This window comes from Vibrio harveyi (genome assembly GCF_030060435.1).
Lineage (GTDB): Bacteria > Pseudomonadota > Gammaproteobacteria > Enterobacterales > Vibrionaceae > Vibrio > Vibrio harveyi.
This window is the reverse complement of sequence record NZ_CP125876.1, coordinates 344,104-459,446: the sequence shown is the minus strand read 5'-3', so window position 1 is coordinate 459,446 and position 115,343 is coordinate 344,104. Positions and strand designations below refer to the sequence as shown.

108 protein-coding genes, 5 tRNA genes, 3 rRNA genes, 1 pseudogene and 1 riboswitch (2 of these 118 only partly in view) are annotated in these 115,343 nt (G+C 45.6%); of the genes and pseudogenes, 62 read left to right on the top strand and 55 right to left on the bottom strand.

Annotated elements, in window-relative coordinates:
• Nucleotides 1–20: the final stretch of a M16 family metallopeptidase gene (locus tag QMY49_RS18630; protein ID WP_050908665.1), read on the top strand. Its footprint begins 2,731 nt before the window's first position; the window shows 20 of its 2,751 coding nt (coding positions 2,732–2,751); its start codon lies off the left edge, out of view; it ends in the stop codon at nt 18–20.
• Nucleotides 21–77: 57 nt separating this feature from the next.
• Here QMY49_RS18630 and QMY49_RS18625 read toward each other — a convergent pair whose 3' ends face one another.
• On the bottom strand, nt 78–404 hold the full coding sequence (locus QMY49_RS18625; RefSeq protein WP_101905684.1) for a 2Fe-2S iron-sulfur cluster-binding protein: 327 nt from the start codon (nt 402–404) through the stop codon (nt 78–80).
• 353 nt (nt 405–757) lie between these two features.
• On the opposite strand from QMY49_RS18625, the gene QMY49_RS18620 reads away from it, so the two are divergent.
• The gene (locus QMY49_RS18620) at nt 758–1,186 is read left to right on the top strand and encodes a Spy/CpxP family protein refolding chaperone (RefSeq protein ID WP_005449638.1); all 429 of its coding nucleotides are present in this window, start codon (nt 758–760) and stop codon (nt 1,184–1,186) included.
• Nucleotides 1,187–1,284: 98 nt separating this feature from the next.
• Here the strand turns inward: QMY49_RS18620 and QMY49_RS18615 are convergent, their stop codons facing one another.
• From QMY49_RS18615 to QMY49_RS18605, 3 genes are all read right to left on the bottom strand, one after another.
• Nucleotides 1,285–1,671, bottom strand: a complete 387-nt coding sequence (locus tag QMY49_RS18615) for a DUF2541 family protein (protein ID WP_005449637.1) — start codon at nt 1,669–1,671, stop codon at nt 1,285–1,287.
• Between the two features lie 247 nt (nt 1,672–1,918).
• Nucleotides 1,919–2,359, bottom strand: coding sequence for a bactofilin family protein (locus QMY49_RS18610; protein WP_283315989.1), 441 nt, complete (start codon nt 2,357–2,359; stop codon nt 1,919–1,921).
• Nucleotides 2,263–3,216: a M23 family metallopeptidase gene (locus QMY49_RS18605; RefSeq protein WP_005449635.1), complete on the bottom strand. Its 954-nt coding sequence runs from the start codon at nt 3,214–3,216 to the stop codon at nt 2,263–2,265. The genes QMY49_RS18610 and QMY49_RS18605 overlap by 97 nt, the downstream gene beginning before the upstream one ends.
• 457 nt (nt 3,217–3,673) lie before the next feature.
• Between QMY49_RS18605 and QMY49_RS18600 the strand changes: the two genes are divergently transcribed.
• The 3 genes from QMY49_RS18600 (at nt 3,674) to QMY49_RS18590 (ending at nt 8,206) form a co-directional block, all read left to right on the top strand.
• A complete protein-coding gene (locus QMY49_RS18600; protein WP_283315987.1) occupies nt 3,674–5,407 on the top strand; it encodes a hypothetical protein in 1,734 nt (577 codons plus the stop codon).
• Nucleotides 5,408–5,654: 247 nt separating this feature from the next.
• Nucleotides 5,655–6,668 carry an HlyD family secretion protein gene (locus QMY49_RS18595; protein WP_085319694.1) on the top strand — a complete coding sequence of 338 codons (1,014 nt, stop codon included), beginning with the start codon at nt 5,655–5,657 and terminating at the stop codon, nt 6,666–6,668.
• Nucleotides 6,669–6,673: 5 nt separating this feature from the next.
• Nucleotides 6,674–8,206 (top strand): MFS transporter, encoded by a 1,533-nt coding sequence (locus QMY49_RS18590; RefSeq protein WP_283315984.1) that lies wholly within the window; start codon nt 6,674–6,676, stop codon nt 8,204–8,206.
• 104 nt (nt 8,207–8,310) lie between these two features.
• Here the strand turns inward: QMY49_RS18590 and QMY49_RS18585 are convergent, their stop codons facing one another.
• The 5 genes from QMY49_RS18585 to QMY49_RS18565 all read right to left on the bottom strand — a co-directional run bounded on the left by QMY49_RS18585 (nt 8,311) and on the right by QMY49_RS18565 (nt 13,021).
• A complete protein-coding gene (locus QMY49_RS18585; protein ID WP_029788701.1) occupies nt 8,311–8,913 on the bottom strand; it encodes a TetR/AcrR family transcriptional regulator in 603 nt (200 codons plus the stop codon).
• A 143-nt stretch (nt 8,914–9,056) separates the two neighbouring features.
• Nucleotides 9,057–9,818 (bottom strand): iron ABC transporter ATP-binding protein, encoded by a 762-nt coding sequence (locus tag QMY49_RS18580; protein ID WP_005434322.1) that lies wholly within the window; start codon nt 9,816–9,818, stop codon nt 9,057–9,059.
• Nucleotides 9,819–9,829: 11 nt separating this feature from the next.
• Nucleotides 9,830–10,780 (bottom strand): iron chelate uptake ABC transporter family permease subunit, encoded by a 951-nt coding sequence (locus QMY49_RS18575; protein ID WP_283315980.1) that lies wholly within the window; start codon nt 10,778–10,780, stop codon nt 9,830–9,832.
• The gene (locus tag QMY49_RS18570; protein ID WP_283315978.1) at nt 10,773–11,729 is read right to left on the bottom strand and encodes an ABC transporter permease; all 957 of its coding nucleotides are present in this window, start codon (nt 11,727–11,729) and stop codon (nt 10,773–10,775) included. Before QMY49_RS18570 ends, QMY49_RS18575 begins: the two co-directional genes overlap by 8 nt.
• A 371-nt stretch (nt 11,730–12,100) precedes the next feature.
• On the bottom strand, nt 12,101–13,021 hold the full coding sequence (locus tag QMY49_RS18565; protein ID WP_283315977.1) for a siderophore ABC transporter substrate-binding protein: 921 nt from the start codon (nt 13,019–13,021) through the stop codon (nt 12,101–12,103).
• Between the two features lie 203 nt (nt 13,022–13,224).
• On the opposite strand from QMY49_RS18565, the gene QMY49_RS18560 reads away from it, so the two are divergent.
• From QMY49_RS18560 to QMY49_RS18540, 5 genes are all read left to right on the top strand, one after another.
• Nucleotides 13,225–14,166: a LysR family transcriptional regulator gene (locus QMY49_RS18560; RefSeq protein WP_005429183.1), complete on the top strand. Its 942-nt coding sequence runs from the start codon at nt 13,225–13,227 to the stop codon at nt 14,164–14,166.
• Between the two features lie 135 nt (nt 14,167–14,301).
• A complete protein-coding gene (locus QMY49_RS18555) occupies nt 14,302–16,332 on the top strand; it encodes a TonB-dependent receptor domain-containing protein (RefSeq protein ID WP_283315974.1) in 2,031 nt (676 codons plus the stop codon).
• An 88-nt stretch (nt 16,333–16,420) separates the two neighbouring features.
• Nucleotides 16,421–16,855, top strand: coding sequence for an EamA family transporter (locus tag QMY49_RS18550; protein ID WP_005449610.1), 435 nt, complete (start codon nt 16,421–16,423; stop codon nt 16,853–16,855).
• A 276-nt stretch (nt 16,856–17,131) separates the two neighbouring features.
• Nucleotides 17,132–18,073, top strand: a complete 942-nt coding sequence (locus QMY49_RS18545; protein WP_005449608.1) for a hypothetical protein — start codon at nt 17,132–17,134, stop codon at nt 18,071–18,073.
• Between the two features lie 22 nt (nt 18,074–18,095).
• A complete protein-coding gene (locus QMY49_RS18540; RefSeq protein WP_085319696.1) occupies nt 18,096–18,866 on the top strand; it encodes a YfdX family protein in 771 nt (256 codons plus the stop codon).
• A 72-nt stretch (nt 18,867–18,938) separates the two neighbouring features.
• Here the strand turns inward: QMY49_RS18540 and QMY49_RS18535 are convergent, their stop codons facing one another.
• From QMY49_RS18535 to QMY49_RS18510, 6 genes are all read right to left on the bottom strand, one after another.
• A complete protein-coding gene (locus QMY49_RS18535) occupies nt 18,939–20,123 on the bottom strand; it encodes a multidrug effflux MFS transporter (RefSeq protein WP_283315967.1) in 1,185 nt (394 codons plus the stop codon).
• Nucleotides 20,120–20,749 (bottom strand): recombinase family protein, encoded by a 630-nt coding sequence (locus QMY49_RS18530; RefSeq protein ID WP_009695900.1) that lies wholly within the window; start codon nt 20,747–20,749, stop codon nt 20,120–20,122. The genes QMY49_RS18535 and QMY49_RS18530 overlap by 4 nt, the downstream gene beginning before the upstream one ends.
• Before the next feature lie 192 nt (nt 20,750–20,941).
• Entirely contained in the window at nt 20,942–21,949 is a 1,008-nt protein-coding gene (locus tag QMY49_RS18525; RefSeq protein ID WP_283315964.1) for a LacI family DNA-binding transcriptional regulator, read from the bottom strand.
• Nucleotides 21,950–22,206: 257 nt separating this feature from the next.
• Nucleotides 22,207–23,292 (bottom strand): porin, encoded by a 1,086-nt coding sequence (locus QMY49_RS18520; RefSeq protein ID WP_029788710.1) that lies wholly within the window; start codon nt 23,290–23,292, stop codon nt 22,207–22,209.
• A 177-nt stretch (nt 23,293–23,469) separates the two neighbouring features.
• Nucleotides 23,470–24,486, bottom strand: a complete 1,017-nt coding sequence (locus QMY49_RS18515) for a nuclear transport factor 2 family protein (protein ID WP_009695897.1) — start codon at nt 24,484–24,486, stop codon at nt 23,470–23,472.
• Nucleotides 24,487–24,587: 101 nt separating this feature from the next.
• The gene (locus QMY49_RS18510) at nt 24,588–25,883 is read right to left on the bottom strand and encodes an MFS transporter (RefSeq protein ID WP_045390635.1); all 1,296 of its coding nucleotides are present in this window, start codon (nt 25,881–25,883) and stop codon (nt 24,588–24,590) included.
• 338 nt (nt 25,884–26,221) lie between these two features.
• Between QMY49_RS18510 and QMY49_RS18505 the strand changes: the two genes are divergently transcribed.
• Nucleotides 26,222–27,763, top strand: coding sequence for a sodium:solute symporter family protein (locus tag QMY49_RS18505; RefSeq protein WP_283315958.1), 1,542 nt, complete (start codon nt 26,222–26,224; stop codon nt 27,761–27,763).
• Between the two features lie 11 nt (nt 27,764–27,774).
• The gene (locus QMY49_RS18500) at nt 27,775–29,145 is read left to right on the top strand and encodes an L-serine ammonia-lyase (RefSeq protein WP_283315955.1); all 1,371 of its coding nucleotides are present in this window, start codon (nt 27,775–27,777) and stop codon (nt 29,143–29,145) included.
• A gap of 93 nt (nt 29,146–29,238) precedes the next feature.
• Here QMY49_RS18500 and QMY49_RS18495 read toward each other — a convergent pair whose 3' ends face one another.
• From QMY49_RS18495 to glgX, 9 genes are all read right to left on the bottom strand, one after another.
• On the bottom strand, nt 29,239–29,475 hold the full coding sequence (locus QMY49_RS18495; RefSeq protein WP_283315952.1) for a hypothetical protein: 237 nt from the start codon (nt 29,473–29,475) through the stop codon (nt 29,239–29,241).
• A gap of 314 nt (nt 29,476–29,789) precedes the next feature.
• A complete protein-coding gene (gene cfa / locus QMY49_RS18490) occupies nt 29,790–30,935 on the bottom strand; it encodes a cyclopropane fatty acyl phospholipid synthase (protein ID WP_045485803.1) in 1,146 nt (381 codons plus the stop codon).
• A 7-nt stretch (nt 30,936–30,942) separates the two neighbouring features.
• Nucleotides 30,943–31,944: a sulfite reductase subunit C gene (gene asrC / locus QMY49_RS18485; RefSeq protein WP_005449588.1), complete on the bottom strand. Its 1,002-nt coding sequence runs from the start codon at nt 31,942–31,944 to the stop codon at nt 30,943–30,945.
• Nucleotides 31,945–31,956: 12 nt separating this feature from the next.
• Complete coding sequence (asrB, locus tag QMY49_RS18480; protein ID WP_005449587.1) at nt 31,957–32,757, bottom strand: anaerobic sulfite reductase subunit AsrB; 801 nt, start codon at nt 32,755–32,757, stop codon at nt 31,957–31,959.
• Nucleotides 32,757–33,785: an anaerobic sulfite reductase subunit AsrA gene (asrA, locus tag QMY49_RS18475; RefSeq protein WP_283315945.1), complete on the bottom strand. Its 1,029-nt coding sequence runs from the start codon at nt 33,783–33,785 to the stop codon at nt 32,757–32,759. The genes asrB and asrA overlap by 1 nt, the downstream gene beginning before the upstream one ends.
• A gap of 25 nt (nt 33,786–33,810) precedes the next feature.
• Entirely contained in the window at nt 33,811–34,602 is a 792-nt protein-coding gene (gene cobA / locus QMY49_RS18470) for a uroporphyrinogen-III C-methyltransferase (RefSeq protein ID WP_038890465.1), read from the bottom strand.
• Nucleotides 34,602–34,757 carry a hypothetical protein gene (locus QMY49_RS18465; RefSeq protein WP_009695888.1) on the bottom strand — a complete coding sequence of 52 codons (156 nt, stop codon included), beginning with the start codon at nt 34,755–34,757 and terminating at the stop codon, nt 34,602–34,604. The genes cobA and QMY49_RS18465 overlap by 1 nt, the downstream gene beginning before the upstream one ends.
• A gap of 254 nt (nt 34,758–35,011) precedes the next feature.
• Nucleotides 35,012–36,733 carry a sensor domain-containing diguanylate cyclase gene (locus QMY49_RS18460; RefSeq protein WP_080994678.1) on the bottom strand — a complete coding sequence of 574 codons (1,722 nt, stop codon included), beginning with the start codon at nt 36,731–36,733 and terminating at the stop codon, nt 35,012–35,014.
• A 252-nt stretch (nt 36,734–36,985) separates the two neighbouring features.
• A complete protein-coding gene (gene glgX, locus QMY49_RS18455) occupies nt 36,986–38,953 on the bottom strand; it encodes a glycogen debranching protein GlgX (protein ID WP_283315940.1) in 1,968 nt (655 codons plus the stop codon).
• Nucleotides 38,954–39,399: 446 nt separating this feature from the next.
• Between glgX and QMY49_RS18450 the strand changes: the two genes are divergently transcribed.
• The 5 genes from QMY49_RS18450 (at nt 39,400) to QMY49_RS18430 (ending at nt 46,336) form a co-directional block, all read left to right on the top strand.
• Nucleotides 39,400–40,677, top strand: coding sequence for a maltoporin (locus QMY49_RS18450; RefSeq protein ID WP_005449575.1), 1,278 nt, complete (start codon nt 39,400–39,402; stop codon nt 40,675–40,677).
• A 100-nt stretch (nt 40,678–40,777) separates the two neighbouring features.
• Nucleotides 40,778–41,587, top strand: a complete 810-nt coding sequence (locus tag QMY49_RS18445; protein ID WP_005449574.1) for a MalM family protein — start codon at nt 40,778–40,780, stop codon at nt 41,585–41,587.
• Nucleotides 41,588–41,915: 328 nt separating this feature from the next.
• Nucleotides 41,916–42,422 carry a glycosidase gene (locus QMY49_RS18440; RefSeq protein ID WP_029788722.1) on the top strand — a complete coding sequence of 169 codons (507 nt, stop codon included), beginning with the start codon at nt 41,916–41,918 and terminating at the stop codon, nt 42,420–42,422.
• Nucleotides 42,423–42,508: 86 nt separating this feature from the next.
• Complete coding sequence (locus QMY49_RS18435; RefSeq protein ID WP_050921378.1) at nt 42,509–44,131, top strand: alpha-amylase family glycosyl hydrolase; 1,623 nt, start codon at nt 42,509–42,511, stop codon at nt 44,129–44,131.
• Between the two features lie 585 nt (nt 44,132–44,716).
• Nucleotides 44,717–46,336, top strand: coding sequence for an endonuclease (locus QMY49_RS18430; protein WP_085319703.1), 1,620 nt, complete (start codon nt 44,717–44,719; stop codon nt 46,334–46,336).
• Nucleotides 46,337–46,384: 48 nt separating this feature from the next.
• Here QMY49_RS18430 and QMY49_RS18425 read toward each other — a convergent pair whose 3' ends face one another.
• Nucleotides 46,385–47,821 carry an aminotransferase-like domain-containing protein gene (locus QMY49_RS18425; RefSeq protein ID WP_069217904.1) on the bottom strand — a complete coding sequence of 479 codons (1,437 nt, stop codon included), beginning with the start codon at nt 47,819–47,821 and terminating at the stop codon, nt 46,385–46,387.
• 110 nt (nt 47,822–47,931) lie between these two features.
• On the opposite strand from QMY49_RS18425, the gene QMY49_RS18420 reads away from it, so the two are divergent.
• From QMY49_RS18420 to QMY49_RS18405, 4 genes are all read left to right on the top strand, one after another.
• Nucleotides 47,932–48,849, top strand: coding sequence for a DMT family transporter (locus QMY49_RS18420; protein WP_005449569.1), 918 nt, complete (start codon nt 47,932–47,934; stop codon nt 48,847–48,849).
• 61 nt (nt 48,850–48,910) lie between these two features.
• Complete coding sequence (locus tag QMY49_RS18415; protein WP_005449568.1) at nt 48,911–49,198, top strand: hypothetical protein; 288 nt, start codon at nt 48,911–48,913, stop codon at nt 49,196–49,198.
• A 71-nt stretch (nt 49,199–49,269) separates the two neighbouring features.
• Nucleotides 49,270–49,641 (top strand): c-type cytochrome, encoded by a 372-nt coding sequence (locus tag QMY49_RS18410; protein WP_253650093.1) that lies wholly within the window; start codon nt 49,270–49,272, stop codon nt 49,639–49,641.
• A gap of 331 nt (nt 49,642–49,972) precedes the next feature.
• Nucleotides 49,973–50,500, top strand: coding sequence for a hypothetical protein (locus QMY49_RS18405; RefSeq protein WP_005449560.1), 528 nt, complete (start codon nt 49,973–49,975; stop codon nt 50,498–50,500).
• Nucleotides 50,501–50,594: 94 nt separating this feature from the next.
• On the opposite strand, the gene QMY49_RS18400 is transcribed toward QMY49_RS18405, so the two are convergent.
• Nucleotides 50,595–51,023 (bottom strand): MarR family winged helix-turn-helix transcriptional regulator, encoded by a 429-nt coding sequence (locus tag QMY49_RS18400; protein WP_009695880.1) that lies wholly within the window; start codon nt 51,021–51,023, stop codon nt 50,595–50,597.
• A 10-nt stretch (nt 51,024–51,033) separates the two neighbouring features.
• Nucleotides 51,034–51,675 carry a cytochrome b/b6 domain-containing protein gene (locus QMY49_RS18395; RefSeq protein WP_005449551.1) on the bottom strand — a complete coding sequence of 214 codons (642 nt, stop codon included), beginning with the start codon at nt 51,673–51,675 and terminating at the stop codon, nt 51,034–51,036.
• Nucleotides 51,676–51,808: 133 nt separating this feature from the next.
• Between QMY49_RS18395 and QMY49_RS18390 the strand changes: the two genes are divergently transcribed.
• Together QMY49_RS18390 and QMY49_RS18385 are read left to right on the top strand one after the other, a co-directional pair.
• Nucleotides 51,809–52,252 (top strand): c-type cytochrome, encoded by a 444-nt coding sequence (locus tag QMY49_RS18390; RefSeq protein ID WP_283315932.1) that lies wholly within the window; start codon nt 51,809–51,811, stop codon nt 52,250–52,252.
• A gap of 65 nt (nt 52,253–52,317) precedes the next feature.
• Nucleotides 52,318–52,977 (top strand): hypothetical protein, encoded by a 660-nt coding sequence (locus QMY49_RS18385; protein WP_009695877.1) that lies wholly within the window; start codon nt 52,318–52,320, stop codon nt 52,975–52,977.
• A gap of 16 nt (nt 52,978–52,993) precedes the next feature.
• Here the strand turns inward: QMY49_RS18385 and QMY49_RS18380 are convergent, their stop codons facing one another.
• The 6 genes from QMY49_RS18380 to QMY49_RS18355 all read right to left on the bottom strand — a co-directional run bounded on the left by QMY49_RS18380 (nt 52,994) and on the right by QMY49_RS18355 (nt 56,825).
• Nucleotides 52,994–53,443: a GNAT family N-acetyltransferase gene (locus QMY49_RS18380; protein ID WP_283315928.1), complete on the bottom strand. Its 450-nt coding sequence runs from the start codon at nt 53,441–53,443 to the stop codon at nt 52,994–52,996.
• An 83-nt stretch (nt 53,444–53,526) separates the two neighbouring features.
• Nucleotides 53,527–54,057, bottom strand: a complete 531-nt coding sequence (locus QMY49_RS18375; RefSeq protein WP_283315925.1) for a GNAT family N-acetyltransferase — start codon at nt 54,055–54,057, stop codon at nt 53,527–53,529.
• Between the two features lie 66 nt (nt 54,058–54,123).
• Entirely contained in the window at nt 54,124–54,594 is a 471-nt protein-coding gene (locus tag QMY49_RS18370) for an HAD family hydrolase (RefSeq protein WP_005449534.1), read from the bottom strand.
• A gap of 446 nt (nt 54,595–55,040) precedes the next feature.
• Nucleotides 55,041–55,505, bottom strand: a complete 465-nt coding sequence (locus QMY49_RS18365; RefSeq protein WP_009697287.1) for a GNAT family N-acetyltransferase — start codon at nt 55,503–55,505, stop codon at nt 55,041–55,043.
• Nucleotides 55,506–55,514: 9 nt separating this feature from the next.
• A complete protein-coding gene (locus QMY49_RS18360) occupies nt 55,515–56,246 on the bottom strand; it encodes a glucose 1-dehydrogenase (protein ID WP_050902455.1) in 732 nt (243 codons plus the stop codon).
• 27 nt (nt 56,247–56,273) lie between these two features.
• Complete coding sequence (locus tag QMY49_RS18355; protein ID WP_283315916.1) at nt 56,274–56,825, bottom strand: GNAT family N-acetyltransferase; 552 nt, start codon at nt 56,823–56,825, stop codon at nt 56,274–56,276.
• Between the two features lie 206 nt (nt 56,826–57,031).
• Here QMY49_RS18355 and QMY49_RS18350 point away from each other — a divergent pair.
• Nucleotides 57,032–57,439: pseudogene (locus tag QMY49_RS18350) on the top strand (molybdopterin dinucleotide binding domain-containing protein); the annotation flags it as partial.
• Nucleotides 57,440–57,517: 78 nt separating this feature from the next.
• On the opposite strand, the gene QMY49_RS18345 reads toward QMY49_RS18350, so the two are convergent.
• The 8 genes from QMY49_RS18345 to thiD form a co-directional block, all read right to left on the bottom strand.
• Nucleotides 57,518–58,243 (bottom strand): phosphatase PAP2 family protein, encoded by a 726-nt coding sequence (locus QMY49_RS18345; protein WP_009697284.1) that lies wholly within the window; start codon nt 58,241–58,243, stop codon nt 57,518–57,520.
• A gap of 188 nt (nt 58,244–58,431) precedes the next feature.
• Nucleotides 58,432–59,046, bottom strand: coding sequence for a thiamine phosphate synthase (gene thiE / locus QMY49_RS18340; protein WP_283315913.1), 615 nt, complete (start codon nt 59,044–59,046; stop codon nt 58,432–58,434).
• Nucleotides 59,047–59,110: 64 nt separating this feature from the next.
• On the bottom strand, nt 59,111–59,902 hold the full coding sequence (gene thiM / locus QMY49_RS18335; RefSeq protein ID WP_009697282.1) for a hydroxyethylthiazole kinase: 792 nt from the start codon (nt 59,900–59,902) through the stop codon (nt 59,111–59,113).
• 12 nt (nt 59,903–59,914) lie between these two features.
• Nucleotides 59,915–60,583 carry a thiaminase II gene (gene tenA, locus QMY49_RS18330; RefSeq protein WP_017818225.1) on the bottom strand — a complete coding sequence of 223 codons (669 nt, stop codon included), beginning with the start codon at nt 60,581–60,583 and terminating at the stop codon, nt 59,915–59,917.
• A gap of 54 nt (nt 60,584–60,637) precedes the next feature.
• Complete coding sequence (locus tag QMY49_RS18325) at nt 60,638–61,588, bottom strand: ABC transporter substrate-binding protein (RefSeq protein ID WP_009699278.1); 951 nt, start codon at nt 61,586–61,588, stop codon at nt 60,638–60,640.
• Nucleotides 61,589–61,635: 47 nt separating this feature from the next.
• Nucleotides 61,636–62,436, bottom strand: coding sequence for an ABC transporter permease (locus tag QMY49_RS18320; RefSeq protein WP_050906726.1), 801 nt, complete (start codon nt 62,434–62,436; stop codon nt 61,636–61,638).
• Nucleotides 62,429–63,184 (bottom strand): ABC transporter ATP-binding protein, encoded by a 756-nt coding sequence (locus tag QMY49_RS18315; RefSeq protein WP_050904362.1) that lies wholly within the window; start codon nt 63,182–63,184, stop codon nt 62,429–62,431. Before QMY49_RS18315 ends, QMY49_RS18320 begins: the two co-directional genes overlap by 8 nt.
• Nucleotides 63,174–64,046 (bottom strand): bifunctional hydroxymethylpyrimidine kinase/phosphomethylpyrimidine kinase, encoded by an 873-nt coding sequence (thiD, locus tag QMY49_RS18310; RefSeq protein ID WP_005449510.1) that lies wholly within the window; start codon nt 64,044–64,046, stop codon nt 63,174–63,176. Before thiD ends, QMY49_RS18315 begins: the two co-directional genes overlap by 11 nt.
• 109 nt (nt 64,047–64,155) lie before the next feature.
• Nucleotides 64,156–64,266: riboswitch (TPP riboswitch) on the bottom strand.
• A gap of 480 nt (nt 64,267–64,746) precedes the next feature.
• Between thiD and QMY49_RS18305 the strand changes: the two genes are divergently transcribed.
• Nucleotides 64,747–66,132, top strand: a complete 1,386-nt coding sequence (locus QMY49_RS18305; protein ID WP_005449507.1) for a TldD/PmbA family protein — start codon at nt 64,747–64,749, stop codon at nt 66,130–66,132.
• Nucleotides 66,132–67,475, top strand: coding sequence for a TldD/PmbA family protein (locus tag QMY49_RS18300; protein ID WP_017189903.1), 1,344 nt, complete (start codon nt 66,132–66,134; stop codon nt 67,473–67,475). The genes QMY49_RS18305 and QMY49_RS18300 overlap by 1 nt, the downstream gene beginning before the upstream one ends.
• Nucleotides 67,476–67,541: 66 nt before the next feature.
• On the opposite strand, the gene trmY is transcribed toward QMY49_RS18300, so the two are convergent.
• On the bottom strand, nt 67,542–68,141 hold the full coding sequence (gene trmY, locus QMY49_RS18295; protein ID WP_005374282.1) for a tRNA (pseudouridine(54)-N(1))-methyltransferase TrmY: 600 nt from the start codon (nt 68,139–68,141) through the stop codon (nt 67,542–67,544).
• A gap of 158 nt (nt 68,142–68,299) precedes the next feature.
• On the opposite strand from trmY, the gene QMY49_RS18290 reads away from it, so the two are divergent.
• From QMY49_RS18290 to QMY49_RS18250, 9 genes are all read left to right on the top strand, one after another.
• Nucleotides 68,300–68,824 carry a DUF3087 domain-containing protein gene (locus tag QMY49_RS18290; protein WP_005449505.1) on the top strand — a complete coding sequence of 175 codons (525 nt, stop codon included), beginning with the start codon at nt 68,300–68,302 and terminating at the stop codon, nt 68,822–68,824.
• A gap of 503 nt (nt 68,825–69,327) precedes the next feature.
• Nucleotides 69,328–70,879: ribosomal RNA gene (locus QMY49_RS18285) — 16S ribosomal RNA — on the top strand.
• 89 nt (nt 70,880–70,968) lie between these two features.
• Nucleotides 70,969–71,044, top strand: a tRNA-Glu gene (locus tag QMY49_RS18280).
• A 2-nt stretch (nt 71,045–71,046) separates the two neighbouring features.
• Nucleotides 71,047–71,122, top strand: a tRNA-Lys gene (locus QMY49_RS18275).
• A gap of 9 nt (nt 71,123–71,131) precedes the next feature.
• Nucleotides 71,132–71,207 (top strand) — tRNA-Ala (locus QMY49_RS18270).
• A 35-nt stretch (nt 71,208–71,242) separates the two neighbouring features.
• Nucleotides 71,243–71,318 (top strand) — tRNA-Val (locus QMY49_RS18265).
• Between the two features lie 258 nt (nt 71,319–71,576).
• A 23S ribosomal RNA gene (locus QMY49_RS18260) occupies nt 71,577–74,466 on the top strand.
• A 91-nt stretch (nt 74,467–74,557) separates the two neighbouring features.
• Nucleotides 74,558–74,674 (top strand): 5S ribosomal RNA (gene rrf / locus QMY49_RS18255).
• Together the 16S, 23S and 5S rRNA genes with 5 tRNA genes alongside form the textbook arrangement of a ribosomal RNA operon.
• A 90-nt stretch (nt 74,675–74,764) precedes the next feature.
• Nucleotides 74,765–74,855 (top strand) — tRNA-Ser (locus QMY49_RS18250).
• Nucleotides 74,856–75,188: 333 nt separating this feature from the next.
• Here the strand turns inward: QMY49_RS18250 and QMY49_RS18245 are convergent.
• Both QMY49_RS18245 and QMY49_RS18240 read right to left on the bottom strand, forming a co-directional pair.
• On the bottom strand, nt 75,189–75,545 hold the full coding sequence (locus QMY49_RS18245) for a YibL family ribosome-associated protein (RefSeq protein WP_005530256.1): 357 nt from the start codon (nt 75,543–75,545) through the stop codon (nt 75,189–75,191).
• Between the two features lie 85 nt (nt 75,546–75,630).
• Nucleotides 75,631–76,626 carry a 2-hydroxyacid dehydrogenase gene (locus tag QMY49_RS18240; protein WP_283315898.1) on the bottom strand — a complete coding sequence of 332 codons (996 nt, stop codon included), beginning with the start codon at nt 76,624–76,626 and terminating at the stop codon, nt 75,631–75,633.
• A 176-nt stretch (nt 76,627–76,802) separates the two neighbouring features.
• On the opposite strand from QMY49_RS18240, the gene QMY49_RS18235 reads away from it, so the two are divergent.
• Complete coding sequence (locus QMY49_RS18235) at nt 76,803–77,285, top strand: L,D-transpeptidase family protein (RefSeq protein ID WP_005453241.1); 483 nt, start codon at nt 76,803–76,805, stop codon at nt 77,283–77,285.
• Between the two features lie 20 nt (nt 77,286–77,305).
• Here QMY49_RS18235 and QMY49_RS18230 read toward each other — a convergent pair whose 3' ends face one another.
• The gene (locus QMY49_RS18230) at nt 77,306–78,022 is read right to left on the bottom strand and encodes a glycerophosphodiester phosphodiesterase family protein (RefSeq protein WP_283315895.1); all 717 of its coding nucleotides are present in this window, start codon (nt 78,020–78,022) and stop codon (nt 77,306–77,308) included.
• A gap of 271 nt (nt 78,023–78,293) precedes the next feature.
• Between QMY49_RS18230 and QMY49_RS18225 the strand changes: the two genes are divergently transcribed.
• The 21 genes from QMY49_RS18225 to QMY49_RS18125 all read left to right on the top strand — a co-directional run bounded on the left by QMY49_RS18225 (nt 78,294) and on the right by QMY49_RS18125 (nt 97,538).
• Nucleotides 78,294–79,247, top strand: a complete 954-nt coding sequence (locus QMY49_RS18225; RefSeq protein ID WP_283315893.1) for a lactate/malate family dehydrogenase — start codon at nt 78,294–78,296, stop codon at nt 79,245–79,247.
• 161 nt (nt 79,248–79,408) lie between these two features.
• Nucleotides 79,409–80,074: a response regulator transcription factor gene (locus QMY49_RS18220; protein ID WP_005453247.1), complete on the top strand. Its 666-nt coding sequence runs from the start codon at nt 79,409–79,411 to the stop codon at nt 80,072–80,074.
• Nucleotides 80,074–81,447 carry a sensor histidine kinase gene (locus QMY49_RS18215; protein ID WP_283315890.1) on the top strand — a complete coding sequence of 458 codons (1,374 nt, stop codon included), beginning with the start codon at nt 80,074–80,076 and terminating at the stop codon, nt 81,445–81,447. The genes QMY49_RS18220 and QMY49_RS18215 overlap by 1 nt, the downstream gene beginning before the upstream one ends.
• Nucleotides 81,448–81,643: 196 nt before the next feature.
• Entirely contained in the window at nt 81,644–83,728 is a 2,085-nt protein-coding gene (locus QMY49_RS18210) for a TonB-dependent siderophore receptor (RefSeq protein ID WP_253649439.1), read from the top strand.
• Nucleotides 83,729–83,803: 75 nt separating this feature from the next.
• Nucleotides 83,804–84,571, top strand: a complete 768-nt coding sequence (locus QMY49_RS18205; RefSeq protein WP_005453251.1) for a DUF3450 domain-containing protein — start codon at nt 83,804–83,806, stop codon at nt 84,569–84,571.
• Nucleotides 84,572–85,939, top strand: coding sequence for a MotA/TolQ/ExbB proton channel family protein (locus QMY49_RS18200; RefSeq protein WP_009696843.1), 1,368 nt, complete (start codon nt 84,572–84,574; stop codon nt 85,937–85,939).
• Nucleotides 85,939–86,493: a MotA/TolQ/ExbB proton channel family protein gene (locus QMY49_RS18195; RefSeq protein ID WP_283315886.1), complete on the top strand. Its 555-nt coding sequence runs from the start codon at nt 85,939–85,941 to the stop codon at nt 86,491–86,493. The genes QMY49_RS18200 and QMY49_RS18195 overlap by 1 nt, the downstream gene beginning before the upstream one ends.
• Nucleotides 86,490–86,894 (top strand): ExbD/TolR family protein, encoded by a 405-nt coding sequence (locus QMY49_RS18190; RefSeq protein ID WP_005453262.1) that lies wholly within the window; start codon nt 86,490–86,492, stop codon nt 86,892–86,894. Before QMY49_RS18195 ends, QMY49_RS18190 begins: the two co-directional genes overlap by 4 nt.
• A complete protein-coding gene (locus QMY49_RS18185) occupies nt 86,894–87,514 on the top strand; it encodes an energy transducer TonB (RefSeq protein WP_005453264.1) in 621 nt (206 codons plus the stop codon). Before QMY49_RS18190 ends, QMY49_RS18185 begins: the two co-directional genes overlap by 1 nt.
• Entirely contained in the window at nt 87,511–88,683 is a 1,173-nt protein-coding gene (locus QMY49_RS18180; protein WP_005453266.1) for a tetratricopeptide repeat protein, read from the top strand. The genes QMY49_RS18185 and QMY49_RS18180 overlap by 4 nt, the downstream gene beginning before the upstream one ends.
• Nucleotides 88,684–88,895: 212 nt before the next feature.
• Nucleotides 88,896–89,741: a CPBP family intramembrane glutamic endopeptidase gene (locus QMY49_RS18175; protein ID WP_009703273.1), complete on the top strand. Its 846-nt coding sequence runs from the start codon at nt 88,896–88,898 to the stop codon at nt 89,739–89,741.
• Nucleotides 89,742–89,877: 136 nt separating this feature from the next.
• Nucleotides 89,878–90,507, top strand: a complete 630-nt coding sequence (locus tag QMY49_RS18170) for a PepSY-associated TM helix domain-containing protein (protein WP_009696845.1) — start codon at nt 89,878–89,880, stop codon at nt 90,505–90,507.
• A 25-nt stretch (nt 90,508–90,532) separates the two neighbouring features.
• Nucleotides 90,533–91,072 (top strand): DUF2271 domain-containing protein, encoded by a 540-nt coding sequence (locus QMY49_RS18165; protein ID WP_009696846.1) that lies wholly within the window; start codon nt 90,533–90,535, stop codon nt 91,070–91,072.
• A 16-nt stretch (nt 91,073–91,088) separates the two neighbouring features.
• Nucleotides 91,089–91,919 carry a DUF4198 domain-containing protein gene (locus tag QMY49_RS18160; RefSeq protein WP_050908411.1) on the top strand — a complete coding sequence of 277 codons (831 nt, stop codon included), beginning with the start codon at nt 91,089–91,091 and terminating at the stop codon, nt 91,917–91,919.
• A gap of 44 nt (nt 91,920–91,963) precedes the next feature.
• Nucleotides 91,964–92,284 (top strand): hypothetical protein, encoded by a 321-nt coding sequence (locus QMY49_RS18155; protein ID WP_283315880.1) that lies wholly within the window; start codon nt 91,964–91,966, stop codon nt 92,282–92,284.
• Nucleotides 92,281–92,832: a DUF6162 family protein gene (locus tag QMY49_RS18150; protein WP_283315877.1), complete on the top strand. Its 552-nt coding sequence runs from the start codon at nt 92,281–92,283 to the stop codon at nt 92,830–92,832. Before QMY49_RS18155 ends, QMY49_RS18150 begins: the two co-directional genes overlap by 4 nt.
• A 24-nt stretch (nt 92,833–92,856) precedes the next feature.
• Complete coding sequence (locus QMY49_RS18145) at nt 92,857–93,780, top strand: metal ABC transporter solute-binding protein, Zn/Mn family (RefSeq protein ID WP_029789613.1); 924 nt, start codon at nt 92,857–92,859, stop codon at nt 93,778–93,780.
• Entirely contained in the window at nt 93,780–94,505 is a 726-nt protein-coding gene (locus QMY49_RS18140; RefSeq protein WP_283315873.1) for a metal ABC transporter ATP-binding protein, read from the top strand. The genes QMY49_RS18145 and QMY49_RS18140 overlap by 1 nt, the downstream gene beginning before the upstream one ends.
• Nucleotides 94,505–95,380, top strand: a complete 876-nt coding sequence (locus tag QMY49_RS18135; RefSeq protein ID WP_283315871.1) for a metal ABC transporter permease — start codon at nt 94,505–94,507, stop codon at nt 95,378–95,380. The genes QMY49_RS18140 and QMY49_RS18135 overlap by 1 nt, the downstream gene beginning before the upstream one ends.
• A gap of 16 nt (nt 95,381–95,396) precedes the next feature.
• Nucleotides 95,397–96,266 (top strand): metal ABC transporter solute-binding protein, Zn/Mn family, encoded by an 870-nt coding sequence (locus QMY49_RS18130; protein ID WP_045487114.1) that lies wholly within the window; start codon nt 95,397–95,399, stop codon nt 96,264–96,266.
• A 213-nt stretch (nt 96,267–96,479) separates the two neighbouring features.
• Entirely contained in the window at nt 96,480–97,538 is a 1,059-nt protein-coding gene (locus QMY49_RS18125) for a porin (RefSeq protein ID WP_283315866.1), read from the top strand.
• A 178-nt stretch (nt 97,539–97,716) separates the two neighbouring features.
• On the opposite strand, the gene QMY49_RS18120 is transcribed toward QMY49_RS18125, so the two are convergent.
• The 4 genes from QMY49_RS18120 to speA all read right to left on the bottom strand — a co-directional run bounded on the left by QMY49_RS18120 (nt 97,717) and on the right by speA (nt 104,436).
• Nucleotides 97,717–99,882, bottom strand: coding sequence for a S9 family peptidase (locus QMY49_RS18120; protein ID WP_283315863.1), 2,166 nt, complete (start codon nt 99,880–99,882; stop codon nt 97,717–97,719).
• A 253-nt stretch (nt 99,883–100,135) separates the two neighbouring features.
• The gene (emrD, locus tag QMY49_RS18115) at nt 100,136–101,341 is read right to left on the bottom strand and encodes a multidrug efflux MFS transporter EmrD (protein ID WP_050925678.1); all 1,206 of its coding nucleotides are present in this window, start codon (nt 101,339–101,341) and stop codon (nt 100,136–100,138) included.
• Nucleotides 101,342–101,603: 262 nt separating this feature from the next.
• On the bottom strand, nt 101,604–102,524 hold the full coding sequence (gene speB, locus QMY49_RS18110) for an agmatinase (RefSeq protein ID WP_005432598.1): 921 nt from the start codon (nt 102,522–102,524) through the stop codon (nt 101,604–101,606).
• 1 nt (nt 102,525) lies between these two features.
• A complete protein-coding gene (gene speA, locus QMY49_RS18105; RefSeq protein WP_283315859.1) occupies nt 102,526–104,436 on the bottom strand; it encodes an arginine decarboxylase in 1,911 nt (636 codons plus the stop codon).
• A 336-nt stretch (nt 104,437–104,772) separates the two neighbouring features.
• Here speA and QMY49_RS18100 point away from each other — a divergent pair, with 336 nt between their 5' ends.
• The gene (locus tag QMY49_RS18100) at nt 104,773–105,540 is read left to right on the top strand and encodes an MBL fold metallo-hydrolase (RefSeq protein ID WP_047516367.1); all 768 of its coding nucleotides are present in this window, start codon (nt 104,773–104,775) and stop codon (nt 105,538–105,540) included.
• A gap of 36 nt (nt 105,541–105,576) precedes the next feature.
• Here QMY49_RS18100 and QMY49_RS18095 read toward each other — a convergent pair whose 3' ends face one another.
• From QMY49_RS18095 to QMY49_RS18085, 3 genes are all read right to left on the bottom strand, one after another.
• Nucleotides 105,577–106,005: an ATP-dependent zinc protease family protein gene (locus QMY49_RS18095; protein WP_005432588.1), complete on the bottom strand. Its 429-nt coding sequence runs from the start codon at nt 106,003–106,005 to the stop codon at nt 105,577–105,579.
• A 63-nt stretch (nt 106,006–106,068) separates the two neighbouring features.
• Nucleotides 106,069–106,974, bottom strand: a complete 906-nt coding sequence (gene rimK / locus QMY49_RS18090) for a 30S ribosomal protein S6--L-glutamate ligase (RefSeq protein ID WP_005453290.1) — start codon at nt 106,972–106,974, stop codon at nt 106,069–106,071.
• Between the two features lie 323 nt (nt 106,975–107,297).
• Entirely contained in the window at nt 107,298–107,912 is a 615-nt protein-coding gene (locus QMY49_RS18085; RefSeq protein ID WP_005453294.1) for a TetR/AcrR family transcriptional regulator, read from the bottom strand.
• Between the two features lie 155 nt (nt 107,913–108,067).
• Here QMY49_RS18085 and QMY49_RS18080 point away from each other — a divergent pair, with 155 nt between their 5' ends.
• Nucleotides 108,068–109,081, top strand: coding sequence for an MBL fold metallo-hydrolase (locus tag QMY49_RS18080; protein ID WP_017188527.1), 1,014 nt, complete (start codon nt 108,068–108,070; stop codon nt 109,079–109,081).
• 96 nt (nt 109,082–109,177) lie between these two features.
• Nucleotides 109,178–109,525, top strand: a complete 348-nt coding sequence (locus tag QMY49_RS18075; RefSeq protein ID WP_283316814.1) for a DUF5329 family protein — start codon at nt 109,178–109,180, stop codon at nt 109,523–109,525.
• Here QMY49_RS18075 and QMY49_RS18070 read toward each other — a convergent pair.
• Both QMY49_RS18070 and QMY49_RS18065 read right to left on the bottom strand, forming a co-directional pair.
• Nucleotides 109,490–110,392, bottom strand: a complete 903-nt coding sequence (locus tag QMY49_RS18070) for a LysR family transcriptional regulator (protein WP_005453299.1) — start codon at nt 110,390–110,392, stop codon at nt 109,490–109,492. The genes QMY49_RS18075 and QMY49_RS18070 overlap by 36 nt on opposite strands.
• 543 nt (nt 110,393–110,935) lie before the next feature.
• Nucleotides 110,936–111,181, bottom strand: coding sequence for a hypothetical protein (locus QMY49_RS18065; RefSeq protein WP_005453301.1), 246 nt, complete (start codon nt 111,179–111,181; stop codon nt 110,936–110,938).
• A 166-nt stretch (nt 111,182–111,347) separates the two neighbouring features.
• On the opposite strand from QMY49_RS18065, the gene QMY49_RS18060 reads away from it, so the two are divergent.
• Nucleotides 111,348–112,214 carry an AraC family transcriptional regulator gene (locus QMY49_RS18060; RefSeq protein WP_017817364.1) on the top strand — a complete coding sequence of 289 codons (867 nt, stop codon included), beginning with the start codon at nt 111,348–111,350 and terminating at the stop codon, nt 112,212–112,214.
• Between the two features lie 706 nt (nt 112,215–112,920).
• Here QMY49_RS18060 and QMY49_RS18055 read toward each other — a convergent pair.
• Nucleotides 112,921–113,259: a YggL 50S ribosome-binding family protein gene (locus QMY49_RS18055; RefSeq protein ID WP_005453308.1), complete on the bottom strand. Its 339-nt coding sequence runs from the start codon at nt 113,257–113,259 to the stop codon at nt 112,921–112,923.
• A 255-nt stretch (nt 113,260–113,514) separates the two neighbouring features.
• Here QMY49_RS18055 and QMY49_RS18050 point away from each other — a divergent pair, with 255 nt between their 5' ends.
• A protein-coding gene (locus QMY49_RS18050) for a PhoX family protein (RefSeq protein WP_061066166.1) crosses the window boundary here: on the top strand, nt 113,515–115,343 show its 5' portion. It continues 208 nt past the right edge of the window; 1,829 of the gene's 2,037 nt are visible here — the first part of the coding sequence; it begins with the start codon at nt 113,515–113,517; its stop codon lies beyond the right edge, outside the window.

Here is a 115,343-nt window from a genome sequence, read left to right as displayed (position 1 = left end):
TCCTCAATCCAAAATCATAATTTGCAAAGGGCGACTCCATGGTCGCCCTTTTTATTTTTGAATGCCGCCGTATTCAGTCAGTTTTGCTCAGTGGCGACAGACTCTTGCGCTTTAATCTTCTGCTTGTAAGCTTTTGCTGCCTCTTTACGTGCCGCATCTAAATCAGCACGACGCACGGTCACCTTCATGCCCGGCATGGGTTTTACCTTACACGCGTAGCGAGGTTGGCCATCCACTTCTACTTTACAAACATGACAGCAGCCTTTGATGCGTCTGTTCTTTAAACACGGTGCGGCGATATTCACTCTGACCTTACGAGCGATATCAACAAGGTTCTGGTCATCCGGTGAAATAGCGATTTTATGGGTATCAATCTCAATGATTGCGGGTTTAAAGGTAAACATAAGCTCTTAAATTAGGGTTAAACAATGATTATATCCAAGTGACTTCAAGATACAGGATTCAGAGCGCTGTCATTGATTCCCTATTTACCGAAAGCAAGGAAAACAACGCAGCGGAATAGCCAGCTCTTTCCAAGTCATTCTCGCTGAACCTAGCATCCCGAGGTTACTTGGGTATAAGACGAATGATCACGAGAAAAGACGACGCAGTTATTGGAATTGTACAAGGTTCCTTCGGGCTTCAATCGAAAATCATTTTTGTGAAGGAATGCCTCATATTTACTAGGTACAGGAAACCATGTGGTATCGATTGAGTCTCATCTAATTCCAAATAGCAGTAAATGAAGGTTCCCCCAATGAAACGCTACCTATTGTCGACGATTCTACTACTAAGCAGCGCGAATGTATTCGCAGAATCCGCACCAGCGCAGCCTGTTGCACCAAAACCATTTGGTTTAGAGAGTATGACTGCGGAGCAGCAAGCAAAAATTGAAGACATCCAGATTAAGCTCAGCAGCGAATTAGCGGGCAAACAAGATCCTAAAGCGGCTCAAGAGAGTGCAAAACAATTCGAGAAGCTGGTTAAAGCATCATCCTTTGATGAAGCAAAAGCAAAACAGCTGATTCAGCAAGCAAATGCAAAACAGTTGGACAAACAACTTGCTCAACTTAAAGCGCAGCACGATATCTACAATGTGCTTACTGACGAACAGAAAGCAACGCTTGAGAAGCGCCAGCAAGAGCAGTTGAAAAAGTTTGAGTCAATCAAACAAAGCGCTCAATAAACACTCAGCTTAAACTCGTCACAGAACGAAAAAGACTCCCAAGCGGGAGTCTTTTTATGTATTTGTCTGCGATGAAAGGAACGATCGCACTCTGATACTTAATCGTTTTTCTCTTTGCCGTAAACGCGAACGCCCGCCTTTGAGCCTTCTGAGTTACCGTAAACTTCGATATGTTTTACGCAGCGACGGTAACCAAAGTAACGCCAATCTGTCATTTTGTCTTTATCAAGGTCACGATGGAAACGAATGGTTTTTTCGTCACCATTTTGGAATCGTACAACCACTTTTCGTAGTTCGATATCTTTCTCTGCTTTCACTTTGATCGCGTTGGTATTGCGGCAAACAATCATCGGGATTTTTGCTGCTAGGTTACCGTGCTCAAGCAAAATGGTACGACCCAAAGTGAATTTATCGTCCGCATGAGCAGGCGCGATAAGTGTTGTTGCAGCGAGTGCTGCCGTGATAATAGCGGTATAAATTCTCATTAAAATAATCACCAAAACACAGGAGCGCGAATCATAGTCGAGAGAAATGAAAATCTACTAGCGATATTTTTGCATGTGGATGAAGTTTCACAATCTGCTGACCTTGCCCGAATAAAAGTACTGGCTTCGCTTCTACCAAGTGCGAATCCGTTATCGAGGCTGTGTTCGTAACGATATGAAGGAGTGGGAGAGGTGATGAAGAGGATAAACAAAAAAGAGCACTTAAATGTGCTCTTTTGGTTTGTTATTAAGCGCTTTTAACCGCCTGTGGCTTATCGGCTTTTGCGACGCCTTTTACTGCTGTGGATTTGTCTTTTAACGTCACCACTTCTTTTTCTGGTAGCTCTGCTGCCTCACCGAAGAACTTACCGCCCGGTTCGATGCTCAAGTTGTTGCTCCAGATCTTGCCGCTAACACGACCTTTTGCGAGCACTTGAATGTGCTCTGCATGGAAGTTGCCATCAAGGACGCCATTGATGACAAGTTGCTTCGCATAAACGTCGCCTTTGATGCGACCACTTTCTGCGACCACAAGGGTGCCTTCGACGTGCAATTGACCTTCAACAATACCATCAATCTGGATGTCGCTTTCTACTTTGAGTTCTCCGCTAACAGTACAGCCTTTGGCGATGAGAGTTGAAGCTGTTGGGCTACTCGTTGTTCCACGGTTTTGATTAAAGATTCCCATCGTATTCTTCGCTCCTTGGTAAAGATGTCTTCAAAATCATTGAGGTTCCAATCGACAAATGGCCTCGGGTTTAGGGCTCGTCCGACAAAACGCACCTCATAATGAAGGTGGGGACCAGAAGAGAGCCCACTGTTGCCGGAGATTGCAATGAGTTGTCCTTTTTTGACGAACTCACCGGTTTTGACTTTGAACCCTGTTAAGTGCGAGTAAGAGCTCGAAAAGCCGAATGAATGTTGTAAACGTAAGAAGTTACCCGAGCCTTTTTTACTGCGTCGAGTAACTTCAACAACGCCATCTGCTGGCGCGTAAATCTTGGTTCCAGTGTTTACGGCAAAGTCCAATCCTCGGTGCATCTTGACTTGCTTTGTAACGGGATGGACGCGTTTACCAAAACCAGAAGAAAAACGTGCCTTTCCTACTGGCGAGCCGTTAGGGATCTGATTAAGCATTGCCATACGTACATGTGAGGTAATGGCTGCGGTATCTAGTCGCGCATCCAAACTATCGCTGGAGGACTCTTTGGCAACACCAAGCACTTTTTCTAACTCACCTAAGCGTTCAGAAACGAGTTGAACGCGTTCTTCTCGTTCAGAGAGATCGTTCTCTAACTCGGATTTAAGATTTTTTAAATCATCGAGTTCTTGCCCGATACTACGCGAACGTTCGGTCAGTTCTGCCTGTTTAAGAACCGCATCATCCACTTGTGAGTAGAGGTGGTTTATCAAAATTGCAGTCGCCGCTAACGCCAGTACAAACACCACTACGCCAGTTTTAAAGTTGCGTTGCATGGTTTTACTGAAGTACCAATGCTTGGAACCGTTAATGGTGGAGATTGAAATCGTTAGCTGGTCTTTCATTGCGCTTAATTAGGTGTAGCTCTGCCGTTTATTTGTTGAAAAGCAAGACTTTAAGGAAAAGGTGCGTCGGCTTCTACTGATTATGTTGATGAAAATGTCAGATCGTGATCTGTTTTCACACAATCAATAAAAGTTAGGGGGTAGATTTAATCTTATCGCCGCTTTGGTCAGTGAGATAAGGGGAGCTTATCCTTTCGATTGAGTAAATTACCAATAGTATGATTGAGCAATTTAACTCACTTCACGTTTTATCTTATAAATGTTGGATATTTTAGTAATTTAGCATTTGGGAAATTGATAAGTCTGGTTGGGTGTTTATGATGGCGTTGCACGCGAATAAACGCCTGAAACAAAAAATGAAATTTTTCATCTTGTTAAAGCGTTCATTGAAGGCTTAATGCTCTCTCAAACCAGCTAGTTGGTTTGGGGAAATATAACCAAGACAACGGAGTTGGTCGTGAAAAAATTATTATTAGCTACTGCAGTGGTCGCAGCAGTTGGTGGTGCCGCTTATGTGTACCAAAACAACCTTGCCCAAGGTGAATCTTCAAACTCGCTACTCACGCAAGTTCCGGCAGATACACTTGTTCTGACTTACCAAACAGAACCATTCAATCATTACGAATACATGACTGCTTTCGGTGGAACACAACAGCCGCCTCTTGCTGATCTGTTCGTAGAAGAAGAGTTGACTCCAGGTCTCGAGTTTGCGGTTAACTTCTTCGATGCTTATGTTGCGGCATCTTCTTCACCTGAAAGTCTCAAATCTTTCCTAGGTACTGGCGATATGGTAAGCCCAATTATCTATACGCTTGGTTTTGTTCCAGTTTATAAGATGCAGCTTGAGACTCCTGCATCACTATGGAAAAGCTTAGATGAGCAAGAAAAATTAGCCGGCATTCAACACGAGAGCGTGAAATTGGATACGGTTGAGTTCCGTCGCTATGAGCTAACAGACTCACAAGATCCGCAAATGGGTGTTGGTCTTGCTGTGGGCGTAGTGAACAACGTGCTGACGGTGACGTTGGATATTCCTGAGCTAGGTGCTGAGAACCCGCTTAAGATGGCATTTGGTCTAGAATCGCCAAAGAACAACATTGCGGATTCTGGTCGCTTGGAAGCGCTGAAAACGAAATACGGTGCGAACAACAACTCGTTTGGCTTGGTTGATTTTCGTGAAGTCATCAAAGGTTTCACTACGACGGATGGTAACCGCCTTGCTCGCCAACTAAACACGGCGGGTTCTGATCCAATGTTGGATGAACTTCGCACGCCAGCGTGTCATACCGAGTTTACTCAGATCGCAGAAAACTGGCCGCAAATGGTGGTATTTGGTGAATACTCAGTCCAAGACAGCAAGGCGCGCATTAATGGTAGCCTAGTGGTTGAATCGAAAAACCAAGTGATTTTGGAAGCACTGCAATCAATGCGTGGTGTACTGGCGGAATCAAACGGCGAGAAGAGTATGTTCAGTGTAGCGCTGGGCTTGGATGTTGCCACGCTTGCACCAGCAATTGGTAAGATCTGGACCGATCTAACTACGCCTCAATACCAATGTTCAATTTTAACCAAAGCACAGCAAGATATGCGTGGTCAAAATCCAGCTCCAGCAATCAGCATGGGTGCAGGTATGGCGAATGGACTGAAAGGCTTGAGCATGGAAATGTTCGGTCTTGATGTAGAGATGAGTGGTCAATACGGTCCTGAGCTTGGTCAGCTAGACGCAATCTTCTCGATCTCTGCGGACGATCCAAACATGTTGCTGCAAACCGCGCAGATGTTTGTGCCTGAACTTGCTCAAATCCAAATCCAACCGGATAACCAACCAGTGAATATTGGTGGTTTGTTAGAACCGTACGCTGGCAAGCCTATTGATGTGTTTGCTCGTCTGAATGACAGTCACTTGACGCTTTACAGCGGTGATGCTGCAGCATCTGCAAGTGACAAGGTGATGGCACAACCGCTAACAGCGAATGGTCTATTGAGCTTCACTCTGGATTCAGAGCGTGTATTGGAAGTGATGGAAACGGCATCTGAAGTTTCTGGCGAACCAGTTCCAGAAGATCTGATGATGAGCCTTCAAGGCCAACTTGTTGGTGGTATGGCGGTGGATGTAACCAAAGATGGCATCACGTTCGACTTTGATTACACCGGTTCAACGAAACCACAAGTGAAGGTAGCGCAGCAATAAGCGTGATTCACTGGCTTCAATCTCGAAGTATTTTTTCATAATCAAAAGGCGACCTCAGTGTCGCCTTTTTTGTTTTTCTCAATATATGTACTTCAATTCTCTCCCTTTCATTCAAAAGTGGGCACCAAATAAGATCAATAAAAATCAGTGGGATGGATCTTTCTCCTTCATAAATGATCAAATGTATCTTTACTAAAACTGTACGGTACAGTACAGTTTGTGAAAATCATTAAGTTGGGTTTCAAAAATGAAGAAGAAAGTCATTGCGTTGTCGCTTGTTATTGGTTCGTTGTTCGCTGCAGGTTGTGCGTTATACCAACCTAATACGGTGACTACCGATAACGCTTATGTTCACTCGGATGTGACGGCGATTTCTCCGGAAGTCGGTGGGCAGGTAAGCCAACTTTTTGTCGAAGATAACCAGTGGGTAAGCAAAGGTGCGCCACTGTTTTCGATTGATGATGAAGATTTCATTGCCAATCAAGAAATTGCGAAGTCGGCGTTAGATGTCGCAAAAGCAGCGCTGACCGCAAACCAAACCAAAACTGAAATGCAGCTGGTAAAGATCGAGCAGGCGAAGCAGGGCATTCACAGTGCAAGTGCCAACGCGGAACATCAAGCGGCGGAGTTCAAACGTCTGTCTCGTTTGGTACAAAAGCAATCGGTGAGTAAGAACCAATTTGAAGCGCAAAGAACGCGTTCTATTGAAGCGAACAGCAACCTTGAAACTGCCAAGCTAGCGCTAGCCGCTGAACAGAAGCAGCTTGACGCGCTCGTGACAGAAAAGATGCAGCTAACCGCGCAACGCAAACAAGCCGAAGCGAACCTGAGATTGGTGAATATCGCCCTTGAGCGAACTATCGTTCGAGCGCCTTTTGATGGCTATGTGGCAGACAGACAAGTGCAAGTGGGTAAGTTTGTTCAACCGGGCATGGGGTTGATTGTGATGGTACCGGATTACGTGTGGATTGAGGCAAACTTCAAAGAGACTCAATTGGAAAACGTTGAACAAGGGCAAGACGTGGAAGTGGTGTTAGACATGTTCCCTGATCATCCATTGCATGGTCGTGTAACTTCCATAACCCCAGCAACAGGCGCGCAGTTTAGTCTGTTGCCGCCGCAAAATGCGACCGGTAATTTTGTGAAAGTAGTACAGCGTGTGCCAGTGCGTATTGAGTTGGATATCCCACAAGAGCTGAAACTGCGCATCTACCCTGGCTTATCGGCTGAAGTGTCGATTGAGACCGCAACTCAAGGTTAATCGCCATGAAAACACGTTCATCATTGCTGATTTTTGCGCTGTTCGCCATTGCGGCTTTTGGGATCAATTCGGTGATGTTTACCGAGTTGTCCCACGAGATGGCAGCCACATCCGGTTTGTCCGCAGATGAAGTCGAGTTAGTGAAAATCGGCTTTATGATCACTCAAGTGTTGGGGTTTATGTTTACCCCAATCATAGTGCGTAAGCTTGGAACCTCATTGCCATTACACTCTGCATTGCTGGTGGGTTTGGGAACAAACCTTGCGCTCTATTGGACTGGTCAGCATGCGTTGTTGTTCACGCTAACTTGGTTAGTAAGCGGCTTTTTCATGAGCATGTTATTGGTGGTGGTGAACCTTTATCTACTCAATACTTTTGAGCAGCGTTGGTTGCCTGCGATTATTGCGCTGACGCTGATCTTCTCAACACTGTTACCAATGGGCGCTTATCCGTGGTTGGTAGCAGAGATTGTTGAAGAGTTTGATTGGTCGTTTTTGAACGTTGCCTCGGCTTGGTTGTACTTTTCAGCTCTAGTAATGATCGGTGTATACAAACCTCAGGCGATTGAGATTGAAGCTAAGCCAAAATCATCAACTTCAGTTTACTTCGTACTCGCGCTAACGATGAGTTTGGTGGTGTTCTTACTAATGCGCGGCAGCTACTACAACTGGTTGGATTCAGACTGGTTTGTACAGGCTTCTTCTGTCGCTGCAGCACTGGTTTTGTTGGTGGTGTATCAGTTGGTGAAAACGCGCCATTTGGATACTGCGTCGATGCAATTGCACGGCAAGTTAAAGACTAACGTGTTTATGTACAACGCCTTTCTTGCAGGCTTTGCCGTGATGGCAAGTACGGTGCTGTTTGCTAACTTCCTAAAAATGGCGATGCACTATAACAGCCTCAATGCGGGCTATGCGCAGTTGCCATCGTTTTACGCCATGTTGGTCGGCATGCTGGTAAGTGTATTGGTGTATTACTTCCGCCGTCCGCTGGCGGATGCTGTGGTGCCTTTTGGCGTGCTGATGATTCTACTGTCGGTGCATGAGTTCAGCCAATTACCAAGCTTTGTTGGTACAGAGTCACTACCTATCCCAATGCTGCTGCGCGGTTTTGGTGTTGGCTTGTTGAACGTGTCGGTGACGATTGCGGTGTTGATGTATTTCCAAGTAGGGCAGCGCTTAGAAGGCATTGCTAACTTCTATCTGTTCCGAACCATGGGCGGGGTGATTGGCGGAGCGTTTTTCTCTCGTGTGATTCAAAACCACAGCGCGCAAGCATCGGGCGAAATCGGTCGTACTCTGGATGGTTCTAATCACGTATTCGTAGCTTACGAGCAGGCGTTGAGCGGCGCGATTCTAACTCATGGTCGCTTACCTAATCCGGCGCTCGGCATGAGCCAGATTAGTGCCGTTGTGAAGGAGCAAGCAACGACATTGGCGCTGAGTAATTCGTTGGTGATGTTTATTGTGTCTATTTTTGCGCTTGCGCCAATCTTGTTGATTGGTAAGAAGCTAGCCGCAAAACAAGAAGCGCACTGAGGTTAGGTAAACAGAACAAATAGCCAGCCAAACAACTCGGTAACTAAGCCGTAAAAGAACAAAGGGAGCCAATGTGCTCCCTTTGTTTTTTAGTTTTGAGGTTCTTAACGCTGATAAAGTTTAAGGAACGCCGTCACCGCTTTTTGTGTGTGCGAATCCAATTCTTCATCGCTTAAGAAATCAAAGCCCATCAGTGCCATGTTCTGGTAATCCATTTTGATCAGCGCGAGTAGCTGCCCGCAGGCTAAATCGGCATCATCGATGTTAAGTTGCTGGCTAATGGTGTCGGTTTTTAAAAACTCAATTAAGTATTGGTGAATACGCTGTGGTCCGGTTTGCCAAAACTGATTTGGAACCGAGTCGTGTTTATTAAAATCAGCAGACACGATGCGATAAAGCGATAAGATTGGGTTAGAGCAAATGCCACGTAGATACTTTTTAGCGAAGTCTTCTAAGGTTTCTCTTAGTGGCTCATTCTGTTTATCGGCCAGTTGGAAAACGGATTCTAGGCTGATCTTGGTGTTATGCGCGAGCACTTCAACAAACAACCCTTCTTTGTTGGAAAAGTAACGATACAGGGTCTGTTTTGAACCACCACAAATTGAAACGATTTGATCGAGTGACGTGTCCTTGTAACCCTGTTCAATAAACAGTTCGGTCGCGACTTCGATGATTCGAGTTCTTTTCTTTTCAGTAGATGCGCGCATAACTAAATCAGCCTAAATAAAACTGTTCAGTACAGTATCATTATTGCCGCCGAGACACACCGCTTTTCCGCGTTTAATGCTTCTTCATTGACCAAAATTAAAAAAGGCGACACGAGGCCGCCTTTGAAATCAAATTGGTTACGTTAACGTCGGTAGTACAACGAAATACGGTTGCCGTTAATCTCTTGCACGATAAATGGAATCTCGTAAATATCGCTCAGCACGTCGGCATCAATCACTTCTTCAACTAAGCCCGCTTTAATGACTTCCCCGAGCTTCATCGCCACAATGTGGTCAGAGTAACAAGACGCAAAGTTGATGTCGTGAATTACGATTACTACAGCTTTGTTCTTCATTTCCGCAAGCTTACGTAGCGTACTCATGATGTCGACGGAGTGTTTAATGTCGAGGTTATTCAGCGGCTCATCCAAGAAGATGTAGTCGGTATCTTGTGCCACCACCATAGCAATAAATGCCATTTGACGTTGCCCGCCCGACAGTTGGTCGATAAAGCGATCTTTCAAATGGTCGATTTCCAGATGTTGCATTGATTCATCAATGATGCGGTGATCTTCTTCTGTCAGACGACCTTGCGAGTACGGGAAGCGACCAAACGCCACCAAGTCACGCACCGTAAAGCGCATGTTGATGTTGTTTGATTGGCGCAGCACTGATAGGCGCTTTGCTAAGTCTTCGGTGTTCCATTGGTCAAGCGGCTTATCACCAATCACGACACTACCAGCATCGCTTTCTGTTAGACGACTCGCCATAGATAGTAGGGTACTTTTACCCGCGCCATTAGGACCAATAATGCTGGTTACTTTACCAAGAGGGAAAAGGGCATCGGCATTTTTTACCACGTATTTTTCGTTGTATTTTTTGCTAAGACCTTGAATACGGATCATGTGATAAACCCTTAATCGAATTTGTTTTTCATAAGCAGAAGCAAGAAGTAGCCGCCGCCGATAAAGTTGATAATAACGCTGATGGTGGTGCCGAAATCGAACAGGTTTTCAACCACCCATTGACCGCCAGACAGCAGTACAACTGACAGTACTGAGCTCGCTACAATCAATAAGCGATGTTGGTAACCAGTGAAGATTTGGCGAGTCAGAGCCACGACAATCAAGCCAAAGAACAAGATTGGACCAATCAATGCGGTCGAGATAGACACCATCAAAGTGATGATGAACATGACTTGCATGGTCAGTTTGTGGGTATCCACACCTAGGCTTTTCGCGTTATCGACACCAAGCCACATTACGTCTAATTTGTGGGCAATACGCATTAGGTACGCGCCACACAGCAGCATCGGAACCACACACCAGTACACCAATTCACTGTTGATGTTGTTGAAGCTCGCGAACATCGAACTTTGGATGAAGGTGAACTCATCTGGGGCGGTGATCATGGTGAAGAAACCAGTGACACTGTTGAACAAGCTACTCAACACGATACCAATCAACAAAAGGGTGAAGATATTGCGCTGACGACCACGGAAGTAGAAGCTGAACAAAGTCATCGCACACACAATCATGATGCCAGTCGACAACACGAAGTTGAGTTTGCTGTTGATGACCAAAGCACTCAAGCCCCCAAACATCACCACAAGCAGCACTTGAATCATCACGTACATGGAATCGAAACCCAGAATCGAAGGGGTGAGGATTCGGTTGTTGGTGATGGTCTGGAAAATCAGTGACGAAGACGCAATCGCCATTGCTGCCAAGACAATCGCCAGTACTTTCGGGATGCGGCGTGACAAGAAGAACTGGTAGTTGTCTGGCGTTAAGCCCTTGCCGATGAACACCGCACAAATCAAAACCGTCGCGATTGCCAGCAGGGTTACTTTCATAGAATCACGCATTCGATTTGTCTCTCAGAACTAGGTAAATGAAGATTGAGCCACCCAAGATGCTGATGATCATCGAAATTGGAATCTCGTAAGGGAAGATAATGAGTCGACCTAGAATGTCGCAAGTAAGCACCAAAATCACACCTGCGTATGCGGTCCAAGGCAAGTTACGACGCATGTTGTCACCAATGAACAGCGACACAAGGTTTGGCACGATAAGCCCAAGAAACGGAATCATCCCGACGATCATTACCACCGATGACGACAGTACAGCCACAAGGAGCACACCAACCAGAACGATGCGTTGATAGTTCAAACCAATGTTTTTTGCAAAGCTTTCACCCACACTTGCCGCGCTAAAGCGGTTAGCGTAAGCGTAAGCCAGAACCGAGACCGGAAGAGCGAGATATAAGAATTCGTAGTTACCACGCAATACCGAGGCGAAGTTAGCCACAGTCCAAGAACCAAGAGTCTGTACTAGGTCGTACTTGTAGGCAATAAAGGTGGTCATGGATGACACCACGTTGCCATACATGATGCCGATCAGCGGGACGAGTACGGTGTTCTTAAACTTCAAACGTTGCAAGAAGCGCACGAAGATCACCGTACCAATCACAGAAAACGCGAAGATGGTGACCAGGTGAACCCAACTGCTCATGTCTGCAAACAGAATCAGCGCGACAATGTAGCCGAACATAGCCCAATCGACGGTGCCCGTGGTGGATGGGGCTGCAAAGCGGTTTTGCACGATCTGCTGCATGATCAAACCAGCGATACTCAAGCCTGCTCCGGCTAAGACGATGGCAAGCAAGCGGGGTAAGCGACTAACCAGCAAGATGTTCAAACTGTGGCTGTCACCAGCCAAAATCTGCGAGAGTGAAACGTTCGCCACCCCAACCAACAAAGAGGCGCAGGCGAGTACGACGAGCAACAAAAAAGCCAAGATATGATGTAATTTCATGGTGTATTTATAGGGTGATAAAAACAACAATGACCTTTCGCACCGTGAAGCGGGAAAGGTCATCGATTAGAATGAGCAGGAACCGAATCTATTAGGGTCTGTTGACCTTTCGTGATGATTTTTGCAGCAATTTGTAGGTGTTTTATACAAGGCAGAGGCTTTGATATGTAGCTATCCTACCTGATAAGCCGATAACGCAGTAGAAAGCACCTACAAACGCTGCCCAAAGGGTTCGGCTGGGCGCCCCCGGCTAAAAGCGTTTTACTCTTTGTTGAGTCAATTTTACTTAGAACCACTAGGCTTCAATCGACTCGCCGCGATTAAAACGCTTTTATCTCGAACAAAATTTAACCACGAAAGATAAACAGACCCTAGTCAGCAATGACTTGGTTCAGCTCTTTAATCATGGTTTGCGTCGATTGGTAGCCACCTGCGGTTAAGTACCAAGCCGCTGGGTTCATATACAGCACGCGGTTGTTTTTCGCTGCTGGTGTCGACTTCACGAGATCGTTGTCGAACAACTGTTTTGCTTTACCACTGCTCTGACCGATGGCTTGTTCACGGTCAAGGATAAGCAGTACCTCAGGTTGCGCATCAGCAATGTATTCGAATGAAATCAGGTTGCCGTGAGTGCGTGGTACAGATTTCACGTTTTCAGAAGTCGAAGTCGCGAAGCCTGCTTCTTCATACACGAATGAGAAACGGCTGTTGGTGCCAAACATTGCCAAGCTGTTACCACTGTTTGAGACCGTCAGTGCGCGTCGTGGTTGTTCTTCTACTTTTGCGTGAAGATGGTCGATTTGCTCTTGAACGTCTTCGATTAACTGCTCAGCTTGTTCTTCTTTGTCGAAGATGTCACCCAGCGTGCGCCAGTGTTCTTGGGTTGTTTTCCAGTAGTCGGTGGTGTCGATACGGAACATGTAAGTTGGTGCGATGTCGCTCAGATCTTTATAGATATCTGCCATGCGACCTTCTGCGATGATCAGGTCTGGCTTGAGCATAAACAGCGTCTCGAAGTTCACTTCTTTTACGCTACCCGTATTCACAAACGAGTCGATTTGGAATTTTTCTAGTGATTTTGGTAACAGTGTTTTTGGCATGCCGACAGGTGTTACACCCAAAGCATCAATGTAGTCTAAACTGCCGTAGCCTAGAACAACGACGCGTTGTGGAACGCCATCAATGTCTACTGTGCCCAAGCTGTGTTGGTAGGTTTTAGCCATTGCCCCGATAGGAGCCAATGCAAGCAGCAAAGCTCCCGTTGCTACGCGAAGAGAAGTTTTACCCAACATAATGATTTCCAAAAGGTGCGATGCAATCTCGCATTAGTGCCTTAAAAAACAAATAGTGCTTTAAAAAATAGAGCGCGAGATTAGTCGTAAAGCGGTATAACTAATTTGATTAAAATCAAATAAGAATGATTATTGATTGCAGACACATTAGCAGATAGTCTATATGCAGCAACAGAATTAGCGGAATAGTGAGTATTCAAAAAATGAATTTAGCTCAAGTCGACTTGAACTTATTGTTTATTCTCAAACACCTACTTGAAGAGAAGCATGTTTCCAACACAGCGGTATCGCTCAATATGAGCCAACCGTCGGTGAGCCGCTCTTTACAAAAACTCAGAAACTTGTTCAACGATGAGCTGTTAGTACGCACTGCACACGGCTACGAATTGACCCCAAAAGCCGAAGTGATCAAGCAAGATTTGAACACCGTTCTAACCGGGCTAGAAAAGCTGATGTACGGTCAGTCATTTGTACCTGAAAAGAGTAACGGGACGATCCGTTTTTACGGCTTGGTTCCACAGGTAATTTTCTTACTGCCACCGATTGTTTCGCGTATCCGTGAAGAAGCGCCGAACATGATTGTCGATATCGACTCCATCCCGAAGCGCCATTTCGATGCACTGATTGCAGGGGATGTACATTTTGTGCTCTCAACCGCCGAGCCGCCTAGCTCTGAGCAGAATTTGTACCGCATGAAAATTGCCAATCGCGACTACCGATTCCTGATGAGCGAAACCCATCCACTTGCGCATGTTGAAGAACTGACGGTGGAGATGCTGCTCGATTGCAACTTCGGTCAAATCTCACTTCAAGGTGGCAAAACACTGTCGATTTATCACCGTTTTGTTGAGCTTGGCGTGGTGGATAAAAAACGCCAATTATCGATCCCTGTTCAGCTTTCAAACTTCAATGCTGCACCAGCGATCGCAGAACAAACAGATGTGATTTTTCACTTGCCAACGCCCTTTGCGGAAGATGCTTGTCAAGGCAGAAAATTGATTACTAAAACCGTACCGAAAGCGATTCGAATGGACAGTGAATCGGTCTATTTGTACTGGCATAAGCGCTATCATAACGACCCGATGTGTAATTGGGTTAAGTCATTATTTAAAGAAATATATGGCTCAACTGAGAGTGAATGGTAAAGAAATTCATTATTCACATTTGACATAATCGTAATAACTTCGGCAAATGCTCGGTTGCTTGTCTTCGTTAAATAAAGGCTATTTAATGCGAACCATTATCATTATAAGTTCCATTAAAGTTTATAGGTTTTTACCATGTCGAAGACGACTCCGTTTGCGCCAAAACCATTAGCAGTGGTGATCGGTGCGCTATGTACTTCTTTTTCTGTCTTTGCTGATACAACGCCAATCGAAGCTGATGAGCAGCTTGTTGTAACAGCAACTCGTACCCAGATGGAGCTGAAAGACGCACCAGCTTCTATGTCGGTGATCACCGCTGAAGATATCGAAAACGATCCGGGCATCACGCTGGCAGACATCGTGTCTAATGCAACCAGCGTGGAGTCAGACTTCGACAGCACACGTGCCGGTCGTCAGCAAATTTCTATCCGTGGTATGGATTCTAAGTACACATTGATCATGGTAAATGGTCGTCGCATGAGTTCAGCAAGTGCGATTGTACGTGGTAACGACTTTGATCTTTCTGCGATCCCAATGGATTCAATTGAGCGAGTAGAGATCATCCGTGGTCCTATGTCGGCGCTTTATGGTTCAGACGGCATGGGCGGTACGATTAACATTATCACCAAGTCGCCAGACAACGATTGGAGCTCACAGCTTAGCCTAGATAACACATCGCCGAATGATGGCAATGGCGGTCAAGAATACACCGTAGGTTTGACTACATCTGGCGCTCTGATTGACGACACACTATTTGCTCGTTTTTCGGTTTCTCAAACTAGCCGCAATGCATGGCAGCCGTACACAGGAATTAAGAGCGTGAAAGGTCAAGATTACGACCGTTCAGAAATTACTGCTCTTGAAGGTCGTGACAGTTTGGCGATGTTCGGTACACTTTCTTGGCATTTGGCTGATAACCAATTCATCGATTTAGATCTTGGTTACAGCGATGATGAACGTGATACGGCGGCTGAAAGCGCAACGACTGTGCTTTACTCTGAATCTCGCGTTAAACGTAACAGCCAAGCGTTATCGCACACTGGGTTTTGGTCTTGGGGTGATACGCAAGTTCGTTACTCACGTGAAAACGTAGAGAACATTGAAGCGGCAAACGATGGTGCTGATTCAATTGAAGAGCTGACACAAATCTTTGAGGCGTCAGCAACGACTTATCTAGGTGAAAGCCACACAGTAAGCTTTGGTGTGGATTACCAAACTAGCCAACTTACGAACCCTGAGCATATTAAGGGCAACAAAGCAGAGGCATACCAAGGTGCCGTATTCGTTCAAGACCAATGGGAAATGACCGATACGTTGACGGCAACGATTGGTGGTCGTTTGGATAAGCACGAACACTACGGTGAAGAGTTCAGTCCGCGTGTGTACCTAGTACATCAAACAACGGATGATTTGGTATTGAAAGGTGGTGTGGGTAAAGCGTTTAAAGCACCAACCATGACGCAAAACCATCCAGACTTCTCGATGAACAGCTGTAAGGGCAACTGTAACATCGTAGGTAACGAAGATCTGGAAGCAGAAACCAGCGTTAACTATGAGTTCTCGGCATTGTACAGCGGTCGTAACTGGAACCTAGAAGGTGCGGTATTCCGTAACGAAATCGAAAACCTGATCGAACAAACGGATATCTTCTGTGAAGTGGGTACATGGTCGAGTGCTGTGATGAGCTGTATCGATGACAATGGTGACCCTATCGATCGTGAGTTGTCTAACCCGTACAAATCTTACCAAAACGTATCAAAAGCGGTAATTCAAGGTGTGGAGCTGACCGGTAGCATTCAGTTTACCGAGCAATGGGCGATGTCAGGTAACTACACTTATCTGGATACTGAAGATAAGTCGACAGGTGAAGAGTTGAACGAGCGTTACAAGCACTCTGCGTTTGCACGATTAAACTGGTACCCAACTCAAGATTTGAACCTGTTTGCTAGCGCGCGCTACCGTGGTGAGCGTAAGATTGATTCAGAGTTAACTCAAGATGCTTACACCACAATGGATCTAGGCACGGTTTATCATGTGAGCGATGCGCTGCGTATTCGTGCGGGTATCACTAACCTGACTGACGAACGTGTATCTAAAGAACTAGAGAACATCGGCTATGTAGAAGCGCCACGTACTTACTACGTTGGTATGACGGCAGACTTCTAAGCTCTGGTGAGACACTGATTCGAACACATGGCGTTGCAGTATACTCTGCAACGCCTTTTTTGCTTTTAGGGATGAATGGGGAAAGGCAATGCTACAAACTTCTTGGTTATTTTGGGCGCTTATGTCAGCTGTGTTCGCAGCGATGACCGCAGTATTGACCAAACTGGGTGTCGCCAATATCAACTCAGACTTGGCGACCTTTATTCGTACCTGCGTCATCCTTGTTTTAGTCGGTTTGATTGCTTACGCGACTAAGCAATTCAGTGCCATAGGTGAGATCTCGACCAAAGGTATGGTGTTTTTGGTGCTGTCGGGCTTAGCAACCGGCGCATCATGGCTGTGTTACTTTCGCGCTATGTCATTGGGGCAAGCTTCTCAAGTTGCACCTATCGACAAGTTGAGTGTGGTGTTAGTTGCGATCTTCAGTGTGGTTTTGCTGGGAGAGAAGCTCAGTATGGTTAACTGGATGGGGATTGGCTTGATCACCGCTGGCGTGATTTTGGTAAGCCTGCAAAGTTCTTAGTTGAAACCTCCAGCATGGTTTGAAAATAACAGCGCCTACTTTGTTTAAGTGGGCGTTTTATTTTGATTTTCCAAGTATAAAACTGTCCAACTCATCACCCAACAGAGACACAGCGCGGACGGCATTGTATATAATTAATTAGGATTGTTGCGCATTTGCTCAAGCTAATGTTGAAAAGCGTGTGATTTACCATCAATGAAAGTGATGGAGTAAAAGTTATCTGTTTTCTTCTCTGTAGCATCTTAGTAAAATCTGCGGGCAACTTGGGAGTATTACATGAGTTATAAACACACCTATTTAGCTTGGCAGGCACACAACGTTAGTGCTGAAGAGAAGCTGGTTCTTCTAAAACTGTCGGACATCGCAAGCGCAGATGGACAAGCATCGTTTGTCTTGCGTGATATTACACAAGAGTGTCTGTGCGAAGAGTTCAAGTTAAGTAGCATCTTGTTTGCTTTATCGCAGAAAGGTTTGCTCGCTATGGGGCGAACCACACGTGAAGGCAGTGTAGAGAGACATTCATGTCAGCTCACATTAGACTCCGATTCTCAATCTGCGCCTCAACCATCGGTACAACAAGCCGCGCCAATGACAGAGAAACCGTCGATCACGACGTTAGAAGGAGCTGGCCTGCCGCAATGGGCAAATAAAACATGTGATTTCTATAAGGTTCCGGCAAGCTATAGAGACGATGTTTGGCGTGAATTTATTCGCCAAAATGGTCGGGGCAATGTCAACATTTCAAGGTTGGAGCGCAATTTTGAAAACTGGCTTGAAGAAAGTAAACGAACTGGGCGTTTAGAAAAACTAACCAGTAACCACCAAGCCGAAGAACCAGCAGCGCCAAATAGTTATCGAAGCGTTGAAAGTAGCAGTCGTCCAAATAGTGGTTATCTCAACTCCTACGATCTCGATGAAAACACAATTCCAAACTGGGCGGAAAGAGAGCTGCACCACTCTGCTTTAGATATGGATTTACGTGTATTCTGGAAAGAGTTCGTGTTGTACCAAAAAACGCAGGCAAACTTCATTGGTCCTGTTACCCAATTCGTCAACAAGTTAAGATATTCGATTAACTTGAAGAAGCAGTGGATGGAAAAAGATCGCCAAAAACAAGCGAGATATCAACAGCACAGCAGTGCTCGAGATAAGCATGTCAGCCCTTCTGAAGAATTTAGACAATTTTTGAGAGAGCAAGGCAAGAAACCATCCTTCTAATTGACCCAAAGAGATAGAAGCTATGAGCTATTCTAAAAAACCAAAAAAAGTGGACTTTTCGTCATTCGAAAGTCGACTTCGTGAACTTGGTATTGAAGCTAACGTGGATCACTTGAACAAAGATAAAGTATCTACCAGTCAATCTCTTACTGTGAAAAATGAACCTAGCGTAAGCTGGGAGCAGCCCATTGTTTCTGAACCTCAGCCGACGCTTTCTGAGCAAGCGCTTGTCGTTACTCAAGAAGCGAGCGATCGATGCAATGAGGTGTTTGGTACGCTCTTTAGTATCTATGAATCAACATGGGTGCAAAGCTACGGTAAACGTCCAACAGGTCGCTTTTTAGATTTCGCGGATTCGCTTACAGATAAAGAGCTAGTGCGAATTATCCAGCACTGTCGCGAGCGTCTTCAATCGGGGGACCGATGGCCGCCAATTATGGGTGAATTGGTGGTATTGAAAGATTTACCAACGGAATCTGAGTTGGAGGATGCGTTAAACCGAGTCGTGGCACGTACGCCAAATGACGATATTGAATTGTGGTTAATGCAAAGCAAGTTCTACGAGCTACGTCGACTGCCTGAGCATCTGATTTTAAAGAAATTCCGTGAATACTACCGTCAGGCGATGAAATTGCTTGAGAAAGGAAAGCTCACGACAGCACCTATTGCTTTACCGACTCACTCGGTGAAAAGCATGACGGACTTAAAGCGTGAAGAATACGAACATGAGCACGGTAATAAGCTGCATCCTCGTATTCAAGCTATCTTAGACGCAAAGAAAAATAACGATTAATTTGTTCCTGCTTTAAAAAACAAAAAGACAAGCTAAGCAAAATTAACTTGTCTTTTTGTTTATCTATCCTTGCTATTGCTCTGAAGGCTGCTCAGTTGCAAAGCCTCGCAAGATATTGGTCAATGTAATTGTCGCGAATACCACAATCACTAACGACAAGTGCCACGCTTGGCTCAAACCGAGCTGCACGAGCGCCATACTGACCAAGGATGACACCACCATTTGACCACCGCCCGACATGGCAGCCGCCGCTCCTGCTTGCTTCTTGTATGGCTGCATAACCATGGCTTGAGCACAAGGTAGAGCGATCGCATTGCCTAAGATCATCAGCAGTTGACCAAGCATCAAATATAGCGGTTCGACTGGGCAAAAGAACAGCCACACTGCGGAGCTTAGGTGCAGGATAGGCGTCGCCAGTAGCATCTTCTTCGTGCCGATGATTGGGCGCACACGGTTACAAATACTGGTGCTGCAAATCATGCCAAATGCAGGAATCAGTGCCCACATCGCGTATTGATCAGATGTCATGCCAATTTGGTTTTGCATGATAAAAGGCATTACCGAAACAGTGGTGATCATCAAGCTGAAGTTAAGCCAACCGATACTGGCAAAACTCATGAAGTAACGAGAAGTCAGCAGATCACGATATTGCAGCAGCATTTTTTTCGGTGATGGCAGTGGGGAGGTTTGTGTGATGGTCTCTTTAAAGCGCACCAATATAACAATCCAAGCCAGTGAGACGTAACCGAGCAGTGAAATAAACACCATGGTCCAGCCGAAGTGGGCGTTAATGAAGCCACCAATAACGGGGGCAACTAATGGTGTGATAGACGCAGCCATTGCGATGTAGGAAAGGGCGACAGGCAGCTCTGGTCCACTAAAGCGGTCACGGGTGGATGCACGAGCTAATACGGCGCAACAACCTGTTCCCAGACCTTGCAGAAAACGCCCCATCACCATACCAGTGAAGGTATTGCTGAAGAAGATGATCATCAACAGACCGAGCATAGCAATCAACAAGCCAGTAAGTAGGACTTTTTTACGACCTAGTGCATCAGATACTGGGCCGTAGATAAACTGAGAGGGACCGAATCCAAGTAAGTAAACACTTACCAATAGCTGAGCTTGGTCGAGGGAGATATCAAAGTCTTTCGCAATCCAAGGCAATGATGGAAACACCAAGCCCATGCTGAGTTGACCAACGCTGATGATCAAACAAGCTAGCAAGATGGTTTTAAATTCGAATGCTCGACTCATGACTTTTCACCATCACCGCGGCGACGTAGGCTTCCTTCTTCATCGAACTGATTTAGCTTGGCTTTCACCCGTTTTACCGTCGATAGGCTCACATCACATTGCTCTGCGACACTTTGGAGCGTGTTTCCTTCCAACAATAGCGTCGCGATGTGTTGATGTTTTGCTTTATCTGCCGGACGGCCTCGGAATTTCTGCTTCCACATCTGTGGATTGTCTTTGAGCGCCTTGCGACCTTGTTCCGCGGCAAATAGACGGTGTTGAGTTTGGACTTGCCCATAGCCAGAAAGCAGTGAGATCAAGGTTTGTGTTTGTACCGAACCTGGTTCAAAGGTCAACGGCTCACAAACCGTTTTTAGGGTGACGCCTTTATTAAGCAGAGTTTGAATAGTGCTTAGTGCTTGGCTGAAGTCTCGGCCTAAGGCGGTTAGCCACCAAAGTACAACGGTGTCACCGGTTTGCACGGTAGTTAAGAGTTGTTGAAAGGCTTGTCGCTCGGCTGGTGGTGTGCAGCCGCGTACCTTGTCCTCAAGGTGAATTGCTTCAGGATCAAAGGCTTTCAAAGCGTTGAGCTGCTCAGGGTAAGCCCGGTTTTTAGGCGAGTGCCGCGTATAGAGAAAGGTAGCCATGGGTGCAATGCGTCTCTTGAGATTGGTTCATATACTGTAATGGTCCATAAATATACACTGGTTCATTTTTTCTCACAACACCAAATGAGCCATTGGCTCGAAATCTTAGAAGTAGAAGTAAAAGATGAGGGGCAAGAGAAAGAAGAAATGAGGAAATAAAAAAGCCAAGCGCTTGGGTTGGCTTCTCTGGGATTAGGCTTTGGTTGTGCTGCGCTCTATCAATTTGACTGGCACCATCATCTTCACCAAGCTGCTGTTTTTATTGTTGATTTGATCAACGATAATTTTCACACACTCACGCGCTAGACGACGGAAGTCTTGGCGGAAAGTAGTCAGTTGGTAGCTCAACCATTCTGTTTGTGGAATGTTGTCGAAGCCGATGACTTTCAGATCTTGAGGGATACGAATACCACACTCAATACGTGCAATGTCCATTACCGCCATTGCAAGGTTGTCGGTTGCACAGAACACGGCTTCTGGACGATTCTTATCGGCTAGCATCGCACGTACTTTATCCAGCGAACTTGCGTAGTCGTAGCTCGCTTCAATAATTCGCGGCGTCTTGCCCGTTAAGTCTTCAAACTCAGTGCTGAAGCCACTTTGACGCTCGTCGTTGGTAAAGGTTGGCACTTCACCCGTCAGGTAAACCGCGTTTTTCACCCCACTTTTGTGCAGCAGTTGTGCCGCTTGTTGACCAGCTTCGTAGTTGTCACTGATTACGTAACTGCTCTTTGTGCCTTCTACGACTCGCGCGTACTGAACGATAGGGATATTGAACTCTTCACACTCTTCATACAGTGATTTGTTGAAGGTAGCGGAAGCGGCAATGACACCATCTACACGGTATTGGAAGATGTTCGGGATCGAGTGGTTGTCTTCATCATCCACTTGCCATGGAATCAACACCGCTGAGTAGCCTTGCTTCTGCAATTCACTTGAAATCAATTGAAGTGTTTTCATGTGGATAGGGTAGTCCGCATCTGGGAATACCAAACCGATCAACTTAGATTCGTTGGTGGTCAAGCTACGTGCAAAAGCATTTGGACGGTAGTTTAGGGCTTTCGCGGCTTCGAAGACCTTTTGCTTGGTCTTTTCAGATACTGAGCTGCCCGGAACAAACACACGCGATACAGTAGATTGAGAAACGCCAGCCAGTTTGGCAACGTCCTTCGATGTTACGGTTTGTTTTGCAGGATTCATGTGAGTTGATTCATAAGTCAGTTTAACTGTGACTAGGTTAACACAAATAGGTACGTAGTCATAAAGAGAAATAAGCAAGATTTAAGTAAATAAAGGGTTAGATTGTCTTTGGTGGCGCAATTTGGGTAGTACCCAAGTCACATTTCATGTTTTGCATACGAAAAAAGCCTTACCCAAAAAAGGTAAGGCTTGCTCTTATTTCCCATTTCCACTAAATCGAATAAGTTACGTAACCGGAATAACTTATCTCGTGGTTATCAGAAGTAGTAGCGAATACCTGCCGCGAATTGATCATCACGGTTTTCGAATTTGCTGCCATCGTACTGATCTTTACCTAGGTCGAACTGGTATTCAGTCCAAACTAGGAATTTGTTCTTCTGGAAGTGGTATTCAAGACCAGGAATCAGCAAGTTACGCTCGTAACCTTGCGTCTCGTCACCACGATCTTCCATGTAGTTGTAGTTCAACGTTGGGCGTAGGCCGTTGTCGAAGTGGTAGTAAGTGTAGATTTCGCCACCTAGGGTATCGAACATTACGTCCGTACCGCCTTGGCTCACTGCTTCCCAGTTTTCGCCAACGTGGAAAGTCGCACCCGCGTAGAAGCCACCGTTGCTGTAGTTTGCGCCCAATAGCATGATGCGCATGTTGTCGCCGTTTTCTACGCCAACCACGCTTGCGTCTAGATCTGCAACTTCATTTTGATGGTAAGCTGCACCCAGTGTTACGCCATCAACCGGTTTGTAAGTGATAGACGCACCCATGCCGTTTTTCAGTGAGGCTGTCGCATTGTTTGCTAGAGCAACATCTTCACGCGTGGTTTGGTAAGTAAAGCCGTAGCTCACTTTTTCATTAATTGAATTACGGTACGTAATTGAGTTTTCTGCACGACCAGCACCGGATGCGATACCCCAGTCAGCTAGGTTGTAAACACCTGAGCCACGAGTACCAAATACACGACCTAAATCGGTGTACCATGCTACGTCGTAGAAGGTAGACCACTGCTTAGTACCCGCAGCAATTTTGCCGTATTTTTCGTGCTCAACACCTGCGTATAGCAAACGGTCGTATATGTTGTCGCCGTTCGCGCCAGAGTTGTAGCCCCATTCCGCGTGACCGAAACCAGTCCAGCCGTTATCCAGACCCATTTGGCCTTTCAAACCGAAACGTGAGCTGCCGCTGTTCCATTCGCCATTGTCATCACCGCCACGGTCTTGGTAGCGAAGATCGAAACGGCCATCGATGGTTAGGCTGTCGCCAGCGTCATTAACAAAAGTGTGTGCAGCAAAGGCTGAGCTAGAAGTAAGCGCTGCTAAAATCACTGCAGAAAGGGTCGACTTTTTCATCATCAATCTCATTATTCAGGGCGCAGAAAGCCACCGTGCGTTCATGCCCGTTTTGAATAAGGGTTCTATCTTGAGGTTGTGCCCCATCCTTGAGGCACGAGTTGGGAGCATGTCACCTGAACCGAGAGGGGATTCAGGCAACATAAAGGCGGGTTGACAATCCGCCCCTAGGACTTCTTATAGAGAAGGGTTTAGGATCTGTTGAGTACGCTCGAACACGTCTAGACCTTGCTGTTTTAGCCAGTAAGGAAGGTCGATCAGTACCCAGTTCTCAGATAGCTTGTCGCCGTCACGGTAGTAAACGTCAACCACTTGCATGTCTGCACGTACTTCACCACCTGTCATACCTAGGAAACCACCGATTGGCGTGTTAGATAGGTTTGGCCAGCCGAAGAAACAAGAGAAGTTACCTTCTGCGAAACGACATACGTGGCCGTTAAACTTCTTGTCTTTCAGGTTGTTACGGAACGGCAATTGGTGCTGCTGTTGGTAACGAGGAATTGTGTAAGACGCACCGATACCACATGGACCGTACCAGATCATGTCTTTAGACCAGCTCTTCTCAAGAACTTCTGGTGGGCAGCCCATAGCGCCGCTGTCGTTTAGTGCAGATAGGTCATCAACCATCTTGTTCACTAGTGCTAGTGTTGCTACGCCTTCTTCTGGTGCTGCGTCTTCGAACAGTAGACCGTCGTGGTTACGAGGACCAGGGTATACGAAGTGCTTACCTGTTGATGGTGGTAGTGGGTAACAACCTGCTTGGTCCATCGCGCCTAGAAGGTCTAGGAATATGCCAGTCTTAGTGATCTTGCCGTTTTCAACACAGTTAAATTCTGCGTAACGGATGTTCATGATTTTGCCAGTTGGGCGCATGCCTAGGTATTCAGCGTCGAATAGACCCATGAAGTGACCCATGCTCATTACCCAGATTTCACCTGATGTTACTTCGTTCTCACCACCGATGAAGATGTCTTGACGACGCTGCATGCGAGTCATTGATTTCATCAAAGGAGCCCAGAAAACGTCAGCTGCTGCTTGAGCGCCTTGTTGCTCACGGAATGGGTAAACACCACGCCATAGGTAATCTTCTGAAGTGTGTGCTTTTAGTACTTCTGCCACGTTCTCGTGAGTTGCGTTTTCCATTGCGCTGAAGTATTCACGTACAACGCGTTTCGCTTCTTGATATTTAGACATAATAAACTCTCTTATTTGCTGTCGAGTCGGCTTTGGGAACAGGACTCGAAATTAAGTTTTTTCATCCGGCCCGGGAGCCAGCCGGAGTTTTTGAAATTCAGTTACGCTTTTGCTGCTTCGGCTTTTTTGCTCTTATCGAACACGCCGCCTTTTAGTGTCTCTGGCAGTGATAGCCATAGAAGACCAGCAAGGATCCATACGATTGGTGAACCCCACATTGCGGTTTGTAGGTCGGTACGCTCTTGGATGAAGATAAGTACCATTGGTGCCCACATACCGAGGATACGACCACCGTGGAATAGCGCCGCGCCGTAGCTACGTAGGTGTGCTGGGAACAGTTCTGAGAAGTAACCACCCCATACCGCTGAAGAAGACAGGCCGAAGTTGTAAATCAGACCAAGTAGAGCCAGCATGTTTAGGCCGCCAATCACCATGTCGCCAGGTGCAACAAAGAAGATTGAAACCATGATGCCCGCTAGGATGAAGCCAAACGCGTTCACCTTACGACCGAATTTGTCAGCTACCCAACCCCAGAACCACGCACCAAACAGTGAACCAAATGCTGAGATAGAGAAGATGAGACCGATGGTTGCACCGTCGAACATACGTACATCACGTAGGTATGTGGTTACGAAGCCACCAAAGAATTGGAAACCGTAGAAGTTAAGGCCAGCCAGTAATAGACACGTTAGTGTGATCTTACGGTAAGGCTTGCTTAGCATTTCGCCCCAAGAGCCTTTTTTCGCTGGTGCATTTGATTCTTCTACTTTTGCTTGCTCTTCTTCACCGTAAGCGATCACTTTGCTGTCGCTAGGTAGTACAAAGATCATGACCACAGCGGCTGCCAATGGTGGGATACCACCTACAAGCATTAGGCTTTCCCATGGTGCATCAATGCTTGCAATAAACGCTGCATAGGCACCCATTACCATCAGTGCTACAGAGAACATAGAAGACGCGAATGCCGTCAACTTACCACGTACCGTTGGCGTAAATAGGCCGATCATTAGGCTTACTGCCACGGTGAAGTAACCACCCAGTGACAAACCAATGATGAAACGCATTGCTGCCCATGTTGCGTAGTCGGTGAACATCATATTGATGATCGTTGCGCCACCGTTTAGGGCTGTGATGGTAATAAGAGTGGATTTCTTACCAAATTTTGTTGCGAACCAAGCACAGCTCAATGCACCGATAAGTGCACCAACCGACTGCCATGTATAGAACTGGGCAGTGTCTGACAGGCTAATACCATCATACGCTTCAACAATGTATGGGCGTACGTAGTCAATAATTACAAAGTTATAACAATAGAAAAAGTAACCAACCAGTATCGCTAGATAGGCAGCTACCCTTTGAATCATAGGAACTTCGCTCATGTGTCTTTTGGCATTCATGACCGATAAACCTCTATTTCACTTAGGATTTGTTGCTATTCAAACTTAATGAACACGATCTTATTTGGATCATCTTCGATTTCGTGTCGGGGTGAATCATAGTTTTTTTAAGGTTATTAGATCCGTGATCAAAATCAATTTTAAAATGAATGCGTACCCATTTTGTGGGTTTTAGTGACAAGGATCTCACTAATCGGCGTTTTTGGCGATTTTGAATATATTTTCGCCTATATTGGTGATAATAATCACACTTACAGTGGGATTGTCGTTTAAAAATGCCTTTTTACAGTAATATCTGGGCATAATAATTAGCTACCCAGAATTAGGAAAACCTTAAAATGGTTACGTACTCAAGTTTTGTGGTGATTGCGTTATATGTAGCAATTACCATACTAATCAGCTATTTAGTGAATAAGCGCTACAGCAATGGTGGCGACTTTTCCACGGGTGGAAAGCAATTTGGCTGGTTTACGGCAGGTGTTTCGATACTTGCGACTTACATTAGTGCGATGACGTTTGTAGGGATGCCTGGTTGGGTTTATAGCTCTGGCATGGAAGCGATGAGTATTCACCTTAACTATCCCATCGTTATCTTTTTCACTGTCATTTTCTTTGTACCTGTCTTCTATAAGCTGGGTCTGACTTCGATTTATGAATACCTTGAGCACCGCTTTGGGGTGTATGCAAGAACCATCAACTCGATTGTGTTTATTGTGGTTCAATGTATCTCTGCGGGTGTGATTTTGTATGCCGTGGCGCTGATCTTAGTGCAAGTTCTGCCTATCAGTATTTCTGAAGCCATTATCTACATTAGTATTTTCACCGCTTGCTATACCTATGCGGGCGGGATTTCCACGGTTATCTGGACCGATATGTTGCAATCTGCAGTATTGGTTGCGGGCAGCATCGCTATCTTTGCCATTCTAATGACAGAGATTAATGCGGCAGATTACCTTTCTCGTGATCACCTGAATATCATCAACTTAGACTTTGATTTGGGCGTGGATACCACACTCTGGGCTGGCGTGGTTGCCGTGAGCTTTTTGCATTTGAGTGTGTACGGCACCAACCAATTGATCATCCAACGTACGTTAGCGACGAGATGTGAAAAGACGGCGCAGAAGTCGATGCTGTTGTGTGGTTACGGTGCGTTTTTCGTGTACTTGTTCTTCGCGGTACTCGGTGTTCTTTTGAGTGTTTTCTATCAAGATCAATTGTTTGAAAACAGTAACGAAGTGATTTTGGATTTCGTCTTCAACCACACTAACCCAATTGTGGTTGGTTTGATCATTTCCGCATTGGCAGCGGCCGCAATGTCGACCTTGGACTCGACCTACAACTCGATGGCGACCGTCGCAACGTTCGATATCTACAAGCGTTTCGTTCGCAGAAGTGCCGATGAAGAGCACTACGAAAAAGTCGCAAGAAAGATGAGTTTGCTCGCTGCGGCTATGGTGGTAGTGCCAGCTCTTCTGGCGGTATCGAATGAATCGGTACTCAAAACCATCGCTAGCCTGACTTCTATCTTTGTTGGTATTCGTTTGGGTTCATTCGTGCTTGGTTTATTCTGGGCGAAAGCCAATGAGAAAGGCGTGATCGTTGGCAGTATCATGAGTGTGATTGCGGTGTTTACTGCGATGTATCTCGACGTGGCTTGGCCGTGGTTCGCGCCAATTGGCACGTTCGTCTTCCTTTTGTTTGGTGTGTTAGTGAGCCGTCGTTGGGGCGCTGTGACTGCCGAGCAACAAATTTTTATCAATAATCAAAAACATCTTTTTGCAAAGCCAACCGCAAGCCATTACGGGCTGTTGGTGTTCGCTGTGGCGACCATTGCTGCTTGTATGGTTCTCCCTGATTGGCTTTATGCTGCATTGTCGTAATAGGTAAGTTTATGCTGTCCATCTTTGATATTTACAAGATTGGTGTGGGCCCTTCTAGCTCTCACACCAATGGTCCAATGATCGCGGGTTACCACTTCACTCGTTTGATTGAATCGAACTTGGCAAAAGTGGTTCGTGTTCAAGTCGATTTATACGGCTCACTCTCGTTAACGGGGATTGGTCACCATACTGACCGTGCAACGATTTTAGGTCTATTGGGTAACAAACCAGATACCATCAAAATCGCTTCTGCGAACAAAGCGATGCGCAAGGCGATTGAAGAGGGCATGATGTCTGTCGATGGCCGTCATGAAATCGAATTCAGCTACAAAACGGACATGTTGTTCCACGAAGAGAACCTTCCTCTGCATGAGAATGGCATGACGATTACTGCGTTAGATGCGCATGGCAATCAGGTTGGGTTTGAAACTTACTACTCTATCGGTGGTGGTTTCATAGCAACGGCGGATGAACTGCAAAATGGCAGTGCGACTGCTCCCGTAGAAGTTGAGTTTCCATTCTCCAGTGCGGACGAAATGTTGGCACAAGCAGAGAAGAATGGCATGAGCCTCGGTGGCATGATTCTGAAAAACGAACAAGCGTTTCAGGATATGGAAGCCATTAATCAACGCGCAGAACAGATCTGGCGTGTGATGACGCGTTGCATGGAGCGTGGTTTCGAGACAGAAGGTATCTTGGACGGCGGCTTGAACGTGACCCGCCGTGCGCCAAACTTGCTGAAGAAACTTGAAGCAAATGCAGCAATCGAAAACGATCCAATGGAAATCATGGATTGGATTAACCTGTTTGCTTTTGCTGTGAGTGAAGAAAACGCCGCTGGTGGACAAGTCGTAACGTCTCCAACTAATGGTGCAGCAGGTGTGATTCCGGCGGTATTGATGTACTACCATCGCTTCATCAAAGAGCTTGATACCAAACAGCTTAAAGACTTCCTTGCTGTATCCGGTGCGATTGGCATTTTGTACAAAACTAATGCGTCTATCTCGGGCGCTGAAGTAGGTTGTCAGGGCGAAGTTGGCGTGTCTTCCTCTATGGCGGCAGCTGGCCTGACCGCGTTACGTGGTGGCAGCAATGAGCAGATTTGTATTGCGGCTGAGATTGCCATGGAGCACTCACTAGGCATGACTTGTGACCCAATCGGTGGCTTAGTGCAAGTACCGTGTATTGAGCGTAATGCAATGGGCGCAATGAAAGCGATCAATGCTTCTCGCATGGCATTAAAGCGTAATAGTAAATGTTTGATCTCGTTAGATAAGGTGATTGAAACCATGTATCAGACGGGCAAAGACATGAACAAGAAATACCGCGAAACGTCACTGGGTGGATTGGCTTTGATTCACCTAGCACCGCCTTGCGAATAATGAGTTAAGCAAGTCTAACCAACAAAAAAGCCGATGCACTGAGAAGCATCGGCTTTGTTTTTTGTCGTTGTGACCGTCATGGGTTTGGCGGGTTTATCGCAATAGGAAATAAGGCGTATTAACGTAAGCGTGTCCCGCTGATATCGCATAAGGCAGTACGGCTTTGCCAACGGAGACTGCGGTGTTAACCAGTGGTTGAACGTTGATATTGGCATTCATCAAAGTAGGACGAACGTTGGGTGCCAAGCGATAGTTACCGGGCGTTGAAACGCACCCAGAAAGTGTCGATGTAAACAGTAGTGCGATGATGATTGATTTGATGGCTTTCATAGTGGTGACTCTCAAAATGGTATCTTGGCTCTGGTTTTGTTTGTTGGGATGAGCCTTGGTTGAGAGGAAGATTGCCTGAGTCGAGCGAACGGCACCATCAATGCTCAACAAGTCATAGCGCACAAGACTAAAAGTAACACTAGACGTTACTAAGTATTAGTTTTTGCGAGGAGAGTCACTATAAAAACCCCCTAAATGGGACTTTTCGGACTGTGGAAGTGAACTGTGAACGGTAAAAAAAGCCAGAATGAAACCGCCCATTCTGGCTTGGAGCCAAACGAAGGTGCTCAAAACACAATCTGGAGGCAGATTGCTTACATGGAACGTACGGTCAGTGGACGACGGCGACCAATCTTAGTTAGGGCGAGTTGCCATAGGCTCAAATCTCGTGAGCGAAAGGCGCCAGCACAGCTGAGTAAGTAGTATTTCCACATGCGGTAGAAATCTTCACTGTAATCGCCTTTGATTTGATTCCACGATTGTTGGAAGTTGGAGAACCAGCACATCAGGGTTTTGTCGTAGTCTTCACCGAAATTGTGCACATCTTCGATGTTGAATCGATCTTCCATCGCCTCTGCGAGGTTCTTCATCGATGGAATGACACCATTTGGAAAGATGTATTTCGAGATCCACGGGTCCGATGCGGTAGTGCTGTGGTGTGAACCAATGGTGTGTAGCAAGAACACGCCATCATCTTTCATGAAGCGCTCTGCGCACTCGAAGTATTCCGCGTAGTTCTTCGGTCCCACGTGTTCGATCATACCAATCGACACTAGGCGATCGTATTGCACGGTGGGTTTGAACTCGCGGTAGTCCTTCAAAATGAAGTTCGCGACTACGCCATTTTCTATCGCCAGTTTGCTGCCGAGCTTCTTTTGTTCTTTGGATAGAGTGAGACCATCGCAGATAACGCCGTACTTCTTCGCTGCGTAAATCATAAAGCTTCCCCAACCACAGCCAATATCGAGAATACGCATCCCCGGTTGCAGATCGAGCTTGCGACAAATCAAATCCATCTTGTGCTCTTGCGCCTCATCCAGTGTCGAAGCTCGATTCCAGTATCCGCAGGTGTAAGTCATGCGTGAATCGAGCATCTTTTGGTAAAGCTTATTGCCGATGTCATAATGGTGCGGTACATCGAATTTACAGCGCTCAATGCTCTGCGGGTTAACCCAGCTTTTCAATTTTAGTTTCGCAGCGGAAGAGGCAAACTTGAGTTTTTCAGCCAGCCCCAGTTTGCCTTCAATGTCGTTTAAAAGTACGCGTTCAAAGAACTGATCCAAGCGACTGCAATCCCACATCTTGGACATGTACGCTTCCCCTAAACCCAAGGAGCCTGACTGCATCACAAGCTCATACACTTTTGGGTTAAATACTTGGATATCCCACGGATTCGAGCCGTTAATGGTAATACCTGCCGGGGCTAACGCCTCTCTAAACATTTCTTCTAGTTTGTTCATATTATGCCTATTTCACGTGCATGTTCGCTACGTATTCATCTTCTGCCCAATACATACGTTCGGCGACTTTGGCTTCTGGATTTAGGCTAACGCCATCTAAGACACGCTCTCTAAAACGCAAGTAGCCGCCTTTATCGATCAGATGTCCCATGTGAAGGTAAATCGGCTTACCGCCCAACATCTCTTTTTCAAATTCGAACAGATTGTCGATGACAGGGTGTAGGACGTCTTCCGTTACCCAATTGAGGAACATCTTGCCAACGCGAGGGGTCTTCTTCGAAGTTCGACCGCCCAGTTTGACCATATAGAATTGTTTTGGATCTCGACGCCAAGCCAGTGTCGGACAAGCAAGCACACATTCGCCGCAGCCAATGCATTTGCTTTCTTCCTTCACCGCTTTACCGTCTTTGAGTGACAAGCAATCTACTGCGTGGTGCGCACAAGCTTTGACGCAAGCACCACAACCAATACAGCGATGACTTTCGAAATTAATCTTGGCGATACCGAAGATGCCGAAATCTGCCATATTGGCTTTGGCACAATCGTTCGGACAGCCTGCCATGACCATTTTTAAATGGTATTTACTTGGGTAAACGTGACGCTCCATTCGCTGTGCCAAGCCAGTGGTATCGGTATTGGCTTTCTGGCAGATTCGACTGCCCTGACACGCGACGATATTACGCCCACCAATCGACTGATAACCTGCTTGTGTGTCTTCGACATCAATGCCGCACGTATCGACGGTGATGTCTTTGATGAAGGGCTCCAGCGCTTTGTTGACCTCTGGAATATCTTCATAGCGAATGCCGGGCATCGCCAGTTTTTGTCGCGTGGTGAGGTGAATAACACCATTGCCCCACTTCTCGGCGATCTCTTGCGCAGCGCCGAGCAGGTAAGCAGGCATAATGCCACCTGGAATGCGTACGCTGATCATGCACTCGCCACGTACTTTCGATAGGCGGTAATCGCCATTGGCGCGCATTTTGATGATATCTACGTCCATCGTCATTGTGATTCCCTCCTAATCGATCATGGTTCTGGCGTGGTCATAACGGAAAACCGGACCATCCAAGCACACGTACTTGTCGCCAATTCGGCAGTGGCCGCATTTACCAACTGAGCAAGCCATTCTGCGTTCGTAGTCGACCCAAATTTGGTCCTCTTGAATGCCTCTGGATAAGAAGTCCTGCACGACGAACTTAATCATGATCGGTGGACCTACTACGATGACGCGGATGTTTTCCTTGTCAGAGAGATCAAGTTTGCTGATGTGTTCGGTAACTAAGCCGCTTTCATAGAAGTGTTCGTCGCCACCGTCATCCAAGGTGGTGATGACGTGATTGGAGTAAGACCAATTCAGCAAGTCGTTCTTGTACAACACGGCATCTTGGTTTTTGAATCCGAGGATCAAAGACATCTTCTTCACATCACTTGGGTTGTTGTGAAAGTAGTTTATCAGCCCTTTAACCGGAGCAACGCCAGTGCCGCCCGCGACCACAATGAGGTGTTTATCTTGGTACTCTTCCATCGGGTAGCCATTGCCCATTGCGCCGCGCATCATCACGCGGTCACTGGCGTTTAATTGGAACAGCTCGCTGGTTACCTTGCCGACATTACGTATCAGCAAGTCGACGTAACCTAAGCCGTAGTCGGAGACGGAAATAGGAGCTTCACCCACAAGGGATAAACCCACTTCGACAAATTGTCCGTAGTGCACCGGAAAGTCACACGCAACGCGAAAGTTCCATTCCAGTTCTGTGTGCTTTTCGATATGAATAATCGGGTAGCTTTGCGGCAGCATTTTGTTTTCACAATCGCACATTAGAGCGCCTCCTCTACAATCGATGTCATCTTGTTGATGATGTTGCTAAATGAGATGTAGTGAGGGCATCGGTCGTCGCAGCGCCCGCATCCGACACACATATGGTGTTCGCCTTGGCGAGACTTAAAGTCGTTGACCTTGTGTAAAGCGCGATAACGTAAGCGCTCTCCAGTTTTATGACGGAAGCTGTGACCGCCTGCCATATCCGAGAAACCATCAATCATGCAACTGGCGTGTTGGCGGCGACGTTCTCCCACTTTGGCTTCTTGGTTATAAACCACATCAAACACGTTGAAGCAGGCGCAAGTCGGGCATGAGGAAGTGCAGCGACCGCAACCAATGCAGCGTGAATCGTATTCTGACCACACTGGATGACCGAGTAACACTTCGCGTACTTTAGCCGGATCATCGCAAACCGAATCTGGCGTACGCACTTTGACAGGATTGGACTTGACGAAGCTGACATTGTGCTCAACGTCTTTGCCTTGTGAAAAATACGGTGTCAATTCTGGATCTTTAATAGTGACAATGGCGCCGTGGTCACTAAATTGCACTGAAGCGGCGAAGTTATCGGTTTTGTTAGTGCCCATAGAGACACAAAAGCAGTTTTCGAAACTTTCGCTGCACTCAATCAGTACGAGTTTGAGTTTCTGGCGCAGACGTTTGTAGTAGAAGTCTTCGTGACCGCCGTTTTCTAAAAATATGTAATCAAGGCTTTTGAGCGCATTGATGTCACAAGCTCTGAGAAACAGAAACACGGGGCGCGCATCGACACTGGATTCTCGCAACTCGTCGGCGTTAAACCAAAACAGGGTTTCGGTGATCGGAAAGACGATCTCTTTGGGTGAAAAATGGCTTTTCTCTTTCCACTCCAGTTGGTCGTAACGTTCCAATTCTTGGTAATCCAAATTTGGGGTATGGGCAAAACGACCCGCGTATTCTTCATAGACGGGCGCCATCACCTTATAGCTATGACGTAACGCCTCGATCGCCGAACCCATTTGCTGAGTAGTTAAAAACTTAGGCATTGTTCTATCTCGTTATTTTCAAAAACTAATGAATCGTGCGTTCTAAACAGGGCTCGGCGGTGGACTCAAACCATTCCAGTGACTGTGAAAGGGAAACCACGTCTCCAACCACTATGATTGCTGGCAGTGGTGGTTTTTGCGTTTTGCAGGTTTCATACAGTCCGGCTAAGGTAGTGACGATCTTGTTTTGATTTTCTCGTGTTCCATTGCTGACGATGGCGCAAGGTGTATCTGGCGCGAGACCGTGAGCAATGAGGTTGTCTGCAATCGCTTCTGCTTTGTGTAGCCCCATGTAGAAAATTAGGGTGTGGTCGATGGCGGCAAGTGCGCTCCAATTCGGTTCGCTAGCATCATTACAGTTTCGTCCCGTTACCAAGGTTACACCCCTCGAAACTTGTCTATGAGTGACCGGTATCCCCGCGTAAGCGCAGCATCCAAGTGCCGCAGTTACACCCGGTACAACCTCATAGTTGATGCCTTGCTGTGTTAAATAGGTCGCTTCCTCACCGCCTCGACCAAATACAAACGGGTCGCCCGCTTTTAAGCGACATACCGTCAGACCTGTGATTGCGTAGCCCTTCATCATTTCGTTGATTTCTGCCTGCGTTTGCGAACACTTACCGTAGTGTTTACCCACGCAGATTTTTAGGGTTTTTCGTGGAATTACATCCAAGACTTCTTCCGAAACCAGATGGTCATAAAGCACAACATCAACACGATTGAGCAGACGAAATGCTTTAATGGTGAGCAGTGATGCATCGCCTGTGCCCGCCCCAACCAAATAAACCTGACCATAAGATGGATTGGATGCCTTCATTAAAAAATACCCCAAATCAATACAACGAATAGGATGGCGGCAATGAGCCAATAAAACACTTGATGAACGTTGTCGCTAATCCAACCTAGCTCCTCTAACATCTCGTTAGTCAGGTCTAAATTTATTTGCTCTATGTAATCGTCCAGTTCTTTCATTTTCAATTGGCTTCATGCAATCCCCTGATGTATTTAAGGTTATTGGTGAGAGCCGTTAAGTTAAATCAAAGAAAAATAAACACCTGTTCAGAACTGATTAACGAGAGGGTGTTTGGGGGCAGAACTTGAGTCGGTTAAAAGACGGGAAAGAGGAAAGGGGAGTGTCAGTTTTTTTGATTTAACTGACTGTAATAAAAACAAAAAAGCCAGAGCGATGTTTGCTCTGGCTTTGTCGTTTTTGGAAAAGAAAAGCGTTATGCTGCTTTTAGGTGGCAGACGCGATTCTTGCCCAATCTTTTTGCTTGATAAAGCGCTTTGTCAGCTTGCTCCACCACGTGATGGTAACTGGTTTCTAATGGTGTAAATCCAACACTTGCCGTAAATCGCACATCGCCACAACCCAAAGTGAGATGGCTTCTTTGCAGCACCGTTAGGAAGTTATCCAGTTGGTGTTTGGCATCGAATTCGTCATTGGCTTGGAACACGATTGCAAACTCTTCACCACCATAGCGCGCTAAACAAATCCCTTTTGGTTTAGGGAAACAGTCGCGCATCACTTCAGCTGTTTTTTGGATGACCAAATCGCCCACTGGATGACCGAATTTATCGTTGATGTATTTGAAGTTATCAATATCGACCATCGCGATAAAACGGTTCTCTGAATGAAGCTCTCTCGACACTTTTGCAGCTAAACACGCTTTATTTTCGAGTTGCGTCATTGGATCTTGATGGCGTAAACGGTCATGCAATTTGAGGTTTGCCAACGCTACTTGGGCGTAGTTCTGAATCAAACTGAGCACGCATTTGTAGGTTGGGAATCGGCAACTGACGTAAGTCACCCCAAGCAGTTCTCGTCCATCAAACAACGGAATGCAGTAGTGGTTACTGTTGATCTTGAGCTTTTTCGTCAACTCGTCGCCGTACTTCTTGTTGCGGTAAGTCAACGCACTATGAGAAAAACGCGCCGCGAGTTCGGCATCGGTTAAGACGAGCTTTTTGTTACCGTGATAATCGAGGGTGTAAAAGCTGTAATTCAAGCTGTCGTATAAACAGAACTGTATGCCTCTGTGATAGCAGAAACGATCCAAAACATGCTTGAGTTGGGTTTTGAACTCATCAACGCTCTCAGTGCCATTTAGGCGCGCGAGTGACAAATGCAGTTGGTAAGTGAGGTAATTGATACCAATCGCTAGAGCTAATAAAGAAGCAATGACACCTGCAGTAAGAGTAAATGGATAACTGTTGTTGAGGATGTCGGCGCGGTCTGTGCCCGCCACAAACACCCAGTTTAATCCGTTGTCTGCGTCGAAGACCGAAATCTTAAAGTTATCTTGGTAATAGTATTCATGTTTACCAAACAACAATCCTGCGGCTACTTTCTCGCTAATGCCACCGTGATAACTGACAGAGTTATCGCCAATTCGGCTTGGATCAGGATGGAACACCAAGCGTTCGGTGTCTCTGTCTACGACAAACACATAGCCTTTGTTCAAAGTTTTAAGACCGCGTAGCTGCTGAGTAGTATGGAGGAGATCGAACTCTAACCAAAGTTGGTATTTGAGGTCTGGGTTGTCATGTTTGATGGCAAATACCCAGCGTTGTTGCGGGTTTTGGTATAGCGAAGAGATGGAAAATTTATCACTGACGGTATTCAGCTTATGCCATAAGATCTTGCTGATATCCGCTTGTTTTACCTGACCAGAAAGACCATAGGCAATGTTGCTATCTGTCGTAGTGTAGAGAATGTTGGAGTACTGTGGTGAGTAATCGATGATGCCTTGGCTTAGCTCACGAAAGTCAGGATCATTAAGGTCTTGCTTGCTTGTCTTTAGTGCGGTTTCTAGTAGATAGAATTTGCTGAAAGCCGCTTCGATTTGGGAGTGGATCAGCCGCTCGGCGGTGATGATATTGGTTTGAGATTGCCGATAAACCATCGACTCAGAATCAACTAACTGAGCATAAGCCAGATAGACCATAAATCCTGCGAGAAGTAGCAGGTAAGGCCGCAGAATACGGATTAAGAATTTAGGTAAAGCCATGGTGCCAAATTACGTTGTAGATATTATAAATGTGATTTGGCTAACGATATTAGATTAGTTTCATTATCGCATCAATGCGTATGGTGTGTTCTTTGACCTGATTGATGGATATCTGCTCGAAACGTCCATAAAACAAACCCAGCATGCAGCTGGGTTTGTAAGAACTTGTAGGATTGGACGGCGAATCCGTTAGGCTTCTTGCTTTGGGTTATAGTGCAAAATTGCCATCGAAGTTGGAGACAACAAGACTTCTCCTTCCGCATGTCCTGGGTTTAGGTTACGTACGTTGGTATCGCACACCGTCACCCATTCTTGACCACGCTCACTTGGCAGCTTGAAGCGCGCTGGTGCATTGGTTTGGTTGATCAAGTAAACCAATTCTTGCCCTTCTTTACCAATGCCTAAATGCAGCGCTACTGAGCTTAAACGGTTCCAATCGTCATGTTCCATCAAGCTGCCATCAATACGACGCCAGAAGATGCGGTTGTTATTACGATTTTCACCACTAAAAGCGCGAATGAATGGCACCATGTATTGATTACGGTTTGCCACCATTTGTGAAATCCATGCTTTGAAATCTTGCTTGCGCTCAGATGTTGCCCAGTTCAACCAGCTAGTTTCGTTATCCTGACAGTAGGCGTTGTTGTTGCCACCCTGCGTATGGGATAGCACATCTGCAGTCAGGATATGAGGAATACCGAACGCGAACAGCAAGCTAGCAATCAGGTTGCGTTTTTGCTTTTCGCGTGTGGCGATGATCATTAGGTTTTCGGTTTCACCTTCAACGCCATAGTTTTCCGAGCGGTTATCACCATGACCGTCACGGTTCTCTTCGCCGTTGGCTTCGTTATGTTTTTGCTTGTAAGACACGAGATCTTGCAAGGTAAAACCGTCGTGATATGTGATGTAGTTGACTGTGAGTTTGTAAGGCCAGTTCGCTGCGCTGTAGATATCACGAGATCCCATCAAGCGCGTCGCAAACTCTTTTAGGTAACCTTGATCGCCGCGCCAGAAGCTGCGGGAGATGTCTCGTAGTTTGTCGTTACACTCGTTCCAACCAAATGGGAAGTTACCCACTTGGTAGCCATTAGGACCGATGTCCCAAGGTTCTGCAATCAGCTTTGTCTCGCGAAGAACTGGGTCTTGCGCGACCGCTTTAAAGAATGCCGCTTCAGGGTTGTAATCGTCCCCTTGGCGACCGAGTGTTGCTGCCAAGTCAAAACGGAAACCATCAACTTTAAATTCGCTCACCCAGTAACGCAGCGTATCCATAACGAGGTTAAGTGCTGGCTGATAAGTCAGGTCCACCGTGTTGCCACAACCAGTGAAGTTCGCATAGTGAGGACCATGCTTGATGTAACAGCGAGGATCGAGTGCTTTTAGGTTGAAGATAGTCGGACCTTCACCGCCTTCCGCCGTGTGGTTGTACACGACATCAAGAATCACTTCGATGCCGTGCTTGTGCAGCTCTCGAATGGTAGTTTTGAGTTCTGTGACGGCATCTTTTTCGGCATAACGAGGATCTGGCACCATGAAAAGGTAAGGGTTGTAACCCCAATAGTTCACCTTATCCATCTTAAGCAAATGCGGCTCGTGCATACACGCAGCAACAGGTAGCAATTGCAACGTATTGATGTTTTGTTGTTTGTAAAACGCCAACATCTCAGGTGACGATAAACCTAGGTAACGTCCTCTGTCATCACTTGGGACCTCTGGGTGTTGTTGAGTTAACCCTTTTACGTGGGTTTCAAATAACACCATCTCTTCTCTTGGTATGCGAGGGTGATCGGTGTCTTGCCAATCGAAGTGATCCTCGATAACGACACATTTAGGCATATCAAAGCTTTTTGCAGGAGAGAAAGGAGGTTGGTAGTGGAGGGCTTTATCAATCGACTTTGCGTAAGGATCAGAAATCAGCAAAGGTTGGTCTTGATGCGTCACCACATAGCCATACTTTTGCCCAGATTTAATGTCTGGAATAAAAGTATGACGAATACCTGCATATTCATTTGGTAAGTCGTACAGTGCATAGCTGCCGTCTTCTGCAAAGAGCGCAAGTTGAATGTCTTTACTGCTTGGCGCATGAATAGCGAAGCTACAACCTTCTTTATTTAGGGTTGCACCAAGTGGGTAGGGGCGAGAGTGAAGTCGTGTCATCAGAGATACTTTTTTTAATATTTATTGCTACCTTTAAGAAACTATAAGTAAAAAACTTTGTCTTACTTAGGTCAACCACCTTAGAACGAAAATTATCACTGTAATTAAATTACTTTCTACGTCCTATTTTTGACGAAAATATGAAATGGCTATCACTTTGTAGCCACTATAAACCGAAGAAACTTACTAATTCCTCCCTAGATTGGTGATCTGACTCGAAAAAACACCATTCGGTAATTTTTCTCATCCTTTCTCATCCCCCCTAAATTAGTTTGGGGTGGAGGACGTCATCCTTGTACGCCTTGGGTAATCTTAAGACTGTTGAAACAAACGGGGACTTGTTCCCATCTTACCTCTCTTTCTTTAGGTGCATTTTTACTGCCTATATTCACCTAAAAGAGTGAGCAGGGAAGACAGAATTATAAATACCCTTAATGGAGTTAAGAATGAAAAAAGTAAGTGTAATTGCTGCTGCTGTTGCTGCAACTTTAGCTGCTGGTTCTGCTTTCGCAGTGGATTTCCACGGCTACATGCGTGCTGGTGTTGGTGTGAGCGCTGATGGTGGCCAACAAGTAACATTTGAGAAGAACAAAATCGGTCGTCTAGGTAACGAAGGCGATGTATACGGTGAAGTTCAACTAGGTAAAGAAGTTTACAACAACAACGGTAAAACGTTCTACGTTGACTCAATGTTCGCAATGACTTCTAACGGTTCAAACGACTGGGAAAGCACTTCGGCTAACTGTGGTCTAAATGCTAAGGGCGACAAAGTAGAGTGTGTTGACGATGCACAATTTGCTCTACGTCAGTTCAACGTTCAAGCTAAAGGCGTTCTAGACTTCGCTCCAGAAGCAACGCTATGGGCTGGTAAACGTTACTACCAACGTCACGATATCCATATCTCTGACTTCTACTACTGGAACATTTCTGGTGCTGGTGCTGGTATCGAAAACATCGAAGCGGGTCCAGGTAAACTATCTCTAGCATGGGTACGTAACGACCGTAGCGATATCACTGACCCAGGTAACGACGGTAAAGCTGCAAACGTAAACACACTTGATGCACGTTACGCAGGTCTTCAACTATGGAACAACGCTTCTCTAGAGCTAGGTCTTAACTACGCACTAGTTAACGAAACTGACGCTGCGCCAAACAGCACTAAAGATGCAAAAGATGGCGTAATGTTCACAGCTGAATTGACTCAAGGTCTAGATTCAGGCTTCAACAAAACTGTAGTTCAGTACGGTACTGAAGGTTACTCTAAAACAATGGCGTTTTACGGTGACGGTAGCTGGTACGGTGCAGAAGCGAAAGATGGCGCATCTGGTTACCGCCTAATCAACTGGGGTGTAATCGGCATGGGTGACAGCTGGGAAATGGGTCACCAGTTAGTATACGGTGTTGGTGAAGAAATGTGGGCTGGTCAAGACAAGTGGGAAACTATGTCTGTAGTCGTTCGTCCAATGTACAAATGGGACGACAACCATAAAACTATCTTCGAAGCGGGTTACGCGATTGATGATAACGACGGTGACGAAAACAAATACGGTAAGCTAACAGTTGCTCAAGCATGGTCTGCTGGCTCTAGCTTCTGGGCTCGTCCTGAAATCCGTCTATACGCTTCTTACCTAACAGCGGATAAAGCGGACAACTCAAACACATTCGACAACGGTCGTTCTGACGATACATTCCAGTTCGGTGTACAAGCGGAAGCTTGGTGGTAATCATCTAACCATTAAGTCCTAAATTGTCCTAGAATGATACAGCCAGAACCTATCTGGCTGTATTTATTTCAAAAACAATAACGAGTCGAGGTAGACGGTAATGAAAAAATGGCTTGCTCCCGTGCTGTTGGGAATGTTGGCTACGGGTTGTTCTTCTGTAGAACAAGTAGACATGAGCCCGAAAGGTCAGCAACAAGTGATCACGCAGTCGGGTGATATTCAATGGGTACCAATTGATGTACCTGCGGTTACTGAGTTCGCTTTGACTGATAAAAGCCAAATGCTATTAGATGGTAATAGCGCAGGCGCAATTGCAGCGTTCGCTCTACCGGGTAATCGCGGCAGTCTCGATATCAAACTAGAGACATTCGTAAACAAGAACCTAGAGTTCTATGCACCAAACGTCGTTGTAATGAATGCGGCGGGTGAACCTATTTACCAAGCAGATTTTTCAAAGTTTGAGTACGTGCCAGCAAAACTACTGGATAACGATAAGTTCGTACTTGAAATGAATGTAATTCCAGACATGACAGGTAACGATTTGCATGTGTTGGTTTACACCACTTCCGATGATCTAAAAGGAAGTTCAGAAGTTCTTCACCCTGCAAAAGCCTTCGCACTGGCAAATCACACTCAGCCGCCAGATATTGCAGATCCTCAAGCGAAACACAGCCCACTTGGTCAGTTCCGCTTCTCAGTATCCGCGAACGATATCGTGAATACTAAAATTGTCGCGAAAAACGACAATATCCCACAAGGTACGGATTTAACCAGCTACTACCACAGCTCGATTAAAGCAGCGGTCGCGGCTAATGATATTCCGAAAGCACTAACACTGCTTGATGAAGCGAAAGAATTGGGCATCGAAGGTGCACAAGAAGTATTTGTGAAAGCAGTAAATACAAAATAATTAAAAAAAGGTCAGCGATATGCTGACCTTTTTTATTACTCTATTTGAGTGTTTAAAACTCACCCCTACATATAGTTAGCTTATTCACAAATTTATTTGTTTTACTTTGTTTTTTATATTTAACAGATCAATAATTAAATTGTGTTCCTAACCTTACTCGTCATCGATTAGGAAATAATTAAACCTATCAAAGTAATCTGGCTCAGCAAGATATAGAATAATATTCTTTATCGGTAGTTCGATATTTTGTTCTTTTTAAATATTAAACTTTTACCAACTTGGTGAGTTTTTATTTACTTTGGAATATTAAAAAGGAATTAACGTGAAAATGAACATGATGAAAACATCACTTGCTGCTGCCTTACTTGTTGCTCTTGCTGGCTGTCAATCAACGGCAGAACCAGAAGCGGCGGCTGAGCCTATTGTTAATCTATCTCAAGATGAAGTCGTCGCTTTTATGGCGGCTTGTGATAACCCAGATAGCACGGCGAAAGGTCCAATTTCTAAGCCACTGTTTGTTGTTGGTACGTTTGCTGATTCAGATTGGAAGCATGTACCTCAACGCCAATACACTTATAAAGGTAATAACTTCTACCAAGTTGTGACGCAAGAAAAAGCAGGCTCTTACAAAATGCAGTACGCGACAGAGTTGTGGTTCCCACAATTTACTGCGAAAGGCAATCGAATGAACGTGGGTGAATTAACACCACTGACTTTCGGTGGCTACGGAACGGATACAGCGGTTGATATTAAAGAAGATGGTAAATATGTTTGGAGTCTTCAATTTGAAGGCGAAGGCAAACCACTTCATGTAATGGTTAATAAGTGCCAATAATATGCCATTTCGTTATTTAGATTTGCTTTTTTTATTAACCCCTACATGGAGAACGTGTCGGGGTTAATTTTATTTGGGAGAGTTTAATGCACAATATCCGATATAATAAACTGCTTGGTAAATCGCTTATTGCGTTGAGTGTTGTCGGCGTTTTATCGGCATGTAATTCCTCTGGCGGCAGTGATAGTGGCAGTACACCACTTCCAGATTCGAGTTATGCCTGCCAAGCGAATGTGATGGAGCAAAGTAATCAGCTTCGCACGTATCAGATCATGGTTGAGAGCTTTGTCGATGGTGATTCAAACATAGGTCATGGGACCGGATATGGTACCAGTCATCACAATGGCGACTTACAAGGCATCATTGATTCCCTGGATTATATCCAAGACTTAGGCATGAATGCGATTTGGTTGACGCCAGTTTTTGAGTCTCAAGCGATTGCGGGACAAGATCACTGGGCAGATCGCTTGGATGCAACGGGTTATTTTGCTACGGATTATTTTAAGATTGATCCTCGCTTTGGCGATTTAGAAACGGCAAGAACCTTAGTTAATGAGGCACACAAGCGTGGTTTGTATGTCTTTTTTGATGGCGTATTCGGTCACCACAAAGAGGGATTGATCAAACCTTCTCCGTCTGGCTTGCTGCCTACTGGTGGTAGTAATCCTGTTGATTATCCTGCCAGCTTAGACTTCTACAAAGAAGTGGCGACCTATTGGGTGAAAGAGCTGAAGATCGACGGCTGGCGTTTGGATCAGGCGTATCAAGTACCAACGGATGCATGGACACAGATCCGCAAAGCCGTCGATGATGCTTCGCAAAGTGTGACTTACACAAATGCTGATGGCAAAGACGTTAACCCTCTTGGCTATATGGTTGCAGAGATTTGGAAGGGCGAATCTGATATCGCAAGTGAAGCGTATGGGTCTGCGGATGATCCCGCGTTGTGCTCGGCGTTCGACTTCCCAATGCGTTACCGCATCGTAGAAACGTTAGCGGTAAATGAAAGTGGCGTGGGTGGGCGAGGTGTTGATTGGTTGGATAATGGCTACCAAACGCACAATCAGTATCCATCCCATGCGCAGCCAAACTTAATGATTGGCAACCACGATTTAGTTCGTTTTGGTGACTTACTTCAACGCGGTGGTATGGCTGATATTAATGACGCCGAGTATTGGCAACGTCATAAGGCTGCGTTTGCTTTCCAAGCGGCTTATACCGGACCAATAACGCTCTACTACGGCGACGAAATTGGCGATCAAGTTGATGGGTTTGCTGCGAAAGAAGACAATAACACCTGCGCCGTGCGAGGCGTGTGCGATGACCATGTCGCCCGCAGCAGCGCTAAGATTGAGGGTGTGACAGCAACCTTGGATGCAAATCAAGTTGACCTAAAAAATTACGTTAAATCTTTGATGGCGATGCGTGCAGCTCATCCAGCCCTGTATCAAGGTTCTCGCGTTAACTTAGCGGCGAGCAATGGTAGTTATGTCGATCTGAAAAAGTCTGGCAGTGATCAGGTGTTGTTTGCGCTTAATACATTAGAAAGCGCTCGAAACGTTATTTTGACCGAGGCGCAAGTGGGTAGCTCTCAAGCGCTGGTGGACTTGCTAACGAACCAAACAATCACACCAAGTAATGGGCAATACCAGATCCCAATGTCCGCACTACAAGGGCGATTCTTTAAAGTAACGTCGAGTGTGCAATAGCATCTAAGGCTACTTGCTCATTAGTATTTTATTTCTATCCAAAGCCAAGTGCAGTCTTCTACCCCCATAGAGACTCACTTGGCTTTTTTTGTACGTTTTAGAAATCATATACCCAGCTAATTCCGAGATGCTTGGCTCAGCGAGAGTGATTTAGTTTTGTAGACGTGGCGGCGATTTAAAGGTTTAGTTCTTCTAAATCAAGAGCCGACAGTAAAGTCTACGGGACAAGGTCTTACTGTTTGCAAAGAGTACCCTTCGGGGAAACAGGAAATCCATGACAACGCTCTGAATCCTGTATCTTGAAGTTAATTGGGTATGACAAGTTCTGTTGTTTCGATTCCTATCTCTATCTCTATCTCTATCTCTATCTCTATCTCTATCTCTATACGCATGTTCTATCTTACTGTTTTATATCGAACAAACGATGCTATCCAAATCGAGAAACAGTACGCAATTTGTGAGATGCTCTGCACGATAATGAGAATATTCACATTCGTGCAACGTAAAATTGTGAGTTAACGCTTATTTATATGTGATCATTATGTTTATCTTTTCTTGGATTTATATAACCAATGGAAAATTATAATGAAATCCATAGCGAAACCCCTCTTTATCCTACCTTTGCTTTGCTCTCCATTCGCCTACAGTGACGTCATCAACGGTGACTTCGAACAGTGGAATGGCAATACGCCAACACAATGGGCTGTGATTGACTCTGGTATTGCGGTATCTCCTACTAGTAACCAAGTGCAGTCCGGTGGTTTAGCGGCGCAAGTAGTTGTGAATACGGGTACCCAAAGCAACACGGACTTTCTGCAAACCATTAATGTGGAGCAAGGGAAAACCTATCCATTCGCAGTGTCTGTTTATCACACTGAAGGCAATGTTAAAGCGCGTCTGATTGTTGATGGGTACCATGGTTATTCAAACCCTAAGCAAACCAATCAATGGCAACAGCTCACACACAGTTATACCGCATCATCAAATAAAACCATTAACGTTGGTCTGAGATTCTATGATGAATCGGGCTTTGATGGCTCTGAAGTAGTGTATGTCGATAACTTCCTACCTAACCAAAGCGGTGGAGGTACTCAGCCTCCGGTTGAAAGCTGTAATGATAATGAAATCCAACTGACTTTGACGACTGATAGTTACGGCTCAGAAACCAGTTGGGAACTGAAGGACAGTCAATCAAAAGTACTCTTCTCTGGTCAAGGTTTCGACTCTTCTAAAACCTATGAAAAGACCATGTGCTTAACCGATGGTGACTATCAATTTACCATCAATGATAGCTACGGTGACGGCATTTGTTGCAGCAGCGGTAACGGCTCGTACGCTTTGATGCTTGGTCAAAAAACGCTTGCTTCAGGTGGTGAATTTACTAAAACGCAAACCACCAGTTTCACGCTGGGTGAAACAACTACACCACCGGTCGTCGGGGAATATTACAAAGCGGCGGAAGGCAAAACAGGTTTTGCATTGAAAACGGCGTTGTTCAATATCATCAATAACCACACTGGTCGTGGCTACTCTGCGATTTGGACATTGGTGAAAGATGCCGATCTGGACAACTACTATGAAAAAGACGGCACAATCCTAGACATGTACTCAGAAAAACCATTGGGTAATGATGCTGTCAGCTTTACCAAAGTGACAGATCAGTGTGGTCAATACAAAGCTGAAGGGGATTGCTATAACCGCGAACACTCATTCCCGAAAAGCTGGTTTGGTGGCAAAGTTGAACCAATGAACTCAGACGGTCACCATTTGTTTGCGACCGATGGTTATGTGAATGCTAAGCGTAGCAACTGGCCATTTGGCGAGGTGGGTAGCAGCACTTATGTTTCTAATAATGGCTCAAAATTAGGCTCAGCCAGCACATCTTTGGGCTACTCAGGCACAGTATTTGAGCCAATTGATGAGTTTAAAGGTGACTTCGCTCGTGCTTACTTCTACATGGCAACACGATACGAAAACGTGATTGGTAATTGGGAAAAGAACTCAAGCAGTTCAGACGCTGTACTCAATGGCACAAGCACGACGGTATTTGAACCATGGATGCTTAACATGCTTAAGCGTTGGCACAAAAACGATCCGGTGAGCGCGAAAGAAATCAATCGTAACCAACAGGTATTTGATTTCCAGGGTAACCGTAACCCGTACATCGATCATCCGGAATTTGTCGAAATGGTTTGGGGTAACTAATCTCGTCAACAGACCCCAATAAAGCCGTCCACTTGGGCGGCTTTGTTTTTATTGGGCGAACTTCGCGATGAGCTTGGCGAGGGTTTCCATGGCTGGCTGCCAGTTTTTTTCAGCTCCGAAGTTCGCCACACTGAGGCGGATACAGTTTTGGTACTGCCCCTGCGTGCCAAATACAGAGCCGGGTAGAATACTGATCTTATGTTCATTACAGGCTTGATAGAGCGCGTAGCTGTCAGTTTTTGGTGGTAAGCGTAACCAAAGTAAGAATGAGCCTTGTACAGCATTGATTTGATACTTATTCTTTAATTCAAAGTGCGCGTCTAAACATTGATTTAGCATTTGCAAATATCGACGGACGTTTGCTTGGTACACGCGACACATTCGCGCCGTATGCGTGCGATATTTCCCCGACGTCAAAAAGGTCGCTACCGCTGATTGCATCAAGTTCAAGCTGCCCATGTTTTCACACAATAAATACTGCTCGACCTGAGCGCGATAACGCCCTGCCAGCATCCAACCAATGCGAAGCCGTGAATCGAGCGTTTTCGATAAAGAATTCACATAGATCACTCGTTGTTTTTCATCCAACTTTCGTAGGCTTGGCAAAGTCTTATCGAAGCTCAACGCACCAAATACATCATCTTCAATGATGGGAACGTCTCTAGAGACCGCGAGTAGCTGCTTTCGTCTTTCAAGTGGCATCAGAGAGCCGGTTGGATTGGTAAAGTTCGGTGTGACGACAATGACTTTGATCTCCCATGTTGCCATTGCTTTTTCTAGTGCGTCTGGGTCCATACCATCTCGGGGGCAGCTTGGGATCTCAACCACTTGTAAACCAAGCGATTCAAGCATTAATAAGTTACCGAAATAGCACGGTGATTCGACAGCGACAATATCGCCGGCTTGTGTTGTTGCTCTTAATGCAAGGCTGATTGCTTGTTGGGCACCATGGGTTACCAGAAGATCGTCAACATTCGCAGGGGTTCCCAGATCTTGAGTGATCTTAGCCAACTGTTTGATCAACAAATCATCGCCTGGTGGCAATTGATAATGGCTGGATATATGGCTTTGCTGGCGACTATGGCGACCAATTTCGGCATACAGACTTTTGATTGCTGGGGCATCAATATTTGGGTGTGCAGAACCAGTCGGAAGCCGCTCTTGATACTCAGGGTAAGTGAGGATTTGCTTACACACGGAAAGTAAATCCACACGCGTAGGCTTGGCGATCTTGGCTTCACTTTGTTCCGTGGGTTTTACGCGATAACCGGATTTGGGCACAGAATAAACCATGCTTTGCGCTTCCAGCTCTTGGTAGGCACGGATCACCGTGTTTTTACTTACTTTAAGCTCGGTGCTTAATAGACGGATGGAAGGTAACTTATCGTCCGGTTGATAGACCCCATTACTGATCGCTTGTTTGAGGTGATGCTCGACGATCAAGTACTTATTCGCATCAAGCGTACTGATTAAATCTGTACCCATAAAAACACTTCCATCTGTCACTTTTTGAAAACACTGTACCTAACTACATTAGCAACATTCGAGATTGAAAAACATTCAAAATTTAAAAACAGGTAGAGTGAGGGCGCATAATGTTAATCAGAGCCATTCCTTTTGTATTCGTTATTCTTTGGGCTTCTGGGTTTGTCGGCGCGCGCTTTGGTTTGCAATACGCTGAACCAGCAACCTTATTGTCGATTCGCATGGCGTTTAATGTTTTGCTGTTCCTAGTGATAGTGGTCTTGCTGCGTCGTCGTATTCCAACGGGCAAGGACTTTTGGCACAGTTGTGTGGTTGGTGTATTGATTCACGGTTTTTATTTAGGTGGGACGTACTTTGCTATTAGTTTGGGTATGCCAGCAGGACTAAGCTCGTTATTGGTAGGTATACAGCCCATTTTAACTGCCGTGCTGCTGGTAGTGTTCGCTTCTGAGCAATTTAAGCCATCACAATGGATTGGTTTGTCATTGGGCTTTGTCGGCATTGCGATGGTGCTGATGGGTAAGATGGAATGGCAGTCGGATTTGCACAAAACTTTAGCGATTGGTGTGTGTTTGTCATCTCTGTTTGGTATTACCGTCGGCACGTTGTATCAAAAGAAATACTGTCAACAAGTGGACATGGTGGGAGGCGCAACGGTGCAATATTTGGCGGCATTGGTGATGTTTCTACCTGTTGCAATGCAGTTTGAAACCATGCAGGTGCAATGGACAGCGGAGTTTATTTTCACCTTGATTTGGTTAGTGGTTGTTCTGTCTTGCGTAGCAATTTTATTGTTGCTGTACATGGTCAAGAATGGTGCGGCATCAAGCGTTGCTTCTGTGTTTTACCTTGTGCCTCCAACCACGGCGCTTCAAGCTTGGTTTGCGTTCGGTGAGTCATTTGATTGGATGGGTATTATTGGCTTTGTGTTGGCAGCGACCGCAGTATATTTGGTGGCGAAAAAGCCTGAATTTCCAACGCTTAAATCAAAGTTTGCAAAGCAAAAACGTAAAATATACCTAAATTAGGTAGGGACATTTGCGTGCCAGAGAGTACAATCCGGCTCTCAATATTGTGTGGAGCCGGGTAATGACCGTCAAGCCAGATCGAATGACCGCAATGCGCGATATCATTGCACAAGTAAAAGCTGAACTGCCGATTTATGAACCAGAGACGTTTGTTTGTGGTCCTGAAGGACAATGCATTGGTTGTCCTAAAAAACTGTTGGAGATGGTCGATTCAGAATTGAGTTATTGGGAATCGGCGATGGAACGCGGTATCACTCCTCAATTTGATGAAATTCGTCGCTTTGGCAAAATGTGCACCAGCGTGCGTCGAGGTCTAGTACGTAATAACGTCCCTTTGTTGAACGCTTAATCAACACTTTTTCGACATCCCCTTCGTTACCTTGTCTTCATTGATTTAGCAAATGAAGACAAGGGGCACCCATGCGTAAATTCTTTTTCTCTGTTGTTTTCTTATTGCTTGTATCCAGCTCTGGATTTGCAGGCTATAAATGGTTTACCGATAACCAATACGGCGAAGCGGACCTAGTCGCAGGAAAGCAGCGTTTTGAGTCTTATTGTGTCTCTTGTCATGGTGATAAAGGGCATGGAGATGGTCTTGTTGCCAGAGCCATGGACATTAAACCCGATAATATATCTGCCGAGCTCTTAAACCCGTTTGGGACGAAAGTGGAGCTGATTGGTTCTGTCTTGGAAGGTGGTAATGGGCAGGGCGGTGCAATGCCACCATTCAAAACTGTGCTGAGTGAAAACGAAGTCAATGACATATTTGAATACATCAAAAGTATTAACTAAATAAGATTCTTATTTTAGAAACAAATACTTAACCTGATCGTTTGTGCCGTAGTAGTTTGAATTTAGTCGAGTTTTTTAGCTAATTGCTGAGTATGTTTCAGCACAACTTAGCGGCTGGTCTCAAGTTCTTAATTGGTTCGGTTTTTCTCTCAGTTAGTGCGTTTCTCTGCGTAATTTCAGCGATATATTGGCTCGGTTCTCACATGGAAGTGGGAGCGACGACCTTTACCCTCAGCCATTTCGCTGAATCAAGCATCAAGAGGCTACTTGGGTAACTATCATTTGTCTGTATGCCGAGAGATAAGAAGTGAAAGCAAAAGGATTTACGTTGATGGAAATCACCATTGTGCTCGCAACATTGGGATCCATTGCTCTCGCAGCTTTACCTGTCTTGCTCGATATCCACCGCCAAGCATACGCGTCTATGCTGCACAGTTCACAGTCCTCTCTGGGGACATCTCTTAAGTTTTTTCATGCCAAAGTTGTTATTGATGATGCACAGGATAGTCAACAAATCACTTATGTTGACCATCAAGTGAAGATGCTCAGTGGCATGCCGGAAGCAAGTGCGAACAGTATCCGTGCTTTATTGGAAATAGGATTACCCGCCAAGGGCAATTCACCCATCGATAAGCCGTGCCATGGCAGCGATTTTTGTATTATGGGCAATCAATTTCCTAACAGTGCACACTTTGTTGAGATCCCAAAATACCAATTTATTGATCACTCTGGTCTAGATCGTGTGGTGTACATCTGGCCGCAGGGCTATACCTTGGAAAGTGAGGCGTGTTATTTCTATTACGTTAATCAAGCATCAAATCGCTCAGTGGTAAGAGGGCATGTTACTGAAGGGTGTTAGGTACGGGCAAACTTGGCGTTCACCTAAAAACACAAAGCCCCAAGTTCAGAACTTAGGGCTTTGTTTATTCTTGGTTGGAAAACTCAGCGAAGCGCTAAATCTCTGCGACCAACTTTTTTAGTAGGCGTAACATCTCTTTCTGTTCAGCCGGCTCTAACGGGCTCATTAGTGCTTTATTGACGTTCAACGGAATTGGCAGCAAGGTTTCTTTGAGGTTTCGCCCTTCTTCCGTGAGGTAAATTCGGAATGATCGGCGGCTATTTGGATCAGGGTGGCGTTCCACTAAACCAAGCTTCTCAAGCTTGTCCAAAGTGCGAGTCGTGGTTGAGTTTTCTACCTTAGATTTCGCCGCAATATCGCGCTGTGTTACGCCCTCTTCTTCCCATAAACACATCATGGTTGGCCAAAGCGCTACTGTGAGACCATGCTTCTTGAGTTCGATCTCAAATCGCTTTGCCGCATCGTGTGCAACCACGTTGATCATCCAACCAAAACTGTCTTGTCTATCAAACTGTTCGCTCATTTTCTTTCTCTTATGATAAAGCAACGATTGTCATGGTAACCAATGTTGCGGCAACTAGCACCCCCAACGCACGGCTTTGCGGTGCGAGATAGACAATTTTTTGCTCAGCAACAGAGGTTTCTTTGATTGTTTTGGTCTGCTTACCAGTGATCATGGCTTTCACTAATGGTTTGCCTTTTAATTTATAAAGAAGGATCGCGCCAATATGTAAAGCGATCAATATTGGTAAAAGATCGACCAAGGTTAAATGTAGCCACTCCATGCCAGCGAATACGTCATCGTTAAGCCAAACTTCCGAATAAGGCCATGTGTCGAATACGCCACCAAGAGCCATTCCAGAAATACATTGAAGCAAGAGTGCTGTCAGCATGGTTACTACCATCCAGCCGCCAGCAGGGTTGTGACCAGCAGTGGCTGCCGATTTTCCCTTTAAATAAGAAATGACGTCTTCAGGGGAGCGGAGAAATTGACGAAATAGGTTAGTCTCACTGCCGATGAATCCCCATACCATTCGCCATACTAGCAGTGTGAATAATGCCAATCCAAGTTGGATATGAGGACCGTTACCAGACAGCCCAGATGTCATCAATGCTATAAAAAGTAAAACTTGACTCCAGTGGTAGAGCCTTGTTGCTAAGTCCCAAATCTTCATCATTTACCTCGATCGTTTTGTTGTGTGATGATCTTCTTTACGGTAATTTACACAACAATAGTTGCGCGCGCAATGATTGTTGTGTAAATTTAAATCCAACAACCCAACAATGAAGAACGATTAGGAGAAAGACATGAAAAAGACACTGGCACTGATTGCACTTTTACCGACCATTTTTGTACCAACAACGCTTTTTGCTCAAAATTTCAGCTCTCAAATCGACATGCGCCAGAATGCGTTTGAGCAAATTGAATCTCTATCGAAGCAAGCGGACAAGACTCTGAATGGCAGTAATACCGATTGGCAAGCTTTAGCGCAGATCGGCAATGAACTCTCTCGTCATAGCGAACATTTGCTACAAGCGTTTCCGCAAGGTAGCCAAGCTGATAGCAAAGCGAAGAAAGAAGTGTGGAGCAAGCCAGAGAACTTCAATCGTTTGATGGTGCAAATGGATGAAGGGTTCGTTCAACTGTATCAAGCAGCGCAAGATCAACAAGTTTCAGCAGCCGAGGCTGGACTCAAACAAGCCCAGAGTACTTGTCGTAGTTGCCATCGCGCATATCGTAGCCGCTGGTAATAGAGTCAACCACATTGAATTTAACTTGAAGCAGATAAGAAAATCGTAAAATGAAAGGTAACCTTATGAACAGAATCATCCTATTGAGCACACTTGCTGTTGCGTCTTTCTCAAGTTTTGCTGCTGATTATGGCGTTGAACTAGCCTGGAATACTAACGATGTAGAGCAGGTTTTACAGACATTACCAAAACAGAAAGCCGAATTTAGTCAACTTATCGAGCAAGGTGATGTGAAAGACATGTTCGTTTTACCAAGCAGTATTGATGGTAAAGTGGTACAAATTCTGCGTTTTGTTTTATCAGCAGAAAACGAAGCGGAAGTACAAGCAAAACTGCAAGACTTACCCATGTACCAACAAGATTTGGTGAAGATCGCGAGTATCCAACCTTTGGGTGCTAAATGGTTAGATAACACGCCTGAGAGTGATAACTACAGTGTGACATTGCGTTGGAAAGAGGGGGTTGAGGCTTTAGAAATGGACCGCGTATTGGGTGTCGATTTACAGCGTGTTATCAATCTGAACAACTCTGGTTTAATCACTTCGTCTTATATCAATACCCAAGTACTCGACAATGGCATTGAGCGTCCAATCTATTCAGTCGCTGTGTTAGCCAAGGATGCGCAGCAGGCACAAAACCTAATGTACTCTTTTGAAGCGGTTCAGCTTGGCTATGCGACATTTGAAATTGAATACTTGGGTAAAAAGTTAGATATGAAAAGTTAACCGAAAGTCTCTTTATTCAAAGCTCAAGATACAGGCGTAGCATATCTTTATGTTGAATGCCGTTTTCCCAAATTGGTTCTGGGTAGTGGAGTAAGAAATGATTTTTGTCCACGCTCTCTACCCTAAAACCTAATCGCTGATAATACGTCAGTTGATAACCAAAGGTACCCGTTCCCAATATCAGTTTTTGAAATGATTGACTTTTCATGGCTTCAATTGCAAAACGCAATAGATTTGAACCAATGCCGCGTTGTTGATGTATTGGCGCGACTGAAACGTTCATGATTTCAGCTTGTGTTTTCGAATGAGGTAATATCACACATGCACCAACAATTTGATTGTCTTCAATAGCGGCAAAGCCAATGGATGTATCAAGATATCGCTCAATGTTGTCTTGATTAGGGTCTGCCTCTAACAGCAAAGTCATTGGAATTCGGTTTGGTGGTAAAGGTTTAAATTCAATCATCACAATTACGTGTTAAGTCGTTGGGCGAGCGAGTATATCGAAAGGTCGGCTTTGTACCCAAGTAGCCTTGGATTCTTAGCTTATCAAGAATGGCTTTTGCTGCTAGCGTTCATTTCGTCTTGCTTTAACACCATTTTTTGAGTCATCAGATATTTGCCATTGGGTAGTAACACTTCTCCTAGCTCACCACCATGTTCGAAGCCAAATTGTTCATACAAAGCAATCGCTGCTTGGTTGGTCTTATAAACATTGAGAACAATGGTATCATAACCATACTTCCAACCACTTTGAATGGCGGTTGCTAGAAGTTTTGTTCCTAGTCCTTGGTTGCGATAATGACGATCAATGTGAATGCCAAGAATACCAGTTTTCGCAAACTCTCCACCTTCATAACCGCACATTTCGGCAGGGAAGATCTCAATACTTCCCACTAATTGCCTCCCATCAAAGGCGACAAACTGAGGGATGGATTCTTTTTCTACTCGGGTGATCACATCACTCAACATTGTTCGGTCAGGCGCAGGAGATCGTAAATACTCGCCTTCTTCATATACACGGTTCCAGAGCGCAATAAAATGGTCGATATCGTTGAGAGTAATCGGTCTGATCTGCATTCATCTTCCTTGATTAGTGCATTAAGTGTAGTTGGTTAAACGAGAGTTCCAGTAAAGCCTTGTTGGTTAGCCTAGTATCAGCTCCGATAAACAATGCACTTGAGACGGAATAGGCTTACTTGGAATAGGAAGGTTTTTAGGATTGAACCAAATGACGTTTAGCCCTGCATCCATTGCGGGATAAATGTCTTTTTCTGGTAAGTCTCCCACCATAGTGAGCTGGCTGGGTACTACGTTTAATTGCTCAGCGACCGCGAGATAGAAGCTAGGTTGATTTTTCGCAATACCAAGATTGGCAAAACAAAAGTAACCACTGATGTATTGGTCCAGTCCGACTCGCTGAAATGCCTTTTGCACGTCCTCCATTGCGGAGTCTGATGCACTGGTAGCGATATAAACGCTATGCTGCTGTGACAGTTTTTCTAGCGTTTCTCTGGCGAGAGGCATGGTCTCGACGTGTTCCCAATCGCACATTTTTCCTTGTGCGTGAGGGAAATCTACCATTAAGGTGTTCCCCCAATCGAAAAGATAAATCATGTTCGAATCTCCATTATACCCAAGTAACCTCGAGATGCTTGGTTCAGCGAGAATGACTCGGTTTGTAGACGCGTAGGCGATTTAAAGATCTAGTCACTCTAAATCAAGAATCGGCAACAAAGTATACAAGCCAAGGCCCTTACTATTTGTAACCTTACTATTTGTAACCTTACTATTTGTTAAGAGTACCCTTCGGGATCGTGTCATTGACTCGCTTTTTTAATTAAACCAATGGCTGCGTCAAACAACTTGAAAATAGCTGGCTATTACACTGCGTTATTTTCCTTGCTCTCGAATCAATGACAACGCTCTGAATCCCGCATCTTGAAGTCACTTGGGTATATCCGTACATCATATCGTCTTTTCAAAAAGGGGGAGGAAGGTGCCAGAAAGAATTGCGATTCAGGTTAGCTTTAATAGTAAATTTCGCTTAAATGCCGTGATCGTTACAAACATTTCAACATGATGCGCGAGCTCGTCGTAAAGTTGAGTTTGTCATAAAACTGCTGAGCAGCTTGGTTAAACTCCATTACTTCCAGCCTAATTTGAACGGCTCCTGACTCAATGGCCCATTGTTCTACTTGATTCATGAGTAGACTTCCCACTCCCTTTGATTTCTGATTTTCATCCACAACTATGGTTCCGATACGGCAGATTGGGTCTTTGATCAGAAAACTAATGGTTTCATTCTGCGTAATGCTTGCGGTCACAAAACCGATCGCTTGTTGGTTTTGTTCAGCAATTAGAATTAAACGTTCCTTATCTTCCAGAGCATTGGCAAGAAATTGTTTGTCTTGCTCCGAGGGGGCAACAAAGGCTTCAGGAGCATTGAGATGGTGAAGTTCACTGATCTGTTTGTTTAACGTAAATAGTGCATCAAGATCTTTGGGTGTAGCTCGTCTTATTTCCATGATCGTTCCTTAATTTCCGCCAGCAAGATCGATAAAGGAGCCAGTGACATACGAGGCTTCATCACTCAGTAACCAAGCAATGGCATTGGCAACTTCGTCCACAGTGCCACCTCGTTTGAGAGGGATTTTTTCGCTGAGTCTGTCGACACGATTGGGTTCTCCGCCGTCGGCATGGATGTCAGTGTAGATACAGCCGGGGCGAACACCATTAACGCGAATATTTTGCGCAGCCAATTCCAAAGACAACCCTTTAGTGAGAGAGTCCATTGCTCCTTTTGATGCGGCATAATCAATATATTCGAATGGCGCACCAGAGCGAGATGCGGCAGAGGAGACATTAACGATGACACTGCCAGATTCAAATCGTTTTGCCGCTTCTCGACAGCAGAGAAAGCAGCTAGTGACGTTAGTATTCATCACGCTTTGGAAGCGCTCAAGACTCATGTCGGTAAGGCGAGATTGAGTGAATAAGATTCCAACATTGTTGACGAGGTGAGTGACTTTACCAAGCGCTTGTTCAGTTTGTTCAAACAATGAGAGCACCTGTTGCTCATTGGAAACATCCGCTTGAATAGCGATTGCGTTACCGCCATTTTCTTCTATTTCGTTGACAACTTGTGTGGCAGCGTCAGTCTGCGTACGATAGTTTACGCACACAGAATAACCTTGTGCTGCCAATCGCTTAGCAGTTGCTGCACCAATGCCTCGGCTGGCTCCGGTGATGATGACTACTTTCTGCATAACATATCCTTGTTTTTGTAGTTAATATTATTTTTGTAATGAATAGAGCCTATCAGCGTACTTTTTCCCACCGATTTCATAGGCTTCAGGGATGATTTCAGTAAGTTTAAATCCGCACTTTTCCAGTACTCGCTCGGAGCCAATGTTACCTTCCGTCACGGTGGCAGAAAACTCAGAGATATTGTGCTGGTTAAATGCCCAATCAATTAAACCCGCAAGAGATTCGGTACCAAATTGTTTACCGTAAAACTCTGGCAACAACAAATACCCAACCTCAGCAATCCCATTTTGCAGTACAAAGCCAGTGATACCGATTGGCTGTGAGCTGCACTTTTCATAAATCACCAAACATAACCAATGTTCACTTTGGGGAGTCCATATTGGCAGACGCGATTCAAATTTCTGTCTCATGTCAGCTTCTGTTGGTGGATCAAAACAAAGAGCAATGATTTCTGGATCACTGGATAGACGTCGATAGAGATCCCAATTGTCCTGAGTGAGCGGTTTTAGCTCGGTTCTTGGGGTAGAAATAGATTGAGATAGCACGTGCGATTCGCCTCCATGTGATCGAGTTTTCATATTTCACACAAACATATCAAAAGTGCTTTGATAAACAACATCTATCGTTATGGCGAATACGTCTGGTCAAGAAAGATTTTTTTAAAAATGGAATATGGTAAGGAGCCTCTCAATAACGAAAAATAAGTCACCACCAAGATATCAAAGCGTAGCAAAAACCAGAGCTTATCGTTATCTCTGAACCATACTGGACAGCGGCAGCGAAGCACGCCGCGCATCGACTGCACAGCCAGTTCAACTATGCGAAGATTCGAGAAGAGTACGCGATTGCTGATCGTGAGCCGATTTCTATCCACCCAGAAGATGCAAAAGCGCGAGGTATTAAGACCGGTGATCTTGTTCGTGCCTTTAATGGTCGCGGTCAAGTTCTGGTGGGGGCATTGGTTACTGATGGCATCAAGCAAGGTTCTGTTTGTATTCACGAAGGTGGTTGGCCAGATCTAGATCCGAAAACAGGCATCTGTAAAAACGGTGGTTGTAATGTTCTAACGCTAGATATTCCAACTTCTCGTCTTGCGAACGGTTGTGCGGCAAACTCTGCGTTGGTTCGTATCGAGAAATACGAAGGACCAATCCTTGAGCTAACGGCATTTACACCACCTAAGAATGCTTAGTCTCAGTTTAGAATCCAATGTTTAAAATGAACGAAGCCAGCAAGTTGCTGGCTTCTTTTTATCTATTTTTTAAGACTTTTACTTGGTTGCTAAGGCAACGAAAGGCGCTTTTTTTGTAATTTGAAACGTAGGCAGTAAGGTAAATACCACAGCGACAAACACCACTGAACCAATCAAATCCTCAATTCTGTGCATGCCTAGCCACAAACGGCTGTACGCTACGCCCATAGCCCACACCCATAAAGTTGCAGCAGAAAAATAGCACTTATTCTGCAAAAATAACCCACCGAAGAAGGCTAAACAGATTGAAACGAAAATCGTATGACCAGATGGGAAAGAGTAATCTTTTTCACCTTGCCAGTGGCGAGTGCGCCATTCGCTGACTTTCTCAGAAATCTGCCCAATCACATTCGCTTGCTGAGCGGTTTCTAGTTGATAAAACGCTTCTGGATGTTCAATTAATTGTTCTGCAGCAAGCAATTCGGTGTAGGGACGTGGGCTTTCTGTCATTAGCTTCAAGCCTGTTTTGCTGGCAAAACCAATCACCAGTAGCAACCCCAGCATCGACAGTTTTTGCATCCAGTCGGTGCGAGATGGTTTAAAGCGGTAAAGGGACAGCACCAACAACGTCAAGGTAATTAAAAAGCCTTTGCTGCCTGCAGAGTCTGTCAGCAAGGTGAATAGGATGCCAGTACCATCAGAAACGTGAGAAGTAAGATCGTGGAACGAGGCAAACAGCGAAAGCGGGATGATGCCAAGAATGAACAAGGCGAGCATCATCAAACCATATTTTTTTGTTTTCATGAAAAGTCATACAGCAGTCGAAAATAGGCGGCTATCTTACGACAGTCGATGTGAAAAACTTATCAACGCTCTGTCAATTCGAGTGTGAAAGTGACATTGCAGGTCTTCGCTGTGAAAGTAGGGACTTTTGAAAGTTTTGAGAGTCGAACGCGCTCATCCATAAGCGCGTTGTTCAGGAACCGAGAAGGTTAGCTCATCAAACCCAATAGGTACTCTGATGCGGCTTTTGGATCATCAGCATGGCAAATTGCTGAAACCAAAGCTAAGCCATGAACACCAGTGGCGCTAAGCTGCGGAATGTTACTCTCGTTAATGCCGCCAATGGCAACAATCGGCAGTGAAGTCGTCTCTAACGCCATTTTCAAACCATCAATACCCCAGTGTTTTTTTGTGTTGGTTTTGGTTGGCGTCGCGAATATTGCGCTCAAACCGATGTAATCAATCGGCAGAGAGTCGGCTTCTGCAAGCTGCTCTTCATTTTCGATAGATAAACCGAGAATTTTGTTTGGTCCAATCAACTCACGAGCAATGATTGCTGGCATGTCTGATTGCCCGAGGTGGACCCCATCAGCATCGACAGCCAGTGCGACATCTACGCGGTCATTGATGATCAAAGGCACATCGGTATCTTTAAGGATGTCTTTGACGGCTTGAGCTCGTTCGATAAACGCACGCACATCACCGTGTTTTTCGCGGACTTGTACCATAGTCACGCCACCTTCCACCGCTTTTCTCACAACACGCTTTAGTGTGGCTAAATCTTGTTGGTCATCGGTGACCAAATATAAACGATAGGCGTTCATTGGGTTTCCTTTAAGCCTCTCATTGAAAGAGGATTGAGAGGCTAGTGTTAAAAGAGATAAAAGCTTATTGCACGTGCAGTTTGAGGCGCTTCGCCAATGTTTCTTCATCCAACTGGTAAAGCTCATCCAACAGGTTCATTTGCAGGCTACCTGGACCACGAGCTTGTTCCGCTGCAATCTCGCCAACAACACCTAGTACCGCTGCTGCTGCGAGACCAGTGTCATCACCAACGGCAGCAAAAGCGCCCGTTAGTGCCGTGAGCGTACAGCCCATTCCGGTTACGTATGGCATCATCTCGTGACCATTGTTTAGTTGCACGGTTTGCCCTTTCGTGACGATGTAATCGGTCTCGCCAGAAATCACCACGCTTGCATCATACTCTGTGACTAAGAAGTTGGCAGCGCCAAGTGCTGTGTCGCTGCTGTCTAACGCATCGACGCCTTTGCTTTGTGCTTGCTCACCAGCGAGAGCAATGATTTCTGAAGCGTTACCTCGGATGATGAGTTTGTCTGCAAGGCGTGCGATTTCACGTGATGTCTCTGTACGTAGTGAGCTTGCTCCGCAACCGACTGGGTCGAGTATAACGATTTTACCATTGGCATTGGCTTGCTCTACGGCATAGCTCATACGCGGTGTCCAAACGCTGTCTAGGGTACCAATGTTGATAACCAGTGAACCCGCGAACGACATCATCTCTGCCATTTCCTGCTTGGAGTGCGCCATGATTGGAGAAGCGCCGATAGCCAATAGCGCGTTTGCCGTGTTGTTCATCACCACGTAGTTAGTGATGTTAACGACTAATGGCTTTTGCTGGCGTACTGCGGTTAATGCTTGGGTGATTTGTTCAATTAACATGAGACTCTCCGATTAATCTTGCTGAGCATTCAGACCTTGTTGCCAGAATGCTACTTCCATACGCGTTGCAGTTTTGAATACCTGAATCAGGTTTTGACCACGCTGGCTATTGATGTCGATTTCCGCCAATAACTGGTTAAAGTGTTCTGCACCTTTTGCGACACCAGATTGGAACTCCTCACCACCGTAGAGATTAATCCAACTTGCGTATGGATTGCCTTCGATTACTGTCTTTTCATCTTCAATCAGCATCTTACCGATAACGGCATAACCGATAGAGCATGGCGCTAGTGCCGCGTATAGATCAACAAGATCGCCCGTCATGCCGGCATCCAATACGTAGCGGGTGTAAGCCACAGTGCCGAAATCTTCCGGCTCGTTTTCTAGGTCGGATTCCGTCAGCCCCCATTGCTCACAGTAAGTCACGTGGTGGGCGATTTCAGAATCAAGCAATGCATGTACGCTTGGGAGAGCGCGGCGCATGTCATCCAAAGTACGCGCTTTGTAGATCGCTAATGCGTAAGCTCGTGCGTACTGTTTTAGGAAAAGAAAATCCTGTTTTAGGTAATGCAGAAAACAAGGCTGAGCCAGAGTGCCTTGCGCCAATTGCTGCACGAAAGCATGCTCAGTGTATTCTTGCCAATCTTGGTGGCAAGCGTCGATCAAGTCTTGGTATTTCATTATGGATATCTCGTTATCAAAAGACCTTAGGCTTTGAGCCTAAGGTCAGTAGAATTAGTCAAAGCTCGGTACGTAATCTTTCGCTTTTGGCAGTGTCTCGATGATTTTTTGTGAATACATGAATTCGGCATAATCATCGTAGCGTTTCAGATCTACTGCAGATGGACGAAGAGCGAAACGAGTTAGCGTGTCATTCCAAGCGCGTTGGTTAAGCTCGTTGTTGAGGGTGTCTGGTGAATAAGCCACAAACTCTTTCCAAGATTCTTTTGGATGGTTAACGATGTAAGTGGTCGCTTGCTCCAGTGCTTTGTTGAATGCCTTGATGGCTTCTTTGTCGTAGGTTTTTGCATTGGCTACGAAGACTAACTCGTCATACGCTGGCACGCCGTGTTCTTCAGGGAAGAAGGCTTTAGCTTTATAACCTTCTAGTGCCAGTTGGTTGGTTTCGAAGTTACGTAGACCGCCCCAAATCGCATCCACCTTGCCAGACGCAAGAGACGAAGATAGCGCCCAACCTACGTTGATGATTTGTACGTCAGAAAACTTCACGCTCTCTTGAGCGAGCATGGTGCCGATTGTCGCTTCTTCGTTGCCTGCGATCGCAATACCGATCTTCTTGCCTTTCAAGTCGCCAAGGTTTTCATTCTTACCGTTATCCAACACCATCAGCGTGTTGAGTGGCGTAGCAATCAAAGTCGCAGAGCGGATTAGTGGCAAACCAGCTGCGACATCGATAGTTAGGCTCGGTTGGTATGAAATCGCCATGTCGACCTTGCCAGCAGCGACCAACTTAGGTGGTATACTTGGATCTGCAGGCTCTTGAATGTTGACCTTCAAACCTTGTTCTTTGAAGTAACCGCGCTCTTTAGCAATCACGATAGGACCATGGTTTGGATTGACGAACCAATCCAGCATAAGTGTCATCTCTTTTTCAGCAGCGAGTACGTTGGTTGATACCACTGAAGCGAGTAGAGCAGCAGCGCTCATAAGTTTGTTTTTATTCACGGGGTTCTTCCTTTTCTTTCCCAATTTCCTTTGGTTATTTTCTGCAATTACTTGCTTTCCCAAGGGATGGCTTTTTTCAATAATTTATCGGTGATGAAGTAGAGTGAGATAGACAGTACGGCGAGGATAAACAGCGCCGCAAACATCTCATCAATGATCATGCGAGCGTTGGCTTGGAGCATCAGATAACCCAAGCCTTCACTTGAACCTACCCACTCACCGACCACTGCTCCAATTGGCGCAATAACGACGGCAACACGAATACCTGAAGCTAAAGTTGGTAGTGCGGCTGGCAATTGAATATGACGAAGTAGCTGCCATTTAGACGCGCCCATGGTCTTGGCAAGATCGAGGTAACCTGTTGGTGTATTGCGTAAGCCGTCGTAGCAACATGTCGTGACGGGGAAAAAGATGATGATCGCCGCCATGACGACTTTCGATGCAATGCCGTAACCCAGCCAAAGCATGAGCACTGGCGCGATGGCGAACACAGGGATCGCTTGGCTAGCAATCAGAATTGGCAGTAACCAACGCTTCAGCGGCTCGAACATCAGCATTTGCAATGCGAACAGCAAACCCATCGATAATCCAAGCGCCAAGCCAAGTAAAATCTCTTGCGCGGTAACCCAAGTATGTTTGAGCAATACATCGTAACGAGTGACCAATCTATCCAGCACTTCAATAGGTGAAGGTAAGATGAAGCTTGGCATATCGAATATCACCACGACCAACTGCCACAATCCCAAGATCACCGCAGTGCTTATGACCAAGCGCAGAGCTGGATGGGTCACGCGTTCTTTTTTATTAATACGTGCCGAAACGGAGTTGTACTGAGTCATATCACTCATAGTCTTTTTCCAATTGATCCAAAATCGCTTGTTGTAGCGCCGCGCACTCTCCATCGAGAACTCGTGGCGGCTTGGAGTCTGGAACGACTAAGTGCTGAGCTTGCGCAGGTGTGCCTTGCAACACATAGAGTTGGTGCGCCAATCGCACCGCTTCTTGTGGGTCGTGGGTAATCAGAACAACCGTCTTGTCTTTCAGCAATTCGGCAGACAAGGTTTGCAACTTATGGCGAGTAACCGCATCCAGTGCAGAGAAAGGTTCATCCATCAGGACTAGAGGCTTGTCTTGCATCAGAGTGCGAGCAAGGGCAACGCGCTGTCTCATGCCCCCAGAGAGCTGAGCTGGCTTAGCATCCGCGTAATCGGCGAGTCCCACTTGGCTTAGTAAAGTCAGTGCTCGTTGTTTATTTTGCTCTGGTGATTGGTCTTGAGAAAATCGAGAACTTAGGCAGACGTTGTCTAACACATTTAACCACGGCAGCAACAAGTCTTGCTGCGCCATGTAGGCAATACGCTTGTGTAAGGTGATGCCATCCGTGGTGGTTAATTCACCATGCCATTCGACTTTGTCGTCTAACAACCCAGCTAGATAACGAAGGATCGTCGTTTTTCCGCAACCACTGCGACCAAGTAACACCGTCCATTGATTGGCAGGGATGGCCATACCCAACCCAGCTAATGTTGGTGTTTGGCTGTCTTTGTATTGCAGACTTGCTTCGGTAAGCTGAATGCCGAGTGCATTAGCGCACATGCGTGTGACCTGCAAAAAAATGGTTCACAGGACCATGACCTTTACCGACATCCAATTCGTCAGCGTGTGCGATAGCTTGGCTGATGTACTGCTTACCAAGGTGCACCGCTTTGTGCAGGTTGTTGCCTTGACCAAGGTAAGACGCGATAGCAGAAGACAGTGTGCAGCCTGTGCCATGGGTGTTTTTGGTTGGAAAGCGTTTAGCGCTAATTAACTCGGCATTGTCTTGCATGATCAGCAGATCGTTGCTGTTTTTGTCTTTTTCCAGATGACCGCCTTTTAACAGCACCGCTTTTGCCCCTAATGCGCGCAAGTCAGCAATCATATCGTTCATTTCAGATTCTGATTGAGGAACTGGTTTACCTGTCAATGCAGCACCTTCAGGTAGGTTAGGGGTAATGATGTCTGCGAGCGGAATCAATTCTTCTTTTAAAGTGCTGATTGCCGACTGTTCCAGTAATAGATCGCCGCTGGTGGCCACCATAACAGGGTCAATCACGAGGTGTTTTGGCTGGTATTGTTTAATTTTGTCTGCAACGACTTTGATGATATTGGAATCGGCCAGCATGCCCACTTTAACTGCAACGATGTTGAGGTCGGTAAATACCGCATCAAGTTGGCTCTCTACATGGTCGAGAGGGATTGGGAAAATCGCAGAAACGCCTTGGGTATTTTGCGAAGTAATCGCCGTGATTACCGAGCAAGCAAAACTGCCGGTTGCGGACATGGCTTTTATGTCGGCTTGAATGCCTGCGCCGCCACCGCTATCAGAACCTGCAATCGTTAACACAATCGGTGTGTCTGTTGAAGTTGCTGCTTGTGGCTGTGTTGATGGTTTTTCTTGGCTTGACTGCTGCGCCATGGTCGCTCCTATTACAAGACGTACAGGAACTGACTTGGCCAAGCAAGGGAAGATCGGTGATCGGATCCATTGGGCTAGCTGCACTGGTCGAGACTCAAGGCAAGCTAGTGGCAAAGTGATGATAGTTCCCTACGTCAGTGCTAACTGAATCAGGTTCAACGGGTCTCGAATTTCGATCTCAGCCGATGCATTCACTGCATGGGCCCCCCGACTATTTCGTCAAGATAATAGCAGTTCACTCAGTTACGGTGCACGTGTTTTTTATGGCTAGAGAGAGTCATCATTTAAATATGAGAACTGGATTCTCTTCGTAATTAGAGCCCCAGCGTTGTTAACTGCGCTCACTCGCCCAATCACATAGGCTAACTATGCTCATGGGACTCTTTCGCTTGTTGCCTAGCTGGAACCCTTATTATTTTGTGAATCCAACAGCAATGTGGTGGCAGAATTTAGTGTAAATAACGTGCTGCATTGAAACTGGCAGTTCAAGACACTATCTAATAGTGAGATGTCGACATAATACGTAACGATTCGTTCTTTGGTTTAGCAAGGATTAGCATAAAACAAGGTTAAAAAAGTGTTAATATTTAACGCGTTGCCAATATGCTTTTGAGTCATCCAATTTAGGTTGTGACTGTTATACACAAAGTCTAACTCAAAGGTGGGGAAGGCTAGGACGATCAACGAGCAAGGAGATTTCATGCTTAATTCTGTAACAGCGAAAGCGGTGATCGATCATGCCCTCTTTTTAGGGGCTGATTTCGCTGAGCTATTCGTTGAACACCATCAAACCAACACTGTCCAGATCGCATCTGGTGAGGTGGATAAGGTGAACTCGGGTATCGATTTTGGTATCGGTATTCGTCTCTTCTTCGGTCATAAAGTGCTTTACGGTTACACCAACAGCACCGATGAAGTCGAGCTTAAACGCGTAACCTCACTGCTTGCAGCAAAAGACAAGCGTGAGCAAATCGTGTCAGCAGGTTCTCTCAATCTGAACCGCTACCCAATTCAACATGGTTGTCGTATGCCACTTGGCAAAGACGCTAACCTAGATTCTAAAATCGCTTTCCTATTGCAAGTTGACCAAGCTGCTCGTGCTGAGAGTGAACATATCAGCCAGTTCATTGGCAGTGTGCTTCAGCGTGAACAACAAGTGTCTATCTTCAACTCAGAAGGTCTACACGTTGACGATACCCGTCACTACATACGAGTTGCTGGTAATACTGTCGCTCAAAAAGGTAATGAGCAGTCTTCTGGTATGGAAGGTCCTGGCGCTCTTGCTGGTTGGGAATTCAGTGAACAGCTTGATGCCAAAGAGCTAGGTCAAACTATCGCGCAGCAAGCGTTGGTCAAACTTGGCGCGGATGCGTGCCCATCGGGTGAAATGCCAGTAGTGATTGGTAACGGTTTTGGCGGAGTAATTTTCCATGAAGCTTGTGGCCACTTGCTAGAAACCACTTCGGTTGCGAAGAAAGCTTCAGTATTCCACGACAAGATGGGCGAAATGGTTGCTCACACCGCAGTGAATGCAGTCGATGATGGCACCATGACTAACGAATGGGGCTCGATTCATGTTGATGATGAAGGCATGAAGACTCAGCGCACTCAATTGATCAAAGACGGTAAGCTTACCAGCTTCATGGTCGATAAAATGGGGGGCATGAAGACAGGTTACGAACCTACGGGGTCTGGTCGTCGTCAAAACTACAAGTTCGCACCAACCTCGCGTATGCGTAACACCTTTATCGAAGAAGGCGAGCATTCACTTGATGACATGCTGACAGGCATCGAGCGTGGTATCTATGCGAAGAAGATGGGCGGCGGCTCGGTTCAACCGGGTACGGGAGAGTTCAACTTTGCCGTTCGTGAAGCTTACCTCATTGAAAATGGTAAAATCACCAAACCTCTGAAAACTGCAACGCTGATCAGCACGGGTCCAAAAGTGCTGAAAGAAATCAGCATGGTCGGCAAAGACATGGCGCTTGCGCCGGGCATGTGTGGTTCCGTGAGTGGTTCAGTGCCAACAACAGTCGGTCAGCCAACGCTGAAAGTAGATAACATTCTGGTAGGAGGCGGTAACTAATGAGCCAAGAACAACAACTTCTTAATGCGGTTGATTACGTCCTATCAGAAGCAAAACGCCAAGGTGCAGAAGCGGACGTCATTGTAAACCGCAACAGCAGCTTTTCTTTGAAAGCGAACCAAGGAAAGCTGGATGAGTACAAAGTAAGCTCAAGCCAAGTTCTGGGTGTTCGTGTTGTGAAAGATGCGCGTGTTGCAACAAGCTATTCTGAGTCGTTAGAGCAGCCAAGCTTAGATTTGATGCTGACCAACGCACTGCAAAGCGCTCGCTTTTCCAAGCAAGATGAACATCAGACGATTAGTTGCGTGAACAGCCAAATTGCGACTGATGTTGCTGAGATTTCACAAGAAGATACGACTTCTGTTGATGAAAAAATTGAACTGTCTCTCGCACTTGAGCAAGGCGTAGTCGCTCTACCTCACGCTTCTAGCGCACCTTACAATGGTTACAGCGATGGCGAAACACAACTAATCATTGCCAATACTCAAGGCACATTGTGTCAACACTTCGAGCGCTCGTTCACTTGTTACGCGTATACCTTGTTTGAAAAAGACGGCAAACAGTCAATGGCGGGCAGAATGTCACTTGGTCGCCGTTTTGATGAGTTGAATCCAGCTTACTGTATAGAAGGCGGTTACAACCTTGCTCGAGATCTTCTTGAAGGTGCACCGGTTGCGACGGGTAACTACCCTGCTATCTTCCATATCAATGCGCTAGCAAGTTTATTCGGTGCTTTCGGCAGTGCTTTCTCTGGCGTAAGCGCGATGAAAGGCATTACGCCACTGGGTGATAAGCTTGGTCAACGTGTTGCGAGTGATTTAATTACCTTTACTGATACGGCTTACATGCCAAATGGTATGGCAATCGCAAGTTTTGATAGTGAAGGCTTTGCTACTCAAGACAATGTGATGATTGCTAATGGTGAGTTGAAAACCTTGCTACACAACAGCCAGACCGCAAGTTACTTGGGTGCAGTCTCGACAGCAAGTGCCGCTCGCGGTGCAAAATCGAGCCTAGAAGTATCAGCGAATCACAAAGTGATTGCGACAGGCAACAGTAGTGCGTCAGAAGTAAAAGCGGGTGAGTACCTAGAGTTAGTCGAACTGCAGGGTGTTCACTCTGGCGCGGATGCGGTGAGTGGTGATTTCTCGTTTGGTGCGAGTGGCTTCTTGTGCCGTGATGGTGAGCGCATTCAACCAGTGCGTGGTATCACTGTAGCGGGTAACTTCTACAAGATGCTGCAAGAAGTTGAGGCTGTGGGTGATGCTCAGTTAATTAACGATAGCCGCACTTTCTTCTCGCCAGACGTTCGTTTTGCTCGTTTGAGCATTGGCGGTAAATAACTCCGGCATTCCTATAGAAACAAAAAGAGGACTCAATGGAGTCCTCTTTCTTTTAACTCGTGAGAATTAAAATTCGCGAATGTCTAACTCATTGTGGATCAATACCACACACTGAGAAGCGAACAGCATCTTAGGACCTAAGCTGATCTTCTCTGTACCAAGGCGCTTTAAGCTGTTAAAAGACTTCTTCGGCATCGGAATATGGTCAGTTAGCAAGAAACATGGGTTTCCACCGATTTCTGCATCACGAACAAATTCGCCTTTTTTATCCAACATATATAGTTGGTGATCTTCTGCCAGTTCTTGCACTAAGCGTTCAAAACTGACTGTACGAACGGTGATACCGGGTTCGACTTCACGAAGTTGCTCTTTACCCATACCAACCGAAGCGTCTAAAGCGCGAGCCACCGCTGCAATCAAAGTTGACTCATGGAAGCCGCCAATGTTGGTTATGTCGTTGGAGCGAATGGTAATGGTACGTGAGAAATCTTTTGTGCTTTCTAAAACCAAGTGCACAACCACATCTTCGCGGTGCGATTGAGCAACGAACATAGTGTTCATCATGGTATGAGCAAGAATCTCTGTATGCGCTTCATTACCAACACCTTCTAACAGTGCTTTGCTGGTGGTTGGCGCCGCGCGAGCTCGTAAAACAAAAGAGCGCATGAATTTAGCCTCTATATAGGAAGAGTGAATGCGCGGAAGTATATACCCAAGCAGGGAAGGGATGCGAGTTTAATAGCAAATGTGAACTTACTTACAAAGCTTCGATTGTCGTAAGGAGTGTGCTGGTTAGAATAGAGGCAACCTGTTAGGAGCGGTATATGGAAATCAAAAAAATAAACAAACAAGTCTATAGAAAGAAGGTCAACCTAGTGATTGGTGGCTTTGTTGCCTTGCTTGCGATCTCTTCTCTTGCTTTTAGTACTTTATTAATTATCTTGTTCGGTAATACAGATGTAGTACCTGAACAATCGACGGGGAACTTTCATTGGAACTTAATTGGTGTTGTGCTCGCCTTAGCCACTTCACTGTCTTTGTTGAACCAATTCAAAACACGCCCTTATATGGAAGAAGTGTTGTATGTCTGGAAACTCAAGCAACTGCACAACAAGATCTTTCGCAAACTGAAAAGCATTAAAGCCGCTTCTGTTGAGCACGATGTAAAAGCGCTGACGATACTTAAGTTCTACTATACGACTCAAAGTCAGGTGTTTGAGTTAGACAACAACACATTAACGATGAGCAGTGTAAATAAAGAATTAGAGGCAATTGAACAAATAGAAGCGGCGCAATCACTGGATCTGGATATCGCTAGCTTTGAAGAGTCTTGGATAGACACATATTGATTGCCTATTTGCTACTTGAAGTTAACAACTAAGTGCTAAAAATAAGCGTTTGAGTGAGATTTCATCACTCAACGCTTTTTTTTAAGTTTTTTTCTAAAAAAGGGTTGCCAAGAAAAATCATCTCCCTATAATGCGCCTCCGTTGTCAGGGCAAAGCGGAAACACAAAAGCGGTTGGCAATGAGGCGAAAGAAAAAGCTTCTAAAAATTAATTTAAAAAAGTGTTTGACACTAAGAATTAATTCCTTAGAATACGCCTCCGCTTCGATAGCAAAGCTTACGAAGCAAGCTCTTTAACAATATAGACCTATCAATCTGTGTGGGCACTCGTTGATGATAATCCAATTAGAAATTTCTCTTAATAAAGAGCGGTTTCAAATTAGGTTTCAATGAAACGAAGTGACCATTGAATCGAAAGATTCAGCACAGTCAATTCAAACATTACTTATGTAATGTTCAGTATTCATTGAGCCTCTCCCTATTTATTTAGGGAATCAAAAACTTTAAATTGAAGAGTTTGATCATGGCTCAGATTGAACGCTGGCGGCAGGCCTAACACATGCAAGTCGAGCGGAAACGAGTTATCTGAACCTTCGGGGAACGATAACGGCGTCGAGCGGCGGACGGGTGAGTAATGCCTAGGAAATTGCCCTGATGTGGGGGATAACCATTGGAAACGATGGCTAATACCGCATAATACCTACGGGTCAAAGAGGGGGACCTTCGGGCCTCTCGCGTCAGGATATGCCTAGGTGGGATTAGCTAGTTGGTGAGGTAATGGCTCACCAAGGCGACGATCCCTAGCTGGTCTGAGAGGATGATCAGCCACACTGGAACTGAGACACGGTCCAGACTCCTACGGGAGGCAGCAGTGGGGAATATTGCACAATGGGCGCAAGCCTGATGCAGCCATGCCGCGTGTGTGAAGAAGGCCTTCGGGTTGTAAAGCACTTTCAGTCGTGAGGAAGGTAGTGTAGTTAATAGCTGCATTATTTGACGTTAGCGACAGAAGAAGCACCGGCTAACTCCGTGCCAGCAGCCGCGGTAATACGGAGGGTGCGAGCGTTAATCGGAATTACTGGGCGTAAAGCGCATGCAGGTGGTTTGTTAAGTCAGATGTGAAAGCCCGGGGCTCAACCTCGGAATAGCATTTGAAACTGGCAGACTAGAGTACTGTAGAGGGGGGTAGAATTTCAGGTGTAGCGGTGAAATGCGTAGAGATCTGAAGGAATACCGGTGGCGAAGGCGGCCCCCTGGACAGATACTGACACTCAGATGCGAAAGCGTGGGGAGCAAACAGGATTAGATACCCTGGTAGTCCACGCCGTAAACGATGTCTACTTGGAGGTTGTGGCCTTGAGCCGTGGCTTTCGGAGCTAACGCGTTAAGTAGACCGCCTGGGGAGTACGGTCGCAAGATTAAAACTCAAATGAATTGACGGGGGCCCGCACAAGCGGTGGAGCATGTGGTTTAATTCGATGCAACGCGAAGAACCTTACCTACTCTTGACATCCAGAGAACTTTCCAGAGATGGATTGGTGCCTTCGGGAACTCTGAGACAGGTGCTGCATGGCTGTCGTCAGCTCGTGTTGTGAAATGTTGGGTTAAGTCCCGCAACGAGCGCAACCCTTATCCTTGTTTGCCAGCACTTCGGGTGGGAACTCCAGGGAGACTGCCGGTGATAAACCGGAGGAAGGTGGGGACGACGTCAAGTCATCATGGCCCTTACGAGTAGGGCTACACACGTGCTACAATGGCGCATACAGAGGGCGGCCAACTTGCGAGAGTGAGCGAATCCCAAAAAGTGCGTCGTAGTCCGGATCGGAGTCTGCAACTCGACTCCGTGAAGTCGGAATCGCTAGTAATCGTGGATCAGAATGCCACGGTGAATACGTTCCCGGGCCTTGTACACACCGCCCGTCACACCATGGGAGTGGGCTGCAAAAGAAGTAGGTAGTTTAACCTTCGGGAGGACGCTTACCACTTTGTGGTTCATGACTGGGGTGAAGTCGTAACAAGGTAGCGCTAGGGGAACCTGGCGCTGGATCACCTCCTTATACGATGATTACTCACGATGAGTGTCCACACAGATTGATACGGTTTATAAAGTAAAGAGAGGAAGAGTTCCCAAACTCTTCAATCCAGTGTCCCGTTCGTCTAGAGGCCTAGGACACCGCCCTTTCACGGCGGTAACAGGGGTTCGACTCCCCTACGGGATACCATTGGGTCGTTAGCTCAGTTGGTAGAGCAGTTGACTTTTAATCAATTGGTCGCAGGTTCGAATCCTGCACGACCCACCATTTCTCGATGGGGCTATAGCTCAGCTGGGAGAGCGCCTGCCTTGCACGCAGGAGGTCTGCGGTTCGATCCCGCATAGCTCCACCATTCGAGACGTCTACCACGAGACGTAAAACTAATGTGGGCGATTAGCTCAGTTGGGAGAGCACCTGCCTTACAAGCAGGGGGTCACTGGTTCGAGCCCGGTATCGCCCACCATCTTTAAGTGCATTCGATGAGTGCTTTTAAAAATGGTTTCGAAAGAAATCTAGCTCTTTAACAATTTGGAAAGCTGACAAAACAAACTTTTAAGTTTGTTTGTAAAGTTCTCAATGTTTGTCTTTATGACAAACACCAATACAACACATTCAAGTGTTCTTGGAATTTGAGTCCGGCAAAATCGAGTCTGCATCATGTATAAAAATTGCAGACAACTTTGGTGATTTGACTTCAACTCGAAACTCCTTCGGGTTGTATGGTTAAGTGACTAAGCGTACACGGTGGATGCCTTGGCAGTCAGAGGCGATGAAGGACGTATTAACTTGCGATAAGCCCAGATTAGGTAGTAAAAACCATTTGAGTCTGGGATTTCCGAATGGGGAAACCCACTAGCATAAGCTAGTATCGCTGCGTGAATACATAGCGCAGCGAGGCGAACCGGGGGAACTGAAACATCTAAGTACCCCGAGGAAAAGAAATCAACCGAGATTCCGAAAGTAGCGGCGAGCGAAATTGGACTAGCCCTTAAGCTTTTTATGCGTCAGGTGAAACTTCTGGAAAGTTGTGCGATACAGGGTGATAGCCCCGTAACCGGCAACGCATTTAAAGTGAAATCGAGTAGGGCGGGACACGTGATATCCTGTCTGAATATGGGGGGACCATCCTCCAAGGCTAAATACTACTGACTGACCGATAGTGAACCAGTACCGTGAGGGAAAGGCGAAAAGAACCCCTGTGAGGGGAGTGAAATAGAACCTGAAACCGTGTACGTACAAGCAGTAGGAGCACCTTCGTGGTGTGACTGCGTACCTTTTGTATAATGGGTCAGCGACTTATATTCAGTGGCAAGGTTAACCATCTAGGGGAGCCGTAGGGAAACCGAGTCTTAACTGGGCGTTCAGTCTCTGGATATAGACCCGAAACCAGGTGATCTAGCCATGGGCAGGTTGAAGGTTGAGTAACATCAACTGGAGGACCGAACCGACTAATGTTGAAAAATTAGCGGATGACTTGTGGCTAGGGGTGAAAGGCCAATCAAACCTGGAGATAGCTGGTTCTCCCCGAAAGCTATTTAGGTAGCGCCTCGGACGAATACTACTGGGGGTAGAGCACTGTTAAGGCTAGGGGGTCATCCCGACTTACCAACCCTTTGCAAACTCCGAATACCAGTAAGTACTATCCGGGAGACACACGGCGGGTGCTAACGTCCGTCGTGGAGAGGGAAACAACCCAGACCGCCAGCTAAGGTCCCAAATTACTACTAAGTGGGAAACGATGTGGGAAGGCTCAGACAGCCAGGATGTTGGCTTAGAAGCAGCCATCATTTAAAGAAAGCGTAATAGCTCACTGGTCGAGTCGGCCTGCGCGGAAGATGTAACGGGGCTAAGTAGTAAACCGAAGCTGCGGCAATGTACTTTAGTACATTGGGTAGGGGAGCGTTCTGTAAGCGGTTGAAGGTGTGTGGTAACGCATGCTGGACGTATCAGAAGTGCGAATGCTGACATGAGTAACGATAAAGGGGGTGAAAAACCTCCTCGCCGGAAGACCAAGGGTTCCTGTCCAACGTTAATCGGGGCAGGGTAAGTCGACCCCTAAGGCGAGGCCGAAAGGCGTAGTCGATGGGAAACGGGTTAATATTCCCGTACTTCTTACAATTGCGATGGGGGGACGGAGAAGGCTAGGTGGGCCTGGCGACGGTTGTCCAGGTTCAAGTGCGTAGGCTTAAGAGTTAGGTAAATCCGGCTCTTTTTAAGGCTGAGACACGACGTCGAGCTACTACGGTAGTGAAGTCATTGATGCCATGCTTCCAGGAAAAGCCTCTAAGCTTCAGATTGTAAGGAATCGTACCCCAAACCGACACAGGTGGTCGGGTAGAGAATACCAAGGCGCTTGAGAGAACTCGGGTGAAGGAACTAGGCAAAATGGTACCGTAACTTCGGGAGAAGGTACGCTCTCGACGGTGAAGTCCCTCGCGGATGGAGCTATTGAGAGTCGCAGATACCAGGTGGCTGCAACTGTTTATTAAAAACACAGCACTGTGCAAAATCGTAAGATGACGTATACGGTGTGACGCCTGCCCGGTGCCGGAAGGTTAATTGATGGGGTTAGACTTCGGTCGAAGCTCTTGATCGAAGCCCCGGTAAACGGCGGCCGTAACTATAACGGTCCTAAGGTAGCGAAATTCCTTGTCGGGTAAGTTCCGACCTGCACGAATGGCGTAATGATGGCCACGCTGTCTCCACCCGAGACTCAGTGAAATTGAAATCGCTGTGAAGATGCAGTGTACCCGCGGCTAGACGGAAAGACCCCGTGAACCTTTACTACAGCTTGGCACTGAACATTGACCCTACATGTGTAGGATAGGTGGGAGGCTTTGAAGCACGGTCGCTAGATTGTGTGGAGCCGTCCTTGAAATACCACCCTTGTAGTGTTGATGTTCTAACGTTGACCCCTAATCGGGGTTGCGGACAGTGCCTGGTGGGTAGTTTGACTGGGGCGGTCTCCTCCCAAAGCGTAACGGAGGAGCACGAAGGTGGGCTAATCACGGTTGGACATCGTGAGGTTAGTGCAATGGCATAAGCCCGCTTGACTGCGAGAATGACGGTTCGAGCAGGTGCGAAAGCAGGTCATAGTGATCCGGTGGTTCTGAATGGAAGGGCCATCGCTCAACGGATAAAAGGTACTCCGGGGATAACAGGCTGATACCGCCCAAGAGTTCATATCGACGGCGGTGTTTGGCACCTCGATGTCGGCTCATCACATCCTGGGGCTGAAGTCGGTCCCAAGGGTATGGCTGTTCGCCATTTAAAGTGGTACGCGAGCTGGGTTTAGAACGTCGTGAGACAGTTCGGTCCCTATCTGCCGTGGGCGTTGGAAGATTGAAGGGGGCTGCTCCTAGTACGAGAGGACCGGAGTGGACGAACCTCTGGTGTTCGGGTTGTGTCGCCAGACGCATTGCCCGGTAGCTAAGTTCGGAATCGATAACCGCTGAAAGCATCTAAGCGGGAAGCGAGCCCTGAGATGAGTCTTCCCTGATACTTTAAGTATCCTAAAGGGTTGTTCGAGACTAGAACGTTGATAGGCAGGGTGTGTAAGCGTTGTGAGGCGTTGAGCTAACCTGTACTAATTGCCCGTGAGGCTTAACCATACAACACCCAAGGGGTTTTGATGGACTCGATGTAAGAACATTGAATGTGTGTAAGTAGAATTTAAATCAGTTTTCCAGATTAAAGAATTTGCTTGGCGACCATAGCGATTTGGACCCACCTGACTTCCATTCCGAACTCAGAAGTGAAACGAATTAGCGCCGATGGTAGTGTGGGGCTTCCCCATGTGAGAGTAGGACATCGCCAGGCTTGCTTACTGTTTTTAGATTTTAAAAAATCTAAAGGCAAAACTGAGATTTAGCATTATTTAAGTAAGACTAAATTTTAGTAACAATTTGTGGAGAGATGGCTGAGTGGTTGAAAGCACCGGTCTTGAAAACCGGCATACGTTAATAGCGTATCTAGGGTTCAAATCCCTATCTCTCCGCCACTACATAGAAAGCCCGTTGAGAAATCAACGGGCTTTCGTCATTTCTGACGTTTGAGAATGAGACGGGATTTGCATCAAACCCCTAGTCAGTCGAGCCCTCGATCTCAGAACGATTAAGAAGTCTCGCTAGAAATAGCGGGGCTTTTGTCGTTTTTAGTATTTGGAAATTAGCTAAAGCTTTGCCACTACGAGAATTTGAAAACGAACAGGTTGCAGTGTCACTCACTATCTATAATGGTGATTTTTCTAAGCTTAACTTTATGAATTTTAGGCACAAAAAAGCCCAAGCTAAGCAGCTTGGGCTTTTTAATATCTGTTGTTTAAAAAGAGTGATTAGAACTCTTTCGGAGCAAAACCTGTCATTACATCTAGGCGCAATTCTTTACCCACTTTTGTTAATGGGTGAACGATAACTAGACCACGAACACGCTTCTTAAGCTTACCAATGTCTGCTTGCTCAGCTTTTGTGATTTCACGAGAAAATGGCATATCAAGCAGGCTCTTACGCTCTTTGTTAAGTTCGTATGTTTGCTTGTGCTTAAGTTGGTTAAGTTTCTTCGTTAGATCGTCAACTTCATTCGTGAACTTAGTAATCATTTCATGATCACCACGAGAACGTGCCGCATCCAGTTTGCGTTGGCAAGTATCTAAACGGTTGTGCAGCTTTTGAATATCGGTTTTTATGCTCATGGTAATTGGACTCAAATTTTTCAATGGTCGAGGAGTATAGCATAGCTGAAATTCAACGCTCTACTATACTGTTCGATCTATTGATTTAGTTGATCAGTTCATTACCTGATGCGTTGCCAACAAAGAAAGCATCCACGTTATTTAAAGTCACTGAGGCAATGTTGTTTAGTGCTTCGTGAGTCAGGAAGGCTTGGTGTCCAGTGAACAACACGTTGTGACACGCGGATAGACGACGGAACACGTCATCAACAATGACATCGTTTGACTTGTCTTGGAAGAATAGGTCTTTTTCGTTGTCGTAAACATCTAAACCTAGTGCGCCAATTTTGCCTTGTTTCAGTGCTTCAATTGCAGCGACAGAATCAAGCAGTTCACCACGGCTGGTATTAATGATCATCACACCATCTTTCATCTGCGAGAATGCCTTCTCATTCAATAAATGATAGTTCTCTTCGCTCATTGGACAGTGTAGCGAAATGACATCTGCGTTCGCATAGATCTCTTCAAGAGAGCAGTAGCGAGCGCCCATTTCCAATGCTAGAGGGTTTTCATATGGGTCGTAGCAGAGCAGCTCCATGCCTAAACCTTTAAAGATACGCATGGTTGCAATGCCAATCTTGCCTGTACCCACAATGCCAACGGTTTTGCCATGGAAGTTGAAGCCAACCAAGCCTTCCAGGTTGAAGTTTGCATCACGCGTGCGCTGGTAGGCTTTGTGTAGGCGTCGATTTAAACACATCATCATACCGACAGTATGCTCAGCGACAGCTTCTGGGGAATAAGCCGGGACGCGCACTACTTGAAGTCCAAGCTCCTTTGCTGCTTCTAAATCGACTTTGTCGAAGCCTGCGCATCGCATCGCGATTAATCTGGTCCCACCAAGAGAAAGCTGTTTAAGTACTGGTGCGGATAAATCATCATTTACAAACGCACATACGACTTCACAGCCCTGAGCCATTTTTGCGGTTTTTGAGGTTAATCTAAAATCATGGTAGTGAAATTCGAAGTCTCGATGGTTTTTAATTTTATTGAAAGACGCTTCGTCGTAGGATTTCGCACTGAAAAAAGCAATGTTGAGCATAATACCCTCTCTATTTGTGCTGAATTTATAAAGTAATCTCCTTATAAAGTAATCCAAGTTAGTCATAATGAGTAGTGAAATTTGCACATATTAAGTTTGCTTTAGTATTACCTTGTGACTAGCATGGTTGCTCTTTTTTATGTTCCCTTAGAATGGGTGAGTTAGGCGTTCTGGCGATGTCAGTAAAATGGTTGTCTTTAATCTTGTGTTGTTCTTTTGTTCCTTTTACACAGGCTGCTGTGGACTTGGTCAAAGTAGACAAATCAAAACGCAGAATGTACCTAATGGACAATGGCGAAGTGGTTAAAGAATATCGGATTGCGTTAGGGGCTAATCCGAAAGGGCACAAGCAGGAAGAAGGGGATAACAGGACTCCAGAAGGTGACTACACTCTAGATTATGTGATTAACGATTCTGCTTTCTATCGCTCTGTCCACATCAGTTATCCAGATGTAATTGATCGCTTGGAAGCGCATCGAAGAGGTGTCTCTCCGGGCGGAGAGATCAAGATTCATGGCCTCAAAAATGGCGAGACACAATCCCCTCAGTTTATCCAGAGCTTTGATTGGACCAATGGGTGTATCGCCATCACCAATGAAGAGATGGATGAGTTTATAAAGCTAGTTAAAATGGGAACGCCAATCACCATTGAGTGGTAATGGAGCGCCTAGTTTCAACCCTATTCTTGAGACATAAAGCGGCTTGGATGGTCGCTGAAGATACCATCTAGCGCCGGCAAGTGTTTCAACTTGTTTGGGTTATTCACTGTATAGCACATTACCTTATATCCGGCTTGCTGCAGCTTCTTAATTTGACGGGAACGAACCCAGTTAATATTGAGGTTGCAACTGTATGCGTTGACTTCTTCTAACAGTAGTCCGTCTTTACGGGTAAAGAACTCACTTAGCACACCCAATCTGTAGCCTTCACAGTGCTTGTATAGCGCTCTTATCACGTCGTGACTAAAGCTCGACAAAAGGATAAATTCTTTGGTCAATGGTCCTTCAGAAAGGGTTTTAGCGACTATCTTCGCGACATCCTCTGCTGAATGGTGGTCAACTTTAACTTCGATATTAAGATTTAGGTTGTTTTTCGCAGCGAGCCCCAGCAACTCTGACAGCGTCATGATCGATTCATTGCTGAACTCTGTACTGAGCCAACCACCAAAATCTAACGTTTTTAGCTCAGCTAAAGTCATTTGATCAACACGACCTTTGCCGTTGCTGCAGCGGTTTACTGTGTGATCATGACATACCACTATTACATTGTCTTTGGTGGGTTGTACATCAACTTCAACCCAATCAAGACCCAAATCTATAGCGGCTTGAATACTGACTTTGGTGTTTTCTGGATACTTGCCTGCCACGCCTCGGTGACCAATCAATAGCGTTGTCATATACGTCTATTCTCAATTAGAAACTGCAAAGAATTGTACTCCTTTTTTGTACCTGCAATAGAGTTTAAATGTATGAAGTGATTAAATGATGGTTATTGATGCATATATAAAGAAGAAATTTCCATCATTTAAACGTCATTAAGTCGATAAAGGCTAGCTTAGGTAGGTATTCTGGGTAACATAAAGTGATTGGACTTTTATGCTCTTACTGCCCAAGTTTTTAGTGGGAACGCAAAGTGAGGGCATAACTTTTATTATCAGGGAGAGAAGTATGAAAATTGGTGTAATTGGCGCAGGTGCCGTTGGTGTTGGAGTATGTAATTACTTACTGACCATGGGCAGTGTAAGTGAGTTGGTTCTATTGGACCAAAACTTAGAGCGTGCTGAAGGGGAAGTCTTCGATTTCCGTCATACCACTGCACTGACCTTCTCGAAAAACACTCACATCATTCCTACTGACGACTATCTCGATCTTCTCGGCGCTGATATTGTCGTAATCACTGCGGGAGCGCAGATTAAGCAAGGTCAGACGCGAATTGATATTGCAGAAATCAATGCCAAGATAGGTGTTGAGATTGTACGTAAAGTCGAACGAGTAGCTCCAAATGCAACCCTCATTGTTGTATCTAACCCTTGTGATATTGTCGCGCACTTTATTGCAACCAATACAGGCTTTGAGAATAGCAAAGTGATCAGTAGTGGCTGCGTGATCGATACTGCGCGCTTGATGAGCATTGTTGCCAATCGCGTGGATTTGGACCCGAAGAACATCTTTGGTTATGTTCTCGGTGAGCATGGTAGCAATTGTTTTACGCCAAAGAGTTTGATTTCAATTGCAGGACAACCTGCAGATTTCTATTGCGATGCCAATAATGTAGAGCGTATCGATGCAGACGAATTGCTCGAAGCTGTGAAGCAAGCTGGGTATGAGATTTTCCGTCGTAAACAAAATACCGTTCATGGGATCGCTGCAAGTGTGTTTCGTATTATTCAGGCAATCAAGATCAATGAACGATCAGTTTTGCCTGTAGGGACCATGATGACGGGTCAATATGGTGTTAATGGCGTGGTATTGAGTTTGCCTACTGTTGTTGGCAAGAAAGGTGCAGAGTCAGTACTCACTCATCCATTTACACAAGAAGAGCTAGATACACTTCATTCGATTAGTATCAACTTACGAGGCATCGTTGAAGATGTCGCCAAAGTAACAGGTTTAAAGTGTTGATTTAAATAATTAAAAAATCAGCATTTCTTGCGATAAAAGCCGACTGAAAAGTGGGCTTTTTTTATGTCCAGTTTTCGTACAGAAACCTTAGAATCTATGGTTGTTTAATCTGCAAATGAGTAATAGAATGCGAACCATTTTTATTTGAGTTGGTATTGGTAATGTCCCGAGTTCTTATCGTAGATGACGATGTTCCGTTGTGTGAATTATTGGAGGCGGTGTTACAAGAAGAGGGTTACACCGTTTCATCTGTCCATTGTGGGGAAAGCGCTTTGCAATACATGGAGAAGACGCCGGTTGATCTTGTTCTTCTCGATGTCATGCTACCAAATCTAAATGGTATGCAAGTTGCGCGTCGTATCTGTCAACGTTTCGCGACGCCGATCCTCATGCTAACGGCATTAAATGATGAGAACTCGATGCTAGATGGCTACCAAGCAGGCGCAGATCAGTACATCGGCAAGCCCTTTAATGTACCTGAATTGTTGATGCGCATTAAAGCAATTCTTCGTCGCGTAGGATTAGAACGTCAAAGACAAGCTATGTGCTGCACAGTACAAAGTATCAGTGATCAACTGAACAGTTTGCCGCTGACAGGTACTGAAGCAGAGTTACTTTGCTATTTGGTAAAAAACCAAGGCGTTGTGATTTCTAAAGCCGAATTGCAAACCGAGGTTTTGAAGAAAGAGCTAAGTCCGTTTGATCGCAACTTAGACATGCACATCAGTAATATTCGTCGTAAATTGGTGGAAGCGGGATTGTCCAAACAGCACATTAAAACGTTTCGTGGAAAAGGTTATAGCTACCTAGAGGCTGTGACGAATTAATGAAATTTGTGTGCCCATCCTATATAGCCAAGCGTCGAGATAGTCTGGCTTTTAAGCTATTTACTTACATGACGGCGATCGTCATCAGTATCCTTGCTGTACAAGCTGTCGCTGAGCAAGCCTTAGTAAAAGCAATGCTAAAAGTACCAGCGAGCGTAAAAGCAGAAATGTTGGACTTAGCGCATCAAGCCAATGTTTTGATCGAAGACGGAGATATGGATGAGCTTGCGGATTGGGCGAATGCACAACACTTTTACTTATTCGTGTTAGACGAAAATCAACACCCACTTACCCATCGCCTGATGCACCCTCATTTTGAGTTCAAACTTAAGTTTAAAAGACGTTTAGATGAACAACTAGAAGGCAGAGTTAGCCGCCCAATTTTCAGTATTCCTCTTGTGGGCAACAACAGTTTGGTCATCCAACTGCCTCATCGTTTACACCCAGCTCATGACTTTATTCTCTACTTTTCGATACTGAAAGTTGTGATTGCAGCGGTCATTCTGGCGCTGTTTTCTCTATTAATGGCAAGGAACTTACAGCAACCTTTAGACCGACTTCGTGAGGCGAGTAAGAGGCTATCAAATGGTGATTTTACTGTCAGTGTGGTTGATGAACTGAAATCAAACACACGAGAATTTAATGAACTGGCGCAAGACTTCGATCATATGACCAAGGAGATCCACTCTTTGGCTGAGAAACAGCGTCGATTAATACGTGATGTTTCACATGAACTTCGTACACCATTGGCGCGACAGAACTTGGTGTTACATCTGTTGCGAAAGCGTGTGGGTGAGAGTGAGCAAAGCCTTGTCACTCGCATGGAAGAAGAAGCAAATGAACTTAATCACTTGATTGGTGAGATACTCGAAATCAGCCGATTGGAGAACGCTCGCTACGATACTGAGATGAAACGTAGCGACTTAGAAGTTCTGCTTGCTCCTCAGGTTGAGCGTTGCAAGATCGACCTAAAAGCTCAACAAACTCTTACTTTTAAATCGGACGCGACAAGGACAAAAGCCCAGTGTGACGACACTTTAGTCGTGCGCTGTTTGAACAACTTGATTGGTAACGCGATCAAGTATGCGGGCGACTCTGCGCAGATTAATGTGTGCTTAACAAATAAATCCACCGATAAGCGCCACTACTTAGCTGTGACCATTGCTGATAATGGTCCGGGTATTCCACAGGATAAATTGTCCGACATCTTTGACCCATTTACTCGATTGGATGCTTCCAGAGACAAAAAGCTTGGTGGCTATGGTCTTGGGCTCGCAATAGTAAAAGAATCGATGCGAATGATGGGAGGAAAAGCCATCGCCACAAACCGAGTGGATGGTGGGTTGAGTGTAACATTGTTGTTTAGGCAATAGATCGCTCGCGGCCATTCGTGATTTAGATCACGTTCGAACAAAGTATTACTCTCATGCCCTTTACAAAAGTTTACGAATGCAAAGAATGTAAATTTAATGCAAATGGTAATGGTTATCACTTATATTCTCTCGCAAAATAAGTAGAAGGGAATCACATAGCACCTATGTGTAACCCAACATTTTGGAGTGAATGTGCATGTTTTCTAAAAGCCAACTGGCGTTAGTGATTGGAGCGGTGTTAGCAGCACCTGCAGTGGCGGAAGTTCAAAAAGCGGATGAGCACCTTGTTGTTGAAGGTCGCGAGTTTGGTTACAAAGCTGATACCAATACAACAGCAATGCGTATGGAAATGACGCAACTGGAGACCCCAGGACAAGTTGCTGTGATTGATGAAGCGGTTATTGATGAGCAGCGTGCAAGCACGTTAGGTGAAGTGCTAAAAAATGACGCGAGTGTTAGTGCCGGTGGTACGAGTCGTAACCGTGAGCGTTTCTCATTGCGCGGTTTTGAACTTAGCAGTTCTGACGGCTTTTTACGTGATGGTCGTCAGCACTGGTCACACTACCGTCAGCCAATTGAGCTTTTAGAGCGTGTAGAGATACTTAAAGGTCCATCAGGTCTACTTTACGGCAAATCTGAGCCAGGTGGTCTTGTGAACATGGTTTCTAAGAAGCCAACAACAGAAACACAAGTTAGCTTGAGCCAAGATATTGGTTCAAACGATCACTCACGCACTGTTTTAGATGTGAGTGGTGCACTGAATGAAGAAGAGACATTGCGTGCGCGCGCAATTCTTGCAAAAGAGAGTTACGGCTCTTGGCGTAAGTATGGTGATGGCACAGAGCCACAAACTGACCGAGTTGTCGGTGGTCTGGTTGTTGAATACGACATTACCGAAAACGTGATGGTTTCTGCTCATTATGACAGGACTAAAGATGAAGGCAGTGTGGATTCTGGTGCTTACATTGTAGACGGTAAGCCTGTGCTTGGAGACAAGTATATTTGGGATGCGCAATGGTCGAAGATTGATAACGATGTAGAAAACTACGGTATCGATATTAATGCGCAAGTCGCGGATAACGTAAACGTCAAAGCAGGATACAACCGTCAAGATTTCAAGCGTTTTGATGTGGAGTCTTACCCTAAGTTTGACGACTATGAAGAAAAAAATGTGATTAAGCACAAAGGGAATGATCGTTCAGACAATTGGGTGTTTGATACTGCGTATGTAGACGTTACGACTGACTTCTCTTTGCTTGATACTGATAACACACTTTTAATTGGTGCAAACTACCTAGATTACAGTTATGACCGCTTTATGGCATTCCACCAAGAGTCTAGTGTCCAGCCGGGTCAAACGGTGCCAAAGCCAGGGTATCGTAGCTCGAAAAAATGGCCGACTAGCGAGCATGATACATGGGGTATCTACGCGCAAAATATGATGACAATTAACGATTACTGGCAGGTACTTGCAGGTGTTCGCTACGATGAAAAGCGCAGCGATACATTAACTGAGAGCCAAGTATCACCAAAGCTAGGCGTTATCTTTCATCCTGCGAGTAATGGTTCAATCTATGTTCAGTACTCTGAAAGCTTCATGCCACAAGGTGCTGTGGCTGACTCTGACTTTACCAATGATGGAGAAGAACTAGAGGCTGAGCGTGGTATTTCTTATGAAGTGGGTACTAAGTGGGAATTGTTTGATGAGCGTTTATTCTTAACCGGTGCGCTGTTTGACATCACATTAGAAAATGTACGATTAGATATCGTCGATCCTAACGACTCAAAAAAACAGATTGCTACTCAAGATGGTGAACAAGTGCACCGAGGCGCTGAAATCTTAGCGCAAGGGTTTGTTACAGATAAGCTTTCGTTAACTGCTTCTGCAATGTACTTAGATGCAGAGATTACAGAAAGTGCAAAACTAAAAGGCAATCGCCCAGCTGATGTGCCTGAGCTTTCTGCAAGCGTCTGGTCTAGCTACAAGATCCAAGACAATACGAATGTAAACTTGGGCGTGATTTATGAGGGTGAGCGCTACGGTGACGCAGCGAACACGTTTAAGAAAGATGGGTATGCGCGTGTTGATATGGGCGTGGCGTACACACACAAGTATGATGAGAACTTAGATATTGTGGCCCGATTCAATGTTGAAAACGTGTTTGATACTGAATACCTAGCTGGTGGCGGTAGTACGAACCCGGACAACTATGATGGTGCAACAAATGTAGTGATAGGCGAAGGTCGAAACTACATGGCAACAATTCAGTTCAAGTACTGATAACAATATGATTTTTAAAGGGGAAGATTGGTCTTCCCCTTTAGTCGTTTTTAGAAAACAGAAAATATAACTCGTATGAATCTAATGAAATCAAGTATCGCTCTGTTGATCTCATCGGTTTTGATTCCCGTTCAAGCGGAAAATCTTAACGATGCACAAGCAGTGCAGAGTAAAACCAATCAAGCATCGGCTGTTAGCCAGAAGCGTATTGATGTAAGTGCAGAGAAATCTTTGACTCTTGAGGCTGAAATAGAGCAGTTACAAGAAGAAGTTGGCAACTTGAAGATTTATCGTGATCACCTATCTAGTTTGGTAGACAGTCAAAACGAAGAAGTGGCTAGTCTGAATGAGCAAATCGAACAAATCGCTCAGACTCGCCAAGGTGTCGTGCCACTGATGTACCACATGCTTGATGGTCTTAAGAGTATCGTCGCTAATGATAAACCGATCCGCAAGGCACAACGTGAAGAGCGTATTGCAAAGCTGGATGCAATGATGACTCGCGCAGACGTCGCAGATGCTGAGAAGTTCCGCCGTATTCTTGAGGCGTACCAAATTGAGATGGACTATGGCTCTAAGATTGGTGTTTACCAAGGCAAGATAGCATTAGATGGTAATGATCAAGTCGAAGCCGATATCCTTTACCTAGGTCGTGTTTCATTGGTTGCACGTAGCTTATCAGGTGAGCACTTCTGGAGCTGGTCACAGCAACAAAAAGAATGGCAAGCAGTGGGCACTGAGCAAAAAGCGGAACTAGACAAAGCGTTTGCGATGGCGAACAAACAGATTGCACCGAGTATGCTTACTCTGCCAGTGTCTCTTAACGTAGCGGAGGGCAAATAAATGATGAAAAAATGGCTATCGGTTGCGCTGATTTCTTCTGCTGCTCTTCTACCTCACACAACATTCGCTAGTGACGCATTATTGCAGAAAGCACAACAAGAAAATCGTCAACAGCAGTCGCACAATGTGGCTCGTGAATCTGGTTTTAAGAAAACGCAGCAAGAGTTGCAAGCGATGAAAAACCAGCTTGTTGCCGAGCGTGCAGCGTTGCAAGCTGAAGCGGACACCCTGAGTGTTACGTTCAGCGAAAACGAATCGCAGCTTGCCCAACTTGAAGAGAAACTTCGCCTAGAAACAGGCAGCTTAGGTGAGCTTTTTGGCGTAGTTCGTCAAAATGCAAAAGAATTGGAGTCGGAGCTTAAGTACTCTGTAACAGGTGTCGACGCTAACTCATACCAAAAAAACATTGATGATATCGTTGCAGCGAAATCACTGCCGACATTACCTCAACTGCGTGCAATGTGGCGCAGTATGGAAGAGCAAGTCAAAGCAAGTGGTGAGATGGCGAATGTGTCATTCACCTTGTTGGATGGTGAGGGCCGTGAGCAAAATGTTGATGGTGTCCGTCTAGGCTCAATGGCGTTGTTGGACAACGCAGGCTATGTGAAGTGGAATGGTCAGCGTGGTGATGCGGTGAATTATCTGCGTCAGCCTGAAAACGGTCCTACGGCAAGCACATTAAGCTCAGGAGACATTGACTCACTCGTGATTGACCCATCGCGTGGCATTCTCCTTGACCAGTTAGCAAATTCTCCAACCATGGCAGATCGCCTAAACGCAGGTGGCGTGGTGGGTAAGATCATCCTTGGTTTACTCGCTATTGGCTTGATCATCGCGCTGGTTCGTGGTGTGTCATTGATCATCGCTCGTCAAAAGATCGCGAAACAACTTAAGAGCCCAACTCAACCAGAGGATAACCCTCTAGGTCGAATTCTAGCGGTATACCAAAAGGATAAGCACCGTAGTGTTGAAGCGTTAGAGTTGCGTCTATTGGAAGCGGTAGTTGATGAACAAACTCACCTTGAGAAAGGCTTATCGATGCTTAAGCTGCTTGCCGCGCTAGCACCTATGCTGGGTCTGCTTGGTACGGTAACGGGTATGATCGAAACTTTCCAAGTTATCACTCAGTTTGGTAATGGCGATCCAAAAGTCATGGCGGGTGGTATCTCAATGGCACTTGTGACAACTGTCCTTGGTCTTGTGGCTGCGATGCCATTGCTTCTTGCTCATAACGTATTGAGCTCTCAAGCAGAGAACATTCGCAATATTTTAGAAAAACAAGGTATTGGTCTTGTGGCAGAGCAAGCTGAACGTGATATGCCAAAGGGTAAAAATGCCTCTAACACGGTAGCGGAGAACGCAGCGTAATGGAGCAGATCCTACTCAACACATTGGGTTTGATCAGTGAGGGTTGGGCCTCGACCTTGGCGAGCTTTATGCAGCAAGGTGGGCAGATCCTATGGTGGCTGGCTGCCGTTGTAGCGGTATGCTGGCTGCTGGTTATGGAGCGTGTTCTTTATCTGACAACGGAATTTCCGAAGGTGAAGAGACAGCTTTGTGAACAGTGGCTAGCAAGAGCAGACCACCACTCTTGGTACGCGCATCAAATCCGCGAAGGATGGATTGCAAAGGCACAAATTGAACTGCGCCAAAACCTATCAACCATCAAAGTGTTGGTTGCAATTTGCCCAATGCTAGGTTTGTTAGGCACGGTAACGGGCATGATCACGGTTTTTGACGTGATGGCGACACAAGGCAGTAGCAATCCGAAATTGATGGCTTCCGGTATTTCACTTGCAACACTACCTACAATGGCAGGTATGGTTGCAGCTCTTGCAGGTATGTTTGTACATGCTCGTTTAAGCAAAGTGTGTGAACGCAAAGCCCTCCAGTTAGAACAATCTTTAAGGAGTCAGAAGTGAGACTCGGACGTAGACCAAATCAACAAGATGAAGCCCAGATCGATTTAACCTCGATGCTGGATATCGTATTCATCATGTTGATCTTCTTCATTGTGACTAGCTCATTTGTACGTGAGTCAGGTGTAGAAGTTAATCGCCCACAAGCTTCCAATGTGGTCAGTCAAAAAGACGCAGGCATCTTTATCGCCGTGACGGCAGCAAATGATGTCTACATCGATAAACGTTTAGTGGATATTGAGCGTGTTGAAGCCACCATTGAGCACTTACTGCTGGAGCAACCAGACGCAGCGCTTGTAATTCAAGCGGATGAGCATGCTTACAATGGCACAGTTGTGAAAGTCATGGATGCCGCGAAAGGCGCTGGTGTGAAGAACATTGCTTTGGCGGCGGAGAAACCTTAATGAAAAGGCTATTACTCGCGCTACCCGTGTCAGTTTTGATTGCGGTGAGCTTGTTTAGCTTTATGGCGTGGATGGTCGATAAAGGCAATCAGCGAGCACCAAAGCCCTCTGAAGCGGTGCGCTTTGATATGGTTATGATCGAGAATGATGCGGATGTTCAGCGTCGTCAACGCTCGGTTCCTGAACAGCCAGAGCCACCAAAAGCGCCAGAGCCGATGGATTTGTCTCAGGCTCAAACGCAAGTTGAGCCGATGAGTCAAGTGACGCCAATCAGTGCATTGGGCTTGAACACTTCTCTTGATGGTATTGCTATTAGTGCTCCAAACTTGAAAGGCACTATGGGTAATCAGCAAGCGATCCCTTTGTATAGCCCAGAGCCACGCTATCCAAGTAAGGCACTGAAACGCAAAATCGAAGGTTACGTGATGCTACGTTTTACTATTGATGCTGCGGGGCGTCCAAAGGATATCGAAGTGCTTGATGCCAAGCCAAAACGTATGTTTGAGAAAGAAGCGATTCGAGCATTGAAGAAGTCGAAGTATCAGCCGAAGGTTGAAAACGGTGTCTCAATTGAGCAGTACGGGCAAACCCGAAAAGTGGAGTTCAATTTAGCCAAATGATGAAGAAATTCTTAATCGGTGCAGTATTGAGCCTATGCGCTTTTACGACGACTGCCAATGAACTGAGTCAATACACCGCGACTCGTGTTCAACGTGCGCATAATTTGGTTCAAGACGAAAAGTTGCAAGAAGCCATTTCAACGCTTGAAGCATTAGAGTTATCGCGCGGTTATGATCGTGCATTTGTCGCGCGTATGCTTGGGATTTTGTACTGGCAAAATGAGCAAGTGAAGTCGGCTATCAAGCAGCTAGAGATTGCGGTTAATAGCGGTCTCTTAGACGATGATCAAGCTTGGCAAACGCGCAAGATGTTAGCGGATATGTTGCTTAACGAGCAGCAGTTTTCAAAGGCATTACCTCATTACTACGACTTAAGTAAATCTGTTCCTGAAACTCAGAAGGCATATGAGATTTGGTTGCGTATCGCTCAGTCTCACTACCAGTTGAGTCAATGGAACAAAGTCTTGTCTGCGATGGGGCGCTATGAAAAGTTTGGTCAGCCAGATGAAATTGGTCCTTTGTCTATCAAGTTGTCAGCCGAACTTGAGCTGCAAAAATGGAAGCCAGCCATCGGTACGATTAAGCGTTTGATTGCGATTGAACCTGAGCGTGTGGAGTGGTGGCGTCAGCTAGCTGCGCTCTATCTTCGTGTTGATGATAACAAACGCGCTCTTGATGCATTGGCACTTGCAAAACTAAAGGGTGTCGCACTTAGTCAAGATGATTTACGACTTCTTGCTCAGTTATATGGTGCGCGTGGTATTCCAGAGCGCGCAGCTTTGGTGCTAGAAGAGGTGAAAGACATCAACTCAGACAGCAAGTTAAAAGCGCAGCAAGCGACATATTGGCAAATAGCAAAAGAGTGGGACAAATCGATTGAGAGTTGGCATGTCGCGGCTCAATTGGACAGAAAATATAACTGGAACTTGTCCCAGTTATTAGTGCAAGAAGGTCATTACAAAGAAGCGTTAGCGACGTTGGATAAAGTGACTGGTCGTAAGGCTGATGTGGCGCTGGTGAAAGCCCGAGCTTACTACAAGTTGAAACGCTTTGAGGATGCGCTTGCAAATGCGAAACGTGCCAATGAAATTAAGCCTTCGACTCAAGCTGAGAGTTGGGTGAAGTACCTAACGCAATTGCGCAAAGCCAAAGCAAGCCAGAATAGTTAATACGTATTTCATAGCATCGAAAGACCCGAGTCAGATCTCGGGTCTTTTTGTTTTTATAGAAGTGAGCAGGTTCGATTTCTTTTAATCGCTGCTGCGTCTACAAACTAAGTCATTCTCGTTGCAGCAAATATCTCGAGGTTACTTGGGGACAAGGTTATATTACAACTACCCAGCACTAAGACTGGACCGTCAGTTTTTATAAGGATAAATACATGATTCTTGATTCTGCCATTTTGATTTGGCTACCGCTTGTATTAGCAATTGGCGCGGCATTTGCTCGGCAACAAAGGGCAGCCTTCGCATTGCTTGGACTTACACTGCTAGGTGCATTTGTTTTTGATCGAATTGAGCTCATCGCGCTGATCAGTTCGTTGGTTGTTCTTGGAGTCTCATACCGGTTGCCGATGCTGGCATTGAATCCAAAGATGAAACCTATTTACTACCTAGGGTGGGGGATTGTCGTCCTTTGGTGTGTGATGCTTTTTGTCCATTTGATCCCTGGCTTTAATAATCTGCAAGTTCTCGACAAGGTATCCGCGGGACCACAGAGTGCGCCATTCTCAATGTATCTTAATCTGGACAAGCCACTTGCCTTCTTTGCTCTCCTTCTTGCTTATCCTATGCTGCTTAGCGGTGAGTCAAAAATAAGAATAAAACCTGCGCTGCTGGTGATGATACCCCTGCTTTCACTATTGCCAGTTGCCGTTATGCTTGGTGCTCTAAAACCGGAGTTTAATTTGCCGTCATGGTGGTGGCTGTTTGCTTTAAATAACCTCGTATTAACTTGTGTTGCAGAAGAGGCTTTATTCCGCGGGTTTATCCAGCAGTCATTATCTCGTCGTTTTGATTGGCGATTGGGTTTGGTGGTGGCGAGCATTTTGTTTGGTTTAGCTCATTTTGCAGGCGGTCCACTGTTGATGGTATTTGCTGGACTTGCAGGGATAGGGTACGGTCTTGTTTTCCACTTCACTGGGCGCCTATGGTGTGCTGTGTTAGCCCATTTTGTGTTCAACTTCTGTCACTTGGTTTTCTTTACTTACCCAATCTTAGCTCGATAAGATTTTCCTATAGGCTCTTGCCTCCATGTGCGGGAGCCTTTCTATTCTATCAAACGTAAACAATGTAAATTAAATGCCAATAAGAATGATTATCACCTAAATTAAGCCCTCATTTATTGGTGATGATTGTTTTTTTATGTTGCTCAAAAGCAAAGGCGTCCAAACTTGGGCTCGCCGTCTGCACATTTACGTTTCCATGGCTCTTTTATTGGTGACCTTGTTCTTTGCCTTAACGGGCATCACCTTGAACAGACCAACATTGTTTGAGCGCAGTGAGCCAATCATTCAACAACACACACTCACGATCCCTTCAAAGCAACTTTTTGCAACTGAAGGCAGCTTCCAACCCAATCGTTCGGCTCTATTGAACTTCCTAACTCAAGAAACCCATTTGCGTGGCACTCCGTCGGCTTTGGATGTTTATACCGAAATCGAAGATGGAGAGTTAGTGATTGGCGAGCTTTCTTTGGATTTTAAAGGTCCGGGTTATAACGCTACCGTTTTTGTCGATATGACCACGGGAGAGGCTGAAGTTGAAACAACGAATTACGGCATTGTCGCGCTACTGAATGATCTGCACAAAGGTCGCAATAGTGGCGATGCTTGGAAGTGGTTCATTGATATCACTGCATTATTGATGGTGTTCTTTGTTCTAACCGGAGTGTGTTTGCTACTACCAAAGAAAAAGACTTTAAGAACGTCGATGCAGTGGATGGCTTTTGGCACCTTGCTGTCGCTCGTTATTTATTTTGTTGCTGTGCCATAACAGCCTCTATTCAGAGAATTCCCCTATGTTAAACACAGACCGATTTTTGCGTCGCAACTCATTAAGCAAACTAACACTTATTGCTGCGCTGATGCCTCTTTCGCTTTTTGCTGCCCCCTTGCCTGATCGTGCCAAAGTCGATTTTGAATTCGAGTTGCCAAAAATTGATACATCAATGTACGCCCGTCCTTATGTTGCAGTATGGATTGAAGATGATAAGCGCAAGCCAGTGAAAACCATCCAGTTATGGGTTGGTAAAGATGAATGGCTAAAAGATCTTCGAAGCTGGTGGCGAAAGGTGGGTCGTTATGATCGCGAATTAGTGGACGCCGTGACGTCTGCTACTCGTCCCGCTGGTCAATACCGTTTTATTTGGGATGGCACCAATGATGAAGGTCTGCGACTCGAACAAGGTACTTACACGTTGCATGTTGAAGTGGTACGCGAGCACGGTGGACGGAATTATTTGCGACAAAAGATGCAACTAGCGGACAGCGAAGTTCGTTATCAAATCAAACCAACCCAAGAGACGGGCATGATTACCGTCAACTACCAAGTTAAGTAATAGAGAAGGAACAACGATGAAAACCAAAATGAAAGCGGTGGCACTAGCAAGTGTAATGGCGATGGGGCTAGCAACTGCAACAACAGCACAAGCGCACCCTCGTTGGGTTTTGCCTTCTCACTTTACAGTATCAAAAGAAGGTGGTGATTGGCTGACGTTTGATGTGACTGCCTCTCACGGTACGTTTGTTTTTGATAAACCAGCGGGCAGCGATCAAGCATTTGTGATCATGCCGGATGGTCGTTCGGAGCGTCCGAACTTTGTTGTTCGTGGTAAACGTCGTTCGATGTTTGATTTCTACTTTGAAGAAGAAGGCACACACAAGGTCGCGATCAACAACCAACCAAGCTACTACACCCAATACAAAGCGGGTCGCCGCGACACAGTTAAGTGGGCGCGAGCAAGTAAAGCTGATCGCGCAAGTGTTATTCCAGAAAAAGCACGTGATGTTGTTACGCAACTGAGCTATACCCGAGCGGAAAGTTACGTGACGGTGGGGATGCCGACAGAAAAAGCGCTGGAAATTGAAGGCAAGCTGCTAGAGATGAAACCGATCACTCACCCATCAGACATTATTGAAGGCGAAGCGGTGACTTTCCAATTCTTCTTTAATGGTGAGCCTCAACAAGGTGTCACAGCCGAAATTACTCGTGAAGGTACCCTTTACCGAAACCACCAAGAACAAATGGATGTCGTGAGTGATAAAGAAGGCAAAATTACGTTTACTCCAGAGGTGGCTGGTCGCTATTTGATGAAAGCCAACTATAAAGGTGAGCTGAAAAACGATCCTCTCGCAGATAAAGCCAGTGTGAATGTTCATCTAACGTTCGAAACGCAATTAAATTAATCAAGTTTAGGCTCAGTGCTCCACTGAGCCATTTTGGATACACCATGAAAAACAGCTCTATTCTTATCGCTTCCGCTCTTTCGGGCGGCTTACTGTCCTTTCAAGCTGCGGCGCACTTTCCATTAATGAGCTGCCATTTAGAACAAGACAAAGTCATCTGTGAAGCAGGTTACTCCGATGGTTCTAGCGCAGTGGACTATGACGTTGAAATGTACGATTACGATGACAACTTGATTGCCAAAGTAACCACTGACAAGCGCTCTATCGCTGAGTTCACTCATCCTCAAATGGATTTTTATCTTGTTTTCGACGCAGGGCATGAAAACCCAGTAGAAGTTGATGTGGTTGAGTTGAAAGAGAAATGATCACTCAGAAAATTCGACCGGATAATGGCAGTCGCGAAGGTAAATGGGTGGCATTAACCATCGCCGGCATTCTTGCGGTGTCTGCCGCCTTATTGCCCTATCATCAGACCGAAGTTGAGCACGCAAAAGCACTCGAGCATCAAGTGTTGATGACTGACCTTGGGCAAGAAGAATTGGCAATGGTTGCAGAGCTTAAACTTGCTCATGAGGAAATTCGTGATCTCCACATTGATGAGGGTAAGTGGCTTGAAGTCAGTGAACTTGAAACGTTTTGGCTCGCTCCATTTGTTAAAGACCAAAGTTGGCAGCGCAAAGGTTCTCATCAATGGCAGATGTTGGATGCAGGACTTTATCTTGGCTTGAGACAGGACGATGAAGGTTCAGCTTCGATGCTACTTGATAGCCGTCACGAACATGCTGATATCTGGTTTTCCACGGCTGTTTCTATCGATATCGAGGACTTAACTCAGCAAAGTCAACGAAAGCTAAGTGGTTGGCAACAAATCGTGTTAACGCCTTCTTCTCCTGCAAGCCCTCATAAGCATTAAGCAATAACCAACATGATAACAACTATGAAGACACGCTCTCTCTTACGTCGAATTCTAACGGCTAGTGCTTTACTGGTCGCTTCCGCTTCAAGTTTTGCCGAAACGCTCAACATTGGTATCACTTTGCAACCTTACTACAGCTATGTAAAAGCGGTGGTCGGTGATAAAGCCGAGATCATTCCTTTGGTCGATGCAGGGTTCAATCCTCATAACTATTTGCCCCAACCCAATGATCTTAAAAGATTGAATCAGATGGATGTGATTGTCGTCAATGGTATTGGGCATGATGATTTTGCTCTGAAAGTTATTCAAGCTGCGCAGCGCGACGATCTGGTGGTGATTGAGGCAAATAAGGAAGTTCCACTATTGCCTGCTATGGGGCAATCCGTTGGTAAAGGCGCAGTGAATCCACATACCTTTGTTGGACTATCCACCACGATTCAAAAGGTTTACACCATTGCCAGTGAGTTGAGCGAACTTGACCCAGAAAACGCAGCTTTTTATCGAAAAAATGCGCGAAAGTACGCAAAAACGTTTCGCCTTTTAAAGCGTGATGCGATGTTGTCTCTAGGGCAGCTAGATACAGCAGGTATGAAGGTCGCAACAACGCACAATGCTTATGGATACATTCTACAAGAGTTTGGCGTCGATGTAGCCGCGGTAATCGAACCTGCTCATGGCGTAGAGCCAAGCGCTAGTCAGTTGCAGGAAACCATCGAGAAGATCCGCCAATCTGGTATTGATGTTCTATTTTACGAGCTGAATATGCCAAATCGTTTTGTTGATACGATCGAAGAAGCGACGGGCGTGAAGCTATATCGCTTTTCTCACATGACGCACGGCGAATACGAAGCCGACAAAGTCGAGGTGGAGATGCGCGACAACGTAGCAACCTTAATAGAGGCGATGAAGTTTGTTGCAAGCAAGCATGAGCAGGAGAAAGCCTAATGCGAGGTCCTTCGATTTCTCTTGATAAAGTCTGCTTGCAGTACGGGGACAACCTTATTCTGCAAGACATTCAGACTTGCTTTGAAGCGGGTCAATGCCATGTGATTATGGGACCAAACGGCGGTGGCAAAACGTCATTATTACGTTCGGTTTTAGGACTTACGCCATTTTCGGGTGACATCTCGGTGCATTGGGTGGAGGCTGAGCAAGCCGGAAAAATTGGTTACGTACCACAAAAAGCCATGTTTGAAGCCAGCTTACCTTTGACGGTCATGGATTTTGTACTGCTTAACCAAACGCGTGTGCCTCTGTTTTGGCGCCGTAAAACCAAGCAAGCTCAACAGGCGTTAGCTCAATTAGAGCGTGTTGGTATGGCAACAAGAAGTGATCGTCGTATGGGACAACTATCTGGCGGTGAGCAACAGCGTGTTCTCTTCGCCCAAGCTCTACTCGATAATCCAAGCTTACTTGTTCTAGATGAACCGACAACGGGTATGGATGAGCAAGGGGTACGTTATCTAGAAGGTTTGATTCATGAAGTGGTAGCAGAAGGTAAAACCGTTCTTGCTGTCCATCATGACGTAACAGCGGTGCGCCGTTTGGATGCGCAGGTGCATGTTGTCAATCGTCAAATCGTCGCTTCGGGGCATCACTCTGAAGTATTGAGTCCTGAGCGTATTGAGTCTCTGTTTAGGCACTACACGGCAAAAGTGGAGGCGGCGTAATGGATTGGTTAAGACAATTTGCCCTCAACGGAGTAGAAGCCGGGTGGCTCAGTGACAGCTTCGCTTATGCGTTTATGGTTAACGCAATTGTTGCTGCCCTAATTCTTGGTCCGTTACTGGGCGGTTTGGGCACCTTGGTCATCGCGAAGCGTTTGGCGTTCTTTTCTGAAGCCGTTGGTCACGCAGCGCTGACTGGTATAGCGATCGGTGTGCTACTTGGTGAACCACCAGAAAATCCATTTATCGGGTTATTCAGCTTCTGCATGATTTTCGCGCTATTGCTGCATTTCGTGCGAAATCGAACCAACGTTCCCTACGATACACTCGTGGGTGTGTTCCTCGCACTTGCTTTGGCAGTCGGTGCTGCCCTGCTGATGTATGTGGCACGAAAGATCAATATTCATATGTTAGAGAACGTTTTGTTTGGCTCGATCCTGACGGTTACAGACGGAGACATTACGATTCTTGCGGTGAGCTGTTTGATCATTCTATTGTTACTGATTCCGACCTTTAACCGAATCTTACTGACTTGCATTAGCCCTGACATCGCGCGTGTTCGTGGATTCAACACCAGCTTTTATGACTACCTGTTCGTCATGATGATTACGCTCGTGACAATCGCAGCAGTGAAGATTATCGGTGCGGTTTTGGTTGGAGCGTTACTGCTTATTCCGGGGGCAACGGCACGCTTGCTCACTAAGCGAATGGGCAGTTTTGTTTTGCTTTCATCCTTATTGGCTACCGTTGCCTGCTTGGTTGGAACCGTTTTGCCAATGGAACTTGAATTGCCGGTACCGTCTGGCGCCTCAATTATTATTGTCTCTGCTGCGTTTTTCCTAACGGCAACGATCTACCGCATTGTGCGAAAAGCTTAAATCTGGATAACCAATTATGAAGATGAAAAAACAAATCATAACAATGGGCTTGGTTGTGACGAGTACATTTGCACCGTTCTCTTATGGCAAAGATATTATTACCAGCACGCCTGTGACTTACATGTTGTCTGAGCAACTGATGCAAGGCACAGGCATTGAAACCAGTTACTTGCCACCTAAGCGATATGGCGTTGAACGTTTGGTGAACTGGTTTGCAAGTAAAGGTCAACAACAAGCCATTAAAGCCGGGCAGGAGGCGACCGTTGCGATTACGTTGGGTGCTATTTGGCATCAAGACCCAACTTTTGTTTATGCTCGTCAGGGGAACATTCGCTTGATTGAGATTGACGCGTCTCAGGCGATATCTCCAAGAGCACCGGGCGTTGCGGCACTGACGTTAGACAATGGTGATACATCTAAGTATGCGTGGATGAATCCTACTAACTTAATTCGAATGGCTGCGATCGTGGGTGAGGATCTACAAAAGGTTTATCCTCAATATCAAGCTCAAATAGAAAAGAACCAGCAAGCGTTGATGTTAGAAGTACGTGAGCTGATTAATCAACAACAGGACGTTATCTTTGCGAAAGAGATTGATTCAGTGGTCTTGCTAGGGGAATCATTAGAGGATTTTGCGTCTGGAAACCAACTGTTCGTTGTTGATCGTCAATTCAAGCCTGAACTGGAATGGTCAGAAGCAGAGAAACTGTCTTTAAAAGCTCAGTTTGAAGAAGATAAAACTCTGTGGCTAATTACAGATAAAAGACCCTCAAAACAGCTACAATCGATTATTTCACCAGATCGCATACTGCAAATTGACGTCATTGATCGTTGGGGGAGTAAAGGAATAAAAACTGAGAAACCACTCGCGCGCTGGCAGTTGTAACACGAAAAACACCACAAAAATTATGAAGGGGACTGAAAAGTTCCCTTTTTTTATGTGGTTTTGATCAAATTTTGAGCGATTAATTGGATTGGTTGCATATAATTTATTTGTTTCATTTATGTTTCATTACTACGTTGTATGTGTTCGTTGTGTTGAAAATTTTTGTCTTGCTGTCGTAACGAACCGGTATAAACAACTATATGGATGTTAAAAATGAAAATGAAAACTCTAGCCGTTGCAGTGGCGGCACTAGCATGTGGTTCTCAGGCTTTCGCAGTTGAAGTTTACAATAGCGAAGGCACATCTCTTTCTATCGGCGGCCACGTTTCAATTAATTTGAATGGTTCAGATGAAGGTGAAACAGATGTAGGTACTAACTCTCCACGTATTAATTTAGCTGGTAAAAAAGACATCGGTAATGGTATTACCGTTGATGCGAAAGGCGAATGGCAGCTTAACTACCTAAACGGTGGTGAGAATTCATTTACAACGCGTCTTGGATACATTGGTGCTTCACATGAACAGTTTGGCCGCGTTGTTGGTGGTACTCAATGGTCTCCATACTATGACGTTGCTGGTGTTGCAGATTTACCAATTGCTTATGCGAATGATTTCTTATACGAGAACCATAACAATCTAGGTTCTGGTCGTGCAGAAAAAATGCTGAGCTACCGCAAGAGTTTTGAATTTAGTGAAGGATTTGTATTTAACCTAGGTCTTGGTTGGCAAGGTAAGCAAACTGATAAGAAAACAAGCTTAGAGAAGGTTGATGAAAACTGCACTGTAAAATGTGCTGTGTACGAAAAAACAACTAAAACGGTATATGATGCACGTGGTCAAGTTGCGTTAAGCGCACAGTTTGCGGGCTTCGGTCTGGGTTACGTATACAGTGGCGGTGATGTAACTTCCGGCTCAACTACTAAAGACGCGATATCTCATATTATTGCTGCTAACTACGGCGAATACGGCTCTGGTCTTTATGCCGCAATCGTATACGGTATGAATGAATACTTCTATGAAGGGTTAGAAGAGACAGTGCAGTTAGAAGGTTTACTTGCATATGGATTTAACAACTGGACTTTAAGCGTAAACTACGAAGCGGTTGAGGATGATAAGGCAAGCGAGACGTTATTTAGCCAATCAGCACTTCAAGCAGAGTATGCTGTAACACCGTCATTCTACACTTACGCAGGTTATCAGTTTGACCTAGGTAATGACATCAATAAAGTTGAAGATGATGCTTGGACTCTAGGTGCTCGTTACTACTTCTAATCAATAGGACAGTTTCTACTGCCTAAACACATTTATTGTGTTGACGCCTATTCGCTGTGAATAGGCGTTTTTCTTCAAATAGACTGAGAGTCAACAAAAATGCCCGCACAATGCGGGCATTTTTTAGTGGATAACCCCTGTTATAAAAATGGGTGTAACACTTTTTAGGACGCCAAGTTTACTTTGTCTCTAAAAGATCAAGGAAGAAAGCGTACTCCAGTGCGTCTTCTTTTAATCGCTTGAATCGACCTGACGCACCACCGTGACCAGCTTCCATATCCGTTTTGAATAGCAAGACATTGTCATCGGTCTTCATCTCGCGGAGTTTTGCTACCCACTTCATCGGTTCAAAGTATTGAACTTGTGAGTCATGCAAACCCGTCGTCACTAGCATGTTCGGGTAATTCTGAGCCTTCACATTGTCGTACGGCGAGTAGCTCAGCATGTAGTCGTAGTACGTTTTATCATTCGGATTACCCCATTCATCGTATTCGTTGGTCGTTAGAGGAATCGATTCATCCAACATGGTCGTTACGACATCAACAAAGGGAACGTGCGCGCCAATACCACGGTAGAGATCCGGTGCTTGGTTAATGATCGCGCCCATTAATAGACCACCGGCAGAGCCACCAACCGCAAACACTTTGTCTTTCGCGCCGTAACCTTCTTCAACAAGCCCTTTTGTTACGTCAATAAAGTCATTAAAGGTATTTTGCTTAGTGAGCTTTTTGCCATCTTCATACCAAGGGCGTCCAAGCATTTCTGAGCCGCGAATGTGAGCGATAGCGTACACGAATCCGCGGTCAAGTAAGCTGAGGCGGGTTGAACGGAACGTTGGTTCAATTGTTGATCCGTAAGAGCCGTAGCCGTACTGGTAGATTGGATTGGTCCCGTCTTTCTTAAACAGATCCTTGCGATAAACCAATGATACTGGCACTTGCTTTCCATCACGAGCGGTTACCATGATGCGCTCTGATTGATAGTTATCCGCATCGAAATCGCCTAGCACCGGTGTTTGCTTCATTATTTCAGATTCACCCGTATGCAGGTCGAAATCATAGTAAGTGCCAGGTGTGGTTAGGCTGCTGTAGTAGATACGAACTTTAGAATTATCGAGTTCATAGTTGCCTGTTAGATAAGCAGCAAACGCGCTGTCGTTAAATTCGAGTGGGAACTCTTTGCCCGTTGATAGCTGGCGGATTTTAACTGTCGATAGACCATTCGCACGTTGCTCGTACACAAGGTGGTCATCAAATAAGTCGAAATCGACAAGTTGAGTATTGTCGTCTGCTGGGACGACGTCGACCCATTTAGAACGATCATGCATCTCTTCTGCTTTGACTTTCATTAAACGGAAGTTTACTGCTTGATAGTTTGTGTAGATGTAGTACCAATCACCTAATTTAGCGATGCTGTACTCAATGCCTGTTTCTCGTGGGTAGAAAGCTTCAGCTTTTGCGTTTGGATTGTTGGCGTCAATGACTGATACACCACTCGTTTCGGTGCTTGAGTGCCAAATGTACACTTGCTCGTCATCTTTACTTTTACTCAAGTAAGTGTAGTAAGCACTGTCGGTTTCTTCGTAAATCAGTTCATCGCTCTTTTGCGGGGTGCCTAGTACGTGGCGGTATACTTGATAACCAAGCAGTGTTTGTGGATCTTTCTTGATGTAATAGAAAGCCTTGTTGTCGTTTTGCCATGCGATAGCACTCGACGCACCTTCAATTTCATCTTGTAGATATTCGCCGGTATTAAGATCTTTGATTTTGATGGTATAAACACGACGGCTTAACGTATCTTCACCGTAAGCCAGCAAGTTCTCATTTGGGCTCACATATAAGCCTCCAGTGCTAAAGAACTCGTGCTCTTTCGCCAGTTCATTTACATCTAGGATGACTTGCTTGTCTTTGCCTACAAAGTCTTTCGCACGCATGTGCACTTCGTATTCGTTATCGCCTGTTACTTCATTTGAATAGAAGTAGTTACCTCGACGTACCGGTACTGAGTTATCGTCTTTCGCAATACGACCTTTGATCTCTTCGAATAATTGCTCTTGTAGTGCTTCAGTATGTTTTAGAACGGTTTCTGCATACTGATTTTCTTGCTCAAGATGTTGCAAAATCTCTGGGTCTTGGCGCTCATCATCGCGCATCCAATAGTAGTTATCGATTCGGGTGTCACCATGAATCGTCATTGCATGTGGCACTTTTTTAGCAACAGGTGCTTGAGTTTGTTGAGCAACGAGTTGAGATTGAGAGTAATGGTTCATGGTTGGTATTCCTTGATTGCTGCATCCGGCGACAAGCGCGACCGATACGGCCAACGTAGTTAAAGTGAAACGCATCTGTGTGTCCTTATTGTGTACCTTACTCTTGTTGTATCGCCATTCTTTTATTTAAGAGTTAAAGCACAGGTTTCTTCCAATGAATGTTGAATGGCAAATCTATAAATGTGTGTAAGCAACTGTTCTTTTTAGCAAAGATTTACAGGGATGTTAAATGTAAATGCTGGTGGATGAGAGCTGGAGGGCAAGATGCGTGCAACAAAAAAGGGACACACTTTTCAGCATGTCCCCTTTGGGTGATGAGAGGCAGGTTTTAAATTGCCAATGGCATTTCGTTTGAATGGTCGTGCTTGCGATTAACCCAACGTAGACCAAGCATGGCGATGATCGACATTGTCATCATTAGGCAGCCAAGTGGCATTTGGTCTTGCGCTGGGAAGAAGGAAGCCAATAGCGTTGCGATGCCTGCGCCTAGGTTTTGCATACCACCCAAAATGGCACCGCCAGTACCTGCGTGGTATGGGAACGGTGAAAGTGCGCCGGTAGTTGCCGCTGGGAACAAAATGCCTGCACCCAAGAAGTAAATGGTTGCACCGCCAATCAGAGTCAACGCCGTTGTTAGACCAAACAGACCCGGAATCAATACCACTGCTGAGCCAACTAAGATAGCCACTAGACCAACATTCAAAGCACGGCGTTCAGAACGGCGTTGTGCAATATAGCTCGATAGACCAGCACCGACTAAGTAACCCGGTATCGGCAAGACAAATAGCAAGCTGACCGTGGTTGCTGGCAAGCCAAGTACACCACCCAACAACACACCTGCTGCTGCTTCAAATACTGCAACGCCTGCAAACGTGGCAACCAATACCAATAAGAAGCCTTGGAAGCGTTTGTCTGATAGTACGAACTTGTAGCTCTTCGCAACAGATTCATGTTTGCGGCGCTCTTTAGGCAAGGTTTCCATCATGCTTGTCATCATGGTGATCACAACGGCAATACCGAATAACGCAAGAAATAGGTAGCTAGATCGCCAGCCGAATGCTTCGGTTAGATAACCGCCCAATACTGGTGCGATCAATGGCGAAAAAATCACACACATACTGATCAAGCTGTTTGCGCGGTGCAGTTCAGCGCCCTCAAAGCAGTCACGAGTCAGTGTACGAGACATAGCTCCGCCACAGCCAATACCCAAACCTTGGATGAAGCTGCCTGCTAGAAACCATTCGTACTCATGAGCAAACAGCGCTACCAAAGTACCAAGAATGTAGATGATCAAACCCGCAATGATGATTGGCTTACGACCAAGGCGATCGGACAGCGTGCCGTATACAAACTGCGATAGACCGTAAGGGATCAGGTAACACGCCATCACAGCTTGAAGTGAAGACGCTGATACCAAGAACTCACCCGCCATATGACCGATAGAAGGCACGTACATCGTTTGAGTCATTTGACCTACGGCAGTCAGAATTGCGATTAAAAAGGTAAGTTTCGCTAATGGAAACGAGGCGGACATTTGCGTATCTCTCCAGAAATTTAAGACGTAAAAAGCCTTAGCGCTCCATATAGGAGAGCCAAATAAACAAAGTAATTAGGGAATCTAGGCGCGAGATATTAGAGCTTGAGTGCAGACTTAGCAATCAAAAAGTGTGAAGTTGAGCAAGATAAAAATCTATGATTTGGATTAGAAAATCTAATCTATTTTTGTTGAGTGATGAAAACGAAAAAGGGAGCCGAAGCTCCCCTTGAAATACTGCGCTCATTTAGAACAACTTTCGTTATTCGCGACCTGAAGCGTAGGCGTAAAGCAACTCAAGTGCGATAGTCGCGCCAGCCAAGGCCGTTACATCACTGTGGTCGTATGGAGGTGAGACTTCCACCACGTCCATACCTACGATGTTCATGCCAGCGAAACCACGGATGATCTTCAGAATTTTATCTGAGTTCAGGCCGCCACAAACTGGTGTACCTGTACCCGGTGCAAACGCCGGATCCAGACAGTCGATGTCAAAAGTGACATACACAGGCTTATCCGCAACCGTGCGGCGAATCTCTGCCAGTATCTCTTCTACCGACATGTCGTTTGCTTGCATCGCGTTGATGACATTGAAGCCATGATCTTGTTGGTCATATTCAGTACGAATACCAATTTGAACTGAGTTCTTCGCAGAAATCAGACCTTCTTTTGGCGCATGGTAGAACATAGTTCCGTGGTCGTAAGAACTGCCATTTGCGTAAGTGTCAGTGTGCGCATCGAAGTGAATCAATGCCATTTGACCATGGTGTTTTGCGTAAGCACGTAGGATCGGTAGCGTGATGAAGTGGTCACCACCCAAGCCTAGCATTGTCTTACCGCTCTTTAGAATCTCACTTGTTGCTGCTTCTAGACGGTAAGTGAAATCTTCCGCGTCACCACAATCGAATACAAGGTCACCTGCGTCGATCACTTTCAATTTATCAAATACGTTGAAGTCCCAAGGGAACTTCTTGCCTTCCCAAGCAAGGTTTACTGACGCACGACGGATCGCATCTGGTCCCATACGCGCACCAGGACGACCAGAAGTCGCCATGTCCAGAGGAACCCCTAGCACCACAACGTCTGCGTCTGCCGATACTGGATTTTTGATGTACGGTCGACGTAGAAACGACATAGAGTTGGAGTAAAGCGAATAATCGGTTTTCGTAAACAAATCATTCATATCAGAAGTCCTCTAAATAGGTGTAGCCCGCCAAACCTTGTTCCAGTTCAGCTAGGATTTGTTCTTGTTCATTGGTTTCAACTCGTTCTGAAACCAATTGTTTGTAATTGTCACGAATCGCATCTACGTCGATGTGAACGTAGCGCATCATGTCTTCTACGCTATCACCTTCGTTGATGTAGCTGATCTCGAATTGACCGTCTTCATCAACATTGACTACTGCACTGTGGGTATCACCAAATAGGTTGTGCATGTCACCAAGGATCTCTTGGTATGCGCCTACTAGGAAGAAGCCCATTAGGTACGGTTTGTCGTTGCTCCATGCTGGTACTGGTAGCGTGCTCTCAATGCCTTGACCATCAACATAGTGATCAATCGCGCCATCGGAGTCACAAGTGATGTCCAACATCACCGCACGACGCTCTTCCACATCCCCAAGACCAGAAAGCGGTAAAACAGGGAATACCTGATCAATACCCCATGCGTCTGGTAGGGATTGGAAAAGAGAGAAGTTCACGAAGAACTTGTCCGCAAGACGTTCGCTCAACTCATCCAAAATAGGACGGTGGAAACGGTTCTTGGTACTCATTTGACGACTTAGCTCGAAGTAAATACGCAGAGACAGTTGTTCTGCCCACGCACGTTGCTCAAGGTTCAGTACGCCAGTAGCGAATTGCGAGTGAACCTCGACCAAATCGCTTTGGGTATCATTGTAAATTTCAATTAATGCACGTGCATCGGTACCATCCTGCAGGTTTTCCCAACTACGCCACATGTTTTGTAGCAAGATTGGTGCATCTTCTGCAGGTTCGAATACTTCTTCCGGCTGGTATGTTTCAGTACCAATGACGTTAGAAATCAACACAGCGTGATGAGCGGTTAGAGAACGACCCGATTCAGAGATGATCACTGGCATCGGTTGGTCGTAGTGCTGACAGACATCACCGACTGTATTCACGATGTTACGCGCATATTCTGCAAGACCGTAGTTCATCGAGTTCGAAGATTGGCTGCGTGTGCCGTCGTAGTCTACTGCTAAACCGCCGCCAACATCGAAGTAATCAATGTTTGCACCCATGGCACGTAATTCACAGTAGAAACGTGCGGATTCATTCACACCATTGCGTACGTCACGGATGTTAGCCATCTGTGAGCCAAGGTGAAAGTGAACCAATTGCATGGTATCCAGCTTGTCTTCGTGTTTTAGACGATCAATCACGCTCAATACTTGTGATGCCGATAGACCGAACTTCGATTTCTCACCGCCGCTTGCTTGCCACTTACCTGCACCTTGAGATGCAAGGCGGATACGCAAGCCAAGACGTGGAGTTACACCCAAGCTTTTCGCTTCTTCAAGTACTAGATCAAGCTCAGATAGCTTCTCTAGTACGATAAATACTTTGTGACCTAGCTTTTCACCGATCAGTGCTAGACGCACATATTCACGGTCTTTGTAGCCATTACACACAATCACGGAGCTGCCTTGTTGAGCCAATGCCAGTACCGCCAATAGTTCTGGCTTGCTGCCTGCCTCTAGACCCAGCTGTTTATTTTCTAGCTGCGCTTGGCTCGCTAAGATTTCATCAACCACTTCACGCTGTTGGTTTACTTTAATTGGGTACACCAACAGGTATTTGTTTGGATATTGGTATTCTTCAATTGCTTGGTTGAAAGCTTGGCAAATGCCATGCACGCGTTGGTGCACGATTTGCGGGAAGCGCACTAGCACAGGCAGGTTCAACTGCTTAGCTTCTAGCTCTTTTACAATCGCACTGAAAGGGATTTGGTGTGCACGGTCACTACGAGGAGATACGTAAACCTCGCCTTGGTCATCAATTCCGTAGAAGCCTTGGCTCCAGTAGTGAACGTTGTAGTCCGCGCGGATGCGGTCTAATTTAGTTGCTTTTTCCAACTCGATTCTCACAAAAATGTATTTAAACCCTCGCTGAAATAGGAGGAGGAAATACAAAAAAGCAAATCATGAGGCGCTAACCTCATACCCTGACACGAACTCCGTGTGCGCGCATTAACGGATAAAACCCAATCAGAGTCTAATGATTAAAATTTGTTCTTTCGATTAACAACTGTTGTCGAGTCGCGGTGTAAACATTTATTTAACAGAGTGTCCATTCTGCTGTTATAGTTGGTCTGACCAGTAAGGATTTGGTCGCAGAAAAACAAGAATAAAGACCCAACAAAACAAGGATATGTTTTGCAGCTGCATAGAATTCAGGGATACATCCAAACCATGTATCTCGCCGAGTATCCAGACAAGTTAATGTTGCTTGATGGCGCCAGTCGAGCCGATATTCCACACCTCAAAGATTTTATTGAGCATCAGCTTAATCGTTCGTTCACCGACTTAAAAATGGTGGTGGTCACGCATATGCATCCTGACCATGCGGGGGCTGCGCACAAGTTGCGAGATCTTACGGGGTGCCAGATCTTAGCTGCGAAACGAGACACTCATTGGTATGGCGGCTTTGATGGTTGGTTGATGCATTTGACCGATTTGATTTTGGCGCGTTGGATGGCGAATCGAATGCGTAAACCAAAGCGGAATCTATGGTATTCGCGAAAACTAAGACCAGATATTGAGCTGGTGGATGGTGACGCCGTGCCTGGATTTTCTGATTGGCAAGTATTGGAAACCCCCGGACATACTGATAGAGACTTATCGGTTTTTCATGCTGAGCAGAATGTGCTTTATGTCGCGGATTTAATGGTGCAGGTAAAAAGTCATTTGATTGCGCCGTTTCCTATCTTTCATCCCAACCAATATCGTCGGTCGTTAAAGCGAGTTTTTGAGATGAACCCGAGTTGTTTATTGGCCGCACATGGTGGTGAAGTTGAGTTTGATGAAGATGCTTATCAACACATCATCAACACCGCGCCGGTTAGACCCATTACGCATTGGCGAGTGACGAAGATAAAACTTAAAGGGTTAATGCGCTCTGTACTGAGAAGTAAGAATATGAAAGAGGAGAATGGCGAAAAGGACAGAAGAGCCAGATGAGCGACCACGGAGTTCGCTCATCTGAAGCTACGGGGATTATGGAGCCAATAAGTGAGATTGGCTCGGGTCTACCAGAACTTTGTCTGCCATACCCTGACGACCTAGCAACATCATGTAGGTCATCTTTTCACGGTTAGTCAGCGTGATGTCGATAGGCCACTCTTGGTCGCCCATGCGTAGCATCGTTGTGATCACGCAGCGGTGTTCGAACGTTCCGTTTGATGATTTCACCTTGCGGTTCGCCTTCAGTGGAGCTTTACAGCGAACCACTTGTTCTAAGTGGTAAACATCTGGGTGTAGATCGAATTCTACGTATGACTGACCGTCTTGCTCAGTGCACTCTAGATTATCTACGTGCAGAGAAGAAGTCTGTGCGCCTGTATCAATACGCGCTTCAAGGTGAGTAATCCCTAACTCAGGTAAGCAAATTGCTTCGGCGTTCCCAATGATCATTTTCTGATTCATAGTGTCATCCTAGCGATGAGTGATAAAGAGAGCCTAGTCTATAGGCTCCCACTCAAACAATTATCAGCCTTTACCGCGAGTACGGTTAGCGTTTGGTTTTGCGTTCTTCTCGATGAAGTCGAAGATCATACCTGCAACGTCTTTATCTGTTGCAGTTTCGATACCTTCAAGACCTGGAGAAGAGTTCACTTCCATCACAACAGGACCGTTTTTCGATTGAAGAATATCAACACCACATAGGTTTAGACCCATGACTTTCGCTGCGTTGATTGCGGTTGCACGCTCTTCTTTGGTTAGTTTCACTAGCTGAGCAGAACCTCCGCGGTGAAGGTTAGAGCGGAACTCACCTTCTTTTGCTTGACGTTTCATTGCTGCGATAACCTTGTTACCTACAACGAAGCAGCGGATATCCGCACCATTTGCTTCTTCAATGAACTCTTGCACCATGATGTTCGCTTTTAGACCCATGAATGCTTCGATAACGCTTTCTGCCGCTTTCGTTGTTTCAGCAAGTACAACACCGATACCTTGAGTGCCTTCAAGTAGCTTGATAACCAATGGTGCGCCACCAACGTTTTTGATCACGTCTTGAATGTTATCAGGGTGGTGAGCAAAACCAGTACGAGGCAGACCAATACCTTTGCGTGATAGCAACTGCATAGAGCGTAGCTTGTCACGAGAGCGGCTGATTGCTACTGACTCGTTCACACAGAATGTGCCCATCATTTCAAACTGACGTACAACCGCAGTTCCGTAGAAAGTGATAGATGCACCAATGCGAGGAATAACCGCGTCATACTTTGGCAATTCTTCACCCATGTAACGAATCTTAGGGTTGTTACTCGTAATATCCATATAACAGTGCAGAGTATCGATCACATCAACTTGATGTCCGCGCTCTTCACCCGCCTGCTTTAGGCGCATGGTTGAATATAGATTCTCATTACGAGAAAGAATAGCAATACGCATGGCAATTCCTTAGTAAGTCAGTACCAAATTAAAAATATAAATATAGAGTATAGTGAGTGGGTTTAATTGATGTGACAGAATCCACTCGCTTCAACGATTTAGAATTGTGGTTGGACAACCACGTCGTCAGAGGTGCGCACCTTAGGGCGTTTTCTCATGAGATGAAAACGAAAAAATATCGTCGATACGACAAAAATAATTTATCGAACTCTCGCGCCTTGCTGTGTGCGACTGTCAAGGGCGAGAAAAAGAAAATTGAGTCAAAAATTCATCATTTTTCGATGTGAGAAAACTAAAAAAAGCGGCTATTTGACCGCTTTACTTTAGTTGTTTTTATAGTGACTTAAGAAGAGTTCAGCCGTTTGGGTGGCTAGCGCTCTGGACTCTTCCTCTGTTAAAGAAGCACGCATCCCCATTAACTGTGGCCAGAATGCACTGCCTTTAAGTAAGTTATGTAGCTGAATGCTTGCCACATCCACATCTTCGATCTTAAGCGCGCCGTTTTGGGCATGTTCGGTGAGCCAACGATGTAACGCGGTTTCTTGTTTTGACATGCGTTCAGCTTGTTCTTTGAGATCTTCCGGCTTAAACAAAAAGTGTCCAAACGCGACTTTTGCTAATTCAATATAGTTAGGTTCCGTCACGACGACGATCTCACTGTAGAGCAATTCAATCAATTGCTGTTTCAGCGGCAGTGTGGGTAAACGTTCAATATCGCTGTCCATCATTGATGAGCGCCAAAGCTCCGTCAGCAACTCGGTCACGATCGCCTCTTTAGAAGGGAAGTGATTATAGACGGTTCGCTTTGATACTTGAGCGATTGAAGACAGCTTATCCATGCTGGTGTTTTGCACCCCAAATTCTTGAAACGCTTGTTTCGCCGCGCAGAGAATCGCTTCTCTTTTGGTCTCGCTACGACTTTTTCTTTTTACATTCATAAACTTGTTAAGTTAGGAAGATCATTTCTGGATCTATTTTACACTAAGTAGTTTACTTTTGATAATTTGAATGTAAACTGCACCGTGTAGTTTACTTTTGTTCGGGTTTACTTTTTATGAAAAAAACTTTGCTAGCCACAGTAGGAGCGTTCGCGATGGGTACATCAATGATTTCTTGTTCTAATGTTGATACTGAAAAAGCGCCAACATACCCGGACAAATTTGCAAACACCGAGTTGGAATACAAAAGCAGTTTGGGCGATATGTTCGGTATCATGAAAGCTTATTTCACAACTGAGCGTGCGAATCCAACCCCAACAATTGAAATTCCAGTGCATGCGATGACTGCGACACAACTACTAGAAGAACAAGATGACGTCATATACCGTCTTGGTCATTCGAGCGTGTTGATGAAGCTTGATGGTAAGTTGGTGATGACCGATCCTGTCTTTAGTGACCGAGCATCTCCTGTCCAATGGGCAGGACCAAAGCGTTTCCACCAAACACCAATCACTTTGCAAGATTTGCCAAGTATCGATGTCGTGGTGATCAGCCATGACCATTACGACCATCTAGATAAAGCCTCGATTAAAGAGCTTGGTGACAAGGTTGGAACTTTCTTGGTGCCTTTGAAAGTGGGGCAATTACTGGTGAACTGGGGCGTGCCTAAGGAAAGAGTGGTCGAGCTAGATTGGTGGGAGTCACATTCTGTCGACGGTATTGAATATACACTGACTCCGACTCAGCACTTCTCTGGTCGAGGTTTGACAGACCGCGATACGACGCTGTGGGGCAGTTGGGTTATCAACGCACAGCAAAATAAAGTGTTCTTTAGCGGTGATTCAGGTTACTTCAATGGCTTTAAAGAGATTGGTGAAAGGTACGGTCCATTCGATTTCACAATGATTGAAACGGGCGCATACAATGACCTTTGGTCAGATATTCACATGTTCCCGGAGCAGAGTGTCCAGGCACACATTGATGTGCAGGGTAAAGTGATGATGCCAATTCATAACAGTACATTTGATTTGTCAATGCACGATTGGAATGAACCAATGCAACGTGCGTTAGACATCAGTGAAGAACGTGGTGTGACTTTAGTTAGCCCTGAGATTGGGCAACGTTTGGCGCTTGCTGAGCCTCAGCCAGTTAAGGCGTGGTGGCAATAATTGCCGAGCTAAACAGCCAAACAGTTGAATAGTTAAGCCACTTATTAGTAGTTACTTGGTAGTAGTTACGTGGTCAGGGATAAGGATAAAGCTATGATGAAAGCAAAGTGGTCGTTGCTACTTACATTAAGTATTCTGCCTACCTTTGCATTAGCAGAAGTAGAGGAAGATATCTCGACGTTGATAAAACGAGTTGAGCAATCCTCTTGCACCTTTATCCGTAACGGCAAGGCGTATACCAATCGCGAGGCGGCAGAACACATGCGCAACAAATGGGATTATGCCAAAGATGACGTTGATTCTGTGGATGTGTTTATAAAAGAGGTGGCGTCAAAGAGTTGGTTATCTGGCAAGCCATATTGGGTGGATTGCCAAGATAAGCGTATTACTAGTGAAGAATGGCTGACATCATTGATGAACAGCAGTACCGATCACGTTCAATAAGACCTGCTTGATGGTTTGGTAGCGCAGTGGCAATGTGCGGCTGCGTTTTCTAACCAAAAATAAATCTTCATATACCGGTTGCTTTAATTCGGCGACATATAACTCTTCTCTTAATGCAAAGCTCTCCACCGCACTGCGCGGTAAAACGGTAAAGCCGAGTCCTTTACTCACTGGCAGTAAGATCTGGCTTAACTGGTTGACGTACCCGGATAACGGCATGTCGCTGACTTTGATCTCTTTTAGTAAGGGTTCGGCGCATTGATCGAAAAATAGCGTCATGTAATGTTCAGCATCTGGGTGACCAATCACACCACAGCTTTTCAGTAACTCCGGTGTGAGCGTTTTTCCTCGGTAGGATTTAGGTAAGATCAAACATAAAGTCTCTCGACCAATTTGTTCGCTTTGGAACACGCTTTTATTTGGTGAGTAGGTTACGATGCCCATATCAATTCGACCCTCAGCAACGCCATTAAGAATAGATTGGTTGGGCGCAGCTTCTAGGTGAATCGATAAGCCTTTATGTTGTTTCTGTTTTTCAAGGAGAGGATCAAACAGCATCAAGGCAAGCGCACCAGAGCATGCGAGTTTGCAGTATCCAGCGTGTGGATCATCAAAGCTCAAATCTTCTAGTAGGCTTTTTTCTTTTTCTTCAAGTTCTAGCGCGTAGGCATACACCATGCGCCCTTGCTCCGTAAGTTCAAAGCTTTTGTTCTCGCGCTTAATCAATGGATGCTGACAAGCTCGCTCCAGCTTTTTAATGTGCTGGCTGACACCGGGTTGAGTCATATAAAGCTTTTCTGCCGTCTGAGTAAAGTGACCGACTTCAACTAGTGTTTTGAATGTGTGTAACCAAACTGGATTCAGCATAGGGCGTCGTTTGCTCGATGTTTATTAAAGAAAGCGTCTATCAGAGAATGAATCTGCTAAAGAAATTGCTGAAATAATAGCATGATGCAAGACCGAACGTAGAGAGGAGCATAAATGACGGGCAAAATAAAACCCCGCCTGGTTTCCCAGACGGGGCTTATTCTTTTTCGCAGCAATCCGGCTACTAATAGGTGCTCCCTGCATCTATCCTTGATTGTGGCTAAGTCCTTTAACCGAGTTCCTTGTTCATCGCCTTCCTAGCGGTGTCCATTCTTGCCTATCATCCTGACGGGCGAACTCTATCCTAGAGCTTAACTACATCCTTGCTGATAACTCATCCTAAGCTACCAAATCTTCATCCTGAAGATACCCAATCCTTTAGGCTTTTTTCCTGTTCCCGCCAACATCCTGTCGACATGTTTAGTATTGTTGTTTTGCTGATTACTCTCAATCAGCTAGGTAAAAAAACTTTGGCAGCGAATATTGCTTAAAAAAGGATAATTAATAATTTTCAATTAGTTAGGTTTATTGGTTGATTTGTTCTTAGTCAAAAATGGTCTTTTTACTTACATCGCTTGTGAGAGATCTCGCACAAGGTGTCGAGCGAATGTACGAATCGGTGTCTTTTTCGTCTTGTTTAAGAGTTTGCTCAAGATCACAACTCGAGTTGTAGCCATAAGATTTAGCGACAGTGTCGGATGAAATTCCCATCTCTTTTACTGCAAATATTGCCCATTCATCACGAGTTTTCTGCATGATCTGACGCAGCTTAGTTTTGAAGTTACTCATAACAGCTCCTTGGTTTGCCTTCTTTTCAACGCAAGGATAAGGAGCGTGATGGAGCTAAGTTGATAGTATACCGCTCAATATCAATACTATTGAGGCGTAGTAAAGAATGTGTCGGTAATACTGATATTATTTGCGCGTATAACAATACTATCTTGTGGAGTGACAAATGGCGCACATCGAAAAAGTACCGCAGAGACCTGGCTTTTCTTGGCGCTATCGTCGTATTGATGAGCCTAAAAAGGAGTATGACTTCCATTTTCATGATGATGTGTACGAGTTGGTCATTCATCGACACTTTTCTGGAACTCTGCACATTGGTCATCACGAGTTGGAAGTGACCCACAATCAAATGTTATTGATTGCGCCGGGTGTTCCTCATTCTATTCATTCCACGTTGGTAGAAAATAACTGTGAAACCCATGTAATTTGGTTTAAGCGTGAGTGGATTGCCAATCTGATGTTTTATTGCACGGAACTGCGCAAACTCGATCCGTTGCTCAAGGCAGCAAATAAAGGAGTAGTGTTCTCTGAGCGAACTGCTCAACAAGTTGTAGAGCTTCTTCATGAGTTGATGAAAGTACCTGCGATGGAGCAACTAGCTCGCTTTATTCATGTACTTTCGTTACTTGCGCATGATGAAGCAGCCAAAACACTGATGACGCATTCTTATCTCTCGATGAGTGAACATGAGCAACAAGAAAGAGAGCGTGTTGCTAAGGTGAGCGCGTATCTAGAACAACACTTCGCTCGCAAGATAACACTTGCCGATCTCGCTAATGATTTATCGTTGAGTGAAAGTGCGGTGACTCGTCTGTTTAAAAAGCATTTTAAAGAACCCTTTAGCCAACGCTTGATGAAACTGCGTATTAACCATGCTGCCGACTTGCTGCAGTCAACAGAGTTGCCCATTGGCATTGTGTTTGAGCGAGTAGGGTATCGCAATCAAGCTTTGTTTAATCGCCATTTTAAAACCTACAAGGGGCTGACTCCGCGAGACTACCGACAACATTACCAGCAGCGAATCCAACCTTAGCTTGAGCACATGCGTGGTATCGTTATGCGCAACTGGTATATTAATTGCTAAGCTATTCGAGAATCATTATTAAGATTCAATGACAGATGGAATAGGGAACTTGATTGCCATTAATCTGTCATATTCAGTGGATAGGTTAACCCTTGCCATACGATAAAACACAGTCGAACTGTTCAAAAATTGACTGCAACATGGCGTGTTTTGTCATTATGTTGTGAAATCAATCACGGTTAATTTATTCGTTCCCCGATAGATTGGAGGGGAAAACAACCTTAGACAATAAGCTCATGATGAGCGCTACCTATATAGATGAGGGAGATTGCTATGAAAAAGATGAGAAAAGCACAGTTGCATCGTGTACGTATCCAATACTGGAAAGACACAAAAACTGACGCTAGCAAAAAAGCATAGTTAACCACACTCGCGACACTGAGCTGGCAATGGACGGATAACCTTCCATAAAATGCCAGCTCTAAAATTATCTAAAACTGCCATTATTTCTCGCTCACCACATTTTCCAGATATCTACGTATCCCCAAATACCAAGATACTCCCAAAGACTAACGGTTCCAAGCCATCAAAGTGGTTCGCGCTTCCGGTTCTCAGTACTTCAGAAATTCACGGCTTCTAAACGCAAAAAAGCCAGTCCGAGGACCAGCTTTCTCATTACTTGCTCAACTCTGTTTATTACAGAGTGACCCTGCAATTACAGGTAGTTTGCGTCAACCAATTCGCCTGCTTTCGCGCTGCTTACTTCTGGGCGAGCTTCTAGCCAAGCGACAACTTGTGCTTTTTGCTCTTCTGTCGCGCTGCCGTAACGCTCAGTTGAACATAGGAAACCTTCAAACAGTTCTAGACCGCCGCCGCCGAAGCACAGATCTAGGCCATCAATGTAGTCGATAAACTCATCTACGAATGCATCGTAACGGTCGAAGTCGTTGATGTCTGTTTCACAGCTGATTTCAAAACCTAGGATTGCGAATTCACCTAGGAATAGCTTTTTACGCAGACGACGATTTTTGTTATCGATTTTATCTAGTTTCATGATTATCTCTCGTGGATGATTTGAGTACACCTTATACCCCCAAATCTGGCTTAGCCCAAGCAAAATCGGGAGTACATAGAATAGATGTGTGTTTTATAACATTTTCTAAACACAAAGTTCATAAGGATAGACTAGTTCTGTCACTTTTCTCTTCCAAACTTCCTCTCGCTCAATGACAACGCTCTGAATCCTGCATCTTGAAGTCACTTGGGTATACAAACCTATAATTCAACCTAACACTGGGAAAGCAACACCATGAGTAAGGAAACCTTCGACGCGACGCGTTACAACCAGAGTAATAACAAGCCTTTTGAAGAAGTACTGGAAGCGAGCCTATCTCGACGCAGTATCCTGAAAGGTGGTTTGGGGGTCGGTGCAATGACCGCTTTTGGTGCATTTGGTCTCTCTGGGTGCAACTCCTCTAGCTCGGGCACTTCGGCGGGGAATGGCTCTGGCGTTTCAAGTGCAGTCCTCAATTTTGATTCGATTCCTGGCTCACTGACAGATGCTGTTTCGATTCCGCAAGGTTACGTCGCACAAGTGTTGGTGCCTTGGGGGACGCCTTTAAATGCACAAGGTAATGCTTGGAAAGACGATGGCAGCAACACGAGTGCCGATCAGCTTAATGCGCTTGGTATGCACCATGACGGCATGCATTTCTTCTCACTAAACGACAGTGACACCGATGGATTACTGTGTATTAACCATGAATACATTGATACCTCAGCATTGCACCCAAGTGGTCCTACTGTTGTGGGTGGTGTGCGCACTATCGTCGATGAAGTACGTAAAGAAATTAACGCCCACGGTGTCTCTGTGGTTCGCGTTCAACTTGAAGACAACATGTGGAAACTGGTTGATACCGATCCACTAAACCGCCGTTATACTGGTGCGACAGTGATGGATCTCTCGGGCCCCGTGGCAAATACAGACCTGACTGTTACGCGCTTTTCGCAAGATGGTAGCCAAGCACGTGGCACATTAAACAACTGCGGTAATGGTTTTACGCCTTGGGGCACTTACCTAACGTGTGAAGAAAACTGGCCGGGCTATTTCGTTAATGCTGGTGTTCGTACTGAAGAACAAGATCGTATTGGTGTTGATGATGAGCGAACTCGTTATCTTTGGGAAACGTTGGCTGGTAATGCTGAAGAGCGTTTGGATGAGTTTACACGATTTAACGTTGAACCAACCGGAGCAAGCGCATTGGACGATTACCGTAACGAAGCGAATGGTCATGGTTACATTGTTGAAATCGACCCATACGCGCAAAACTCGCGTGCGAAGAAGCGTACTGCACTAGGTCGTTTCCGCCATGAAGGCTGTACGTTCGGTAAACTTGAAGAAGGCAAACCTGTGGTGTTTTACTCAGGTCATGATTCTCGCTTCGAGTACTTATACAAATTTGAGTCGGCGGCAGCATGGGACCCAGCAGATGCAAATCCGACAAACCGTTTGGTCACAGGCGATAAGTACATGGATGAAGGCACACTATATGTGGCGCGCTTTAATGAAGACAGTTCTGGTACTTGGTTACCACTGACACTAGACAGCGCGACAGTCTCTGGTGGCACATTGGCAGACAACTTTAACTCGTTGGCTGAAATTATTCTTAACACAGCAGGTGCGGCGGATCTTGTCGGTGCGACGCCAATGGACCGCCCTGAGTGGTGTACTGTTGACCCATTCACAGGCTCGGTTTATCTAACGCTGACGAATAACACCAAACGTACGGATGAGACCAACCCTGCGAACCCACGTTTGAACAACAAGTTTGGTCACGTAATCCGTTGGGATGAAGGGGAAGCGGCGACAGACTTTACTTGGGATATCTTCGTGTTTGGAGCTCCTGCTAACGGCGATGCGGACACTAACCGTTCCAGCCTGACAGAACTGAATCAATTTGCGAGCCCAGATGGATTGGCGTTTGATCCTCGTGGCATCCTGTGGATTCAAACGGATAACGGCGCAGATGAAGTGACGTCTTACACCAATGACCAAATGCTTGCTGTCGTGCCTTCAAAACTGACGGATGAAAACGGTACGCAAGAGGTGATTGGTGCAGATAACCAAGCTGAGCTGAA

Coding starts and splice junctions, on each gene's coding strand:
- QMY49_RS18625 (WP_101905684.1), bottom strand. CDS start 404: ATGTTTACCTTTAAACCCGCAATCATTGAGATTGATACCCATAAAATC.
- QMY49_RS18620 (WP_005449638.1), top strand. CDS start 758: ATGAAACGCTACCTATTGTCGACGATTCTACTACTAAGCAGCGCGAAT.
- QMY49_RS18615 (WP_005449637.1), bottom strand. CDS start 1,671: ATGAGAATTTATACCGCTATTATCACGGCAGCACTCGCTGCAACAACA.
- QMY49_RS18610 (WP_283315989.1), bottom strand. CDS start 2,359: ATGGGAATCTTTAATCAAAACCGTGGAACAACGAGTAGCCCAACAGCT.
- QMY49_RS18605 (WP_005449635.1), bottom strand. CDS start 3,216: ATGAAAGACCAGCTAACGATTTCAATCTCCACCATTAACGGTTCCAAG.
- QMY49_RS18595 (WP_085319694.1), top strand. CDS start 5,655: ATGAAGAAGAAAGTCATTGCGTTGTCGCTTGTTATTGGTTCGTTGTTC.
- QMY49_RS18590 (WP_283315984.1), top strand. CDS start 6,674: ATGAAAACACGTTCATCATTGCTGATTTTTGCGCTGTTCGCCATTGCG.
- QMY49_RS18585 (WP_029788701.1), bottom strand. CDS start 8,913: ATGCGCGCATCTACTGAAAAGAAAAGAACTCGAATCATCGAAGTCGCG.
- QMY49_RS18580 (WP_005434322.1), bottom strand. CDS start 9,818: ATGATCCGTATTCAAGGTCTTAGCAAAAAATACAACGAAAAATACGTG.
- QMY49_RS18575 (WP_283315980.1), bottom strand. CDS start 10,780: ATGCGTGATTCTATGAAAGTAACCCTGCTGGCAATCGCGACGGTTTTG.
- QMY49_RS18570 (WP_283315978.1), bottom strand. CDS start 11,729: ATGAAATTACATCATATCTTGGCTTTTTTGTTGCTCGTCGTACTCGCC.
- QMY49_RS18565 (WP_283315977.1), bottom strand. CDS start 13,021: ATGTTGGGTAAAACTTCTCTTCGCGTAGCAACGGGAGCTTTGCTGCTT.
- QMY49_RS18560 (WP_005429183.1), top strand. CDS start 13,225: ATGAATTTAGCTCAAGTCGACTTGAACTTATTGTTTATTCTCAAACAC.
- QMY49_RS18555 (WP_283315974.1), top strand. CDS start 14,302: ATGTCGAAGACGACTCCGTTTGCGCCAAAACCATTAGCAGTGGTGATC.
- QMY49_RS18550 (WP_005449610.1), top strand. CDS start 16,421: ATGCTACAAACTTCTTGGTTATTTTGGGCGCTTATGTCAGCTGTGTTC.
- QMY49_RS18545 (WP_005449608.1), top strand. CDS start 17,132: ATGAGTTATAAACACACCTATTTAGCTTGGCAGGCACACAACGTTAGT.
- QMY49_RS18540 (WP_085319696.1), top strand. CDS start 18,096: ATGAGCTATTCTAAAAAACCAAAAAAAGTGGACTTTTCGTCATTCGAA.
- QMY49_RS18535 (WP_283315967.1), bottom strand. CDS start 20,123: ATGAGTCGAGCATTCGAATTTAAAACCATCTTGCTAGCTTGTTTGATC.
- QMY49_RS18530 (WP_009695900.1), bottom strand. CDS start 20,749: ATGGCTACCTTTCTCTATACGCGGCACTCGCCTAAAAACCGGGCTTAC.
- QMY49_RS18525 (WP_283315964.1), bottom strand. CDS start 21,949: ATGAATCCTGCAAAACAAACCGTAACATCGAAGGACGTTGCCAAACTG.
- QMY49_RS18520 (WP_029788710.1), bottom strand. CDS start 23,292: ATGAAAAAGTCGACCCTTTCTGCAGTGATTTTAGCAGCGCTTACTTCT.
- QMY49_RS18515 (WP_009695897.1), bottom strand. CDS start 24,486: ATGTCTAAATATCAAGAAGCGAAACGCGTTGTACGTGAATACTTCAGC.
- QMY49_RS18510 (WP_045390635.1), bottom strand. CDS start 25,883: ATGAATGCCAAAAGACACATGAGCGAAGTTCCTATGATTCAAAGGGTA.
- QMY49_RS18505 (WP_283315958.1), top strand. CDS start 26,222: ATGGTTACGTACTCAAGTTTTGTGGTGATTGCGTTATATGTAGCAATT.
- QMY49_RS18500 (WP_283315955.1), top strand. CDS start 27,775: ATGCTGTCCATCTTTGATATTTACAAGATTGGTGTGGGCCCTTCTAGC.
- QMY49_RS18495 (WP_283315952.1), bottom strand. CDS start 29,475: ATGAAAGCCATCAAATCAATCATCATCGCACTACTGTTTACATCGACA.
- cfa (WP_045485803.1), bottom strand. CDS start 30,935: ATGAACAAACTAGAAGAAATGTTTAGAGAGGCGTTAGCCCCGGCAGGT.
- asrC (WP_005449588.1), bottom strand. CDS start 31,944: ATGACGATGGACGTAGATATCATCAAAATGCGCGCCAATGGCGATTAC.
- asrB (WP_005449587.1), bottom strand. CDS start 32,757: ATGTGCGATTGTGAAAACAAAATGCTGCCGCAAAGCTACCCGATTATT.
- asrA (WP_283315945.1), bottom strand. CDS start 33,785: ATGCCTAAGTTTTTAACTACTCAGCAAATGGGTTCGGCGATCGAGGCG.
- cobA (WP_038890465.1), bottom strand. CDS start 34,602: ATGAAGGCATCCAATCCATCTTATGGTCAGGTTTATTTGGTTGGGGCG.
- QMY49_RS18465 (WP_009695888.1), bottom strand. CDS start 34,757: ATGAAAGAACTGGACGATTACATAGAGCAAATAAATTTAGACCTGACT.
- QMY49_RS18460 (WP_080994678.1), bottom strand. CDS start 36,733: ATGGTCTATCTGGCTTATGCTCAGTTAGTTGATTCTGAGTCGATGGTT.
- glgX (WP_283315940.1), bottom strand. CDS start 38,953: ATGACACGACTTCACTCTCGCCCCTACCCACTTGGTGCAACCCTAAAT.
- QMY49_RS18450 (WP_005449575.1), top strand. CDS start 39,400: ATGAAAAAAGTAAGTGTAATTGCTGCTGCTGTTGCTGCAACTTTAGCT.
- QMY49_RS18445 (WP_005449574.1), top strand. CDS start 40,778: ATGAAAAAATGGCTTGCTCCCGTGCTGTTGGGAATGTTGGCTACGGGT.
- QMY49_RS18440 (WP_029788722.1), top strand. CDS start 41,916: ATGAACATGATGAAAACATCACTTGCTGCTGCCTTACTTGTTGCTCTT.
- QMY49_RS18435 (WP_050921378.1), top strand. CDS start 42,509: ATGCACAATATCCGATATAATAAACTGCTTGGTAAATCGCTTATTGCG.
- QMY49_RS18430 (WP_085319703.1), top strand. CDS start 44,717: ATGAAATCCATAGCGAAACCCCTCTTTATCCTACCTTTGCTTTGCTCT.
- QMY49_RS18425 (WP_069217904.1), bottom strand. CDS start 47,821: ATGGGTACAGATTTAATCAGTACGCTTGATGCGAATAAGTACTTGATC.
- QMY49_RS18420 (WP_005449569.1), top strand. CDS start 47,932: ATGTTAATCAGAGCCATTCCTTTTGTATTCGTTATTCTTTGGGCTTCT.
- QMY49_RS18415 (WP_005449568.1), top strand. CDS start 48,911: ATGACCGTCAAGCCAGATCGAATGACCGCAATGCGCGATATCATTGCA.
- QMY49_RS18410 (WP_253650093.1), top strand. CDS start 49,270: ATGCGTAAATTCTTTTTCTCTGTTGTTTTCTTATTGCTTGTATCCAGC.
- QMY49_RS18405 (WP_005449560.1), top strand. CDS start 49,973: ATGGAAATCACCATTGTGCTCGCAACATTGGGATCCATTGCTCTCGCA.
- QMY49_RS18400 (WP_009695880.1), bottom strand. CDS start 51,023: ATGAGCGAACAGTTTGATAGACAAGACAGTTTTGGTTGGATGATCAAC.
- QMY49_RS18395 (WP_005449551.1), bottom strand. CDS start 51,675: ATGAAGATTTGGGACTTAGCAACAAGGCTCTACCACTGGAGTCAAGTT.
- QMY49_RS18390 (WP_283315932.1), top strand. CDS start 51,809: ATGAAAAAGACACTGGCACTGATTGCACTTTTACCGACCATTTTTGTA.
- QMY49_RS18385 (WP_009695877.1), top strand. CDS start 52,318: ATGAACAGAATCATCCTATTGAGCACACTTGCTGTTGCGTCTTTCTCA.
- QMY49_RS18380 (WP_283315928.1), bottom strand. CDS start 53,443: ATGATTGAATTTAAACCTTTACCACCAAACCGAATTCCAATGACTTTG.
- QMY49_RS18375 (WP_283315925.1), bottom strand. CDS start 54,057: ATGCAGATCAGACCGATTACTCTCAACGATATCGACCATTTTATTGCG.
- QMY49_RS18370 (WP_005449534.1), bottom strand. CDS start 54,594: ATGATTTATCTTTTCGATTGGGGGAACACCTTAATGGTAGATTTCCCT.
- QMY49_RS18365 (WP_009697287.1), bottom strand. CDS start 55,505: ATGGAAATAAGACGAGCTACACCCAAAGATCTTGATGCACTATTTACG.
- QMY49_RS18360 (WP_050902455.1), bottom strand. CDS start 56,246: ATGCAGAAAGTAGTCATCATCACCGGAGCCAGCCGAGGCATTGGTGCA.
- QMY49_RS18355 (WP_283315916.1), bottom strand. CDS start 56,825: ATGAAAACTCGATCACATGGAGGCGAATCGCACGTGCTATCTCAATCT.
- QMY49_RS18345 (WP_009697284.1), bottom strand. CDS start 58,243: ATGAAAACAAAAAAATATGGTTTGATGATGCTCGCCTTGTTCATTCTT.
- thiE (WP_283315913.1), bottom strand. CDS start 59,046: ATGAACGCCTATCGTTTATATTTGGTCACCGATGACCAACAAGATTTA.
- thiM (WP_009697282.1), bottom strand. CDS start 59,902: ATGTTAATTGAACAAATCACCCAAGCATTAACCGCAGTACGCCAGCAA.
- tenA (WP_017818225.1), bottom strand. CDS start 60,583: ATGAAATACCAAGACTTGATCGACGCTTGCCACCAAGATTGGCAAGAA.
- QMY49_RS18320 (WP_050906726.1), bottom strand. CDS start 62,436: ATGAGTGATATGACTCAGTACAACTCCGTTTCGGCACGTATTAATAAA.
- QMY49_RS18315 (WP_050904362.1), bottom strand. CDS start 63,184: ATGTGCGCTAATGCACTCGGCATTCAGCTTACCGAAGCAAGTCTGCAA.
- thiD (WP_005449510.1), bottom strand. CDS start 64,046: ATGGCGCAGCAGTCAAGCCAAGAAAAACCATCAACACAGCCACAAGCA.
- QMY49_RS18305 (WP_005449507.1), top strand. CDS start 64,747: ATGCTTAATTCTGTAACAGCGAAAGCGGTGATCGATCATGCCCTCTTT.
- QMY49_RS18300 (WP_017189903.1), top strand. CDS start 66,132: ATGAGCCAAGAACAACAACTTCTTAATGCGGTTGATTACGTCCTATCA.
- trmY (WP_005374282.1), bottom strand. CDS start 68,141: ATGCGCTCTTTTGTTTTACGAGCTCGCGCGGCGCCAACCACCAGCAAA.
- QMY49_RS18290 (WP_005449505.1), top strand. CDS start 68,300: ATGGAAATCAAAAAAATAAACAAACAAGTCTATAGAAAGAAGGTCAAC.
- QMY49_RS18245 (WP_005530256.1), bottom strand. CDS start 75,545: ATGAGCATAAAAACCGATATTCAAAAGCTGCACAACCGTTTAGATACT.
- QMY49_RS18240 (WP_283315898.1), bottom strand. CDS start 76,626: ATGCTCAACATTGCTTTTTTCAGTGCGAAATCCTACGACGAAGCGTCT.
- QMY49_RS18235 (WP_005453241.1), top strand. CDS start 76,803: ATGTCAGTAAAATGGTTGTCTTTAATCTTGTGTTGTTCTTTTGTTCCT.
- QMY49_RS18230 (WP_283315895.1), bottom strand. CDS start 78,022: ATGACAACGCTATTGATTGGTCACCGAGGCGTGGCAGGCAAGTATCCA.
- QMY49_RS18225 (WP_283315893.1), top strand. CDS start 78,294: ATGAAAATTGGTGTAATTGGCGCAGGTGCCGTTGGTGTTGGAGTATGT.
- QMY49_RS18220 (WP_005453247.1), top strand. CDS start 79,409: ATGTCCCGAGTTCTTATCGTAGATGACGATGTTCCGTTGTGTGAATTA.
- QMY49_RS18215 (WP_283315890.1), top strand. CDS start 80,074: ATGAAATTTGTGTGCCCATCCTATATAGCCAAGCGTCGAGATAGTCTG.
- QMY49_RS18210 (WP_253649439.1), top strand. CDS start 81,644: ATGTTTTCTAAAAGCCAACTGGCGTTAGTGATTGGAGCGGTGTTAGCA.
- QMY49_RS18205 (WP_005453251.1), top strand. CDS start 83,804: ATGAATCTAATGAAATCAAGTATCGCTCTGTTGATCTCATCGGTTTTG.
- QMY49_RS18200 (WP_009696843.1), top strand. CDS start 84,572: ATGATGAAAAAATGGCTATCGGTTGCGCTGATTTCTTCTGCTGCTCTT.
- QMY49_RS18195 (WP_283315886.1), top strand. CDS start 85,939: ATGGAGCAGATCCTACTCAACACATTGGGTTTGATCAGTGAGGGTTGG.
- QMY49_RS18185 (WP_005453264.1), top strand. CDS start 86,894: ATGAAAAGGCTATTACTCGCGCTACCCGTGTCAGTTTTGATTGCGGTG.
- QMY49_RS18180 (WP_005453266.1), top strand. CDS start 87,511: ATGATGAAGAAATTCTTAATCGGTGCAGTATTGAGCCTATGCGCTTTT.
- QMY49_RS18175 (WP_009703273.1), top strand. CDS start 88,896: ATGATTCTTGATTCTGCCATTTTGATTTGGCTACCGCTTGTATTAGCA.
- QMY49_RS18170 (WP_009696845.1), top strand. CDS start 89,878: ATGTTGCTCAAAAGCAAAGGCGTCCAAACTTGGGCTCGCCGTCTGCAC.
- QMY49_RS18165 (WP_009696846.1), top strand. CDS start 90,533: ATGTTAAACACAGACCGATTTTTGCGTCGCAACTCATTAAGCAAACTA.
- QMY49_RS18160 (WP_050908411.1), top strand. CDS start 91,089: ATGAAAACCAAAATGAAAGCGGTGGCACTAGCAAGTGTAATGGCGATG.
- QMY49_RS18155 (WP_283315880.1), top strand. CDS start 91,964: ATGAAAAACAGCTCTATTCTTATCGCTTCCGCTCTTTCGGGCGGCTTA.
- QMY49_RS18150 (WP_283315877.1), top strand. CDS start 92,281: ATGATCACTCAGAAAATTCGACCGGATAATGGCAGTCGCGAAGGTAAA.
- QMY49_RS18145 (WP_029789613.1), top strand. CDS start 92,857: ATGAAGACACGCTCTCTCTTACGTCGAATTCTAACGGCTAGTGCTTTA.
- QMY49_RS18140 (WP_283315873.1), top strand. CDS start 93,780: ATGCGAGGTCCTTCGATTTCTCTTGATAAAGTCTGCTTGCAGTACGGG.
- QMY49_RS18135 (WP_283315871.1), top strand. CDS start 94,505: ATGGATTGGTTAAGACAATTTGCCCTCAACGGAGTAGAAGCCGGGTGG.
- QMY49_RS18130 (WP_045487114.1), top strand. CDS start 95,397: ATGAAGATGAAAAAACAAATCATAACAATGGGCTTGGTTGTGACGAGT.
- QMY49_RS18125 (WP_283315866.1), top strand. CDS start 96,480: ATGAAAATGAAAACTCTAGCCGTTGCAGTGGCGGCACTAGCATGTGGT.
- QMY49_RS18120 (WP_283315863.1), bottom strand. CDS start 99,882: ATGCGTTTCACTTTAACTACGTTGGCCGTATCGGTCGCGCTTGTCGCC.
- emrD (WP_050925678.1), bottom strand. CDS start 101,341: ATGTCCGCCTCGTTTCCATTAGCGAAACTTACCTTTTTAATCGCAATT.
- speB (WP_005432598.1), bottom strand. CDS start 102,524: ATGAATGATTTGTTTACGAAAACCGATTATTCGCTTTACTCCAACTCT.
- QMY49_RS18100 (WP_047516367.1), top strand. CDS start 104,773: ATGTATCTCGCCGAGTATCCAGACAAGTTAATGTTGCTTGATGGCGCC.
- QMY49_RS18095 (WP_005432588.1), bottom strand. CDS start 106,005: ATGAATCAGAAAATGATCATTGGGAACGCCGAAGCAATTTGCTTACCT.
- rimK (WP_005453290.1), bottom strand. CDS start 106,974: ATGCGTATTGCTATTCTTTCTCGTAATGAGAATCTATATTCAACCATG.
- QMY49_RS18085 (WP_005453294.1), bottom strand. CDS start 107,912: ATGAATGTAAAAAGAAAAAGTCGTAGCGAGACCAAAAGAGAAGCGATT.
- QMY49_RS18080 (WP_017188527.1), top strand. CDS start 108,068: ATGGGTACATCAATGATTTCTTGTTCTAATGTTGATACTGAAAAAGCG.
- QMY49_RS18075 (WP_283316814.1), top strand. CDS start 109,178: ATGAAAGCAAAGTGGTCGTTGCTACTTACATTAAGTATTCTGCCTACC.
- QMY49_RS18070 (WP_005453299.1), bottom strand. CDS start 110,392: ATGCTGAATCCAGTTTGGTTACACACATTCAAAACACTAGTTGAAGTC.
- QMY49_RS18065 (WP_005453301.1), bottom strand. CDS start 111,181: ATGAGTAACTTCAAAACTAAGCTGCGTCAGATCATGCAGAAAACTCGT.
- QMY49_RS18060 (WP_017817364.1), top strand. CDS start 111,348: ATGGCGCACATCGAAAAAGTACCGCAGAGACCTGGCTTTTCTTGGCGC.
- QMY49_RS18055 (WP_005453308.1), bottom strand. CDS start 113,259: ATGAAACTAGATAAAATCGATAACAAAAATCGTCGTCTGCGTAAAAAG.